Origin of the sequence: Amycolatopsis sp. (assembly GCF_035546795.1) — a bacterium.
In the GTDB taxonomy this organism is placed as follows: domain Bacteria; phylum Actinomycetota; class Actinomycetes; order Mycobacteriales; family Pseudonocardiaceae; genus Amycolatopsis_E.
Genome location: NZ_DASZWC010000058.1, coordinates 1 through 113,245, shown reverse-complemented (window position 1 = coordinate 113,245; position 113,245 = coordinate 1). Strand labels below are relative to the sequence as shown.

The following is a 113,245-nucleotide window of genomic DNA, read 5'->3' as shown; positions in this document are numbered from 1 at the left end:
AGCTCCAGATGTATCGGCCGTTCGGCGATCACCTGTGCCGCCCAGTAACCGGTCTCCAGCGAGCGTCGCGGCGGTGGCAGCACTCCGGTCACCCACAGCACCACCGCCAGCTCGTCCACGTAGGCCAGCCGGCCGCGCAGCCGTATTTCGCGTACGACGTCGAGCACCTCCAGTTTGCCGATCACCTCGACCTGCCAGTCCTCGGTCACCGACAGGTCCGTGCTGCGGAAACGGAGTGCGGGATGTTCCGCCGCGCATAATCCTCCTTCGCTGGTGAGCGTGCGCGCGAGCCCGAAAACGTTGGTGCGCAACGAACGCGCGTCGAGTTCGAGCGACAGCTCGGGTCGTTCGCCGAGCACGAGATGGCCGCCGGTGCAGGCAAGCCTGCCGCGCAGCACCGGCCACCGCAGCACGCGGACGGCCGGTTCGAGCACGAACCGGCCCGGGTCGACCTGGTAGCGGCCGGGCAGCGGCAGCTTCTCGAACCGCTCGACCGGGAGCTCCACGGTCGCGTCCATCGGGGACCTCCTCGGGATGGGAGAATGGGTGGCGGTGGCCCGGCCGACCGTTTCTCGGCCGGGCCACCGCCTTTCCCTGACCTACCGCTGTCTCAGCAGGTCGCCTGGTTCATCAGCGGGGTGAGCACCTGCTCCAGCCAGACCGTGTGCGTCTTGATGTACTGGTCGAGGTTCAGCGCGTCGGTCACCTGCTGGCCCAGCGAGGTCTCCAGGTGCGCCGACTTGATGTGGTCGAGGATCGGCGTCAGCGTGTCCGTGACCAGCTTGTCGGCCGAACCGTCCAGCACCGGCGCCAGCACCTGTTCCAGCCACACCGTGTGCGTCTTGATGTACTGGTCGAGGTTGAGGATGTCGGACACCTGCTGCCCCGGCGAAGTCTCCAGGTGCGCGGACTTCACGTGGTCGAAAATGGGCTGCAGCACGCTGGTGGGGATGCATTCGGTGGTGCCGCCGGTGCTGCTCGACGGCATCGACATCGACGAGGACTCCGAGCTGGAGCTCGACGGCATCGACATCGAGGTGGTCGGCGCCGAGCTGCCGGTCGGCGTGCTCGTCGTCGGCTGCGTCGAACCGCTGCCGCTGTCGGTGACCGTCACCGTGGCCTTCATGTCCGGGTGCACGGCGCAGTAGTACGAGTACGTGCCGGCCTGGGTGAAGGTGTAGGTGAAGGTCTGGCCCTGCTGCAGGTTCGGCGAGTTGAACTTGACCGGGCCATCGCTCACCGTCACCGTGTGCGGTGCGGTGTCGTCGTTGGTCCAGGTCACGGTGTCACCGACGGCAACGGTCAGCGCAGCCGGGTCGTAGGCGTAGTTCTTGATCGCCACCTGCACGGTCTTGGCCGTTTCGGCCTTTTCCATGCTGTTGTAGAGCGCGACGCCGATCGGGTTGTCCTGCACCACCTGCGGCAGCGCCGCCTGGTCGGTACCGGCGCTCGACTTCATGCTGGCGAAGCTGAACAGCACGCCCGCCAGCGCCACCACGGCGATGCCGAGCAACAATACGGACTTGCGCGAGCGCTTGGGCTCGGTCGGGGATTCGGTTTCCACTATGGATTTTTTCCTTTCTCAGCAACTCGCCTGGGCGAGCAGCGGGGTGAGGACGCTCTCGAGCCAGACGGTGTGGGTCTTGACGTACTGGTCGAGGTTCAGCGCGTCGGCGACCTGCTGGCCCACCGACGTTTCGAGGTGCGCCGACTTGACGTGGTCGAGGATCGGGGTGAGCGTGTCGGCGGCGACCTGGTCCGCCGATCCGTCCAGCGCCGGCGCCAGCACCTGCTCCAGCCACACCGTGTGCGTCTTGACGTACTGGTCGAAGTTCAGCGCGTCCGTGACCTGCTGGCCCACCGAGGTCTCCAGGTGCGCGGAGTTCACGTGGGCGAGGATGGTTTGCAGGACCTCGGTCTTGGCGCACGAGCTCTGCTGGGACGACGCGGCGGCATCCACAGTGGACGGTGCCGCTTCGGCGATCGCGGAACCCCCGCCAAGGCTCATCAAGCCGGCCACGGCGAGCGTCAGCACCCACCTCCATCGCCGGGCGAGACCGGGTTTTTCGGACTTGTCCATCCAGCAGACTCCTTTCCTCGGATGAACGGTCAACGGCCAGGACTGGCCGTGACGAGCAGACTCGCCGCGACGAGGACGACGATGACGAGCACCGTTTCGGCGGCGACGGAATAGACGAAGGGGCGGACGGTGCCGCTCTGCCCGCGCAGCACGACGGCGAAGTCGAGCCGCCGGTTCACCCAGCCGCGGCTGCCCTGCGCGACCAGCAGCACCACGAGCAGCACCACGATCTTGACGAGCAGCGTGCGGCCGTAGTCGGTGCTGAACAGCTTGGCCACCGAGCCAAGCGTCTGCCACGTCAGCACCACCCCGGCGGCGATGATGAGCAGCACCGACCCCATGGCCAGCTTCGAGTAGCGCGGCAGAACGGCCGAGAGCTCGTCCGGCTTGCGACGCGAGAGCAGGCCGAACAGGAGCATCACCAGTCCGCCGAGCCACGCGCAGATGCCCAGCACGTGCAGGAAGTCGGCGATCTGCGCCAGCACCGGCCGCGCGCTTTCCGAGGCGTGGCCGGTCATTCCGGTGGTGCGCAACAGCCCGAAGCCGACCACGGCGAGCCCGGTGCGCCAGGCCGGCGAGCCGGCGGCGAACCGGCCGCGTTGCAGCAGTTGCGCGAGCACGACTCCGCCGAGCAGCCACAGCAACGTCCTGGCGAACCAGATCTGTCCGAAGTGGACGTCAAGCACCTGGGAAATCAGGTCCCAGTCAAGGAAGTCGCTCGGCGGTCGTTGCGCGATCCAGGCGCCCTCGAGACCGACGGCCGCGATCGTGCCGACGAACCCGAGCACCCAGCCGACGACGACGACCTTCCGCGCCCGGCCCTGGTCGGCGCCGCCTTTCCAAAGGAGAGCAAGGAAGAACAGGCCGCCGAGGAACAGCGTCATACCGAAGTAGTCGACCGCGCGGGCGACGATGTAGAGGGTTTTGGTCGGCGTCAGATCCATCAGCCACCGACTTTCGCGGGCACCAGCGCGGTAGGCGTGCTCAGCGGAGCCGTCGCCGTGGCATCCGTCGCGGTGGTACCCGTCGCGGTGGTACCCGTCGCGGTGGCATCCGGCGTAGCGCAGTAGCCGGTGATCGAGTACAGCAGCGTGTTGAGCGCGCCGGGGTTGCTTCCGTCCGGGCTCTGCGCGAGTCCGAGCGTTCCGGTGAGCGTGCCGACCACCGGCAGCGCGCCGACCACGGTGTTCGCGGTGTCGGCGAGTTGCTGCGCCGCGCCGGGAAGACACGTCGAAGGCAGGGCAGGGCTCGTCGGGTTGGTGGGTGCGATCGGCGTGCCGGGGTTTGTCGGGCTCACCGGCGTGGTCGAGCCCGAGCCCGGATCCGGGGTGGTCACCACAGGCACGGTGTCGCCGCCGGTCGCCGGCTCGCTGACGGAAACCGGGACGTCCGAGGGGATTTGGTTGCTGGGCAAGTCGTTGCCGGGCATGGTCATCGCCGGCACCGAGGCCTGCGGCAACTGCCCGTCCGGTACCGCGGTGCCCGGACTGGCCGCGGCCGGAGTGCCGGCCGCTTGCGCGTTCGTGGTGGTCGTCTTCAGCCCGAGCCCGGACGCGAATCCGACGATCACAACCACGCCGCCGACCAGCAGGGCCGCGACCAGGTGTTCACGACGTACCGAGAGTCCCACTGCCACCAGTCACTTCCTCGAATCACTCGGAACTGGGAAGAAATTGCCTGAGCGATAGGCCGTTTGGTCTATGCCGGCCGACGGGGGACGATCAGACCAGTTCCTGTGTTTCCGGCGTTTACCGCTTTGTGAAGCAGCGGTAAAGTGCCTCGCGCTTTAGATCCGAGGCCGCGGTGAGTGTTGACCGTTCGTCACCCGAACGAGTGAGAGATCGATCCGCTTTGGACCCTCGAACCGCTCGAATCCAGTCGTCGATAAGGCGACCGCGGTTCCGGCGGTGAGCAGCTGTTCATTCGTTCGTTACAACCTGCCCCTTGTCCGGCCGGCACTTCGCACTACTGTCCGAACGACCGGGAACGGCACCGAGTTCCCCATTTCCGGACGGAAGAAACGTTGTCGCGTAACCGAAATCTGCTGATCAGGGGCACTGCCCTCACCTTCGCGGTGGCCATTCTGCTGCTGGCCGGAATGCGGGCGGCCGACGCCCACAACGTCCTGGTTTCGGCGAACCCGGCCGCCGGCGCGGAGATTTCGAGCGGACCGTCCACAGTAGAGTTGACCTTCAACGAGCCCGTGGAGTCCGGTTTCAACGAACTCGTTGTGACCGGACCGGACAAGACGTCACACTGGGAGAACGGACCGACTACGGTCTCCGCGGAAAAAATCTTCGCACCGTTGCGCCCGCTCGGACCCGCCGGCGAGTACACGGTGGCGTACCACATCGTCTCCGAGGACGGCCATCCCGTTTCCGGCTCCTACACGTTCAAGCTGACCGTCGCCGGCACCGGCTCGCCCGCGCCCGTCGCGCAGGGGCAGGCCGCGGTCGCGGGCGCTCCCGCGACCGAGGGCGATTCGACCGTGCCGGTCTGGGTCTGGGTCGCCGGGGCGGTGGTACTGGTCGCCGCCGGAGTGGTCATCGCACGCCGCGTCGCGCGGTAGGTTCCGGAAGCAAGGCACTTGGGCGCACACCCCGGGGCCCGTACCCTGGGCTGATGCGAGTGGTCGTGATCGGCGGCGGGATACTGGGCCTCGCCGTGGCGTGGGAGCTGACCCGCCGCGGCAATGACGTAACGGTGCTGGAGAAGGAAAATCACTGGGCGGCGCACCAGACGGGTCACAATTCCAACGTCGTGCACGCGGGCCTGTACTACAAACCCGGCTCAGCCAAGGCGAGGATGTCCGTCGCGGGCAACAGGTCCATTGTGGACTTCGCGCGCGAGCACGGCGTCGGCGTACAGGTGTGCGGCAAGCTCGTGGTGGCCACCGAAGAAGCGGAGCTTCCCGCGCTGGGCGTGCTCGCCGAACGTGCGGAGGCCAACGGCGTCCCGGCGAAGCTGATCAGCCGCGAGGAAGCGCTTGAATACGAGCCCGAGGTGTCCTGTGTGCAAGCTCTGCGCGTCGACTCCACTGGCATCATCGACTTCCCCGGCATTTGCGCCGCGCTCGTCCGCCTGCTCACCGAGAAGGGCGCGGACCTCCGGCTCGGCACCGCCGCCCGCGGTATCCGCACCGGACAGGGTGGTGGCGTCGAGATCGCGACCGGCGAAGCCGTGCTCAAGGCCGACGCGCTGGTGAACTGCGCGGGCCTGCAATCCGATCGCGTCGCCGAACTCGCCGGGCTCTCCCCGCGTGCCCGTATCGTCCCGTTCCGCGGCGAGTACTACGAACTCCGCCCGGAACGCCGCCATCTCGTGCGCGGCCTGATCTACCCGGTGCCCGACCCGACGCTGCCGTTCCTCGGCGTCCACCTGACCCGCATGCTGGACGGGAGCGTGCACGCCGGACCCAACGCGGTGCTCGCCCTGCGCCGTGAGGGCTACCGCTGGCGCGACGTCTCCCCTGCCGACATCGCCGACGTGGCGCGCTTCCCCGGTTCCTGGAAACTCGCCCGCAAGTACGCGTACCCCACCGGCCTGGAAGAGATCCTGCGGTCACTGTCCAAACGCCGCTTCGCCGAAAGCCTCGCCCGGCTCGTGCCCGCCGTCGGCCCGGACGACATCGTGCGCCACGGCTCCGGCGTGCGCGCACAGGCGCTCTACCCCGACGGCTCGCTGGTCGACGACTTCCTCATCGAGACCGCACCGAACCAGGTACACGTGCTCAACGCGCCCTCCCCGGCCGCGACTTGCGCGCTGGAGATCGCCAAGCACGTCGTCAACGAGGTAGGTGCGTAGCCACGATCGGCGCCGCCTTGCGGGCGTAGTCGCAGGCCTTGGTGGGTTCGGTGAAGTTCTGGCTCGAGATGGCGACGAACGAGGTGTCCGAAAGCGACACCGCGAGGTTGCACATGACGTCGCCGAGGAGGCTCGGGTAATTGCCCCAGCTGACGCCACCGAACTGTTCCTGCGCGGTCGCCTGTTGGGAGAAGTACTCGCCGATGTTCAGATCCGTGCTGTAGAACAGCTGCACCGAATCGTCCAGCGAGGCGTCCGGATCCGGTGACCGCCACTCGCAGCTCGCCGGCACCCGCGCGCTGCGGTCCGCCGGTTTCGGCGTGCCGGGCCCGGCCAGTCCGAGCTGCGCGGCCTCGTCCGTGGTGAGCAGCGCGCACGGGTCCGTCGAGTCGGCCGGCGCGACCGTGACCCGCCCGGGTACCGGCTGCGCACTCCCGGTCACCGTCGTCGTGCACCCGGTCACCAGTCCGGCGACCACCAGCACCGCTGCTACCGCTCCGCCTCGCACGCCTGCCCCCTGAAGGTTTAACAACCCGGTTACCTGCACCGGTCTTCGTTTTCGCATGCCGAACCTAGCGTGTCAGTCATGACCAGATGAGGCAGCTGAACAAGGCGGTACCCACGGTGACGATGAGCAACCCGTTCGAAATCGCGCTCCCGGCGCAGACCGGCATCGGCGTGGTGGCGCCGTTCGACTTCGCGCTCGACCGCGAACTGTGGCGCTGGGTCCCCGACCAGGTCTGCCTGCACACCACCCGCCTGCCCTACCTGCCCGAGCCGGTGACGGTCCGGCTGGCACAGGCGCTAGGCGACGCACACGGCGTTCGCCGCGCCACTCGCGACGTGCTGGTCCCCGAGCCACTCGTGGTCGCCTACGCCTGCACCTCCGGCAGCTTCGTCCGCGGCGCGGCCGGAGAGCGCGCGCTGGTGCGGGACATGCTCGAAGCGGGCGCGCCCGCCGCGATCACCACCTCGGGCGCCCTGATCCGCGCCTGCGAACGGCTCGGCATCCGCCGCCTCGCCGTGATCACGCCCTACGTGGACGACGTGACCGATCGGTTGCTCGATTTCCTCGCCGAATACGGCATTTCCACCTCCGGCAGCCTCGGGCTCGGCAAGCTCGGCGACATCTGGAAGATGTCGTACCGCGAGGTACTCGCCGCGGTCAGCGGCGTGGACACCACCGGCGCCGATGCCCTGTTCGTGAGCTGCACGAACGTGCCGACCTACGATCTGGTCGCGCCGCTGGAGCAGCGGCTGGGCCTGCCGGTGCTGACCGCCAACCAGGTGACCATGTGGGCCGCGATGGAGGAGGCCGGGGTGCTGGTTCCCGAGGGGAGTTTCCCCGCCGCCCGCAAGATCGCCGAGGTCGCCTAGCGGGTCAGCGGAAACGCGCTGGTCGCACGGCATTGTTTTTCAAAGGGGCGGAGCCGCTTGCCGTGTGCACGCAACTCGCACCGCCGCGGGTTCTCAGCCGCCTTCTCGCGAGGACAGCGCCGACGTGGTGAATTGGCATTCATGAGGAGGCGATCCCGGAGTGAGAAGGTGGCTGAGGTTCCGCCACCTGCACCGCCACGCAAATCCTTGAACAGGTCTCCCTATACGCTGAGCGGGTCAAAACCGGCTCGTTCCTGGAGTACCGATGCACGACCCCCGCCTGCTGCTCGATCCCGCCACGGACGCGGCCGCCAAGCTGCGCCGCCGCGGGTATGTGCTCGACACCGACCGCCTCGGCAAGCTGGTGAGCAGGCGTTCCGAGGTCATCAGCCAGGGCGATCAGGCGCGCGCGCAGTCCAAAAAAGCGGCCTCCGACGTACAGGCCGCCGCGCGCCGCGGTGAGGACATCACCGGGCTGCGTGAGGAGGCCCGCCAGCTGAAGGTCCGCATCGGGGAGCTGGAGGAGGAGCAGCGCGAGGTCGAGACCGAGCTGAACGAGCTGCTGCTGGGCATCCCGAACCTGCCGCTGGACGAGCTGCCCGACGGCGCGACCGAGGAGTTCGCCGAGGAGGTCCGTAAATGGGGCACCCCGCCGGAGTTCGACTTCGAGCCGCTGGACCACGTCGACCTCGGTGAGCGCGCCGGGTTCCTCGACCTCGGCCGGGCCACCAAACTGTCCGGCCCGCGGTTCGCGGTGTTCAAGAACGCGGGCGCCCGGCTGGAGCGGGCGCTGGCCGCGTTCTTCCTCGACATCCACACCCGCGAGCACGGCTACACCGAGTTCTCGCTGCCCACCCTGGTCACGCGGCAGACGATGACCGGAACCGGCCAGCTGCCGAAGTTCGAGGAGGACCTGTTCCGCACCGGTGTCGCCGAGCGGGAGCTGTTCCTCATCCCGACAGCCGAAGTGCCGCTGGTGAACCTGCACGCGGGCGAGATACTCCCGCTCGAAGAGCTGCCGCTGCGCTACACCGCGCACACCCCGTGCTTCCGTTCCGAAGCCGGTTCCTACGGCAGGGACACCCGGGGTTTGATCCGCCAGCACGAGTTCTCGAAAGTGGAGCTCGTACAGTTCGTCGAGGCGGAGAAATCGCGGGAAGCGCTGGAAGAAATCCTCAGCCACGCCGAAACCCCGTTGCAGCGCCTCGGTCTCGCGTACCGCGTGATCAAACTTCCGGCCGGCGACATCGGTTTCTCCGCGCAGATCACCTACGACGTCGAGGTCTGGATGCCGAGCCAGCAGACCTATCGCGAGATTTCCAGCGCTTCGGACACCGGTGTTTTCCAAGCCAGGCGGGCGAATATCCGCGGCAAGGGCAAGGACGGCAAGCGCGGCGCGGTGGCCACGCTGAACGCCTCCGGCCTGCCCATCGGCCGCACGCTCGTCGCGCTGCTCGAACAGAACCAACAGGCGGACGGCTCGATCCGGATCCCGGAAGCGCTGGTGCCCTACACCGGATTCGAAAAGATAAACAAGGACGGCACGATTTCCTGACCCTCGCCTGAGTGACCCCGAACGTGTCAGTTTCACCGACCCCGGGAACCGGAATGTCTCTAGTGGACACTCCAGCAATACGGGGAAAGGAAACAGCCATGACCGGCACGCTTCGCCCGGAGGAACTGACCGAGAACGCCGTGGTCGACCCGGAGGGCAAGAAAATCGGCAAGGTCGGCACCGTGTATCTCGCCGACGACACCAGGAAGCCGGAGTGGGTGACCGTCAAGACCGGAATGTTCGGTCAGAAGGAAAGCTTCGTCCCGCTGCGCGGCGCCAGCCTCGAACAGGACGGCCTGCACGTGCAGGTGTCGAAGGACAAGGTTTCCGACGCACCGCGCACCGACGCCGGGCAGCATCTGTCCGAACAGGAGAGTGCGGCGCTCTACCAGTACTACGGTATGCCGTTGCCGCGTACTTCTGCGGAGAACCGCACGAACCGCGGCCAGGGCACGCAGCAGCCGGCGGGCACCCAGCAGGGCATGCGCGGCACCGAGTCCGCGCGCGGCCGTGAAGCGAATCGCGGTATGGATTCCGCGCAGCGCAAGGGAAACGCGGGCGAAAGCATGACGCGTTCGGAAGAACAGCTCAGGGTCGGCACCGAGCAGGTGGAGACCGGCAAGGTGCGCCTGCGCAAGTACACCGTCACCGAGGAGCAGCAGGTCACCGTTCCCGTCACGCACGAGGAAGTGCGCCTGGAGCGCGAGCCGATCACCGACGCCAGGCCCGGTGACGCGCGCATCCGCGACGAGGAGCAGGAGATGACCCTGCACGCCGAGCGACCCAAGGTGGAGAAGGAAACCGTCGCCAAGGAACGCGTCCGGCTGCGCAAGGACGAGGTCGCCGAGGAGCAGACCGTTTCCGGTCAGGTCCGCAAGGAGCAGATCGAGGTCGACGACAACCAGCGCGGCCGCCGCGAAGACCGCCGCTGAACCACCTCAGCCGCGGACGAACTCCGCGACGATCCGGCCCAGCTGCTCGCCGGCGTCCTCCTGCAGGAAATGACCGGCACCGGCAACGGTGGGATGGTCCAGGCCCTTGGCGCCTTTCATGGAGCGCTCGAGGACCGGGGCCATCCCGCCGGTGATCGGGTCCCCGTCGGAGAAGGCACACAGGAACGGCAGCTCCAGTGCGGAGAGCGCCGACCAGGCCCGGCGGTTCGCGTCGCTCGCCGGGTCGTCCGGGCTGATCGGCACCAGCCCCGGCATCGCCCGCGGACCTGCCTTGTACATCTCGTTCGGGAACGGCGCGTCGTAGGCGGCGCGCTCGGCCTCGGTCAGCTCGTTCCGGCAACCCGACTGCACGAGCCTGCCGATGTCGAGGATCTGCGCGTTCTCCACGGCCCGGCGGAACGCGTGCCAGACCTCGGGCATGTCGTGGTCGCCGCTGGGCAGCCCGGTGTTCGCCGCGACCACCCGCGCGAACCGGCCGGGGTTCTCCGCCACCAGGCGCAGTCCGATCAGCCCGCCCCAGTCCTGCCCCACCAGCGTCACCTCACGCAGGTCGAGCGCGTCGAACGCGAGGGCGCGCATCCACTCCACATGCCGGGCATAGGTGTGGTCGACGATGTCGGCGGGCTTGTCGGACCGGCCGAAACCGACCAGGTCGGGCGCGATGGCCCGGATACCGGCGTCGGCCAGCACCGGCAGCAGCTTGCGGTACAGGAACGACCAGCTCGGCTCGCCGTGCAGGAGCAGCACCACCGGCCCGTCGGCAGGGCCCGCCTCGACGTAGGCGATCCGGACGATGCCGTCTCTCGGGTTTTCGATGTCCGCGTACAGCGTCGGGAAGTCGAAGTCGGGCAGTCCGTCGAACCGGTCTTCCGGTGTCCTCAGCAGGCGCACACGGACAACCCTAGGAGATAGCCACCGCCACGACGAGCCCCAAGGCGAGGTGCGCGGCCGCGACCACGACGCTCACCGGCTGGAACTGCTCGTGCTCGATCGTGCGGCCGACGTCGATCCGGGTGGCCCATTCCAGCAGCCGCACGGCGATGACCTGCACGATGATGCCGAGCAGGCCGTACACCAGCGCGGTGATCAGCCCGGCGGTCAGGTCGCTGGCCGAGTTGAAGATCGCGACCACGATGATGAACGCCATCGACAGCAGCCCCGACGCGGTGATGATCACCGCGTTCGGCAGGCCGCGGTGCACCAGCCGGGACAGCTTGCCGGGCGTGGTGAGGTCGATCGCGTAGAAGCCGACGAACATGAGCAGCAGGCCGACGACGCCGTAGAGCAGGATCGCGCCGATGCCGTGCACGAGATCGGAACCGAACGTGTCGGGCAGCGCGAGGTTGGTGGTCACGGGGTCTCTCCCAGTCAGATCCGTTGTGAATGCGGAGGGTTTATCACGATTCCGGGATGCGATGGGGGACGAACGCGGCACCGTCGTCGGTCACCAGTCCCGCCGTCTCCCTGATGCCGAGCCCGGCCGACGCGTCGCCGACGATCCACGCGCCCAGCGCCGGGCGGAACCCGTCGAACTCGGGCAACGGATCGAACGCCTGGTAGACGAAGCCCTCTTCGCCATAGACGCCCGGGGTCTCGGTTTCGTACCCGGTGGCCACGATCTGCACGTTCGCGCCCTCACGGCCGAGCTTCGGCTTGCGCACGTACTCGGTGAGCAGGCCGGGGTCGTCGCTGAAGGCGGGCAGCAGGTTCGGGTGGCCGGGGTAGTTCTCCCACAGGATCGCCAGCAGCGTCTTGTTGGACAGCAGCATCTTCCACAGCGGCTCGATCCACAGCGTGCGCGGCAACGTCTCGACGGCGTTGCGGCCGAACTCCTCGTCCACCACCCATTCCCACGGGTAGAGCTTGACGACGGTGTTCATCGGCGCCTCTTCGAGATCGACGAACCGCTTGAGCAGCGGGTCCCAGCCGATCTCCTCGATCGCGAGGCCGACGGTGTCCAGCCCGGCCTCGGCCGCGGTCTCCTGCAGGTACGAGGTGGTGATGTGGTCCTCGCCGGTGGGGTCGGCACTGGACCAGGTGAAGTACAACTCGTTGCCGGGCAACAGATCGCGGACCTCGCCCCAGCGTTCGACCAGCTTCTCGTGCACCGAGTTCCACTGGTCGTCATCCGGGAAGACCTCGGTCTTCCAGTGCCACTGCAGCACCGACGCCTCCAGCAGCGAGGTCGGGGTGTCCGCGTTGTACTCCAGCAGTTTCGCCGGGCCGCTGCCGTCGTAGCGCAGATCGAACCGGCCGTAGACGTGCGGGTCACGGCGTTTCCATGACTCCGCGATGTGCGGCCAGACCCATTCCGGGATGCCGAACTCGCGGTACCGCTCGGTGAGCACGACGTTGTCGACGGCCTCCAGGCACATCGAATGCAACAGCTCCACGTCGGCCTCGAGGGAGAGGACCTCGTCCATCTCCAGCACGTAGTGCACCGACTCGTCCCAGTACGGGCGATCCTGACCGGAGCCGTAGCGGGCCGGGGTGCCGAAGACCAGTCCCTGCTCCTCGACGATCCGCTGCCAGTCCTTCCGCGGTGCGCTTTTCGCCCTCCGCACCTACGAGCCCCCGCTCTTGCCGCTGCTGCCGCTGCTGCTCTTGCCGCTGATGCCGAACCCGCCGCGCTGCACGGTCTTTCCCGAAGACGTCTTGACCGAGGTGTGGCTCGACGGCTTTTCATACGTGCCACCGGAAACCGGGCGGCCGATGGTGCCGGTGCCGCCGTAGTTGTAGCGGTACTGGCCGGCGCCGATGCCGTAGGGGATGATCCACAGCCCGGTGCCGGAGTCGTAATGCCCGCCGTGGCTGGCGATGTAGCTGTCGTCGCAGTACTCGTCGTCCTGCACCACGCCGTTCGCGTCGGTGCAGACCGCGCTGACCTCGTCCGGGCGCCCGACGATGTACCAGGCCGCGACGACGCCGACGAGCCCGACCGTGACCCCGCTGCCGATCAGCACCTTGCGGCGGGTGGCGGCCTTGCGCTCGGCCACCTCGTTGGCCTGCTGCCGCGCCTCGATCGCCTCGCGCTCTTCCTGCTCCGCCTTGCGGCGGGCCCGTTGCTCCGCGAGCGTCGGTTCGCGCGGGGTGGTCGTGTCCGGGTCCTGGAAGCGCATCGAGCCCCGCGCGGGCTGATCTTCCGGTGGCTGCTGGCCTTCCGGCGGGGTGTCTTCGGTCATCGAGCACACACTAGCTACCCGAGGGGTGTCCTGTGGCCGGGACGCGGGCATTATTGAGCGCGATGCTCGGACAAGGTTTGGCAACGAACACACTGCGCACCCGGCTGGTCATGGTGGGTGTCTTCGTCGGCGCGATCCTGGCCCTGTCGCTGAGCGTCGCCTTTTCGTGGGGCGGCGGCGTCGCCGGTGGCGGCGGTGTCGAGGAATCGCCCGAGGCCAAGGCCGCGTTCCACTCCGCCGCGGGTTCCTGCCTGAACTGGGCGCAGGCCGACGTTTCGGACATCCACGTCGTGCCCTGCGCGCAACCGCATCTGTACGAGGTCACCGGGGTCGTCAACATCGCCGACAAGTACCCGGCGGGCGTCCCGGCGCCGGCGGTGGACGAATGGCGCGACATCGCGATGGCGCGCTGCACCGACGGCGCGCAAGCCTACCTCGGCAAACAACTCGACCCGTACGGCAAGTTCACGGTCAGCGCGCTACGCCCCGGCAATTCCGAGTGGGCCGGCGGCGATCGCGACATGCGTTGCGTGCTCCAGTGGGCCGCGCCCGGCGGAGCGCTGCAGCCGATCACCGGCAACGCCGCCACGCAGTCGCAAGCGCCGGTGTGGGCACCGGGCACGTGCCTGGCGCTGGAGAACAAGACGGTCGGCAACCCGATCGACTGCGCACAGCCGCACGCCTACGAGATCGTCGCGACGCTCGACCTGAAGGACCATTTCAAGGACGACTACCCGTCGCAGAAGGATCAGGCGGCCTGGCTGGACACCGAATGCAACCGCGATGTGCAGGGTTACGCCGGCGGTGTCGACCTCGGCGAGCAGAAACTGATCCTGACCTGGGACCTGCGTGAGCAGGAAAGCTGGGACGCCGGCTCGACGCTGGTCAACTGCAAGGTCGGTGCGACGCTGCCGGACAAGAGCGGGCTCGCGCCGATCACCGGCAGCATCCGCCAGGCCGCACAGGACGCCCCGCCCGCGGATGGTCAGTCCTCGCAGGCAAACCCGCCGAGTTCGGCAGGCGGCGGTTAGTCCGATGCCGGTGGAAATGTCGGAGGCGCGGTTCGAAGAACTGGTCGCCGAAGCGCTGGACGCGGTGCCGGCGGAGTTCGCCAAGGCGATGGACAACGTCGTCGTCCTGGTCGAGGACCACAACGAGGAGGCGCCCGGCATCCTCGGCCTCTACCACGGCGTGGCGCTGACCAGGCGCACGTCGAACTACGGCGGGGTGCTGCCGGACCGGATCTCGATCTACCGGCGCCCGATCCTGCGGATCTGCGAGACCGAGGAGCAGGTGACCGAGGAGGTCCTGATCACGGTGGTGCACGAGATCGCGCACCACTTCGGCATCGACGACGCCCGCCTGCACGAGCTGGGCTGGGGCTAGTCCGCAGGTAACGGCACGGCCGCGAAGCTGGCTCAAGCGGTCCCGAAAGTGCTGGAATGTCCCATGCGGCTCGAACGCGAGCGGGACACCGAGCCGGCGCGAGCGCGCCGCCCCCTGGTGCTGACCGGTGTCGCGGGGTTCGCCGTCGGCGCCTTGGTGATCGGTCTGCTGTGGACGGTTTCCGGCATCGGCAACGATCCGGCGCAGGACGCACGAGCAGCCTGCGCCGCGTTGGATCGGGCCGGTCCGCTGCCGACCGGCTACGTCAGCCAGGCCACGCTCGCGCCCGGCGTGATCCAGCACATCACCGCGGCCAGGGAACTCTCCGCGGCCGCGGCCGCGGAGAGCCCGATCTACGAGGACCTGGCCAATCATCTGGACGGAGTGAGCCGGATGGTGATCAGCCTGAACTTCGCCGATCCCAGCGGGCAGAACCACCTGGTGCGGGCACGCCAAGCGTGCGCCCACGTCTGATCAGGCCCCGCCGGAACCCTTCTCGATGGTCTTCACGGTGAGCTGGTTGCCCGGGATCTTGTCGCTCCCGCAACCGGTTCCGGGCAGGTCGATGTACATCGACGCGGTTTCCTGCGGCGGGTACACGCGCAGCCCGCGCACCGGCTGCGGCTGGCAGGTCACGGTGTCGTAGTTCTGCACGTTGACGAAGCCGACCGACGCGTACGCGGTGTCGCCCTTGGCCAGGGTGATCGCCGGGCCCTTGGCCCCGTCCCGGTAGGCCGCCGGGCCGACCTGGTGACCGTCGGCACCGCCGACGTACGAGACACCGGGGAAGCCCTGGATCACGCAGGAGTGGCTGCTGACGTTGGTGAAGATCAGCGGCCGGTAGACCGTGCCCGCGGCGGCGTCCCCCTGGCCGACGGAGAGCTTCAGGTCGGCCGCCTTGCACATACCGTTGTCGCTCGTCTGGTCCGGCGTGGTCGCCGGGGCCGGGTTGACGGCAGCCGGTGCCGAAGTCGGCGTCTCGGTGGGGCTCGCCGCCGTCGTGCTCGCCGGGGTGGTCGTGGGCTGCGGTTGCGCGTTGTTCGTACCCTGGCCGCAGGCCGAGACGGCCGCGGCGAGCGCTGCTGCGGTGGCCACCAGCCCGACCTGGGAAATCCTCACTCGCACCATGTCTGTTTCGCCTCCCTGTGCTGTTTGAGCACTACCCGGAGGACGTCCGGTCCACGTGCCGGGTTGTGTGGCGTATGCAAACTTGTTACCACTCGACGCCGCACACGGTGAAACTACAACAACAGGTGTTCAACGGCCTGTTCTCAGGCAGGCTGCCCCACCCAGCTCAGGCAATGCCAGCCCGCACCGGGCACGGTCTCGAGTTCGACGATTCCGGTGTTGGGAATCAGCCCCTGGTCGGCGAGCTCGGGACGGACGTTGTCGCACAGCCATTCCGCGGCCAGCCGGATGGCTCCGCCGTGGCTCACCAGCGCGATCGCGCCTTCGGCGTCGGCGGGTTCGTGCTTGATGCGCAGCTCCTCGACGGCCGTGGTGAACCGGGCGCGCACCTGTTCCCCGGTCTCGCCGCCGGGCATGGCCACGCTGAGATCGCCCCGCGTCCACGGGCGAACGGTGTTCGCATAGGCGGTCAGCGCCTCCCGGTCTCCGCGACCTTCGAGGTCACCGACCTGCACCTCGTGCACGCCCTCGATCGCCTGCACGGTGGTGGCGAGCGCGTTCGCGAGCGGGGTGGCCGTCTGCTGTGCACGGATTGCATACGATGCGTATACAGCCGCTATGCGCTCCGTGGACAGCTTTTCCGCAAGCGTTTGCGCCTGCTGTTGTCCCAGCTCGGTGAGGGGTGGGCCGGGCAGCGCGGTGTCCAGGATCTTCCGCGTGTTCGCTTCACTCTCGGCGTGCCGGATCAGGTACAGCTTCACGCGAGTTCTCCCTTGCGGACGGCAGCGACCCAGGCCGCGGCGTCGGTGAAATCGTGGTTGTCGGCCTGCGGTTCGATGGTCGCCCGCACCCCGTCGGCGCGAGGGTGCGAGCCGAGGAACCGGACATTGCGGCACCGGCGGCGCAACGCGGCGAGCGCGTCCCCGATCCGCGGTTCCGCGACGTGACCTTCGAAGTCGATGAAGAACCGGTACTCGCCGAAGTTGCCCTTCGACGGGCGGGCGTCGAGCCGGGTCAGGTTGATGCCGCGGCCTGCCAGCTCGGCCAGCAACTCGGCCAGCGCGCCGGTGCGGTTCGCCGCCGCCGCGACGACCGACGTGCGATCCGCGCCCGTCGGCTCCGGCAGCGGGTGCTCAGGCTTGCGCACCAACAAAAACCGGGTGCGCGCATCGCGTACATCGGCCACTTCGGTCGCCAGCACCTTGAGCGGGTAGTGCTCCACCGCGACCGGTGCGGTGACCGCCGCGTCGTACTCTCCGGCCCGCACCGCGACCGCGGCGGCAGCCGTCGACGACGTGACCACCGGCCGCGCCTCCGGCAGGTGCTCCTCCACCCACAGCCGCACCTGCGCCAGCGCGTGCGGATGGCTCGCGACGGTCCGGATCCGCTCGGTGTCCGGCCGGGTCAGCACGCTGAAGTGCACCGGGAGCAATGCCTCGGCGAACGCGATCAGCGGCTCCTGCTCGGCGAGCCCGTCGAGGGTCGCCGGCACCACTCCTTCGACCGAATTTTCGACCGGCACACAGGCGCCGTCGGTACTGCCCGCGCGCACCGCGGCCAAGGCCTGCGGAATGGTCTCGAACGGGATCAGTTCGTCGTCGGGGGCCAGCATTCGGCCCGCCTGCTCGGTAAACGTTCCTTCGGGGCCGAAATATGCGATCCTTGCCACGCCGCCAGGTTACGCACCGGCAAAAACACTGCTCTGTTCAGGCATTGCGGCGACACACCGGTTACATGGCGTGCCTTTTTTTGGCATGGTGTAGACGTGACCGCCGAATCGGGCACGCACGCCACCCGAGCAGGAACCGACGATCAGGTCTCGCCGCACACCCCGTCTCTTGTGCTGTGCGCCATCGACGAACCACTCGCCAAGGCCTGGCAGGCCGTTGTGGACAGTGTGGACGGTGCCGCACGGGTGCATCACGGTTCGGTGCTGGACGTCGCTGCCGACGCGATCGTCAGCCCGGCGAACTCCTTCGGCTGGATGCGCGGCGGGATAGACGCCGTGTACGCGCGCGCTTTTCCCGGCGTCGAGCAGAACGTGCGCAGTGCCGTACTGGCTCTGCACGGTGGCGAACTCCCGATCGGCGAAACGGTGGTCGTGCCCACCGGCGAGCCGGTGCCGGCGTGGTTGATCAGCGCGCCGACGATGCGCGAGCCAGGGGAACGGCTGCCGGTGGACACCGTGCACCCCTACCTCGCCGCGCGCGCGGTGTTCCTGCGGTGGCGGGACGGGAAACTGGACGACGGAGTCGAAATCCGCCGCGTGGTCGACACGATCGCGATGCCCGGCCTCGGCACCGGAATCGGCGGCGTGAGCCCGCAGACCTGCGCCCGCCAGGTCGCGGCCGCGTGGACCGAGGTCTTCGGAACCCGGTGACGCGGCACTCGCCGTGATCACGTCCGGCCTGTTCAACGCCCGGTTCCGCACCGGCGTGTACTAAGTCACAGCGCGTTTACCGCCGGTAAGACCTACCGTTGATTGAGCACAGCAGTGAATCGACGCCAGCCCACCGACGGGCAAGGAGAGTGGGAATGCCACGGGTCCGTGAGCTCAGCCCCTACGTCGAGCTTCACCGAGAACAATGGCGGGATCTTCGCCGGAGCACCCCGCTGCCGTTGACTTCCGCCGAACTGCTGCGGCTGCGCGGACTCGGCGAACAGGTCGACATGACCGAGGTGGCGGAGGTCTACCTGCCACTGTCCCGGTTGATCAACCTCCAGGTCGCGGCCAGACAACGGTTGTACGAGGCGACCACGACGTTCCTCGGCGAGGACTGCCGCGGGACGAAGGTGCCCTTCATCATCGGCATCGCCGGCAGCGTCGCGGTGGGCAAATCCACCACGGCACGGCTCCTGCGCACATTGCTCGCCCGCTGGCCCGACCATCCGCGCGTCGATCTCGTGACCACGGACGGCTTCCTGTACCCGCGTGACGAGCTGATGCGCCGCGGCATCATGCACCGCAAGGGTTTTCCGGAAAGCTACGACCGCCGTGCGCTGCTGCGGTTCGTCACCGAGGTGAAGTCGGGCGCCGACGAGGTCAGCGCGCCGGTGTACTCGCACCTGGCCTACGACATCGTGCCGGGCGAGGAGCAGGTGGTGCGCAGGCCGGACATCCTGATCATCGAGGGCCTGAACGTTCTGCAGCCCGGCCCACGGCTGACGGTGTCGGACCTGTTCGACTTCTCGATCTACGTGGACGCGCACACCGCGGACATCGAACACTGGTACATCGAGCGGTTCCTGAAGCTGCGCCAGACGGCGTTCGCCGACCCCGCCTCGCACTTCCATCACTTCGCCGGCCTGCCCGACGACGAGGCCCGTGACGAGGCCAGGCACCTGTGGCGCACCATCAACGAGCCCAACCTGATCGACAACATCCGGCCGACCCGGCCACGGGCCACGCTCGTGCTGCGCAAGGACGCGGACCATTCGATCAACCGGGTCCGCCTGCGCAAGCTGTAGCGCACTGCTTCGAACGGACGCACGCCACTACTCCGGTGGCGTGCGTCCTCGCGGGCAGTAGGCGACCGGCTCGGCCGATCGGCTGATGGCGCCTACGCGGCAGTAACCGGTTGGCCGATACCGGCGGGGCACCGCCGACCGCACCCTGGTGACTAGGAAATGCAGCTCGACCAGGGAGGAGGCCCACCGATGTTCGAGACCATCCTCACCTGGGCCGGTGCACTGCTCGGAATCGTGGTTCTGCTGGCGATGGCGGTTGGCGCCTTCGTCGTCGACTTCGACGACGCGCTCGCCGACCGCCGGAAGAAGGCCGTCGAAGGGACGACCGTCCCGTAACGGATCAGTTCAGCTCGTCCAGGGCCTGCACGTAGTCGTCCACGTCGAACTCCAGGCCGTTGGCCTCGTTGGTTTCCAGCCGGGCTTCCAGCGTGGCGGCGAGCTCGTCCAGGATCTCGGTGCGGGGCATACCCTTGGCGAGCAGCCGCTGCGCCGCGGCCCAGACCTCGGGCGGCTCGTTGTCCCACAGCTGGTCGACGACCGAGGTGTGCGCGGCGACCGAGAGGAACGCGTCCTCGTCCAGGTCGTCCTCGGCGAGAGACTCCTGGAAGTCTGGGTGCTCGCCGATGACGAGCAGCCGGCGCTGTTCCGGGTCGGCGGGGTCGAGTTCCACCTCTTCGTCGGCGATCTCGGTGTACACCGAGGGAATCGCGAACTGACGGCGTTCCAGCAGTTCCGCCACGGCCTCTTCGTCCAGGCCCTCGAAACCGTCCAGATATGAGTCCACAGTGGACTCTGTCTCCAGCGCCCGCTCGTACAGCCTGTCCTCGACCGCCTCCAGCAGCGGTTCGACCGCGTCCTCGGGCAGGCCGTCGCGCCGCGCGCCCCAGCGGGCCCACGCGGGCAGCACGGCTTCCAGCGCCTCGTCCTGCTCCTCGGTGAGCTCGACGGCGCCGTCGTCCACGAAGTCCACAAAGGACGCGAGCTTGTCCGGGCCGACGCGCAGCGGGCGGCGCGGGTCGTGCTCGCAGCCGAACTCGATGATGCGCAGGGCACAGACCCGCGCGGCCTCGGTGTCGGCCAGGTCGGGCGAGGCGAGGAAGAACTCGTCGATCGCCTCGGCCTGCTCCTCGGTGGTCATGATCCTCGGCTCGTCGACCGGTTCCGGCTGCGGCAGCGCCCGGGTCCGCGCCATCGCCAGCGCACGGAAGCGCACGTAGTCGTCGGTGACCTCGGGCTCGTCCTGCAGCTCGGTGCCGACGAAGGCGTCCGCGAGCAACTGGTGCGCGCGGCCCGCCGTGATCTGCTCACAGGTGACCAGGTCACCGCCCTCGCTGGCCTGCGAGTGCATCTCGGCGACGACCTCGTCCGGCGATTCGACGATGACCGCCTCGTCGACCCAGCCGCCGAAGACCGCGTAGCCGATCGACACGAGCAGCCCGTGGGCCTGCTCCCCTTCGCCGAACACGCACAGCACGGAGGACTCGTCGCCGTAGATATCGGCCGTGCGCCAGCACTCGCCGACCGCCACGCCGTACAGCAGCCCAGCCCAGGCGGGCTCGGGCAGCCCCAGCTTCTCCAGCGCCAGGCCGGCGGCCTCGCGCTGCTCCTCCGACGTGGCCAGCACGCGCAGCGCCGCCAGCGGGCCCACCAGGCGCTCGGGCTCGGGCGCATGGGCGGCGAACTCGATGAGCTCGGCGGCGAGGTCGTCCCCGGCCTCCCACCATTCGCCGAGGATCTCGGAGGTGACGAGTTCGACCCGCAGCGGATCAGCGTCCGACTCCAGCGCGGCGAACTCGCGAAGGACCTCCTCGAGCAGTCCGTTCACGCTCTCGGTGTCGTCTTCGGGCTCGTGCTGGGAAAGCTCGGTCATGAAGCACATATTCGCACCGCCCGGATGCGACAGCACGCGCGGGGACCGTGATCACACCTTCGGCAGCGCGATCCTGGCCTTGCGGATTTCCGCCAGCAGCCGGGCCTTCCGCCGGTGCGTGCGGACCAGTTCGGCCAGGTACGGGGCGAACTCCGCCGGCACCCCGGCCCGGCGGTACAGGGTGCGCAGTTTGCGCAGGACTTTCGCCGCCTGCTCGTAGTGCGCGGCGTCCTTCTGCTCGATGAGCTCCTCGATATGGGACCTGTATACAACGAGTACATCGGCTGGATACCGGACTTCGCGCAGCTCGGCGAGGTCGAGCAGGACGGGCAGCGAACAGCCGAGGCGGAGCGCGGCCTGCCACGCCTCGTCCGGCCGGTCCTCGGCAAGCAGGGCCCGGACGAACTCGTCTGTCGTGGCGCGCTCCGCCATGACCTTGAGCGCGGGTTCGGCGTCCCACAGCCCTGGCTCCACGGCGGCTTCACGCAACGCAAGGAAGGTGTCCAGCGCCGGCGCTCGGTCGAACTCGGCGCGGCGCAGCTTGACCGCTTCGTCGCTTCGGCCCGTTTCCTGGTACGTCTCGGCGAGCTCGTCCACCACGGGCGCCCGCGCCGGCCCCTTGTCCTGGCTCAACGCTTTGGCAGCGTGCGCCACCGCCTCCGTCGTCCGGCCCGCCGCGCGCAGCACGCGCACGATCTTCAGGCTGACGTCGAGCCGCGGGGGCCGGCGCGAAAGGATCGCGAGCAGTGCGTCGACGTCGCCGGAGATTTCGGCGAGCTGCTCGTCGAGCCGCTCGGCCGCCTGCCGCCTCGCCTCGGTCCCCGGCCGGGCGAGCACTTCGTCCACAATGGACTTGATCCGCCGGAGCCCCTTGCCCCCCAATGCCTTCGCGAACTCGGCCAGCTCGATCTCGACTCGTCCGTCGAGTACCGCGCCGAGGATCCACTCGGCGAGCGGCTCGGGCTCCGGCGGGTGCGCGGCACACGCGCGTGCGTACAAGCCGAGCGCGCGCCGCAGCTCGGCCCCGACCGCACCCGAGGAATCGTCCATCTGCCGCAGGGCTTCGGTGATCCGGTCCACCGACCGCCTGGCCAGCGGCGCGACATCGGCTTGCGTGCCCGAGTCGAGCAGGCGCTGCAGCGTGTCCAGCACCGCGCCGATCTTCGCGGCTTCGCCGAAACTCGCCCGGCCGGGCTCGGCGTGGTCGAGCATCGTGTGGACCTCGGTCAGCTCGGCGCCCGTCGCGGTGGCTCGCAGCTGCAGCCGCGCGAGTAGCTCCGGATCGCGGGCGGCCTGCTCGTGCAGCAGTTCGGCCAACGTTTCGGCATCCAGCGAACGAAGGTAGCCCTGAAGATCCGTCACCCGCGACATCTTGGCCTATCCGCGTTGCGGTGCGGCCAGCTCGTCGGCAACGGCGACGAGCATCGCCTCGACCTCTTCCAGCATCAGCTCGACCGCCGCGGCCGGCAGCTCCTCTTGCCCGCCACGCCAGCGCGCCCAGCCGACCGCGACGGCGCGGAGCGCGTCGACGGCCGATTCGTCGACATCGTCGGCCTGCAGCAGATCCGCGAAAAACGCCTCGAACCGGCCCGGGCTCGCACGCAGCGGGCTTCGCTCGTCGAGCGCGTGCCCGAACTCGACGAGCGCGGCGGCGAAGTACCTGGTGTCCTCGTTGTCCGGGATGTCTTGTGCCGCAGCGAAAAACTCGTGCACGATGCCGTCGATGTCGGGCTGGTCCACCGGCTCGACAGCCTCGGCGGGCGGCATGGCTTCGAGCCGGGCCAGCACATAGGCGCGGGCTTCGACGAGCGGTCCCTCGTCGGGCTCGGTTTCCTCGATGCTGTCGTTGACCGCCATCGCGGCTTCGACGATGCGGCGACCTTCGGCGAGCGGGATGTCGTCGCAGGTGAGGAACTCGCCGGTGTCCTTCCGCAGCTCCTCGATGATCTTGTCCTCTTCGACGGTCAGGTAGACGTCGTCGAGGCCGTGCAGATCGACCTCCACCACCAGCCCGTGCCCGGTTTCGCCCCGGCGGCAACGGAAGACGAGCACCTCGTGGTCGCCGAAGACGTCGCTCTGCCGCACGCATCCGGTCACCTCGACCGCGCGGAGCGCCCCCGCCCAGGCGGGTTCACGCATGCCGAGCGCGGACTGCCGCTCGGCGGCCGCGCCGGCACGTTCGCGCACCTGCTCGCCCGGCCCGAGCGCCTCGACGGCGCGGAGCAGGGCGAACCCGGCCGCGCTCTGATCGGCCGCGGCATGTTTGAGCAGCGGGAAAACCAGGTCACGTTCGCTGCGCTCCGGCTCGTGCGGGGACCAGAACTCGCCGAGCAGATCGCTGGTGAGCAGTTCGACGTCGAGCAGGTCGGTGACGCCCTCGTACTCGGCGATGGCGTCGTCGAAGGCCGCGCGCAGCTCCGAATCCAGCGACTGGGGTTTCTTTTTCTTCGTTTTGCGACCGCGGCTGACCGGACTCATGCCCCTATCGTGGCAGCCCGGCGCCGGGGCATGGCGATGCGGGCGTTTCGCAGCTCGACCAGCAGGCGTGTTTTGCGTTTGTGGGTCTCCACCAGCTCGGCGAGGTACTCGGTGAACTCGTCGGCGGTGTCCGCGCGGCGGTGCAGTCCTCGCAGCTCGCGCAGCGCGAGCGCGGCTTCGCGGTAGCAGGCGGAGTCCTTCCGCTCGATCAGCTCTTCGACGTGCAGCCGGTACACCGGGATCGCCTCGGCCGGCTCACGGGCGGTGAGCAGTTCGAGCGCCGCGGCCTGTTCGTCCGGCCAGCGGCCGACCGGCTCGGCAGCCGCACGCAGCGCGGAATAGGTTGCCGCGCAAGGGTTCCGGCGGAACTCGGCGCGCCGCAGCGCCAGCACGCCGGCGCGGGGCCGGTCGGCGGGGACGATCGTGCGGGCCGCATGGGCGATCGCCTCGCCGTGCCGTCCGGCGGCGCGCAGCACGCGGATGATGCGGAGGTTGACCTCCGGCGTCGGCGGTTTCGTGGCCAGGATCGCGAGCAGGGTCTCGACGTCGCCGGTGATCTCGGCGATCTGCTCGGCCAGCCGGCGCGCGATGTCCCGCCGCTTGCCTGCCCGCTCCGTGCGCACTCTGTCCACAATGGACCGAAGATGCGCGAGGCCCGGCTCGCCGAGCGCACCGGCGAACGCGGTCAGGTCGATGCCGGACCAGTCCGGGCGGTTGAAGGCGACGCCGAGGATCCAGTCGGCCAGCCGCACCGGGTCCGGCGGGTGGCTCGCACAGGCACGCGCATACAAGCCGAGCGCGCGCCGCAGCTCCGCGCCGGACGCGCCCTCGAGCCCGTCGACCATGCGGCGAGCCAGCGGGGTGAGATCGGCCTGGGTGCCCGAGTCGAGCAGGCGCTGCAGGGTGTCCAGCACCGGGCCGACCTTGCCCTGCGCGAGGGCGCGCAGCTCCAGCTCTCGCCGTAACCGTGCGTCACGCGCGGCCTCTTCCAGGATTAACTCGGCCAGTGTCTCGGCGTCGAGGGTGCGCAGATACGCACGAAGATCGGGGGCCGAGGTCACGCGCACTATCCTGCCCGACACCAAGGGGTGGCACCGTCACCCATGAGCGTTGACTTCACGGTCGAGCGGGCACGTTCAGTGAGCACCGAGCCAGCTCTCGAAATAGCCGCCGTCCGCGCTGCTGTCGATATCCGCGAGCAGCTGGACCGGCGAGTTCTTGCGCAGGCTCTCCGGATACTTGCGCCAGCGGGACTGCTCCGCGGACCAGTAGTAGAGCGTCCACATACCGTCGATTCCGTAGCGGAGCTGCGCGAACGCGTGCTCGGTCAGATCGGCGGGGCCACCGCCGTCGGCCCACCGGGCCCGCTTCTCCACCAACGTCACCATGCGACCGCGCCAGCGCGACAGCACACTGAACTCGTCGCGCCTGTCCCTCGGTACTCGTCGTTCACACCATCGATCGATCTGCCGTTGCTGGAGCTCGGGGATCGGCGACATACCCACAGTGATACCTCATCCCACTGATAGCCACGGATGGAGGACGTCCAGTCGCCCGCGCTCGGGTTCGGAGGACGCCTGAATCATGGCGCCGCAGGCTCACTCAGGTACCAGCCGCCCAGCAACGCGGCCACCCCGACGGCCCCGATGAACAAGCCGGCGACGAAGGGTGCGCCGCTGAAAAGGGCGGCGATCGCGAAGGCCATGACGAGCACCCCGGCGGCCATCAGGGCGCGGGCGGTCCACAGCTGCCTTCGGCGCACCGGCGCAGGCAAGGCCGGGGCGGCGTTGGCGGCGGCGAAGACCACTGTCGGCGACGGACCCACGAGGCCGAGGACGGTCCACGCCGAGCGCACGTCGAGCACGACGATGCCGAGATCCCGCGCTCTGGCCAGGCGCGGCTCACTGTGCGGCACGTCATCGGCGACCGCGAGGTGGGAGACGGCCGGAGTGAGCCGTTTCGCGAGCTGGATGCCCGCGGCCAGCACAGCGGCGCGCAGGCCATCCGCTTCCGCGGTATCGCCAAGGACCAGAACACGTGCCGGGGTTTGCGTTCTAGCGGCTGTATGCAGGTTGTATACAGCTTCGGGAACGGCGAGCGCGTTGGCGATCCGGCTGAGTTCGCGGGCCTCGGCGGCGGTGATCACGCCGTCGTCCTCGGCCACCTGCCGCATGACACCGACGAAATCCAGGTGGGTCTGCCGGACCGCGATGCCCGCGTCGCCGGCCAGCGCGCCCAGTTCGCGCGCCTCGTCCGGCGACAGCTCCCGATCGGCGACCGCGAGTGCGACCAGGTCGCGGTAGGCCGCCAGCATCGGTTGGCCGCCGTCGGTCACCGGCATCCTGGCGAGCAGTTCGGTCAGCCAGGTGGATTCCTCGGGCGGCGTCTCCGGCCGCCTGATCACGCGCAGGCCGGTGGAGATCTCCGGCAGGTCCGGCAGCTGCAGCTCCGCGGTGAGCCCGAACCCGTGCGTCGTGATCAACGACGACACGACGAACGCGCAGGTCCGCGCCTTCGCCAGTGCCAGATGCGCCGGGTAGTCACCGATGCCGAGCGCGCCGGCGACCGTGGCCAGGTGGTAGTTGGGCAGCCGCAACGCTTCGCGGGCTGCGGACAACGTGCATACAGCCGGCATAACGGGCAGTTGAACTCCCGTTTCGGCCAGGTCCGCGAGCAGGAACTCCTGCTGGAACGGCAGGTTGTGCATGGCGAGCACGCTGCCCCGGCAGAGGTCCAGCAGCTCCCCGAGCGCCTCGCCGAACGCGGGAGCGTCGTCGAGGTCCCGGCGGGCGATGCGATGGAGGTGCAGCGGACCGGCGTCGGCCGTCCAGCCCGGGTTCACCAGTGTCGAGAACTCGCCGAGCACCGTGCCGTCGGAGCGCACGCGCACGGCGCCCAGCTCCACGACGTGCCCCGGGCGCAGGCCGGTGGTGATGAGTTCGAGCGCGGTGAACTCCGTCGACCGCGCCGGGAATCCGCCGGCGGAAAGCCGAAGACCTTCGAGGGGTGTCATCGCCGAATTGATCGCCGGTGGCACCCGAAACGTAACGAGTTGGCCCCTTCGAACGAGTAGTCAATCGCATACCTCGAAGTCAGGATCGTCGATGCCCGAGTCCCCGCGCGCCCCGAAACGGCACCTGCCGCACTGGATGAAGATCACCTTGGGCGTGTTCGGCGTGCTGTTCGTGCTCGGTGCGGTCTTCGGCAAGGCACCGGCGAAATCCGGCAATGCGGCCGACGCGACCACCAACCTCCCGGCCACGACCAAGCCGGCGCCGCCGACGTACACCGTCACCGCCGTGACCGATGGCAAGCTGGTGTCACTCATCGATCCGGCCGGTGCGGCGAAAACCGTGCAGGCGGCCGGAATCGAAACCCCCACCGCAGGCCACTGCTACGCCACCGAAACCGGCAACTGGGCCACGCAGTTCCTCGTCGGGAAGCAAGTCACCGTCCAGCTGGCGAACGGGGAAGCCACTGCCCTGGTGTTCATCACGCTCGCCGACGGCACCGATTTCTCCGCCAAGGCACTGCGAACCGGGCACGCGAAATACGCGGCGAACGTCGCCGACGACGCGCTGCAGGCCGCGGAAACGTCGGCGCGGAACGAAAACGCGGGCCTCTGGGGCGCGCCGTGCCATGGCATGATCACCGGCCCGACGCCGCTGACCAGCACGAAACAGACCACCAGCTCCGCGAAGACCACCACGCCGAAACCGACAACCTCGACGACAGCGCCGCCGACCACCACACCGCCGAGCACCAAACCGGGCCCGGATCGCACTTATTACGCCGATTGCGACGCCGTGCGCGCCGCCGGCAAGGCGCCGCTGTTCATCTGGCAGCCCGGTTACCGCCCCGGACTCGACCGCGATCACAACGGAGTCGCCTGCGAATAGCCTTTTGCCGGCAGGAAAATCTTCGCCACCGAACCGGGTTCTGGTATCTGTTGGTGTTGTGGACCCGATCGCGCAGACCACGTCCGGCACCGTACGTGGCAGGGAAACCAGCGGTGTCAGCGCTTTCCTCGGTATCCCCTACGCCGCGCCGCTGGATGGGATCAAGCGCTTCATGGCGCCGGCCCGGCCGGAACCGTGGGACGGGATGCGGGACGCCGTCCGCTTCAGCGCGGACCCGCCGCAGGGCACGCTGATGCCCGGCCTGCCGTCGCCGTGGCAGCCGTGGAACAGCACGGAATGCCTGACGGTTAACGTATGGACCCCCGATCCGAGCACCTCCGGGCTGCCGGTGCTGGTGTGGATCTACGGCGGCGCGTTCCTGATCGGCACGGCCAGCGAACCCGAATACGACGGCACCAACCTCGCCCGCGGCGGCGCGGTCGTGGTGACGCTGAACTACCGCGTCGGCTTCGAGGGCTTCGGCTGGCTGCCGGACGCGCCCCAGAACCGCGCGTTCCTCGACCAGCTCGCCGCGCTGCGCTGGGTGCGGGAGAACATCGCGCAGTTCGGCGGAAATCCGGACAACGTCACCATTTTCGGCGAGTCGGCCGGTGGCACATCGGTGGCCGCGCTGACCGCTTGCCATGCCGGGCACGGCCTGTTCCGGCGCGCGATCGGGCAGAGCATCGCGGGCGGGTTCCTGCCCGAATCGCGGGCGCGCCGGGTCAGCGAGCGGATCGCGAGCGAGCTCGGGGCGCGCGTCACCGTGGAAAGCTTCGCCCGGCTGCCGTCCGAGGAAATCCACCGCGTACAGAGCAAACCGGGCGAGATCACCCCGTACGGCCCGGTGATCGACGGCGACCTGGTGCGCGGCGACCCATGGAAGGGGCTGCGCGCGGAGGTCGATCTGATCGCCGGGTTCAACCGCGACGAGTACCGCCTGTTCGCCCTGAACGAGCAACTGAGCACGAAGGATCCGATCGCCACCGCCACCGCGCTCGGTGTGTCCGGGCAGGACTACCGCGCCGCGTTCCCGGAGCTGTCCGACGGTGATCTCTACGTGCGGATCATGTCCGACGCGATCTTCCGGATGCCCTCGACCTGGTGCGCCGCAAGGCATCCGGGCCGCAGCTTCTGTTACGAGCTGACCTGGCCGACACCGGCGCTCGGCGGTGCGCTCGGCGCCTGCCACGGTCTGGACGTGCCGCTGACGTTCGGCAACTTCGAGGGTCCGATGGCCGCGCTGGTGCTGGGTGATCCGATCCCGCCGGAGGCGGAGTACCTCTCCGCCGAGATCCGCAAGGCGTGGCTTACCTTCGCCACGACAGGCGATCCGGGCTGGCCGGAGTTCCGGGACGGTGAGAGCCTGACCCGGATCTGGGACAGCCCGGTTTCGGTGGCCGCGGACCCAGCCGCCGCCTCGCGCAAGATCTGGGACAAGACGACGTAATCTCGAAGTATGGCCATCGAAGTACTGCTCGTCGACGATCACGAAGTGGTACGCCGGGGCCTGCGCGAACTGCTCAGCGACGAGCCCGACATCGAGGTGGTGGCCGAAGCGAGCAGCGCGGACGAAGCGCTGGCTGTGGCCATGCACGTCGAACCGGATGTGGCGGTGGTCGACGTGCGGCTCGGCGACGGGGACGGGGTTTCGCTGTGCCGCGAGCTGCGTTCGGCGCCGAATCCGCCGCAATGCCTCGTGCTGACCGCGTTCGACGACGAGGAGGCGATGGTCGGCGCGATCATGGCCGGTGCCTCGGGCTATCTGCTCAAGCAGGTGCGCGGCCAGGACGTCGTCAACGCGGTGCGCGAGGTCGCGGCCGGCCGGTCGTTGCTGGATCCGCTCACCACCGCGCACGTGCTCGACAAACTGCGCAACCCGCTGGAGCAGGACGAACTGGCCAAGCTCACCGAGCGCGAACGCAGTGTGCTCGAGCTGATCGGCGACGGCCTGTCCAACCGCGAGATCGCCGAACGGCTGTTCCTGGCTGAGAAAACGGTGAAGAACTACGTGACCTCGGTACTCGCGAAGCTGGGCATGCAGCGTCGGACGCAAGCGGCCGCATGGGTCGCGCGACGCGCTAAGTGACCGGTACGAGGTGGAACCCGCGGCCCGGCCTGATGATCGCGGCGACGAGCCCGATCGCCGCGCCGAGCGCGGTGTCGATCAGCCGGTCGGAGGCCGCGCCGAGCGCGCTGCCCTGGCTCAGCAGCGAACCGAGCAACAGGGTCAGCGGGGTCACGAAGATCATCGCCACCGCGTAGTTGCGCACCACCGTGAACTCCCCGCACAGCAAGGCAAGCACGATGACGCCGAGCTTCGCCGCGGTCGGCAGGTCGGCCGCCAGCAGCAGCCCGCCCACGACGACACCGGCGATGGTGCCGAGGACGCGCTGGACCGTGCGGTGCACCGTGTGCTGCAGATGTGTGGACTGCAGGACGGCGGCGGCGGCGATCATCGTCCAGTACGGGTGGCCGAGGCCGAGGACGTACGCGAGCAGCCCGGCGATCAGCACCCCGCCACCGACCTTGACCGCGCGCGGGAGTTCGTCCGACGGCAGGCGGAAAGCGGCGCGGAGCCCTTCGCGCCAGGCGGTCGTCTTCTCGTGCTTCGCACGAGAGAACAGCCAGCCGGCGTGCGCGACGAGCCAGGCGACAACCGCGGCGACGGCCGCGACGCCGATCTGCAGCCCGGCCTGACTCCAGCTCACCTGCAGCACCGACGTGGTCGCGACGGCGAACACGAAGATCAATCCACCGGGCGGCCCGGAGCGGATCGCGTCGGTGAGCAGCTTCGCCGTGGCGGCGACGAGCGCGACCAGGACTGTGACCGGCACCGGCCCCCAGCCCGCGGCCGAGGCGAAACTTCCCAGCGCGACACAGAAAACGAGCCCGGCGCCGATCGCCACGAGCAGCCGGGCCCGCACCGGGTACGGCTCGAACCGGCCGTGCACCGCCGTCATCCCGCCGAAGGCCGCGGCTGGGGCCAACTCGGGATGCCCCGCGAGCACGACCATGGCCAGGACTATGTTCGCCCCGGTCATGGCTCGCAACGCCGTCGTCCCGACGGGTCCGGCCACCGGGCGCAGCCGCCACCAGCCGCGGGTGGCGAGCGCTCGGTGCAGGTCGTGACGATCGAGATGTTTCACGAGTAAAATACTAACGAAATATTCGGCGCGAAGGAGCGATCCGGTGAGTGATCTCATCGACAGAGTGCGGCGGCAGTGGGAAGAAGTGCACCCCGAGTTGGACACCACCGGAATGGCCGTGGTGGGCCGGGTGCTGCGGCTGGCGTCACTGATCCGGCGCGACACCGACGATCTGCTCGCCGGGCACGAGCTGAACCGCGCCGAATTCGACATGATGTGCGCGCTGCGCCGCAACAGCGTGCTCAACCCCGGACAGATCAGCCGCGAGATGCTGTCCTCCGGCGCGGCGATCACCAAACGACTGGACCGGCTGACCAAGCTGGGCCTCGTCTCCCGCGCCGCGAGCGCCCGCGACCGGCGCGTCGTCCAGGTGCGGCTGACCGACAAGGGCGTGGCGCTGATCGACGATCTGCTGCCCCGGCAGTTGCAGGCCGAGCGCAACGCGCTGACGAACCTGTCGGAACCCGAGCGTGCCGAGCTGGCAACGCTGCTCGGCACGATGCTGCAGACCGTCGAAGGCATGAGCGGCCAGTAATCTGGACACATGACCGGTGCCGTGGACACACCCGATCCCGAGGTGGTCCGCGCCCTGCGCGCGCTGGCCAATCCGGTGCGGCTCCAGCTGTTGTCCTGGCTGCGCGAGCCGGATCGCCACTTCTCACGCGAGGAAGCGATCGCCGATCCCGACGAGGTCGGCGTGTGCGTGACCCATATCCGGGCCAAGGCCGGGCTGGCCCAGTCGACCGTGTCCGCGTATTTGGCCGAGCTGGAACGGGCCGGGCTCGTCCGCTCCACCCGGGTGGGCAAATGGACCCACTACAAGCGCGACGAAGAGCGGATTTCCGCGCTCGTGAGCACGCTCGGGCAGACCCTGTAGGCAGCGCCACAAAGCCTCGGGCCGACCTACCCGTGCCAACATATCGAGATTATGCGATACTTCGATATGACACCCGAGCGCGAGGAGATCCCGACATGAACGGCAGCACCGACCGGATCGGCACCTTCGGGATCTGGACATTCGACTTCGAACACCAGCCGGCCGCCCAGGTGCGTGAGTCGGCGCAGGAGCTGGAAGAACAGGGCTGGCAAGCGATCTGGGTACCGGAACTGCTCGGGCGCGAAGCGCTGACGCACGCCGGTTTCCTGCTCGCCTCGACCGAGCGGATGACCGTGTTCACCGGCATCACCACGATCTGGTCCCGCGAAGCCCAGTGGACGCACGGCGGCGCGCTGCTGCTCGCCGACGCCTACCCGGGACGACACGTGCTCGGCCTCGGCGTCGGAAACTCCCGCCCGGGCGTCAAACCGCTCGCGGCACTGGAAGCCTATCTGGACGAACTCGACGGGTTCCAGACCCCGAACCCGGCGCCGACAACGCCGGTCCGGCGGATACTCGCCGCGTACGGGCCGAAGATGCTGGGCCTGGCCCGCGACCGGGCGGACGGCGCGCACACCTATCACGTCAACGTGGCGCACACCGCGAGTGCGCGGGAAATCCTTGGGCCGCAACCGTTTCTGGGGGTCGAACAGGCCGTGCTCTTCGAGACCGAGCCGACCAAGGCACGCGAGATCGCCCGCGCACACCTGGAGCTTTACCTCGGGTCGAAGTTCAACCGCGCGAAGTTCCGGCGGTTCGGCTACACCGAGGACGATCTCGACGACGGCGGCAGCGACCGGTTCGTCGACGACCTCGTGGTCTGGGGCGACCTCGACACGATCACGGCGAAGCTGCGCCGGCACGTCGAGGCCGGAGCGGATCACGTCGGCATTCAGGTGATCGGCGTCGACCCCGGCCAGTCCGCGATGCCGCACTGGCGGCGACTCGGCGAAGCCCTGCTCGACTAGGACGCTTCCGTCAGGGCGTCCTCCAACGCCGCCCGCGCGCCGCGCAAGGCGAGACGGAGCTGGTCCGGGGAACGGCGGACCTGGGCCAGCAGGAGGCCGCCCTGGATCGCGGCCATCGTGAGGTCGGCCAGCTCCGTCACGTCCACCTCCGGACGCAGCTCGCCCGCCTCCTGCATCCGGCGCAGGCCCGCGATGACAGGCGCCTCCCAGCGGGCGAACGCGTCCACGAACGCCTCCCGGGCGAGGTCGTCCTGGCCGCTGAGCTGGGCGGCCAACGAGCCGATGGCGCAGCCGCCGACCGCGTCCTGCCGGGTCCCGTTGGCCACGATCGCGTCGAACCAGCGGTCGATACCGGCCGGCGAGTCGACCTTCAGCAGCAGCGGTTCCTGCGCGGCAAGCACAGTGTCCACAGTGGAATGAACCACCGAGCGGATCAGATCGTCGCGGTCGTCGAAGTAGTGGTAGAGCTGGCTGCGGCCGACTCCGGCCGCGCGTTCGACGTCGTCCAGCGTCACCGCCGCGACGCCGCGCCGCTGGATGAGCTCGGCCGCCGAATCGAGGATGCGCGCCCGGGTCGCGCGGCCTCGCGCGGTGGTCGGCAGCCGTCCCATCACCCCTCCTCGGCGTTCTGTACTGGCTGATACAGTCTCGCACAGAACGTTTCTGTACTGTGCGATACAGTTTGCGAGGAGGAACTGTGAGCCGGTTCGCGGTCACGAACGCCCGGGTTTTCACCGGACGCAGCTGGCCGATGCCTCCGTGGTCGTCGTCGAGGACGGGACGATCACCGCCGTCGGCCACAACGTCCCCGAGGGTGTGGAGCAGCTCGACGGCGGGGGCGGCACGTTGCTGCCGGGCCTGATCGACGCCCATACCCACACCGACTAGGACGGTCTGCGCACGGCCTTGCGCTTCGGCGTGACGACCGAGCTGGACATGATGTCGGTGCCGGCCGGGATGGACCCGGTGCGGGAGAAGGTGCGGACCGAGTTCGATCTGGCCGACGTCCGCACCTCCTCATGGGGCCTCGCCCATCCCGACGGACATCCCCACCAGCTGCGCCGCGGCCTCGGCGATCCGGTCTGGCCCACCGCCACCGTGCCGGGCGAGGCGCACGCCTTCGTCGAAGGGCGCCAGGCCGAGGGTGCGGACTACCTGAAAATCATGGTCGAGGACGGCGCCGCGTTCGGCACGTCGTTGCCAGTGGTCCCGCCCGAGGTCGCCGCCGCGGCCGTCGAAGCGGCTCACGAGCGCGGCATGCTGGCCCTGGTCCACACGCTCACCGCCAAGGCAACCCGGATGGCCGTCGAGGCGGGCGCCGACGGCGTGACTCATCTGCACTACGACGAGGTCATCAGCGACGATCTGATCGCCAGGATGCGTGCACAGGGCATGTTCGTCATCACCACCCTGGCCGTCACCGCCTCCGGCGCCTCCGACGGCGCGGGTCCACGCCTGGGCGCCGACCTGCGGGTGGCATCCCGGCTGGATGCGGAGTGGCGCGACAACCTGGGTCACGAGTTCGGCTGGAACGCCAGCTTGCCCAACGCCCTGCGCTCGGTCGGGCTGCTCCACGCCGCCGGCGTCGAGCTTCTGGCCGGTACCGACGCGGCTCACCTTGGCGCCCCGGGCCTCGCTCACGGCGCGAGCCTGCACGACGAGCTGCGCCTGCTCGAGGCCGGCGGTCTGAGCCCGGCCGAGGCACTCGCTGCGGCGACGCGGCGTACCGCGAACCGGTTCGGCCTGACAGACCGCGGGCGGATCGAGCCCGGCGCCGCGGCGGACCTCGTACTCGTGGACGGCGACCCGACCGCGCAGCTCTCCGCCACGCTGAAGACCCGCGCGGTGTGGCGGCAGGGGCACCGTCTGGCCTGGTGACTCCACCTCAGGAGTGGAGCGTGGCCGCCTCCGACTCGCGCAGCGCCTCGATCACGCTGGACAGGTGTGCACGCATCGCGACCTGGGCCTTCTCCGGGTCGTGTGCGCAGATCCCGTCGATGATGGCGAGGTGCTCGGGCAACGAGACCGAGGGCCGGCCGGGCCGCATGGCCAGCCGGAACTGGTGGCGCACGCTCTGCCCGCGCAAGCGTTCGAGCACCTGCGCGGCGGTGCGCTGGCCACTGATCTCGCGGACCCGGCGGTGCAGCCGCTGGTTGAGCCCGGAGTAACCGACGACATCCCCGCCGGCGACGGCCGCGCGCATGTCGTCGCCGAGCCGGCGGAGCTCCTCGATCTCGGTGTCCCCGATCCGCTCGGCGGCCTTCGCCGCGCACAGCGATTCGAGCATCATGCGCACCTCGGAGATCTCGACCGCTTCCTCGATCGACACCGCCCGCACCCGCGCCCCGCGGTTCTGCACCCGCTCGACGAGACCTTCGTTCGCGAGTTCGATCAGCGCGGCGCGGACGTTGGCGCGGCTGGCCCCGAACTGCGCGGACAGGTCGGCCTCGACCAACCGCTGGTTGGGCACGAACTCACCCCGCACGATGGCGTCCCGGATGGCGACGACCACCGGCTGGTCCGCCTCGGCTTGAGCTTCCGTCACTGGTTCCCCACTCCCGCGCCGACATTGTTGACAATTTTGTCGCTGACATCGTCTACTCGATCGTAATGCCACGGACGTCAAGGAGTTTGCTATGTCGGTAACACCGGTCACCATCGCGGTCCTCGGCCTGGGTGAAGCGGGCGGCGCGCTGGCGCACGATCTGGTGTCGGCCGGGGTCGTGGTGCGCGGTTACGACCCGAAGGTCACGGCTGCGGAGGGAATCGTGGACACCGGCTCCGAGGCGGAGGCCGCCGAGGGCGCTGACCTGGTACTAAGTGTGAACAGCGCGTCCGCGGCGGTGGACGCGCTGCAGGCTGGGCGCGATGGCCTCAAGAGCGGTGCGGTGTGGGCCGACCTCAACACCGGCTCGCCGGGGTTGAAGCGCAAACTCGCCGGGATCGCCGAGGAGGCCGGGGTGGCCTTCGCCGACGTCGCGATCATGGCGCCGGTGCCGGGCAAGGGCCTGCAGGTGCCGTTGCTGGCCAGCGGCGTGGCGGCGTCCGCGGCGGCGGCGATCCTGTCCGGGCTCGGCGCGTCGATCGACGTGCTGGAGGGCGAAGCCGGGCTTGCGGCCGAGCGCAAGCTGTTGCGCAGTGTGTTCTTCAAGGGCATGTCCGCCGCCGTGGTCGAAGCGTTGACGGCGGCGAAGGCCGCGGGCTTGGAGGACTGGCTGCGCGGGGTCATCGTCGGCGAGCTGACCGCGGCGAGTGAGTCCACTGTGGACAGGCTGGTGACCGGCTCTTACCAGCACGCCAAACGACGGACGGACGAGATGGCCGCGGCCGCGGAGATGCTCGGCGAGCTGGCCGTGCCGAACGAGGTCGCGGCCGCTTCACGGGACCAGCTCGCCCGGCTGGCGAAGGAGAAATGACGGCGTTCAGGGGCGTTTGCCCGGTTCCAGCGGAAGATCGAAAGCCACCAGCGTGCCCAGGCTGGGCGAGGAGTTGAGGAAGAACTTCCCGCCCGCACGCTCGGCTCGTTCCGCGAGATGGCGCAGGCCACGCGTCGCCACGTCCTGCGGCACGCCGGAACCGTTGTCGCGCACCCGAAGACGCACCTCATGCGCATCCCGGTGCAAGGTCACCCTGGTCTCACTCGCCCCGGAGTGTCTGACCACATTGGACAGTGCCTCGCGCAGCGCCGCGCGGATGTGGTCGGCGCGTTCCGCCGGGATGTCGGCGAACTCGCCCGCAAGCTCCAGTATGGGCGGGTAACCGAGCAGCTCCTCGGCGATCCGCACCTCGCCGCGGGCGGACTCGGCCAGGTCGGGCTTTCGCGCCGCCTCGGGTTCCGGTGCCGGTGAGCGCAGGCTGTGCACCGTCGCCCTGATCTCCCCGATCGTCTGGTCGAGCTGGTCGATCGCCTCGCCGAGGCGGGTGGCGTCGGTGCCGGCGAAGCGTTTGCGCATCCGGCGACGCACCCGGTCAAGCTGCATACCGGCTGCATACAACCGCTGCACGATCACGTCGTGCAGCTCGCGCGCGATCCGTTCGCGCTCTTCGTACAGGGTCACCCGGTGCCGCGCGTTCGCCCCGTCGGCCAGCGCCAGCACCACACCGACCTGAGCCGCGAACGCCGTGAGCACCTCGACCGTCGCCGGGGAAAAAGCCTCGGCGCCACGCCGTTTGTACACAGCCAGCGCACCGAGCACCCGCCCGCCGGTGCCGAACGGCGCGGCCGCGAACGGGCCGAACTTCCGTAGCTCACCTGGCACGTATGGAGCCGTGCGCGGATCGGTCACCACGTCCTCGGTGACCACCGTTTCCCCACCGCGCGCGACGCGCCCGGCCGCGGACTCGGCCGGCAGCATGAGTCCACGCAGGTCACCGGTTTCCGAACCGTAGGCGGCTTCCACGGACACGCTGCCGTCGTCGGCGCGCACCATCACCAGACCCAGGTCGGCCCCGGCGAGTTCGGCGGCCTTCTGCACGACCGAAGCGAGCACTGTGTCCGGTTCGTCGCCGGACAGCGCGGCGGTGGTGATCTCGGTGGCCGCGGACAGCGCGTGCGCGGCAAGCGTCGGTTCCATGAGCGACATCAAGAGTAGACGCCCTCTCCGACGGGCACGCGCGCGACAACACCGCCGTCACGCACTTCGAGCAGCAGGTCCGCGTCGGCCGCTTCCTCGGGGTGGTGCGTGACCTGTACGACCGTCCGTCCGGCCAGCACGGTGCGCAGGTTGGCCCGCAGCTGGACGGCTGTCGGCTCGTCCAGGTGTGCGGTCGGCTCGTCGAGCAACACCAGTTCCGACCGCGGCACCCCGACCAGCGCTCGGGCCAGCGCCAGCCGTTGCGCCTGGCCGCCGGACAAGCCGCTGCCCGCGCTGCCGAGCCGGGTTCCGAGATCGAGTTCCGGCAGACAGGCCAGCCGCAACGCCTCCCGCAACCGGTCGTCGTCCGCGTGCGGGTCGGCAAGCCGCAGGTTCTCCGCGACCGTGGTCGACACGAGCTGCGGTTCCTGCGGGGACCACGCGACCTTCGCCGGGCCCTGCACAGTCCCGCGTACCGGTTCGAGGAAACCCAGCAATGCGGCCAGCAGCGTGGACTTTCCCGCGCCCGAAGGCCCCACCACCGCGACGTGCGCACCCGCCGGGATCCGGACGTGTACGTCGCGCAGGACCGGCTCACTGTCCGGCCACGCGAGGTCCGCGTCCCACAGCACCAGATCGTCGGAATACTCCCGCTCGCCCCGCTCCACGGCAGGCACCTGCAGCCGGGCGCGCGAGGTGCGCAAGGTGTCCCAGTGCTGGGCGACCGGCGGCAGCAACACGAGAACTTCGCCCAGTGCCAACGGAATCAGTGCGAGCACCGGTATCAGCGCGCGATCGGTCGACGTGCCCGCCGCAAGCCATACCCCGGCCACGGCGGCCAATCCGGTGAGCAGCGTAATGAGACCGTCGGCAGCGCCCGCGGCGAGTGCCTGCCGCCGCGCCTGCGTTGCCAGTTCGGCGTCGGCGCGCGCCAGTTCCGCGCGACGCCCGCCATCCCGCCCGAACGCCAGTAGTTCCGCGGCGCCTTCGAAAAGCTCCAGCACCTGCGCGGTCACCGTGCGCCGGCCTGCCGCCAGCACCGAAGTCGCCCGACGCTCCAGCCGCAACGTCAGCAGCGGGCCGCCGATCGCCGCGATCAGCACCGCGACGGCGAGCGCGAGGCCGGCGCCCGGCAGCACCACTGTCTGCACGACGACGGCGCACACCAGCACCACACCGGCGATCACCGGCGGGGTCAGTACGCGCGGCAGCAGATCGCGCACGGTGTCGACGTCCGCGACGAGTCGGCGCTGCCCTTCTCCTTGCCGCAGGCCGAGAGTCCGTGCTGGGCCGAGCCGCACCAGGTCGCGCCAGAGCTGGACCCGTAGCCGCCCGGCGATCCGGAACGCCGCGTCGTGCGTGACAAGGCGCTCGGCGTAACGCATTCCCGCCCGGCCGAGCCCGAAAGCGCGCACGCCGACGACCGCAACCGTCAGCGTGAGGATCGGCGGCTGTTGCGAGGCCTTCGCGATCAACCAGCCCGAGGTCGCCGTCAGCGCCAGACCGGCGATCAATGCCAATGCCCCCAGTCCTGCGCCGGCCAGGAACCGCCGGTCCAGGACCTTCCGCACGGGACCCGGCGCCACGGCTTCCGTCTGCTTCGGCGCGATAACCGGTGCTGTGCCGGGAAGTTCGTCCGCACGCGGACGCTCGTGCGCGGCGATGATCACCGCCGCACCGTTCCGGCGCGCCTCGTCGACGGCAGCCAGGACGCGCTCGGCGTTCGCCTGGTCGAGATGTGCGGTCGGCTCGTCGAGCAGCAGCAGCCACGCCCCGTCACGCACCCGCAGCAGCGCCCGCGCGACCGCGACGCGCTGCCGTTGACCGAGTGAAAGTTCGTTGAGCCGCTTGCCTGCCAAGCCTCGGAGGTGCAGCTGCGCGAGCAGGTCGGGCGCATCGGGTACCTCGTCGGCGACCGTGCCGCCGGTGAACGCCGGGGACTGCGGCACCCAGGCCACGCTCTGCCTGAACCTCGACATGTCGATATCCGCCAGGTCGGTGCCGGCCACGGTCACCGAACCCTCGTCGGGCCGCACGAAACCCAGCAGTGTGGCCAGTATCGTCGACTTGCCGGCCCCGCTGGGCGAACGCAGCCACCGCGTTTCCCCGGGCCGGACCGTGAACGACTCGCCGTCGGGCGCGAAGCCGTCGCGACGTGCGACGCGCAGCCCCGACACCCGCACCTCGCCCCGTTCCGGCACGTGAGTTCCTTGCGCCGCAACCGATTCCGCCAATACCTCGGCCACCCGCCGGACCGCCTCGACGCCGTCCTCGCTCGCGTGGAAAGCAGCACCGACCGAGCGGATCGGCTGGAAACACTCGGGCGCCAGGATCAGCACGCCCAGCCCGATGACCAACGGCAGGTCCCCACCGACGAGGCGCACGCCGATCACGACGGCGACCAGCGCCACCGACAGCGTCGCCGCGAGTTCCAGCACGAAGGCCGACGAGAAGGCGACCCGCAGCGTCTTCATCGTCGCCTGCCGGTGCCGGTCGGAAACCCGCCGGACCGTCTCCGCCTGCGCCTCCGCCCGGCGGAACGCGGCCAGCACCGGCAGCGCGCGCACGAGTTCCAACAGCTGCCCGGACAACCTGTGCTGCGCGTCCGTCGCGGCGGCCGAACGCTCGGCCGTGTACTTCCCGACGAGGATCGCGAACAGCGGCAGCAACGGCACCGTGAGCGCGATGATCACCGCCGAGGGCCAGTCCGCGAACAACACCGCCGCGCCCACCCCGACCGGCACGACCGCGGCCGTCACCACTGCGGGCAGATAGTCCGTGAAATACGCGTCGAGCGCGTCCAAACCCTTGGTGGTCAAGGAAGTGAGCTCACCGGGCCCGAGCTCGGCGATCCACTCCGGACCGAGCTTCATCGCGTGGTCGACGGCCTTCGCGCGCAGCTCTTCCTTGGCGCCTGCCGCCGCCCGCGCGGCAACGGTGCGCATCGCCCACGCGATCAGCGCGCGGGCGGGCACCACGCCGAACAGCGCGACGAGTTGCGTCTTCGGGAATCCACCTTCACTGACGAGCGTGGCGCAGGCCGACGCGAGCAGAAAAGCCTGCGCCACCAACGCGACCGCGTTCAGCAGGGCGAGGAAACCACCGAGGGCCAGCGCCCGGCGCGCGGCCAGGGACAGAGCAGGCAGCGCGCCGAGCGGTCCCTTTCCCGGTCGCTCAGTGTCCGTTGTGGACACATCTGCGGGAAGGGTGGAGCGTCCGGGAAAGTTCATGGGGTGTGCACCGGTGGGATCTGCCGGACACCGATCCGCTTGCGGAAGACCCAGTAGGTCCAGCCCTGGTAGACCAGCACCGCCGGGGCGCCGAACGCGCCAACCCACGTCATCACCTTCAGGGTGTAGTGACTGGACGAGGCGTTGCCGATCGTCAACGAGTTCGCAGTGTCCAAAGTGGAGGGAAGGACGTCCGGGTAGAGCGCGCCGAACAGAGTCACCCCGGCGGCCACGATCATCACGCCCAGCGCCGCGAACGCCTGCCCGTCCCGGTCGGCCAGCAGCCGGAACCACGCCACGGCGGCGGCCACCGCGGCGAGCACCATCGGCACGAGCGTCCACACCTTGCCCTCTTGCACCTGCACGTTCACCAGCAACGCCAGCAGCGGCAGCAGCGCGACCGGGAGCAGCCGGATCGCGATCAGCTTGGCCCGCTCACGCAGCTCGCCCGAGGTCTTCAGCGCCAGGAAGGTGGCGCCGTGCACCAGCGAGAACCCGACCACGGCCACCGCGCCGAGCACCGTGGCCCAGCGGACCGACTCGAACGCCGAGCCGATCCGGTTGCCGTGCTCGTCCAGCGGCAGCCCGAGCACGGTGGTAGTGAGCAGCAGCCCGATGCCCAGCGGCGGGACCCAGGAACCGATCATGATCACCCGGTCCCAGTTGCGCCGCCAGCGCATCGAATCCATCTTGCCGCGGTACTCGAACGCGACGCCACGCCCGATCAGCGCCAGCAGCACGATCAGCAGTGGCAGGTAGGCGCCGGAGAACAGCGAGGCGTACCAGTCCGGGAAGGCCGCGAAGGTCGCGCCGGCCGCGACGATCAGCCACACCTCGTTGCCGTCCCACACCGGCCCGATGGTGTTGATCAGCACGCGGCGTTCGGTGTCGTCACGGCCCAGCACCGGCAGCAGCATGCCGACTCCGAAGTCGAAGCCTTCCAGGAAGAGATAGCCGAGCCAGAAGAGCGCGATGATGCAGAACCACACGGTTTCCAGGCTCATCGCACCCACCTCCCCGAGGTTGTCCACAGGTTTGTCCACAGATTGCGAGGTTGTCCACAGGTGGCCATGATGTTCCTAGTAGGCGAAGGCGAGCGCATCTTCGGAATCCGAGTCGGAATCGTTGGGGCCCTTGGGTTTCTCGGGTGGCAGCACACCTTCCACACCGCCGCGCACGTACTTGCGCATCAGCACCACTTCGATCACGCCGAGCACCGCGTATAGCGAGGTCAGCGCTATCAGGGAGGTCCACACCTCACCTGTGGACAAGTTCGACACGGCCTGGGCGGTGAACATCCACACCCCGTCGACCCCCGACGGGTTCGGCGCCACCACGAACGGCTGCCTGCCCATCTCGGTGAAGATCCAGCCGGCGCTGTTGCCGAAGAACGGGGTGGCGATGCCCAGCAGCATCACCACCGGGAACCACTTCGTCCCCGGGATGCGGCCGCGCCGGGTGAACCAGAGCGCCAGCACGCCCAGTCCCGCCGACACCGCGCCGAAGCCGATCATCATCCGGAAACCCCAGTAGGTGACCGGCAGGTTCGGCGTGTAGTCGATCGGCTTGCCCGCCAGCTCGCCCAGCGCCGGGTCGTTCGGGTAGTTCGTGCCGTACTTGGCCTGGTACTGGGTGACGAGATCCTCGACGCCCTGCACTTCGGTGGAGAAGTCGTTGTGCGCCAAGAAGGACAGCAGTGCGGGCACGTTGAACGTCTTGACGTCCTCGCAGTTCTGCTTGCTCACGTCGCCGATCGCGATGACCGAGAAGCTGGCCGGCTTTTCGGTGTGGCACAACGCCTCCGCCGAAGCCATCTTCATCGGCTGCTGCTCGAACATCAGCTTGCCCTGGGTGTCCCCCGTGATCGCGAGTACCGCGAAGGCGACGATGCCGATCCAGCCGCCCATGCGCAGCGAGCTGCGCCAGACGCTGCGATGTTCGTCGTCCTGCTTGCGCTTGCGCCACAGGTGCCACGCGGCGACGCCGACGAGGAACGCCGCGGCCACCGAGAACGCTCCGGCGATGGTGTGCGGGATCGCGGCGAGCGCGGTGTTGTTGGTCAGCACCGCCCAGATCGAGCGCATCGTGGGCTTGCCGTCCACGAACTCCACCCCGACGGGATGCTGCATCCACGAGTTCGCCGCGAGAATGAAGTACGCCGACGCGACCGTGGCCAGCGAGAACGCCCAGGCACAGGCGAGGTGCACCCGTTTCGACAGTCTGTCCCAGCCGAAGATCCACAGACCGAGGAACGTGGACTCGACGAAGAACGCGACCAGGCCCTCCATCGCGAGCGGGGCACCGAACACGTCGCCGACGAACCGGGAGTAGGCGTTCCAGTTCATCCCGAACTGGAACTCCTGCACGATCCCGGTCACCACGCCCATCGCGAAGTTGACCAGCAGGAGCTTGCCCCAGAACTTGGTCATCTTGTAGTAGCGCCGGTCACCGGTGCGCACCCACGCCGTCTGCATACCCGCGACCAGCACGGACAGACCGATCGTCAGCGGCACCATCAGGAAGTGGTAGACGGTCGTTATCCCGAACTGCCACCGGGCCAGTTCCAGTACATCCACGACTCAAGCCTGCTCTCGCCGCAGTCGGCGCATCAGGTCCGCCAGTCCTGATCATCCCGGGACCAAGGTCCCGTCCGCCGCGCCATCCCTCCCTTTTGACAACCGGGGCGCTCGTTCCGTATCTTCCAAACGGAACCCTTGCCCCGCTTAGTTCAGGAGCCACACATGAACGAACTCGCCCTGGTCACCGGCGCCACCGGACAGCAGGGAGGCGCGGTGGCCGCACGACTGCTCGCCGACGGCCGGCCGGCCCGCGCACTCACCCGGGACCCGGCAAGCGCCAAGGCGCAGCGCCTCGCCGAGGCTGGCGCCGAGGTGATCGCGGGCGACCTCGAAGACCAGGCCGCGGTCGCCGAAGCCACCCGCGGCGCACATGCGGTGTTCCTTGTCCACCCGGGCCCCCTCGCTCCCGGCCAGGACGAGCTACAGGCCGGGAAGAACGTGGTGGACGCAGCACTGCATGCAGGTGTTACACACGTTGTATACAGCTCGGCGCTGGGTGTCGAGACACTCGTCGAACACGGCCTCCAGCAGGCGAAACTCGACACCGAGAACTACCTGCGCGCGTCCGGGCTCTCGGCCACGATCCTGCGGCCGTCGTCGTTCATGGAGAACTACTTCAACCCGCTGTTCGGCCTGCGGGACGGCGCGTTGCGCACCGCGGTGCTGCCGCACGTGCGCCAGCAGTACATCGCGCTCGACGACATCGCCGCGCTGACCGCGCTGGCGTTCGCCGATCCGGACAGGTTCCGTGGCAAGGCGTTCGACCTGGCCGGGGATGCGCTCACCCCACCCGAGGTCGCCGCCGCGATCAGCCACGCCACCGGCCGGGACGTGCCCTACGTACAGCTGTCGATCGCCGAGCTCGCCAAGATCAACGAACGCTTCGCCAGGGGCTACGAGCTGCTGAACTCGATCACGGAGCCCATCGCCGACGTCGAGCTGGTCCGCGATCTCCACCCCGGCCTGCTGACCTTCGAGGCCTGGCTGGCGCACAAGGGCGCGGCCGGGATCAAGGAACTGCTGAGCTGAGCTAACTTTCCGTCAGAACCATCGGACACTGCGTCATACCTGCAGTTCACCGCGTCACCGGAATGCATAAAAAACGATTTCGGCACGCCAAAATCCGCGATTCGCAATTCCCATCTGCTGGCCTTCTGAACTTGACCCCTTTATCGTTGCAGTGAAAGGGGTTGAGAAATCGCGATGTCTGCCGCATTACTGGCGCTGGCCAGCACGTTTGCACTGATCTTGGTCGTCGAGCTGCCAGACAAGACACTTATCGCGACTCTTGTTCTGACCACCCGTTTCAAGGCTTCGGCTGTTCTCACCGGGGTCGCCGTGGCGTTCGCCGTGCAATGTGTCATCGCGGTCGCGTTCGGGCATGCGCTGACACTGTTGCCGGCAGGTCTCGTGACCGGGATCGTGGCCGCGCTGTTCGGGATCGGCGCCGTCCTGCTGCTGCGTGAGGGCTTCGCCAAGGAGCCGGAGTCGGGCGAAGACGCCGTCCGCTCCGGTCCCGGCCCCGTGTCGTTCATCCGCTCGGCCGTCACCTCGTTCGGCGTGCTGTTCGCCGCCGAATGGGGTGACGCGTCGCAGCTGGCCACGGCCGGCCTCACCGCCCGCTATGGGCAGCCGTTCGCCGTCGGCATCGGCGCCTTCCTCGCGCTGGTCAGCGTCGCCGGGATCGCCGTGCTCATCGGGCACAAGGTGCGCAGCCGGATCCGCCCGAAGCTGCTGCAGCGCATCGCCGGGTTCGTGTTCGCCGCGTTCACGGTCGTCGCGCTCTGGCAGACCTTCGTGAACCTCTGAAATTCACTTCAACGCTTCGGCCAGCTTCGCCGCGGCCGCCACCACCTGCGGCCCCGCCGTTTCGGCCTTGATCGGGGCCAGCGAGATCAGCCCGACGCAGGCCCGCAGGCCCGGCACCGACCGGACCGGTGCCGCCAGTCCCACGACGCCGCGCCGCACGTCGCCTGTCGAGGTGACCCAGCCCCGGCCGCCCTGGCGCAACATGACGGCCTTGCCCGCCGCCCCGATGCCGATCGCGAACCTGGTGCCGACCCGGTAGGCCACGTGCAGATCCGTCCACCGGGGTTCGACCACCGCCACGGTTTCGAGCTGATCGCCCTCGGCAATGGAAAGATGCGCCGTCGCGCCGGTCTGTTCAGCCAATTCGCGCAGTACCGGCCGCGCGACCTCGCGCAGCTGCGGGACCACCTGGCCGGCGAGGCGCAGCATGCCGACGCCGAGACGGACCTTGTTCCCGTCCCGCCGGACGAGCCCGCGGGCCGAAAGCGGGACCAGCAAGCGGTACACGGCCGCCCTGCTGGCGCCGATGTTCGCCGCCAGCTCGGAGATCGTCGCGGCTTCGCCGCCCGCGTCGGCGATCGCCTGAAGCAGCGCGAGGCCTCGGTCCAGTGTCAGCGACCCCTCGGCCGTCACAGCAGGCCGAGCGCCTCGAGATCAGCGACCGGCTCGGCGAACGTCGCCGAGGCATAGGAGGCGAACAGCGCGCGCACCGCCTTCGCGGCGGGCTCGGACAGCGAGCGGGCCTCCTCGGACAGCGCCTCCCCATCGGTCGACGACAGCGCGTCACGCACGTCGCCACCCGAGAGGCTGCGTCCGACCGCGACCAGCAGGTTCAGGAACCCGTGGTGCACGAACCCCGTTTCGGCGTCCTCGTGCCGGACCGCGCGATGCAGGCTGTTGGTCGCCTTGAACGACGCGCCGGTGGACCCGCTCACTACGGACAGGAAATCGGCCACCTCGTCCACGCTCGGGAAGTTCTCGCTGGACACCCCGCCGCAGCGGATCTTCGGCCAGCTGCCGTGCTCGATCACCTTGCGTACCCCGTCGAGCCAGCCGACGCCACGGCGTGGTTCGACCACCCGGATCACGTCCTCCGGCACGAACTCCGACACCCGCTCCAGCCATACTTCGTCCACATCGGACGGTGCGGGCATCTCGACCATGCGCAGCGACAGCAGTTCGCTGCGGGACTCGACGATCGAGATCGCCTTGGGCACGCCGCCGAGGCCGGTGTCGATGATCAGCGAGAGCGGCAGCGGCTGCTTGGGCTTGAGCTTGATCAGCTCGGTGATCAGCTCGGGCAGCCGCGAGGCCTGGCAGAGGAACACCCCCAGCAGTCCCGAGTGCTCACCGGCTCGGGTTTCGTAGTGCGCCCGCAGCGCTTCGGGCATCGTCGCGGTGCCCGGCGGGAACAGCGCCGAGTCGTCTACGAGCCGCGCGAACAGGGGAGGAATTCCACGGGGGCCGGGGGGCGTGAGTTCCACAGCGCTTGACACAAGGGACACGCTAGTAGCGTACGACAGCCGGACAAACCGGTCCGCAGGGCGGACACTTAGCCATTAGGCCACTCGGCCCAATCGCGCGTTCCGGCAACTCGCCACCACGCCTTTCGAAGTGCGCGGAGCTCGATCACTTCCCCTTTCGCCGAACAGAGGTTAGGCTCACCTAACTAGGAGGTGGCCCCGTGACCGAGACCCGTCCGCCCGCGCCCACACCGGCCGAACGTGCCAAGACGATCGCTTCCCGCGACTGTCCCGGCACCCTGATGCCGACCGGATCGAGCAACGCCGGGCGCGTGACGCCCGAGCTGCACCACGTGCACGCCAGCGGCACCGTCAGCGTGCTGCTGCGTGACGACCACCCGCTGCTCACGCGGGCCGCCGAAGCCGAGGTCGCGGTGATGTTCGAGCTGGCGGACCACGCGCCCGTCGAACTCCGCGAACCCGTACGCGGGCTGCTGTGGATCACCGGCTGGCTCCGCCCGCTCAGCATGGCGGCGGCCAGAGCCCGCGCGGTGGCGATCGCGGAGACCCGCCCCGACCCGAGGCTGCTCGACCTCGGGCACGGCGCGAGCCTGCTCCGCCTCACCCCCGCGTCGCTCGTGCTAGCCGACGCGGAGGGCACCCATTCGCTGCGGCCGCACATGTTCAGCGCGGCCACCCCGGATCCGTTCCACAGCTACGAGACCGGCTGGCTGCGGCATCTCGAACACGAGCACGCCGACGTGGTCGGCCAGCTCGCCCGGCACCTGCCGGAAAAGCTGCAGGGCGGGCACATCCGTCCACTCGGGCTCGACCGCTTCGGCCTGCGGCTACGCGTGGAGGCCGACACCGGCGACCACGACGTGCGGCTGGCCTTCGCCAACCCGGTGCACAGCCCGGCGCAGCTGGCGGTGGAAATCCGCCGACTCGTCGGCTGTCCGTTCCTGGCCGCGCAACAACAACAGCAGCAGCGTCACTCCGCCTGAGCGAGCTCGGGCGGGAAACCGCCGGTGGCGATCGGACCCCAGCGCTCGATCGTGACCCGCAGCAGGCTCTTGTTCTGCTTCCGCATCGCCTCGCGGTACTCGTCCCAGTCCGGGTGCTCCCCGGAGATGCAGCGGAAGTACTCGACCAGCGGCTCCACCGCGTCCGGCATGTCGATGACTTCGGCCCGCCCGTCGAACTGGACCCAGGCACCGTTCCACTCGTCGGAGAGCACGATGACCGACACCGCCGGGTTCCGCCTGGCGTTCACCACCTTGGCCCGCTTCGGGTACGTGGCCACGACGAACCGGCCGTCGGTGTCGATGCCGGAGGTGACCGGGGACAGCTGCGGGGTGCCGTCGGCGCGGGTGGTCATGAGGATGGCGCGGTGCCGGGGACGCAGGAACTCCAGCAGTTCTTCACGTCCGACGCGGTCCGCGGTCGCTATTTTCGGTGCCATGTGTACCGAAGGTAGCGTGCGCCCGTGACCTCTCTCGTCCGCGACTGGCTGACCCCGCCGCGTCCGGAGCTGCCCGCGCCGGTCGACGATGAGGGCGAACGCCGCCGGATCAAGGTCGAGCTGCTGATCGTTTTCGGCATCACCCTCGGGCTGTCCGGGGCACGCAGCCTGGTGTCGCTGTTGAACTCCCTGTTGCAGCCGACCCCGTTGAGCCGGCAGCAGGTCGCGCTCAACGCGCCGCAGGAGGCGCTGAACCTGCTCGACCTGCTGGCCCAGCTGCTCAGCGTCGCCCAGCTCGTCGGCTGGGGCGCGCTCGGCGGCTATCTGCTCGTCCGCGGCGGGATCAAGCTCTCGGCGGTCGGGCTGACCTGGCGCGGCAGGGACGCGCTGTGGGGCGCCGGGCTGGCCGCGCTGATCGGCATCCCCGGGCTCGCACTGTACTTCGCGGCCTGGAAGCTGGGCTTCAACCTGGCCGTCGCACCGTCCACTTTGGACGACACCTGGTGGCGGCCGGCGGTGCTGGTGCTGTCGGCCTTCGGCAACGCCTTCGCCGAGGAGATGCTGGTCATCGGCTTCCTGCTGACCAGGCTGCGACAGCTGGCCTTCCGCGAGAACTCGGCGGTGGTGGCGGCCGCCGTGCTGCGCGGCTCGTACCACCTCTACCAGGGCTTCGGCGGGTTCGTCGGCAACTTCGTGATGGGCCTGGTGTTCGGCAGGCTGTGGCAGCGCACGAACCGGCTGTGGCCGCTGATCGTCGCGCACACCCTGCTGGACGTGGTCTCGTTCGTCGGCTACTCGTTGCTCAAGGGCCACCTGTCTTTCCTGCCGTAGGCTGCCGAAATGACTCAACCCAGGGTGGACAGCGAGGTCGGGCCGCTACGAACGGTCCTGCTGCACCGACCGGGCAGCGAGCTCAAAAGGCTCACCCCGCGCAACAACGACCAGCTGCTCTTCGACTCGATTCCGTGGGTGGACCGCGCCCAGCAGGAGCACGACGCGTTCGCCGAGGTGCTGCGCGGTCGCGGGGTCGAGGTGCTGCTGCTGACCGACGTACTCACGGAGGCGCTGGAAGACCCGCGGGCGCATACCGCCGGCGTGCACGCGGCTGTCGACGACCGGCGGCTCGGTGACGTCCTCGCCGGCTCGCTGCGCGACTATTTGTCCACTGTGGACGGCACGACGCTGGCCGAGGTGCTCACCGGCGGGGTGACCTTCGAGGAACTCCCCGGCACCGCAGGCCAGTCACTGGTGCGGAAGATGCACCGGCCGCACGATTTCGCCGTCGACCCGCTGCCCAACCTGCTGTTCACCCGGGACTCCTCGGTGTGGATCGGGGACCGGGTGGCGCTCTCGTCGCTCGCGCTGCCCGCCCGGCGCCGCGAGACGATGTTGCTCGATCTGATCTACGCCTACCATCCGCGGTTCCGGCACGCGGCCCGCGCCTACGGGGCGCACTCCGCACCGGTCGAAGGCGGGGACGTGATGCTGCTGGCGCCCGGCGTGCTCGCCATCGGCGTCGGCGAGCGGACCACCCCGGCCGGCGCCGAGTCGCTGGCCCGCTCGGTGTTCGCCGACAACCTGGCGCACACCGTGCTCGCGGTGCCCATCGAGCAGGACAGGGCGACCATGCACCTGGACACCGTGTGCACGATGGTCGACCGCGACGCTGTGGTGATGTACCCGCTGGCCCGCGATTCGCTCGTCGCGTTCACGATGCGCCCGGACGGCGACGGCTCGCTGCGGGTGAGCGGGCCCGAACCGTTCCTGCACGCCGCCGCCGAGGCAATGGGAATCGAGAAGCTGCGCGTGATCGACACCGGCCTGGACCCGGTCACCGCCGAGCGCGAGCAGTGGGACGACGGCAACAACACCCTCGCGCTGGCGCCGGGCGTGGTCGTCGGTTACGAGCGCAACGTGGAGACCAACGCCCGGCTGGCCGAGGCCGGAATCGAGGTGCTGCCGATCGCCGGATCCGAGCTGGGTTCGGGCCGGGGCGGGCCGCGTTGCATGTCCTGCCCTATCGTGCGCGACCCACTCGAATGAAGAAAGGCTTACCTAAAATTGCGGGGAATCCATTTAGGCAAGCCTTACCGAATCAGTATTACTGAATCTTGGTAAGCCTACCCAAATAGGGTGGAAGTCACCAGGTCCGAGTGGAAATTCACGGGGGTTTTCTTTATGGTCGACACATGGCCACGAGGAAGAGGGAACCACGCTCCAAGTTCTACGAGCTGCTGCAACAGCAGGTGCAGAACGAATTCAATGCGTCGCAGCAATACGTGGCACTGGCAGTCTGGTTCGATAATGAGGACCTGCCCCAGCTAGCCAAAGTCTTTTACCGCCAGTCGGTGGAGGAGCGTAATCACGCGCTCGCCATCGTGCAGTACCTGATGGACACCGACCACCACGTCGAAATTCCCGGTGTCAACGAGGTGCGAAACGATTTCAGCGAAGCGATCGAGCTCGTCGAGGTCGCGCTCGCCCAGGAGAAGGACGTCACCTCCGACGTCAAGACGCTGCTCAAGGCGGCCCGCGCGGAGGACGACTACCAGGGCGAACAGTTCCTGCAGTGGTTCCTCAAGGAGCAGGTCGAGGAGGTCTCGCACATGACGACGCTGCTCAACGTCGTCAAGCGGGCCAACGGCAACCTGTTCGACGTCGAGCAGTGGCTCGCGCGGGAAGCGGTCAGGGACGACGCGTCCGACATGCCAGCCGTGGCCGGCGGCAAGCTCTGAGCAGTACCCCCGGAGCGGGAAAAACCCGGGCCCTCCCCCTGGAGCGGCCCGGGTTTTTTCATCCGGTCGCGCCTAGCAGCTGCTGGACCCGACGAGCTGGAGGTCGACCACCTGGTCACCGCTCACGGTGAACACGTAACTGCCGCCGCTGCCGGTCGAAGCGCTGTACGCGCTGCCGCGCTCGGCCAAGGCGGGGTACGCCGTTTCCAGCTGGTCCTTGGTGGAGCCGACCTTGATCCGCTCCGGGGTGTGCGCGCCGCTCGCCTGGAAGCTCACGATCCCGTTCGCCGGTGAGATGGTCACCTTGCTGACCGCGGCGCTGCCGTCGCTCAGGCCGTAATCGGTGCAGGCGGTGGGCGCGTTGTCGGCGTTCGCCAGCATTCCCGTCGCCTTCGCGGCATCGAAGGACATGCCCAGCTGAAGCTTGCTGTAGCCGTTCGGCCCGAGCACGGGACCCGTGAGGGTCGGAACGACGACAGAGCGCGAAGTGCTCTTCGGCGGTGTCGTGGACTTGGTGGCCGACTGCGGCGGGTTGTCCTCGGTGGTGTGTGCCGGCGAGGAACCGGACCCGGGCAGCGGGGTCGAGACCGGCGGCGGGGCGGGCGCGATCGAGGTCGGCTGCGCGGACGAGTCCGAGATGACCAGCGTCTGATCCGGAGGCGGTGAGGCCACCTGGTTGTCGTTCGAGCGCAGGTCCCCGATCAGTAGCCCCGCGCCGACCAGCGCGATCGCGGTCAGCGCTCCCCCGGTGGCGGTCAGCGCGGCACGACGACGGCGGATCCGCCGCGCCCCGGCGAGGATCGCGGTCTCCGCTCCCGCGCGCGGTGGCACGGCCAGCCGCTCGTCGGTGAACAACCGGGTCAGTTCGTCGTCCAGCTCGTCGGGCTGGTTCAACCCGCTTCCCTCCCTTCGGCCTCGTCGGAAACCGGGGTGATCTTCGTGCGCAGGCTCGCGATCGCCTTGCTGGCCTGGCTCTTCACCGTGCCCTGGCTGATCCCGAGCGTCCGCGCGATCTCCACCTCGGACAGTCCCTCGTAGTAACGCAGCACGATGACCGCGCGTTGCCTCGGTGGCAATTCGCGTAGGGCCTGCCATAACGGCTCGTGCTCGAAGGGGTCGGCCGGCTGCACCGCACCGGCGTCCGGCACGTCCGCGACCAGGCTTTCCTTGCGCGTCCGCCGCCAGCGGCTGACGTGCGCGTTCGCCATCGACCGGCGGATGTAAGCCAGCGGATCACCGGTCTTGCGCTGAACCTGCGTCCAGCGGGCGCCGATTTTCTCCAGGACCGTCTGCACCAGGTCGGCGGCGTCGTGCGGATTGCCGGTGAGCGCGTGGCCGTAGCGGAGCAGGCCCGGCAGGCTCGCGTGCACGAACTCCTCGAAGTCCGCGAGCTCACCCGCCATCGGTGATCCCCTCCCCACCGGCCAGCTGGTAACGGCCGGAATGGTCGTGGTCACCGTAGCGCCTCCCTCCGCGGTGCGTCTGTCCGCCACATCCCCTTCGTTGCCACCACGCATGAGGTGCTCCCTGAGGTTGTCCTGCGGTACCCACCGATAGGTGGACGTTTGACGCTCAGGGTTGTTGCTACTGGTTACCGAACCGCGATCGCGGCGGGAAGCCGGAAGCTCCCGTCGGCTTCCGGCGGGAACGGATGCACGGCGACGACCGCGTCGGGCCGGATCGGGCCGTACACGTGCGGGAACCAGATACCGGCCGGGTGCGGCGGGTCGCCCTCCTCCCAGCGCAGCGGGACGCCGAGCCGGGCGGGGTCGATCTCCAGCAGCACCAGATCGGTGCGGCCGGCGTAGAGCGCGTTGGCAGGCAGATGCGTGGTGCCCGGGTCGGAGCAGTGCACGAAACCCGCGGTGTCCAGGGAGGGCGGGCGGTATTCGCCGCCCGTCCAGTCCCCTTCCGCGCAGATGTGCAGGATCACCGGAGCGTCAACTGGCGGCCGATCAGCCCGTCGCGGGCGCGGCGCTCCGCGGCGTTCAGCGGCTCGGCGTCGAGCGAGGCAAGCGCCTCGTCGAGGCGGACGCCAAGCTCCTTCGCGGGCTCGGTCCACTCGCGCGCGTGCGCCTCCGGGTCGAGGTCCCACACCGGGACCAGCAGCCCATGCGCGCGGAACGACCCGGCGTAGCGAGAGCCCTCGCCGAGGCCGAGCTGACCGGCCGCGGACAGCCGGGCCAGCGCCTGGAGCAGCTTGTTCTCCGGCTCCGGGCGAACCCAGCGCAGGTGCGCCTTCTCGCCGGCCAGCACCCAGTACGAACCCGCCCCGAGGCGGTCGGTGGGCATGATCGCCTCGTTCGCGCGATCCAGCGACAGCTTGACCTCGCCATCCGGGTCGGTGTCCTCGGGCAGCCACCAGCCGAAGTCGGTGTGCAGCGTGACGTCCAGCTCGGCGTCGGCGACCAGGAGGTCCTGCAGCCGCTCCCCTTCGGCGGGCGCGCTGGTGGTGTCCGGCACCGAAAGCACGTCGCCCGGCTCGGCCTGCAGCGCCCAGCGCACGGACCGGCCGAGGTCGCGGCTGATGTCGGAGGACCTGGTCTGCACCTGGAGCCCGACGAACACCTGCCCGTCGGTGCGGACGAACGCGGCGGCGGCCATCGGCAGCACTGTGGCCAGCGTGACCACGCGGTCCAGACCGTCCACAAGAGACAGTGGGGCGGTCGCCGAAGGCACGAACTCGCGCAGCGCGATCAGTTCGGGCTCGGCGGCAAGCCCCTCGAAGGGCTGTGCGACGAACTTCTCCCGCACCTTCGGGGCCTTGGTCTTCTTGCGCGCGGCCTTACCCATTTCGCCTCCTTGAGCTGTTCGGCCGCAGACGCTACCGGGTGCTCCCCCGCTAGGCTCGACTGGTGTTCGATCCCCGCGACCCGGAGTTTCTCGCCGATCCGTACGTCGAGTTCGCGCGCCTTCGCGAGCAGGGCGAGGTGCACCGGCACGAGGGCCTCGGCCTGGCCATCGCCGTCTCCCACGGCGCCGCGTCGGCCGTGCTGCGGCATCGAGGGCTGGGCCGGATCTGGTCCGACGCCCGCCCGGCCGAGCAGTTCGTCTCCTTCAATCTCCTGCACCGGAATTCCTTGCTGGAGAACGAACCTCCGGTGCACACGCGGCTGCGCCGGTCGATCTCCGCGGCGTTCGGGCGCGGGCACGTCGAACGGCTGCGGCCGACGATCGACACGGTGGCGCAGGATCTGGTGGACGACCTGGTGGCCGCCGGCGAGGCCGATCTGCTGGAGCACGTCGCGCAGCCGCTGCCGGTAGCCGTGATCGCCGAACTGCTGAACATCCCGCAGGCCGACCGCTCGCGGCTCGTGCCGTGGTCGAACGCGATCGTGAAGATGTACGAGTTCGGCCTGCCCGAGGACGGCCGTCGCGCGGCCGAGAACGCCGCCGCCGAGTTCGCGGGATACCTGCGGGATATCACCGTGGCACGGCGAAAGAACCGGGGCGAGGACCTGGTCAGCGATCTTGTCGGCGCCGAGCTATCCGAGGACGAGGTGGTGGCCACCGCCGTGCTGCTGCTGATGGCCGGGCACGAAGCGACCGTGAACGTGATCGGCAACGGTGTGGCCGCGCTGCTGCGGCATCCCGCCCAATGGCGGCGGCTGCTCGACGATCCGTCGCTGGTCGAGAGCGCCGTCGACGAGATGATCCGGTACGACGCCCCGCTGCAACTGTTCGAGCGGACGGCGACCGAGGACGTGGAGATCGCCGGTTTCCGTGTGGCGCAGGGGGAAAAGATCGCCGCCCTGCTCGGCGCCGCGGCCAGGGACCCCGAGGTGTTCGCCGACCCGGACACCTTCGACGTGGGCCGCTCGCCCAACCAGCACCTCGGCTTCGGCGCCGGGATCCACTACTGCATCGGCGCCCCGCTGGCCCGCATCGAAATCGCCGCCGCCATCCGCGCGCTGCTGGAGAAGGCGCCGAAGCTGCACGCCACAAGGGAGCCCGAGCGCAGGCCCGAGTTCGTCATCCGCGGACTGCGCAGTCTGCCTGTCTCAGCGTGAGGCGCCGACCGGGCGCGGCGGCCGCTCGGTGGCGCGCGGCGCGCCCTTGACCGCGACGACCAGCCGGGGCCGCAACCGGTTCAGCGGAATCGGCGCCAGCAGGCTGGTGATCCGCTCCACGACGACGGCGGTGAGCGCGGCGAGTCCGGCGGCCGAAAGGTCGAGCAGTGCGGACAGCAGCACGCCATCGGCCTGCGACTGGATGCCGCCGCGGAAGCGCCACACGATGACCAGGATGAGCAGCACCCCGTTCAGCACCCAGGTGGCCCACCAGACGAGCACCAACCGTGACGGCTTCGGCCGCTTCGTGGCCGGGCGGCGCAGTGCGGCGTGCTCGAGCTCCGCGAGGATCGAGCCCGCCATCACCAGGTTCAGCAGCGGGATCAGCGTCCCGGCCAGGATCTGCCAGCCCGAACGCGGCGGCTCCTGGCCGCTCTCCTCACCGGCGGCCTGCCGCGCGACGTAGAGCCACCACAGCACCGAGCCGAACGCCAGCACCCCGAACACGACCGTCAGCAGCGCGGCGATGATCTCCAGCGCGTCCGAGAACGCGACGACATCCGTGTCCAGCGCCGAATTCCGGCTGATCACCAGCAGCGCGTACCGCCAGAACTCAGCTACCGCGCCGACCGTCGCGAGCCCGGCCAGAAACCACAGAATCGTGATGGCGTTGCGCGAAAGCGCCCGCACCCGCTCCATTGGGCGCGGATAGCTCGACGGCGTGCCAGGCACCGCTGTCGGCTCACGCCAGGTGAGGTTCGGGAAGCCCCAGCGCGGCGGCGCCGGGTACGCGGGCGGGCCGGTGTAGCGCTCCGCCGGCCGCGCGCGGCGCGGCACGGTCGCGCCGGGCGGTGGCGAAGCCACCCAGCGCACACGGGGACGGACGTGGTACCGGCCGGGATGCATCGAGACCTAGAGGATTTCCGGCGGGAAGCTCGGGTTTTCGCCCTCGACCGGGCGGCCCTCGGCATGCCAGGACTTCATGCCGCCCGCGACGTTCACGGCCTCCCAGCCACTGGCATTGAGCCAGGCGGTGGCCCGCGCCGACCGGCCGCCGCTGCGGCAGACGACGTAGATGGGCTGGTCCTCGGGCAGCTTCGCGAGCTCCTCGACGCGGCCGGGCAGCTCACCGAGGGGGATGTGCACCGCACCCGGCGCGTGCCCGGCGGCCCATTCGTCGTCCTCCCGCACGTCGAGCAGCGTCAGGCTGCCGGCGGGCAACTCGGTGACCGAGACGGTGGGAAGTTCAGCGGGATTCACGTTCGACATCGTCGCACGGCACCCCGTTTACTGCACATGAGATGCAGTGAAGGCCACCGTCCGCGGGGACGGTGGCCTTCACGGTTCGGGCGAAAGTCAGTGCGCGGCGGCCTTTTCGGCGTGCGCCCCGGTAAGGGAGCGCACCTCCATCTCCGCGTACTTGGCTCCGTTGTGCTCCTTGGACAGCACAGTGCCGAGCCAGCCGAGGAAGAACGACACCGGAATGGACACCAGGCCCGGGTTCGACAGCGGGAACCAGGCGAAGTCCGCGCCCTTGATCATCGACGTGGACTCGCCCGACACCGCGGGCGAGAACACGATCAGCACGATGGTGACGATCAGCCCGCCGTACATGCTGAACAGCGCGCCCCTGGTGTTGAACCGCTTCCAGAACAACGAATAGAGCAGCGTCGGCAGGTTCGCCGACGCGGCCACCGCGAACGCGAGCGCCACCAGGAAGGCGACGTTCTGGCTCTTGGCGAGGATGCCGCCGACGATCGCGACCGCGCCGATCACCAGCGCGGTGATCCGGGCGACCCGGACCTCCGCGTGCTTGCCCTCGACCTTGCCCTTCTTGATCACGTTGGCGTACACGTCGTGCGCGAAGGACGCCGACGCGGTGATCGTCAGACCGGCGACGACCGCGAGGATCGTCGCGAAGGCGACCGCGGCGATGAACCCGAGCAGCACCGGACCGCCGAGTTCGAGCGCGAGCAGTGGCGCCGCCGAGTTCGTCGTGCCGGGTGCCTTGCTGATCTTGTCCGCGCCCACCAGCGCGCCGGCGCCGTAGCCGAGCACCAGGGTGAACAGGTAGAAGACGCCGATCAGCCCGATCGCCCACACCACCGACTTCCGCGCGTCGCGCGCCGTCGGCACCGTGTAGAAGCGCATCAGAACGTGCGGCAGCCCGGCCGTGCCGAGCACCAGCGCGATGCCCAGCGACAGGAAGTCCAGCTTGCTGGTGCCGGTCTTGCCGTACTGCTTACCCGGGTTGAGCAGCGCCTCACCCTTCGCACCGCCGCCCGCCTTGTCGACCGCGGCCTGCAGCAGGCTGGAAAAGTTGAATCCGTACTTGGCGAGGACCCAGATCGTCATCGCCAGCGCGCCGATGATCAGCAGCGCGGCCTTGATGATCTGCACCCAGGTGGTGCCCTTCATCCCGCCGATCAACACGTACAGCACCATGATCACGCCGACGACGGCGATCACGATGTCCTGCCCGACGTTGCCACTGACCCCGAGCAGCAGGTTGACCAGACCACCGGCGCCGGTCATCTGCGCCAGCAGATAGAAGAACGACACGATCAGCGTGGACACGGCGGCGGCCGCGCGCACCGGACGCTGCTTCATCCGGAACGCGAGCACATCGCCCATCGTGAACTTGCCGGTGTTGCGCAGCAGCTCCGCGACGAGCAGCAGCGCGACGAGCCAGGCCACCAGGAATCCGATGGAGTAAAGGAATCCGTCGTAACCGTTGACCGCGATGGCGCCCGCGATCCCGAGGAACGACGCGGCGGACAGGTAGTCGCCGGAGATCGCGATTCCGTTCTGTGGCCCGGTGAAGGCCCGGCCCGCGGCGTAGTAGTCCGAGGCCGTCTTGGTGTTGCGGCTGGCCCAGAACACGATCACCAGCGTGATCGCGACGAAGACCGCGAAAATGATGATGTTGAGCGTCGGGTTGCTGCCCTCGACGCCGGCGGCGAGATTCTTCACGCGGCGTCCCCCTCGATCTTGGTGCGGATCTGGTCGGCGACCGGGTCCAGCTTCCGGTTGGCGTAGCGCACGTACAGACCGGTGATGACGAACGTGGACACGAACTGCAGCAGGCCGATCAGCAGCCCGACGTTGAAGTTGCCGGCCAGCTTGGTGGACATGAAGCCGTGCGCGTAGTCGGCGAGCAGGACGTACACCAGATACCAGGCGAGGAAGAGCACCGTCATCGGGAAGACGAACGAACGGAGCCGATGGCGTAGTTGGCGGAACTCCGGACTGTCCTGCACCTGTTTCCAGTCGGCGTCCGGGTTCGTCCCATCGTCGAGGCCCTGGTCGGTGGTACTCACAGGAAGACCTCCCTATACATGATCACTACCTCTTCCGGTCGACGGCTGCGGTAGATCTTGCCCTTAAAGCGAAGGTAAGTTGTTAATCCTTTCGAGTGAGATACTTTACTGTCCGTAGACCAGATTTCTGTCGCATTGGCACAACAATGTCCAGATTGCCTGTTGCGCTGGATTACTTAGTGCCAAAAACCGTTCAACGCAAAGCAAAGGAACCGCCAAATGGGTGAAAAGAACTGTGAGTGCCCGAACAGCTACTTGCGGTGCCGGCCCTTGCCGGTCCGGTCCCGGTTCTGCACCTGCCCGAACCGGGCGACGGCCCGGTCGCGCATGAACCCGAGCGGGTCGGGCGCATGCAGCCGCAGCATCACCGCGTTCACGTCGGCCGGCATACCGTCCTTGGTCGCGAGACTGACCAGCATGGTGACCGCGAACGCGATGGGCACGGTGATCAGCGCCGGCTGATCGGCCAGCCACGGCGCCCAGTTGCCGGTGTACCCGCTCACGGTGTTGAGCACGATCGCGGCGATCACCAGCCCGCCGCCGACGATCATCCCGGCCATCGCGCCGGGCCACGTCAGCCGCCGCCACCAGATGCCCAGCACCAGCAACGGGGAGAACGTGGAAGCCGCGAGTGCGAACGACATGCCGACGCTGAGCGAGAGGTCGTTGGGCCGCATCGCCAGCGCGAGCACGAGCGGAATGACCGCGACAACCAAGGTGGCCCAACGGAAATCGCGTACCCGGCCCTTGAACACGTCGGTCGAGACCACCCCGGCGACGCTCACCAGCAGACCCGAAGAAGTGGACAGGAACGCGGCGAACGCGCCCGCCATCACCACTGCCGTAAGGATTTCTCCGCCGACACCGGGCAGCACGGACTGCGGCAGCCGGAGCACCGCGGCGTCAGTCTGCCCGGTCACCAGCAACTCCGGCACGTACATCCGCGAGATCACCCCGAGCAGGGTCGGGAACAGGTAGAACAACCCGAGCAGCAGCAGCACGTGCACCGCGGTGCGGCGGGCCGCCTTGCCGTCGGGGTTGGTGTAGAAGCGGACCAGCACGTGCGGCAGGCCCATCGTGCCGAGGAAGGTCGCGAGGATCAGCGAGTAGGTCTGCAACAGATCGCTCAGCCCCGTCGATCCCGGCCGCAGCCAGGCGGAGTTGTCCGCGATCGCGTCCTTGACCACCGGCACCGGGGTGCCCGCGCCGAACGTCAGCCGGGTGCCCTTGGCCACCTGCTCGGTGGCGCCCTTGGCCCAGACCACGGTGCGTTCCGTGGTGGCGCCCGGATCCTTGATCCGCACCGGCGTCACCACGTCCACCCGCAGCCCCACCGCGGTCTGCACGTCAACCGTGGTGGCCGCGGAGAACACCGGCGGCGCCGCCTCGCCGAGCGGCCCGCTCGGGCTGTCGTGCTGCCCCATCACGAACACCGCGCACAGCACGAACGCGGGCACCGCGATGGCGAACAGTTTGAGCCAGTACTGGAAGGCCTGGACCACCGTGATCGCACGCATGCCGCCGGCCAGCACGTTGCCCGCGACCAGCACGGTGACCGCGAGCGCGCCGACCCACCCCGGCACCGGCAGCACCGTGCTCAGCGCGAGACCGGCGCCCTGCAGCTGCGGAACCAGGTACATGATCCCGATCAGAACGACGAAAACGGTGGCACAGCGGCGAAGCGCGACCGAACCGAGGCGCGCTTCGAGGAAGTCCGGCAGTGTGTACGCGCCCGAGCGGCGCAGCGGCGCGGCGACGAACAACATCAGTGCCAGGTAGCCGGCGGTGAACCCGATCGGATACCAGAGCCCGTCCGCGCCCTCCTTCAGCACGATCCCGGCGACGCCGAGGAACGACGCGGCGGAGAGGTACTCACCGGAGATGGCGGCGGCGTTGCGGCGCGAGCGCACCGTTCGCCTGGCGACCAGGAAGTCGTGTGTGGAGCTGGCGAACCGGGACGAGCGGTGACCAAGGTAGAAGGTCAACGCGGCGACCAGCACGATGCCGGCCAGCGCCCACAGGTTCAACTGCACAGGGGGAAGCTACCGGGTCAGCTTTCGATCATGTCGACGAAGTCGCGTTCGTGACGCTCCGCTAGCCGGTTGTAGACCAAACCGGTGACGAGCAGCAGCGGGAACGGCAGGATGCCCAGCAGCAACCACGCCAGCGGTACCCCGATCACCCGTAGCCCGGCGAAAGCCGGGGCGAGGTAGAACGCCAGCGGCAGCGCGCCGAGCACGACCAGCACCAGCAGCGCGAGCAGCGAACCGGTGCGCAACTGGTGTTTCACGAGGTCGTTGATCAGCAGGGTGCCCCACGACGTCTGCTCCTCCAACTCGACGCGGGCGCGCAGGGTCGGGGCGTTCTTCGCGCGGGGATCGGCCAGCACGACGCGCTGCCGCTTCGGCGGCTTCGCCTGCTGCTCCGGCTGGGGCTCTTCGTCCGGCACGGCGGGCACGCGCTCGACCGTGGCCGGCTCGTGCGGCACGTTCTTGCCGAGAGTGGGATCCGGTTCCCGGACCCCCTCCACCCGCCGGTAGTAGTCGTCGTTCATCGGCCGCCCGTCAGCCGGTCCTTCAGCTCACGGGTGTGCCGCCGCGAAACCGGCAGCAGCTTCTCGTCGTTGCCGATCACCACCTGGTAGCCGCCCTGGCCCATGCGCAGCTCGGTGATCAGGTTGAGCGCGACCAGGAACGACCGGTGGATCCGCACGAAACCCGCCTTCTCCCAGCGTTCCTCGAGCTGGGTCAGCGGGATGCGGACCAGGTGGCTGTTGCCGTCGGTGGTGAACAGCCGCGCGTAGTCGCCCTGCGCCTCGACCCACCGCACGCTGGAGCGCGGCACGAGTTTGGTGGTGCCGGCGAGCTCGACCGGGATCACCTCGTCGTCGTCCGGTTTCGCCGGGGCGGCCGGGCTGCCGCCGTCGGGCGCCGGGGTGGCGCGCAGTTTGTCCAGCACCCGCTCCACCGCCCGATCGAGCCGGTTCTGGTTGCAGGGCTTGAGCAGATAGTCGACCGCACCGAGGTCGAAGGCATTCACCGCCTCGGACGCGTGCCCGGTCACGAACACCAGCACCGGCGCGGGATTCAGCGCCGAGAACACGCGCGCCATCTCCATCCCGGACAGGCCGGGCATCTGCAGATCGGCGAACACCGCGTCGATCGCCGGCAGCCCGTGTTCCTTGCGTTCACGCAGCTGGGGATCGTCGGAAGCGAGCAGCCGCAGCGCTTCCGAAGCGTCGACCGCGGTGAACACGCGGCCGATGTGGGGGTTGTTCTGCAGGCTCTCGACGAGCAGGCTCAGCCCGTGTGGCTCGTCGTCCACCGCGAGAACGAGGAGCCGTCGGGTGTCATTTTGCGCACTCACAGTGATTTGCAATCCTGCCTAGGGCGAAGGCCGGTGTCCATACCGCGCTCGGGCGATCACATTACAACCCGAATCGGGACCAGGCTGCTCTCTGTGACACGGCGTCGAGCAGGGCACTCGCCGCGGTCGGTGCGCCGAGGCCGAGCCGGGCCAGCAACGGCTTCTTCGGCTCCGCGATGGTGATCTCGGCGTCCGGATAGCGCTCGCTGATCACCTCGCGCAGATTGCCGAGCCCGTCGATCAACCCGAGTTCACGCGCTTTCGTGCCGAGCCAGACATCGCCGGTGAACAGGTCTTCGCCCTCGCTCAGCTTGCCGCCGCGCCGCTCCTTGACCCATTCCACGAACAGTTCGTGCAGCTGGGAGTGCATCTTCTGGAGCCACTCGACGTCTTCGGGCTTCTCCGGGCTGAACGGGTCGAGCCGGGACTTGTTCGCCCCCGCGGTGTGCAGCCGCCGCTCGATGCCGAACCGTTCGAGCAGGCCGGTGAACCCGAAGCCGCCGCTGATCACGCCGATCGAGCCGACCAAAGAGGTGCGGTGCGCGAAGATCTCGTCCGCGGCGCAGGCGAGCCAGTACCCGCCCGAAGCCGCGACGTCCTCGCAGAACGCGATCACCGGCACGTCCTTCTTCTTCGCGGCGAGCTGGCGGATCCGCTCGGCGACGAGCCCGGACTGCGTTGGCGCCCCGCCCGGCGAGTTGATCAACAGTGCCACGGCCTTGAGCCGATCGTGATCGAAGGCCCTGGTCAGCGCCGACTCGACGGCCGCGAGGTTGATCGTGCCACGGGACAACGGCGACGGGCTCGGCGTGATCACGCCGTGCAGCTTGACCACCGCTACGACGTCCTTACGGTCCCCTCGGTCGCCGAGACGCGGGATCCTGCTGGTCAACTTGTCGGTCACGGTGCTCACCATGAGCGCCAGGTTAGGCCCAACGACCTGAGAACGCAGCCGTCAGCTACTGCGTCGCGCGTGCGCGGGCGAACCGTTACGTGTCTCCTGCGGCGGCACCGCGGCCGAGTAGTCCGGCAGTTCGGTGCGCACGCCCGGCGCGAACTTCGGCACCCGCAGGGTCACCTTCATCCCGGCGCCCGGTGCTGTCTCGACCATCAGTGCGTACTCGTCGCCGAACAGCTGCCGCATCCGGGCGTTGATGTTGCCCAGCCCGACGTGCGCGCCGGTGCGGTGTGAGTTGCGCAGGTCCGACAGCCGCGCCGGGTCCATCCCGATGCCGTCGTCCTCCACGCTGATCAGCGCCTCGGTGCCGTAGTCCTGCGCCGTCACGGTGACCATGCCGCCGGTGGGCTTGTTCGCCAGCCCGTGCTGCACCGCGTTCTCCACCAGCGGCTGGATGATCAGGAACGGCACCACGACCGAGAGCACCTCGGGCGCGATCTTGAGCCGGACCTCCAGCCTGCCGCCGAACCGGGCGCGTTCGATGGTCAGGTAGCGGTCGATGTTGCGCAGCTCGTCGGCGAGCGAGGTGAACATGCCCGACGTGCGGAACGAGTAGCGGGTGAAGTCGGCGAACTCCTGCAGCAGTTCGCGCGCCTCCTCGGGATCGGTGCGGATCAGCGAGGAGATCGTGTTCAGCGCGTTGTAGATGAAGTGCGGCGAGATCTGCGCCCGCAGCGCCTTGATCTCGGCCTGCTGCAACTGGAGTTTGGACTCGTCGAGGCGCGCCAGCTCGAACTGCGTGGTGACGAACTGGGCGACCGCGTCGGCCATCTGCACCAGCCGCTTACCGCGGGTGCGGCCGACGACGATGAGCACCGCCTCGATCTCGCCCTCGACGATCAGCGGGACGATCACCGCCGTCTTCATCTTGCAGGTGCCGCGGTGGTCGCACGGGACGTCGTCGTGCGAGACGACCTCGCGGCGGTGCTTGCGGATGGCGAGACTGACCGCCGAAGTCAGGTCGAGGTAGTGGTCGTTGGCCTCGCCGTCCCAGGAGGCCAGCGCCCCTTCCGGGTCGGTGATGCCGACCGCGACGCACTTGAGCAGCTCCAGCAGCTGCGAAGTGATCCTGTCGGCGGAGGCCCCGTCGAACCCTTCGCGCAGGTCCGGGGTGGCCTTCGACATGTGATAGACGGCTTCCAGCACGGCGTCGTCGACGAAACTGCTGGGCTTACGGGAGCGGGCGAGGACGATCAGCACGGCGATCAGCAGCAGACCCGCGACGCTCCACGGAATGATCTGCGCGATCGGCAAGTCGGACACGGCGTCAATGCTCTGCGCTTGCACGTTCAGGTGCAAGCCTTCGAGCCCACTTTCTGTGTAGAGGTCGGCACTCAGGGGTAGGTGCGAGTTTACCGAAAGCACGATTGCGAACGCTTTCAGCGCGGCCACCGCCCAGTGTGGCCGCCGAACGGGTGAGTATCGCGCACACGCAGCGCGACCGTCCCTTGTGGACTACTTGAGCAGCCGGGACAGCCTGCGGTCGGCGAGCGGCTTGCCCCCGGTCTGACACGTCGGGCAGTACTGGAAAGCCTTGTCCGCGAACGAAATCTCGCGAATCGTGTCCCCGCAGACCGGGCACGGCAGGCCCGCCCTGGCGTGCACCCGTAGCCCGGATCGCTTCTCGCCCTTGAGCCGTGCGGCGCTCTGCCCGACGGAGCGCTCGACGGCGCCGGTGAGCACCTCGTGCATCGCGTCGGCCAGTCTGTCCAGCGCTTCTTCGGACAGTTTTCCCGGTGTCGCATAAGGAGAAAGCTTCGCGGTGTGCATGATCTCGTCGGAGTAGGCGTTGCCGATTCCGGCCATCAGTGACTGGTCCGTCAGGGCGGTTTTCAGCCGTTCCGTCCGGCCGGTGAACAGCTCGCCGAGCTTTTCCCGGGTCAGCTCCAGCGCGTCCGGGCCGAGCCGCGCGATACTCGGCACCTCCTGCGGATCGCGCACGATCCACACCGCGAGCCCCTTCTTCGTGCCGGCCTCGGTCAGGTCGAAGCCCGGTCCCCCCACCCGTCGCCCACCGCCACCCTCAACGGAGGCGCTCCGCGCCACTCCCTCGGACAAATGCACGCGGAAAGCCAACGGCCCACGGCCGGGCTTGGGCGGGGTGGCCGAGAGCGAATCCGACCAGCGCAGCCAGCCGGCGCGGGCCAGGTGGACGACCAGATGCAGGCCGTCGCAGTCGAGGTCGAGATGCTTGCCGTGCCTGCCGGCGGCGGTGACCTCGCGGCCGTGCAGTTCCGTCCACGCCGGGGTCACGGTCTTGAGCACGCTCAACGAGGCCACGTCGATCCGGGTCACCGTCCGGCCGACAGCGTGCTCACGCAGGTGATGCGCCAGCGCCTCGACCTCGGGCAGTTCGGGCATGGATCACTCCATCGGATGCAGCGGGCCGTCGAAGTCCGGCAACGAGTCGCGCTGGATGGTCTTGGCCACCTTGATCACCTCGCCACGCACCCGGAACATCCCGGACACGAAACCGACCCAGCGCTCCGGCGGGTGTTCGCCCATGCCGTCGCCCTCGGTCTCGGCGACCATCGTCCACGGCCGGTTCAGCGTCCACCGCATCGGGAAGAACAGGCCGATCAACAGCAGGCCCCAGATCACCCAGGCCGGGACGACGACCCCGTCGGGTAACCAGGACACCAGGATAACCGCGAGCACGACGGTCACGATGAGCATCGCTATGCCAGGCGCGGGGCTGCCGGCGACGTCGTGTTCGAAGTCCTCGACCGTCGCGGGGCGCCGCCAGTCCATCTGGGCCCGGACCACCCATTCCCGGCCGTCTCCGCCTTGCACCAGCCGGTTCATTTCCGTGGCCTCCCGGGTCACGCTCGAACGTACTTGAGCGTGTTCAACGGTAGCGTGGCAGAGCCGCGCCGCGCGAGGTCCGCGTGAAGATCGTCTAACCGGATGACCCGGACTCACCGGATGTGGTTGTGGTCTCCGCTTGGTCCTGCACGATCGGGAGCAGCCACTCGAGCAGTCCGGACGGCGTCGAGGACTCCTCCTCGGACGTGGGCAGGTCATCACGCGCCCGGCTCTTGCCGTCATGCTCGCGGTGCTTCGTGCTCGACGAGGAATCCGTGGAGCTGTACGTGGAGTTGGTGGGCAGGTCGTCGCGCGAGTCCACCTTCGACGGGGTGGTGTCGTCCCGCGCCGTGGTCCCGCCCGTGACCGTGCCCGACGTCTGCGACTGCTTCTGCTCGACCGGCGCCGAACCCTGTTGCTGCGGTTGGGGTTGCTGCTGCTGGGGTTGCCCGGCACGGTCGGTGCCGTGCGGCGTCGAGACGGGCGCGCCGTTGCCGGGGAGGCGCACCGTGGCCTCGTCCGGCCTGCCCGGCTGGTTCGGCGGCGGGCTCAACAGGGTGGGCTGCGGCTGCGCGATCTGCAGTTCGATCCCGCTCTGCGGCAGGCCGATCACCTGCGAATGGTCCGAGTTGAGCACGGCGGGCCCGGCGGTGATGCCGACGACGCCCGCCGCGGCCGTGGACGCCAGCGCGATCCCGACCTTGAGCTTCGAGACCAGCACGCCCTTGACCGTGGCGAGCACCCCGGAACCGGAGGCCGCACCGGCACCGGCGGCCGCCGCGGGCATGAGCAGCGCGAGCACGCCCGCGTGCGCACGCAGCGAGGAGCAGACGTCCCGCAGCTCGGCGTGCATCGAACGGCAGGACGGGCAGCCGAGCAGGTGCGTCCTGATCTTGGTGGCCTCGGAACCGGTGACACTGCCTGCGGTGTAGCCGCCGAGCTTCTCGATCACGCCCCGGCAGCTGACGTCCGAATCACGGTTGATCGCCAGATGCGCCTGGAGGTACGCCGCGCGCAGGCCTTGGCGGGCGCGCCGCGCGAGTGCCGCCGTCGCGTTCGCGCTCAGGCCGAAATGCGGCGCCACGACGGCGGGCTGCTCCCCCTCGACCTCGGTCTGCCACAGCACCGAACGCCAGCGCTCGGGCAGGCTCGTGAAAGCCGTCGCGATCAGGCTGGCTTCGGCTGTACGCGCATGCGCGTCGGCGCCCGCGCCCGCGCGATGGGTCAGCTCGTCATCGGTGACGGGCACATCGCGGCGAGCGCCGTGCCATTCCCACGAGACGCGCCTCGCGACGGTCAGCAGATACGCCCGGACGTGGTCCCTCGGACCCGAGCCGCGGCGCAATGCCTGCAGAACCCGAAAGAAAGTCTCGGCGGTGATGTCCTCGGCCTCGGAGCTGTCACTCGCGAGACCGCGCGCGAGCCGGCGCACGGCCGACGCGTGCAGCTCGAACAGCTCGCTGAAAGCCTGATCTTCGCCTGCCCGGAGCCGACGCAGAAGAGCCTGCTCATCGGCCGATACCGTGCGTTGCTCCGGTACCGTCGCTTCCTCCGTCATCCGGCCAGGCACCTCCTCCCCGGGCGGGCACTAACCCGTTCGGTTGAATGGAGACACCATACGGAGAGAAGCGCTTGCCGTCACCTCTTGTACTCCGGGAGTGACGGAGTTACCTCCGACCGGGTGCCTGTCACGCCCCCCGTGCGGAGGGTATAGAGTGTGCGACGCACCCGGTCGAGGCCGGGCGCGCGGATGTAGCGCAGCTGGTAGCGCATCACCTTGCCAAGGTGAGGGTCGCGGGTTCGAATCCCGTCATCCGCTCGAGGCGGGTAGCCCTGTTCGCTTCGCCGGTGGCGAAGCTTCCCCGGGGCCCGTTGTCTCTACCCGGGGGATAACCCCCGGACCCCCAGTGCGTGCAAGCGGCTCACCAAAGGCTGCGGGTAGCCCTGGGCGCTCCGCCGGTGGCGAAGCGCCCTGGGGCCCGTTGTATCTACTCCGGGGGTAACCCCGGGATCTGCAGTGCGCGCAAGCGGCTCACCAAAGGCTGTTGTCGAGGCCCTTTCCGAACGTCGGGGAGGGGCCTTCGTTTTTGGTTCAGGTCGTCGGGCGCAGGTTTGTGCCGAGTAGTAGTGCGGCCAGCACGCACAGCGTGGTGTTGACGTAGATCGCGGTGGTTACGCCGGCGAGCACGGAGCTCTGCGCGGTGGCGATCGCGCTCATCAGCGGGATGCCGAGGGTGATGCCGACCTGCTGGCTCATCGTGGTCAGCCCGGTCGCGAGGCCCTGTTCCTCGTCCGGCAGCCCGGCCGTCGCGGTCACCATGAACCCGACGATCGCCACCAGGTTGGCGATCCCGCCGACGAACGTCGCCGCGAGCAGCAGCGCGATCCACGCCGGGGCCGGGCCGAGCAGGACCAGCGAGGCGGTGGCGACGGCCTGCACCCCGAACCCGGCCACGAGCGTCCGCTTGGCGTTGATGCGGGCGATCAGCTTCGGGCCGAGCACCCCGCCGAGCACGGTGCCAACGCCCAGCACAGCGAACGACAGCCCGGCCTCGAGTGGCGAGTAGCCCAGCACGTCCTGCAAGTACAGCGTCAGCAGGAAGACCAGGGACGTCTCGGTCAGAAACGCCAGCAGGCCGGCGATGTTGCCCCAGCCGACGTTGCGCCTGCCGAGGATCGCGACCGGCACCAGCGGGGCCGCGACGCGCTTTTCGATCATCCAGAACGCGCCCAGCAGCAGCACGCCGACGATCAGCGAGCCCAGCACCAGCGGGTCACCCCAGCCATGTGAACTCGCGGACGTGGCGCCGTAGATGACGGCCAGCAGCGCGAGTGTCACCGTGATCGCGCCGGGCAGGTCGATCCGCGGCCGCGCCGCCGGACGGCTTTCCGTCAGCACGGTGCGTGCGGCGAACAGCACGAACAGCACCACCGGGATGTTGAGGAAGAACGCCCACCGCCAGCTCAGCAGGTCGGTCAGCACGCCACCGAGCACCGCGCCCGACGTGAACCCGGCGGCCATCAGCGCACCGTTGAGGCCGAGCGCCCGGTCGCGGAGCCGCCCTTCCGGGAACGATGTGGTGAGCAGCGAAAGCGCTGCGGGCGTGACCGCGGCCGTGGCCAGCCCTTGCGCGACCCTGGCGATCAGCAGCGCCGCCGGTGAGGTGGCGAGCCCGCCGGCGAGCGAAGCGACACCCAGCAGCGCCATGCCGGCCAGGAACAGCCTGCGCCGTCCGAACAGGTCGGCGATCCGGCCGAAGAACAGGGTGAAACCGGCCGAGCAGAGCGCGAAAGCGGTGGCGATCCACTGCAGGTTCGCCAGCGCGAAACCGACGTCCGCGCCGATCGTGGGCAGTGCCACGTTCAGCACGGAGAAGTCGACGGCGAGCGTGAAGCTCGCGGTGAGCAACACGATGAGCGCGAACCGCCGGCGGCCGGTCATCCGTTCCGCCGCGGCGGTCGCGGTCAGCTGATCGAAAGTCATGCCACCACTGCACGCCCGCTCGCCGCGGCCGGCCAGCACCCTTCGCCGGGTAGTCAGCGGCTGCCTATCACTCGCGGGGACAGGCTGGCGCGGCGGTGCCGGGCGCATGATGGGTTCATGAACGACAGCTCCGCACTCGGCGAGTTTCTGCGGCTCAGCCGCGGCCGGTTGACCCCGGAGGACGTCGGCATCACGTCGTATGGCGCGCGCCGCGTTCCCGGGCTACGGCGCGAAGAACTCGCCCAGCTCGCCGGTGTGAGCGTCACGTACTACACCCGCCTGGAACAGGGACAGAGCGGACAGGCGTCGGAGACGATCATCGAAGCGCTGGCCCGCGCGCTGCGGCTCGACGACGACGAACGCGCCCATCTGCACGACCTGGCCCGGCCGGCTCCGGCGAAGCGCCGCCGCTCCCGGCCCGCCACGGTCCGCCCCGGCACCCGGCAGCTGATCACCGCGATCACCGACGTGCCCGCGGTGGTTTTGGGTGTGCGCAACGAAATCCTGGCCTGGAACCGGCTCGGGCACCTGCTGCTCGCCGGGCACCTCGACTACGCCGCCCCGGACCGGCCGGCCGACCGCCCGAACCTCACCCGGATGCTGTTCCTCGACCCGCACCACCGCGACCTGTATCCGAACTGGCGCGAGGAAGCCGCCCGGGCCGTCGCTTCGCTACGGCTGATGGCCGGCCGGAACTCCGGCGACCGTGAACTTGCCGAGCTGATCGGCGAGCTGAGCATGAACAGCCCCGAATTCGCCGCGCTGTGGGCCAAGCACCCGGTGGCCGGCTGCGTCTCCGGCACCAAACGGTTCCGCCATCCGGAGGTCGGCGAGCTGACCCTGCAGTTCGAGGCGCTGCTGCTCGCGGACGAAGCAGGCGAACGGATCCTGATGTACAGCGCCGAGCCGGGCAGTCCGTCGGAAGCGGGACTGGCACTGTTGGGCCGCGATCAGAATCACGTCGAGGCCGGGGCGCGGCTGATCGTCACCTGATGGGCGGTTCCGCGAGGTTGGTCATTTGTTGTTCTCCTGGATTTGGTTCGGGGTAACAATTTTCGGCGCGTGCGCCGACCAGGGTTACGGAGGTTTTCCGTTCCCCCCGAACCCTGGAGGCCTTGAGTCATGCCCGAAGTCACCCGGAGACGACTGCTCGGCTCGGCCGCGGGCGCGGCGGCGACAGCTGCCGCGGCCACCCTGCTCCCCCCGAACGTCCAGCGCGCACTCGCCCAGGAGGCGCCGAAACACGGCTCGCTGGGCGACATCGAGCACGTTGTCCTGCTGATGCAGGAGAACCGGTCGTTCGACCACTACTACGGAACCCTGTCCGGGGTCCGCGGGTTCAACGATCCGGACGCGCTGAAACTGTCCACCGGCAAGTCCGTGTTCTACCAGCCGGACGCGCAGAACCCGGCGGGCTACGCGCTGCCGTTCCACCTCGACCCGCACGCGACGAACGCGCAGAAGATCCCGTCCACGTCGCACGCCTGGCAGGTCCAGCACGACTCGCTGAACAACGGCAAGATGGACAACTGGCTGCCGGCGCACCGCAAGGCCGACGGCAAGAACGGGCCGTACGTGATGGGCTACCACACCCGCGCCGATCTGCCGTTCCAGTTCGCGCTAGCCGAGTCGTTCACCGTTTGCGACGCCTACTTCTGCTCGGTGCTCGGCCCGACGTGGCCCAACCGCATGATGTGGATGACCGGCACCGTGGACCCGAACGGCCGGAACGGCGGGCCGATCCTCGAAAACACCGCGCCCGCCGGTGGTTACACCTGGAAGACCTACGCCGAGCGGCTCACCGAAGCCGGGGTGAGCTGGAAGGTCTACGAGCAGGACGACACCTACGGCTGCAACATGCTGGAGAACTTCGCGGCGTTCAAGAACTCGGCGCCCGGCTCCGAGCTGTACGACAACGGGCTCACGCACCGCCCCGAGGGCCAGTTCGAGTACGACGCGCGTAACGACAAGCTGCCGACCGTCTCCTGGATCATCACCACCAGCACGCAGTCGGAGCACCCGAACTACACGCCCGCCGACGGCGCCGCCTTCGTCGCCAGCAAGATCGACGCCATCGCCTCGAACCCCGAGGTGTGGGCCAAGACCGTGTTCATCCTTTCCTACGACGAAAACGACGGCCTGTTCGACCACGTCGTCCCGCCGATCCCGCCCGCCGGCACGCCGGACGAGTTCGTCACCGGCACCTCGCACGGCGGCACCGCGGGCAACGGGCTGTGGGTCGGCGGCGGTTTCCGCGTGCCGTGCGTGATCGTCTCGCCGTGGACCGCCGGTGGCTGGGTGTGCAGCGAGAACTTCGACCACACCTCGCAGCTGCGGCTGCTGGAGAAGATCACCGGGGTGACCGAGCCGAACATCTCGGGCTGGCGCCGCAAGACCTTCGGCGACCTGACGTCCGCTTTCCGGTTCCAGGAACCCAAATCCAAGCCGCCGACACTGCCGGACACCGCCGGCCCGCTGACGCTGTCCCGCTACGAGGCCGCGCACCTGCCGGCCCCGACCGTCCCGCCGACGGTCGACAAGCCGCCGACGCAGGAGCCGGGCAAACGCCCGCATTTGCCGCGCTAGCAACGGAAAGGCCGCTCCCCGGGTGTCGAGGAGCGGCCTTTCCGTTGTGTCAGAAGGTGATCGCCATGGCCGGGTCGGCCAGCAGCGCGCCGACGTCGGCGAGGAACTGCGAGCCCTGCTGCCCGTCGACGAGCCGGTGGTCGAAGCTCAGCGCGAGCTGCAGCACCTTGCGGACGGCCAGTTCGCCGTCCACCACCCACGGCATGTCCTTGATCGCGCCGAACGCCAGGATCGCGGCCTCGCCCGGGTTGATGATCGGCGTTCCGGTGTCCACCCCGAACACTCCGACGTTGGTGATCGTGATCGTGCCGTTCAGCATGTCCGCCGGCGTGGTTTTCCCTTCGCGAGCGGTACTTGTCAGCTGTTCCAGCGCGCCGGCGAGCTCGGCCAGCGACATCGCGTCGGCATCGCGGATCTTCGGCACCACGAGCCCGCGCGGGGTGGCCGCGGCGATCCCGAGGTGCACGTAGTCCTTGTAGACGATCTCGCCCGCGGCTTCGTCCCACGTCGCGTTGACGTCCGGAGTTCGTTTCGCAGCAAGGCAAACCGCCTTCGCCGCGAACGCGAGCGGGGTGAGCTTCACGCCGGCGAACGCCGGGTGCTTCTTCAGTTTCTCGCGCAGCTCCATCATCGGCGTGACGTCGATGGTGAGGAACTCCGTGACGTGCGGCGCGGTGAAGGCGCTGGAAACCATCGCCTGCGCGGTGGCCTTGCGGACGCCCTTGATCGGCACCCGGCGTTCACGCTCACCTGACGTCTTGGGCGCGGCGGGGGAAGCCGCACGTTCGACGTCTTCGCGGGTGATCACCCGGCCGCCGGCCGACAATGCCGTCAGGTCGACGCCGAGGTCCTTCGCGAGCTTGCGCACCGGCGGCTTGGCGAGCGGCACATAGCCGCCCTTCGCCACCGGCTCTTCGGCGACGGGTGCCTTCTCCGCAGGCTGTTTGCGGGCCCGCCTCGTTGCCTGCACCGTCTTCGAGCCGTAGCCGACGAGGGGTTTCATCTCCTCCTCGACCGCGGGCGCGGAACCGTTGCGGGCCGCGCCGGCCGGATCGAGGTCGATCGTCAGAATCGGCGCGCCGACCTCCACCGTCTGGCCCGGTTCGACGAGCAGCTCGGTGACCTTGCCTGCCCACGGAATGGGCAGCTCGACCGCGGCCTTCGCCGTCTCCACCTCGACCACGATCTGGTTCACCGTCACCGTGTCGCCCGGTTGCACGCGCCAGCCGAGGATCTCGGCCTCGGTCAGGCCTTCGGCGGTGTCGGCGAGCAGGAACTGTTTGAACTCCGGCACGCTTCACCACCCCAGCGATCGGTCGACGGTGTGCAGCACCCGGTCGAGATCCGGCAGGAAATACTCCTCCAGCTTCGACGGCGGGTACGGGGTGTCGAAGCCGGTGGCCCGCAACACCGGGGCCTCCAAGGAATAGAAGCACTCCTGCTGCACCCGCGCGGCGATCTCCGAGGTGACCGACGATTCGCCGGAGGCCTCGCTGACCGCGATCAGCCTGCCGGTGCGGCGCACCGACTCGAACACCGGACCGAGGTCCAGCGGCGAGATCGTGCGCAGGTCGATGACCTCCAGCGACTTGCCCTCCTCGGCGGCCGCCGTGGCCGCGTCGAGGCAGACCTTGACCGAGGGCCCGTACGCCACCAGCGTCGCGTCGGTGCCCTGGCGCAGCACCCGGGAGGCGAACAGCGGGCCCACCGGATTCACAGTGTCCACTTCGGACCTGAGCTGACCGTTGTGGTACAAGCGTTTCGGCTCGAAGAACAGCACCGGGTCGTCAGTGGCGATGGCCTGCTGGATCATCCAGTACGCGTCCGCCGGGTTCGAGCACGAGACGACTTTCAGCCCGGGAATGTGCGCGAACAACGACTCCGGCGATTCGGAGTGGTGCTCGACCGCGCCGATCCCGCCGCCGAACGGCACCCGGATCACGATCGGCACCTTGATCCTGCCCTGCGTCCGGTAGTGCAGTTTGGCCAGCTGACTGGAAATCTGGTCGAACCCGGGGAAAATGAAGCCCTCGAACTGGATCTCGCACACCGGGCGGAACCCGCGCACGGCGAGCCCGACGGCGGTGCCGATGATCCCGGACTCGGCCAGCGGCGTGTCCAGCACGCGCTGCTCCCCGAAGTCCTTCTGCAGGCCGTCGGTGATCCGGAAGACGCCGCCGAGCTTGCCGACGTCCTCCCCCATGATGATGACCTTGCTGTCCGCTTCCATCGCGGCGCGCAGCCCGAGGTTCAGGGCCTTGCCGATGGTCAGCGTCTGCACACTGGACACTGTTTCGTCCGCTCGGGACTTCACGGGGGCGGCCATCAGCGCTCACCCACCGTGGCGAATCCGTCCAAATAGGACAGAAATTCCTCGCGCTGCGCGTCGAGCACCGGGGACGGTTCGGCGTAGACGTTGGCGAACACCCGCTCGGGCGGCGGTTCGGGCATGTTGAAGCAGAAGTCCCGCAGCTCCGCGGCAAACGCGTCGGCCTCGGTTTGTACCTGGTCGAAATAGGACTGGTCGGCGAAACCGTTGCGCGCGAGGAAAGCCCGCACCCGCTCGATCGGATCCTTCAGCTTCCACGCCTCCAGCTCGTCGGAGAGCCGGTAGCGGGTCGGGTCGTCGGTGGTGGTGTGCGCGTCCATGCGGTAGGTGAAGGCCTCGATCAGGACGGGGCCGTTGCCGTGCCGACATTCGTCGAGCGCCCACCGGGAAACCGCGAGGCAGGCCAGCACGTCGTTGCCGTCCACGCGGATGCCGGGGAAGCCGTAGCCGCGGGCGCGCTGGTACAGCGGCAGGCGGGACTGGCGTTCGGTCGGCTCCGAGATGGCCCACTGGTTGTTCTGGCAGAAGAAAACCAGCGGCGCGTCGTACACCGCGGCCCAGACGAATCCTTCGTGGACGTCGCCCTGCGAGGTCGCGCCGTCACCGAAGTAGCAGATCGTGGCCTCGCCGTCGTCGTCCCCAACTCTGCCCTCGAACTTCTGGCCCATCGCGTAGCCGGCGGCGTTGAGCACCTGGTTGCCGATGACGATGGTGTACGGGTGGAAACCGTGGGCCTTGAAGTCCCAGCCGCCGTGGTCGGTGCAGCGGAAAATGCCCAGCAGCTCACGGAAATCGACGCCGCGGGCATACGCCACGCCGTGCTCGCGGTAGCTGGGGAAGGCCATGTCCTGCGGCCGCAGCGCACGGCCGGAGCCGATCTGCGCCGCCTCCTGGCCGAGCAGCGGGACCCAGATGCCGAGCTGGCCCTGGCGCTGCATCGCGTTGGACTCGCGGTCCGCACGGCGCACCAGCACCATGTCGCGGTAGAGACCGCGCAGCGCTTCGGCGTCGATGTCGGCGACGTAGCGGTCGAACTGTGCAGAGGCGATTCGTTCGCCTTCGGGGGTGAGCAGCTGAGTCAGCTCAGCGCCACCTTCGGTCGTTGCTCGCAAACCGGCGATCACCTGCTCCCGGGACGGTTGTGCCGCTTGCGCGGCCGGTCCTTCTCCGGGCTCCGGGTGCGTCCACTGTTCTGGGGACGACATGCGCGTGTTCTCCTCGATGTCATGCCGCGACTCCACTTTTGGCGGCTTCGCGACGGCGCCGGTGGCTGCCTGCGCATCGGGTCCGAAGCACTCGGGCAGCCGTCGGCCGTGACGGCTTATGCCGAACATCCTGGCACGAACAAGCGGGCGCGGGTGAGGGCCGACGACTTATTTTTTGCCCGGAAAACCCGCTTGAGCTGCGGAAATCCTAGGACTACCGATGATGGGGCCGCCGAAAGTCGGTCTTGCACACGCGGCGTGAGCAGGTGATTGAGCTGCGTGCCAAGGACGGGCAGGCGGGTGGCCGCGCCGGACCAGGCGCTGTCGTGACCTGCGCCACACCGGCGTGGCGCTGGCAGAATGGCGCCGTGGAACAGACAACCGTGCGTGAAACCGTGTCCAGGCTGTGGGCGAACGACGTCCTGCCGAGTCTGTCCGGGCTGGTGGAGATCCCCGCCCTGTCCCCGGGTTTCGATCCCGAATGGGCCACGACCGGGCACCTGGCGGCGGCGATCGAACACGTCCGGGGCTGGATCGAGGCCAGGCACCTGCCGGGCGCGAAACTCGATGTGATCAGCGTGGCCGACCGCAGCCCGCTGCTGCTGGTGGACGTGCCGGCCAGCCCCGGCGCGGAGGATCGCGGCACGGTGTTGTTGTACGGGCACTTGGACAAGCAGCCGCCGGTCGGTGGCTGGTCCGAGGGACTGGGCCCGTGGACGCCGGTCGTGCGGGACGACAAGCTTTTCGGCCGCGGCTCGGCGGACGACGGGTATGCGGGCTACGCGGCGGTGACGGCGCTGGAAGCGATCCACGCGGCGGGCGGCAAACACGCACGGTCGGTGATCCTGCTCGAAACCGGCGAGGAGTCGGGCAGCCCGGATCTGCCGGTGTACCTGGAGCACCTGTCCGAGCGGCTGGGCGAGGTTTCGTTCGTGATCTGCCTCGACTCGGGCGGCAACGACTACGACCGGCTGTGGCTGACCACGAGCCTGCGCGGCCTGGTGCAGGTGCACGTGACGGCGCGGGTGCTGGAGTCGGCGCAGCATTCCGGGCTCGCCAGCGGTGTGGTGCCCAGTTCCTTCCGGGTGCTGCGGCGGCTGCTGGACCGGCTGGAGGACGCGGAGTCCGGCGAAATCCTGCTCGGTGAGCTGAACGTGACCATCCCGGAGAACCGCGTCGCCGAGGCGCGGGCGACGGTCGAGGTGGCCCCGGGCGCGGTGAAGTCGGCGTTCCCGCTGGTCGAAGGCATGCGGCCGGTGTCGGAGGATGAGCTCGAGCTGACCTTGAACAACAGCTGGCGGCCGACTCTGTCGGTGATCGGCGCGGCGGGCCTGCCGGATCCGGCCGAAGCAGGCAACGTCCTGCGCGACTCGACAACGCTGGCGCTGAGCTTCCGGCTGCCCCCGACAGCCGACTCGGCGGCGGCGCTGAACGCGGTCGAGAAGGCGCTGACCACGGATGTCCCGTTCTCGGCGAAGGTCGAGTTGTCCGGCGTGGAGCATGCGAACGGCTGGAACGCGCCGGACGCCGCGCCGTGGCTGGCGGCGGCGCTGGAGAAGGTGAGCGACGAGGTGTTCGGCGCCCCGTGGCGAAGCGTCGGTCTCGGCGGTTCGATCCCGTTCATGGGCCTGCTGGCGGCGAAGTACCCGTCGGCGCAGTTCCTGGTCACCGGCGCGCTCGGCCCGGACTCGAACGCCCACGTCCCGGACGAATGGCTGCACCTGGCCCAGGCCCGGCGACTGACCGAAGCGGTCGCGCACACGTTGGACGCGCACGCGCGAGGTTGAGTTGGTTTTGTAGGTGCGCGGGTCAGTAGACCTCGCGAAGTGAACCCGGCAGCCCGCCCGACGGCGGCCTTCCACTACATATGACGCGGGCCGGCGCGCCGTGCCGCTTGCGGAGTCACGCGGTGGGCGCGGTGCCCTGGGTGACGGCGCCGACCTCGATGGTGTGGCTGGTCTGGTCGGCGTCGACGGCACCGAGGTCCCACGGGAGCTCGACGGTCGGGTTGATGTAGTCGCCGTGCATGTTGGAGTCGCTCGGCGCGTCGAAGGTGATCGCGTTCGGCGTCTGCTGCGCGGACGACGGTTCGATGCTGGTCCAGTGCAGCGGGATGTACGCCGAGGACCCGTCGGTCAGCGCCACGTCGGGCGAGCCGGCCGGGGCCTGGTCGGCCAGCAGCACGTTGTCCGCGCCGACGAGGTTGGTCGTGAGATCGGCCGGCAGGTAGCAGCGCTCCCCGGGGTTGGCGGTCAGCTGGATCGCGGCGTCGCGGTTGCCCATGCCGGCGCCGCCGTAGACGAGCTTGGCCGTGAACTGGTTGGCGGTGCACTCGGCGACGCTGGACGCCGACGAGGCCGAACCCGCACCGGGCGCCTGCGAGATGGACGCGGTGGCGGCGCCGAGGGTGAACCCGTCGGCCGCGGCGGCCGTGCCTGCCAAAAGCGCCGAGCCACCTGCGGCGATGCCGGTGACAGCGAGGGCGGCGGCGGTACGGCGAAGCGTCTTGCGGATGATCATGGCGTTCCCCTGTCCTGTGTTGGTGATTTACTCACCTCGTTCGCTCTCACCCAGAAAGACGTTCATGATCGGTTCCGGATGCACGCCTGTGGGATCGCCCGCAGCGAAGCAACCCGCGTGAACTCCAGACGTCATAAGGAAGTACGCGCGGCCGAATTGTCCGATGTGGACACCCCAGGCGTCGCCCCGGGCACGGGTTAAGCGGGTGTTACCAGGCCGTTGCCCGATTGGTTGGAACCACGACGTGACCTTGCTGATGGTGCGCCCTGCCCCGTTCGGATGGCAGGATGCGGGCACTCACACGGTATGACCTACTAGGAGTGACCATCGTGGCGCGTGCAACACACTTCAAGGCGCTAGCCCTGCTTCCGGCCGTGGCCTTGGCCGGCCTGACCGTGGCCTGCGGCGCGAGCGGCAACGGCGGCGGATCTGCGCCCAGCAGCAGCGCCGCCGCGAGCCAGGTGCCGGCTCCGGTCAAGGACGACAAGCTCGCCGCGCTGGTGCCGGACGCGGTCAAGGCCGACGGCAAGATCGTGGTCGGACAGGACCAGACCTACCCGCCGAACGAGTTCGTGGACAACGGCACCGTCAGCGGCTTCGACGTGGACCTCGGCAACGCCATCGGCGAGAAGCTCGGCCTGAAGATGGAGTACCAGAACGCCGCCTTCTCGGGCATCCTCGCCGGGCTCAGCTCCGGCTCGTACGAGCTGGCGATGTCCTCGTTCACCATCAACGCCGAGCGCCTGCAGACCGTCGACATGGTCAGCTACTACAGCGCCGGCACCTCGCTCGGCGTGCTGAAGGGCAACCCGGACAACATCACCCTGGACACCCTGTGCGGCAAGAACGTGGCCGTGCAGCAGGGCACCGTGCAGGTCGACGACGTCACCAAGCGTTCCGGCGACTGCACCAAGGCCGGTAAGCCCGCCATCAACGTGCAGCAGTTCCAGGCGCAGACCGACGTGAACCTGCAGCTGACCACCAAGCGCAGCCAGGCCATGCTGGCCGACTCGCCGGTGGTCGACTACGCGGTGAAGCAGACCGACGGCGCCGTCGAGGTGGTCGGCCAGCCGTACGACACCGCCCCCTACGGCATCGCGCTGAAGAAGGACCAGGGCACGTACTCGCAGGCCATCCAGGGTGCGGTGCAGGCGCTGATCGACGACGGCACCTACGCCAAGATCCTCGCCAAGTGGGGCCTGAGCACCGCTGGGGCGATCACCAAGGCGGAAATCAACCCGGCAAGCTGACATGACCGAGACCTCCGAAAGCACGGGCACCGCCGAAGACATCCGTGCGGTGCCCGTGCGGCACTACGGGCGCTGGGTCGCGGGCGTGATCATCGCGATCATCGCCGTGATCGTGATCCGCAGCGTCATCACCAACGCCAACATGCAGTGGAGCGTGGTCGGCGACTACCTGTTCGACGACCGGATCCTGCGCGGACTGCAGAACACCCTGATCCTGACGGTCATCTCGATGGTGATCGGCGTGCTCGGCGGCGTGCTGCTGGCCGTGATGCGGATGTCGCCGAACCCGCTGGCCTCCGGTGCGGCGGGCATCTACATCTGGCTGTTCCGCGGCACCCCGCTGATCACCCAGCTGATCTTCTGGAACTTCCTCGCGCTGTTCTACCCGCGCCTCGGCCTCGGCATCCCGTTCGGGCCGGAGTTCATCGGCTCGGACACGAACACGCTGATCTCGCCGTTCATCGCCTCGCTGCTCGGGCTCGGCCTGAACGAAGCCGCCTACATGGCCGAGATCGTGCGTGGCGGGATCCTGTCGGTCGACTCGGGGCAGCTCGAAGCGGCCGGCGCGCTGGGCATGTCGCGGGCCAAGACGCTGCGGCGGATCATCCTGCCGCAGGCGATGCGGGTGATCATCCCGCCGACCGGCAACGAGACCATCGCGATGCTCAAGACCACGTCGCTGGTGGTCGTCATCGGCTACTTCGAACTGATGACGTCGGCGCAGCAGATCTACGCGCAGAACTACAAGATCGCCCCGCTGCTGATCACCGCCGCGCTGTGGTACCTGTTCATGACCTCGGTGCTGACCGTGATCCAGATGCAGATCGAGAAGTACTTCGCCCGTGGCACTTCACGTGCGGTGGCCGAGCGCGACAGATGGCGCACCCGGCTGTTCGGGTTCACCTTCGGCTCGGGTGGCAAGGGAGGTGGCGCGCAATGACCCCGGTCGTCCAGGCGCAGGGCATCCACAAGCGGTTCGGCAGGCTCGAGGTGCTCAAGGGCATCGACTTCGAGGTCGCACCGCGCGAGGTCGCTTGCCTCATCGGGCCTTCGGGCTCCGGCAAGTCCACGTTGCTGCGCTGCATCAACCACCTGGAGAAGATCAACGCCGGGCGGCTGTACGTGGACGGGCACCTCGTCGGCTATCGCGAGCACGGCGGCAAGCTCTACGAGCTGCGTGAAAGCGAGATCGCCCAGCAGCGCAAGGACATCGGCATGGTGTTCCAGCGGTTCAACCTATTCCCGCACATGACCGCGCTGGAGAACGTGATGGAGGCGCCGGTGCAGGTGCGGCGCGAGAGCAGGTCCGCCGCGCGGGAACGGGCCGGCGCGCTGCTCGAACGGGTCGGCCTGGCGGACAAGGAACGCGCCTACCCCGCGCAGTTGTCCGGCGGGCAGCAGCAACGGGTCGCGATCGCGCGGGCGCTGGCCATGCAGCCGAAGCTGATGCTGTTCGACGAACCGACGTCGGCGCTCGACCCGGAGCTGGTCGGCGACGTGCTGGGCGTGATGCGGCAGCTGGCCAACGACGGCATGACCATGATCGTGGTGACGCACGAGATGCAGTTCGCGCGTGAGGTGGCGGACAAGGTCGTGTTCATGGACGAGGGCGTCGTGGTGGAGGAGGGCTCGCCGGATCAGGTCATCTCGGCGCCGAAGCACGAGCGGACCCGCGGTTTCCTGTCGCGCGTGCTCAACCCGAACGCCTGATGTCATAGGTGGACGGCGCGACGCGGATCAGCTTGCCGGTGGCGTTGAGAGCGTTGCGCAGTCCCTCGCGGGTGATCGGTTTTTCCAGCCTGGCCCGGATTTCGTCCAGATGGAGGGCGCGCCCGGCGGTCTGGATCAGGCGGATCGCGTTGTCGGTGCTCGATCCGGCCGGCACGGCGTGTGGCTCGATGTTCCAGGCGGCGAGCGCGAAAGTGCTCGGTGCGACGCGGATGAACCGGTCGTCGGCGTTGAGCCGGTTGTACAACGGGCCGCGGCTGTAGCGGCGCTCCAGTCCGCCCAGTATTTCGTCGAGGTGCAGTGGTTTACCGGTGCGGGTCAGCAGTTCGGCGGTGGAGTCGGTGGCGGTCGGGCCGCGGATCGTCCGCCTGCCAGGCGAAATCCGCTCGTACGCGCGATGCAGGGCGCGGCGGGGCTGGTGCAGCTCGGCGGGCGACGCACGGTAGCCGCTGAACCACAGCCAGGACACCAGTTCCTCGTCGCTCATCGAAAAGCCTTGCGCTGCCATGGCTTCCGCAGGTGAGGCGATGCCGTGGGAAAGCGCGGCCACGGATTCCCGGGTGGTGGCGATGGCCGTGCTCAGATCCGGGACCGCGGCCCAGCCCTGCGCGACCTCGAACACCCCGCCGAAGCGGGCCAGCACCCGCCAGGCCGCTACGTTCGGGGAGATCACCGGGTAGTCGAGGTTCGGGTTCCGCGCCAGCAGCCTGCTCAACGACATGGCCGGCGCGATCTCCTCGCGCAGCTGTGCACACCACCGGCCGAGCGGCCCGCCGGCGGACACGGCCCGGCGCACCGCGGCCTCGAACTCGGCCTCGATTTCGTGCCGTTCCTCGGGCGCCGGCGGCAGATATTGCCCGGACCAACGGTAAGCGTTCTCCTCATCGGCCCACAGCCGGCGACGCAGAGTGGTCAGCTCCCCGTAGGTCACCGCATCGGTGACTACTCTCAGTTCGGCGAGCGCCTCCACAATCCGACGATAGCTCCGTTCTCCCGCGGGTTCAGCGGAACGGCACTTCCGGAGTAACCGTCCGACTAAAGTCGGTAATGCGTCGGATACGAGGAGTGCATTCATGGCGAACGGGCAGACGGGATCACTTGATCGGGAGCTGCCGCCGCTGGACCCGTTCGCCGGGGTGCCCGACGCCCGTTATCACATTTCCGCGGCCGAAATCCTCAAACCGCTGCTGGAGCCGGGCAACGGCGGGCTGCTGCGCCGGTGGAAACAGACCAGCAACGCGCCGATCGTGCCGGTGGAAAACGTCTACATCACCGGCAGGCTGGATCTGCGCGGCGCGGATCTCGACTGCCTGTTCCGGTTCGAGAACTGCCGGTTCGAGAACCCGCCGGACGTGCGCGAAGCGAAATTGCTGGGCCTGGTGTTCCGGCGCTGCTGGCTGCCCGGGCTCAAGGCACGGAACCTGCGCAGCCGCAACGATGTGCGGTTGATCCGGAGTGTTGTGCAGCCGTTCCCCGGCGGTACCGACGACGGCGAAACGGCGGTGCAGCGCGGTTCCACGCGCGAGCGCGGCGTGCCGGATGCGGCGATCAACCTGACGGACGCGGTGATCGAGGGTTCGCTGGTGCTCACCCGCACGCAGATCGCGTCCGCGCATGGGCGGGCGTTGCAGGCGGACAGGTTGAAGATCAGCGGCGCGTTGCTGGCGTACCGGTTGCGCGCCGATGGCCAGGTCCGGCTGCCTGGCATGTGGACCGGCGGTAACGTCAACTTCTCCGGGGCCACGCTGCGTAATCCGACCGGGTTCGCCCTCGACGGCAACGGGGTGCACATCGGCGGCAGCCTGTTGTGCGAGGTGGACAACTACGGCGCGGCCGAGAAGAAGCAGCCGTTCGTCGCGCGTGGTGTGCTGCATCTGCCCAGTGCCAGGGTGGACGGGGACATCGTGTTCCGCGGCGCGGATCTGGCCTGCCCGCAGCGTGGCCACATTCCCGCGGAGGCATGGGATTCCAGCGACCCGTACGTCGACCCATGGCCGGCGCTGGTGGCCGACCGGCTACGCGTGGACGGCAACGTGGAGCTGTCCGACGGGCTCGCCGCGGTGGGCACGCTGCGGATGATCAACACCCGGATCGGTGGCACGCTGCGGCTCGCGCAGGCGCGGGTGAAGGTGACGAAGGGCAAGGTCGAGCCGTTCTACGACCGCGCCGTGCATCTGGACGGCAGCGAGATCAGCGGCGATCTGGAGGCGACCGGACTGCGCGTGCCCTCCGGTCAGCTGCGGATGGCGGACGTCAGCATCGGCGGGAACATGCTCGCCGCGAGGGTCGAGCTCAAGCACGCGGAGCGGGACGTCTTGTCCGCGCGGCGCATCAAGGTCGTCGGGAACGTGCAGCTCACCGAGGCGAACATCGAGGGCACGGTGCGGCTGCAGGGCGCGGAGGTCGGCGGCAGCATCGATCTCTACGGCACCGACGTCAGCAGGCCGACAGTGCGCACGCAGACGAGTTACTCGGTGGATCTGCGCACCGTCCGGGTCGGCCGCAACATCAGTCTGACCCCGTCCGGTGACCGGATGTTCCGCGCGACGGGCGGGGTCAACATGGACGGTGCCACCGCCGTGCGCCGCGTCGATCTCTCCGGCTCGCTGCTCGGGTCGCTGGCGCAGCACGGGATCGCGCTCGATGCCAGCGACCTGTCGGCCGACGAGCTGCTGCTCACCCCGGGGCGCCCGCCCGAAGGCCGGATCCTGTTGCGGCACGCTCATTGCCGGACACTCGACGACAACGACGCATTCTGGGACACCCCGCGCGGGATCGAGCTCGAAGACTTCCGGTACGACGTGCTCCGGCGCCCGATCGGGATGAAGAACGACGAAGCCGTGAACGTGCGGATCAAGCAGCTGCGCGAAGCGATGGCCGGCTACCGGCCGGGCCCGTACGACCAGCTCGCGGCGATGCTGCGCAGCGCGGGCAACGAGGAACATGCGGACACAGTGCTGTTCCGCAAACAGCAATATCGCTACGAAGCGCTCGCACAAGGCTACAAAATCTTCGGGCCGGGCGTGCGGCTGTGGAGCTGGCTGCAGCGCTGGATGGTCGGCTACGGCTACCGGCCGGCGCGTGCGCTCGGCTGGCTCGTCGGACTGCTGGTGGTGGGCAGCCTGTACTTCGGGATGGGCACGGACTCGTGCGTGCACGACGTGCGCGTGGGGGCGAACGCGCTGCTGGCCGTGGGTCCCCGGTGCGTGGTCAACTCCCAGGACAGCGGGATGCAGTGGAACCCGGTGCTGTACACGGCGGATCTGCTGGTACCGATCGTCGACTTCGGCAACAAGGGCCGCTGGTACATGCATGACGTGGACAAATGGGTCAGTGACGGGTTCATCGCGATGGGCTGGATCTTCGCGACGACGGTGGCCGCCGGCGCGGGACGGATGATCCGCCGGGAGAAATGAGTTGACGGAGTGAGCGCTCACTCCGCAAACTGGGGTGCATGACCGAACCTCAGACCAAAAGGCGTGCGCGCGCCATGAGCCCGGAGGACCGCCGGCAGATGCTCGTGCGCGCCGTGCTCCCGCTCGTCGTCGAGCACGGTGCGGCGGTCACCACGGCGCAGATCGCGCGCGCGGCCGGCATCGGCGAGGGCACCATCTTCCGCGCGTTCAAGGACAAGGACGAACTTGTCGATGCCTGCCTCGTGGAGGCGTTGCGCCCGGACGGCGCGCTGGAGCTGATCGCCGAAATCCCGTTGGACCAACCGCTCGCCGGCCGCCTGACCGAAGCGGCCGAAGCGCTCTCGGCGCATCTGGAGCGGATGGGCGCGGTCGCATCGGCGATACACGCGTCGGGGCGCCGCCGGGAACGCAAGCACGGCAAGGGAAACCGGGCCGAATCGTTCGCGGCGATGCGAGAGGCGATCGCGGAGCTGTTCGAGCCGGACGCGGCCACCCTGCGGCTGCCGGCGGACAAGCTGAGCGGGCTCTTTCTGTCCCTGCTGTTCAGCCGGGTGCGGAATCAGGAAAACCCGACGACGGCGGCGGAACTGGTGGACGTGTTCCTGCACGGGGCGGTGGCGGGGAGTTGATGCACGGTGGTGGCGCGCCTCCGATCGGCGTGCGCAAAAGACTGAAAGCGGCGGCCAGTTCGGTGCCGGACAGCGGGCTGACCGGCCCGATCGAGATCCCGGACCCGGAGCGGGACGACGAGGCGAAGGACCTGCGGGCCCGCTGGCACCGGTTGCGCACCAACGTCGGCGGCACGGTGCGCGGGCTGCCCAAGGTGGCGAGGCTGACGTGGCAGGCGAGCCCGGCGATGACCGTCGTGATCGCACTGTCCACTTTGGTCAGCGGTCTGCTGCCGACCGTGACGGCGTACGTCGCGAAGCTGTTGCTGGACGCGGTGGTCCAGGCCGTGCAGGGGCACGGGTCCACCGGCCGGATCGTCGAGATCACGGCGTTCCAGCTCGGTATCTTCACGTTCACCGCGGTCAGCACGGCGCTGACGAACGTGGCGCAGCAGCTGTTGCAGGAACGGATGACGCTGACCATCCGGCATCAGGTGATGGACCACGCGGCGAAGCTGGACCTGGCCTTCTTCGAGGGTTCGGAGTCCTACGACCTGCTTCGCCAGGCGTCGCAGGAGGCGCCGGCGCGGCCGGTCTCGATGATGACCTCGGCGCTCGGCCTGGCGCGCACCGGCGTGACGTTCGCGAGCATGGTCGCGCTGCTGGTTTCGGTGAGCCCGCTGCTGGCCGTCGTCGCGCTGCTGGCGCCCGTGCCGGCGTTCATCTCGCAGTCGAAGTACGGCTCGCGCGCCTTCATGCTGGCGCTGTACATCTCGCCGATCCGGCGCCGGATGGACTACCTGTCCTCGCTGGTCACCACGGACACCTACGCCAAGGAGACGAAGCTCTTCGGGCTGGGCCCGTACCTGGTGGACCGGTTCCGGCGGCTCGGGCAGACGTACTACGCGCGCGAGCGGAAGCTCACCACGAAGCGGAATCTCGTCGGCACGTCGTGGAGCCTACTGTCCACAGTGGCCGGTTCGGGGATCGCGTTGTACATCGCGCTGGAAGCGGTGCGGGGCACGCTGACCATCGGTGACCTCGCGTTGTACACCGCCGCGGCCACCGCGGTGCAGACTTCGATCCAGGGCCTGTTCACCGGGTTCACCGGCATGTACGAGAACAATCTTTATCTCGACACGCTGTACCAGTTCCTCGGCACCGCACCGGCGATCGTCGCGCCCGCCGCGCCGCGGCCGATGCCGGCCGAGGTGCGCGGTCATGTCCGGTTCGAGAATGTCTCGTTCAGCTACCCCGGTTCCGACGAGCCCGCGCTGGACGGCGTCACCTTCGAGATCCGGCCGGGCGAAACGGTGGCCGTGGTCGGCCGCAACGGTGCCGGGAAGTCGACGCTGATCAAGCTGCTGTGCCGGCTGTACGATCCGACCGCGGGCCGGATCCTGTTGGACGGCAACGACATCCGCGAGTTCGACCCGGACGAGCTGCGCGGCCGGATCAGCGCGATGTTCCAGGATTACGTGACGTACCAAGGGACCGCGGCGGAGAACATCGGCCTCGGCCAGCTCAGCGGCATCGACGACCGGGCACGGATCGTCGACTCGGCGAACCGGGCGGGCGCCGCCGAGCGGATCGAGCGGCTACCCAAGGGTTACGACAGCCCGCTCGGCCGGTGGTTCGACCAGGGCGTGAGCCTGTCGGGCGGGGAATGGCAGAAGGTGGCGCTGGCGCGGGCCTTCATGCGGGACGCGCCGCTGCTGATCCTCGACGAGCCGACGTCGGCGCTGGACGCGCAGGCCGAGCACGACCTGTTCGCCCGGCTGCGCGCGCTCGCGGCCGGCCGCACCACGCTGTACATCTCGCACCGCTTCTCCACCGTGCGGCAGGCGGAAAAAATCCTGTTCCTCGACCACGGAAAGCTCGCCGAACACGGCACGCACGACGAACTGATGGCACTGGGCGGGTTCTACGCCGACCTGTTCACCCTGCAGGCGGCCGCATATCTGGACGACGACAAGGAGGTGGCGAGCTAGCCTTCCCGCACACGGCGACGTCGCCAGCAGGCCCAGATAAGGAAAACCCGGCTCCGCGAGGGAACCGGGTGGGTAGCATCAAGTTAGCGGCGCACATGGAATCAGTCAACCTGGACACCGGCCGCGCGGCACCATCAGCCGGTCACCATCCAGCTGGGCTGGTGAACGTTCCCGCCGGATTCGGCATCTGATGGGCAGTAAAGTCCTCCGGGTGGAGTTGCCGCCAGAAGTGGCGGCCCACGCCATCCGCCGACTCCCCCTGAAGCGCACCTGCCATGAACCCCGGCGACGGGTTCACCAATCCGACCGGTATGCAATTGCGAGCAACCTTCAACGGCAAGCCAAGATCTGAGTCGTTGGAGATCACCACGGCCGCGTCGACATTACCGCCGAGCACGTCGACCAAGAGGTGAGTTGCGACATTGACGTCACTGCCCTTCTCCTCCCGGACCAATCCCGTCGCCAGCACAATCTGGCCGCCATTGCCATCAGAAGCGATGCTCAGGGGAAGCCCGGCCGGTAGCTGCAAGGGCGGCCGGACAAGCTGCGGACGACCCTTTCTTGATGGAATGGCCAGCGGAACCTGTTTGGCGCGGGCGACGTAGTGCCCATACTCAATCTGATCCACCGCACCAACGGCCATCAACGCCTTCAGGTAGATGTCCTGATCGATATACGCTGATGGTGCGTCCGCCGCGTCGATCCGCGCGGTGCAGTAGATCACGCGATCCACGAACGCTCCGTGCCAATTTGCTCGCTCTGCGACGAGGCTGGTTGCCAACGCACGAGGGGAGAGCCACTTCCAGCCTGGTACTCCTCGCCCGAACCAGCGACGCCCCGAGTAGTAGAGGTTGAAACCGTCTACGTACAACCTGACCTTCATCTAGCCGGCCCCCTCGCGGTACTCAGGGTCTGGGTCCTGCGCAGCCGAGTGCGAAGGCTCGTCGAAGGCGAGACTCCTGACAAACGAGGCAATGCGCTCTGCGTCACCTTTCGTCAAATGGACGGGCAACTCGATTTCGATGATCAGCTCAGGTCGGAGCGGCAGGTGGTGCTTCACCAATCTGCTGGACGTAGTTGCTGGAGTTGCGAACGAGACGGCATCGACAGGCTCTGGGGTGGCCGTACGTACCGAGCTTTGGGCATGTGTTCTCGGAGTGGCGGACGTCGATCGACGGGTCTTGACAACGGTCTTCCAGCCCGGGTCCTTGTCCAACCACGCAAGATACATCGACACTGCCTGCCGGAAGCGTGTCTTGTACGTTGACATGCTCCCGCTCGTGTATTTCGTCCGGAACCGGTTCTCGAACCGGTCCAGGACGTCTTCAACATCCAAGGAGCGCACGTCCACAGCGTCCGGCTCGTCCTCCACCTGGAGGATCTGGCCTACAGCACCCTTGAGTGCGTTAGCGGTCGTTGGGTTTATCTCCGCTCTACCGCCCGCCCAGTCCAAGAACTCACGAAGACCTGCGCTCGTCGCCGTCTGCAAATCGGCCATATCACTACCGCCCGTCTAACAGATTGATTAGACGATACAGGACGCAAACACTGGCCGTCAATCCATCTAGATAATCCCGAAGATCCTTCTAGGCGATCTAGATGTGGCGCACCCCGAGCCCCACCGGGCAGGAAACGCCCGTGCCGCCGAGGCCGCAGTAGCCGTCGGGGACCTTGTGCAGGTACTGCTGGTGGTAGTCCTCGGCGTAGTAGAACGCGCCGAGCGGGGCGATCTCCGTGGTTGTCATGCGGTAGCCCGCGCCCTGCAGGGCAACCTCGAAAACGGCACGCGAGGCTTCGGCCTCGGTGTGCTGGGTTTCGTCGGTGTAGTAGATGGCCGAGCGGTACTGGGTGCCCACGTCGTTACCCTGGCGCATGCCCTGCGTCGGGTCATGGCCCTCCCAGAACACCTTCAGCAGCGCCCCGTAGGAAACCCGCGCCGGGTCGTACACGACGAGCACCACCTCGGCGTGCCCGGTCAACCCGCTGCACACCTCTTCATACGTCGGGTTGGGCGTGTGGCCGCCGGCGTAGCCGACCGCCGTGGAGTACACGCCATCGGTGCGCCAGAAGAGCCGTTCCGCGCCCCAGAAACAGCCCATCCCGAAAACCGCCGTGCGCAGGCCCTCCGGGAACGGGGGTTTGATGCGGCGATCCTCGTGCACGTCGTGCCATTCGGAGGTGGCCGGCCCCTCCGCTCGCCCGGGGAGCGCCTCGTCGGCAGTCACGCGACGCGTCTTGTCCATGCCGAACCACGCCATGTTTCCAACTGTACGACGTCCCAGACGGCCAGTGATCGGACTAAGTTCACCCCATAGCGCTACCGTTACGGGCTGGGCCGGCGTTGTTCCAGGTCGTGCGCCCGAAACACACCCGAGGAGCCCCGGATGAGTTGGCAGGACGAGCTGCGCCGTCTGGACACCGAGCTGGCCAGCGGCAAGATCACCCTGCACCAGCACCGCAAACAGCGGGACGAGCTGCTCGCCGCCGCATCCGGCAGCGGCACGGCCTCGCCGGTCGCGGCGCCGCTGGGCCAGTCGCAGTGGCAGACGGTCGGGCCCGCGCAGCAATGGCAGGCCCCGGCTCCGGAACAGCAGTGGGAGCCGCCCGCCCCGGAGCCACAGCCGGAGCCGGCCATGAGCCCGTCCGAGTCGCTGCTGCACACCGACCGTCCGACCAGCGCGCCCAGTCCGGCCGACTACCGGCCGACGGACTCCATGCCGTACCCGCCGATCCACGAGGCGCCAACGGTGATCACGCCCGTGGTGCGGACCGGTCCGCTGCCGGGCCTGACCCCGCCGCCCGTACAACCGCCGGCCGTGCCGAGCCTGCCGACCAGGCCGATGCGCCCCGCCCGCCGCAGGTACACCTGGCTGTTCGTCACCCTCGGCGTTCTCGTGGTCCTGGCGATGATCCTCGGCGCCACCTACTTTCTCGGCGCGCGCGGCGACAACACCGCGGCCCAGCCCAGCTCCAGCCCGACCGTCGCGCCGCAGGACGCGGCCGGTGCCGCCGAAGCCCGGCTCCCGACGCTGCCCGGCGCCGCCAACCCCAACAACTCGACGATGTCGCTCGACAAGGCCGTGCAGCTGCAGCTGGTTTCGCAGAACGATGCCGCCCTGATGAAGGCCGGCGGCGCGGACGAACTGGTCTACCGCGCTTCGTCGGATCCGGCGGGCAGCCCGAACGGCAACATGGTGCTGGCGGTACCCGCGAGGTCGGCGGCCGAGGCCGCGAAACTGGTCGCCACCCTGCGCAAGAACCTCACCGGCAACGGGTTCGTCCCCGAGCCGCTCGGCCCGACGGAGGCCGAGGTCGCCTACACCGGAAGCAACGCGACCGGCCGGGTCAGTGCGCTCTGGTACACGTCGGGATCACTCGCCATCGGCATCGGCGTGTCCCAGCCTTCGAGCAGCGATCCGGCGCAGTTGCGCACCCGGCTGGAGCAGATCCGCACCCAGGTCACCGGGGCGCTTCCGGTGGGATGAAACGCCTGCTACGGACGGGTAGATAACAATACGACCCGCGCAGCCGCAGTAGGCCGCACCCGTGCACAATGTGCACGTCGCTATACACGTCGGGTCGTGGTGGCCGCAATCGCCGGCCGCCGAAACCAACAGATAGGGGGCCCCTGGTGTCCTGGCAGGAGGAGCTGCGCAAGCTGGACGAGGAGCTTGCATCCGGCCGACTCTCCGCGGACGACTACCGGGTACGACGTGACCAGGTGCTGTCGTCGGCCGTCGGGCAGCCCGACGCGCAGCAGCCGAGCGGCGACAACAACAACTCGGCGGACTCCACGCAGGTGATCGCACCGATCAGCCCCCCGCAGGGGGTGCCGCAGCAGGCCCCGCCGGACAACAGCGCGGACCGCACGCAGGCCGTCCCGCCCTGGCAGCCGCAGCAGCAGGCCGACCCGAACCGCACCCAGCACGTGCCCCCGCCGCAGCAGCCGCAGGTGCCGTACTCGCCGCCCGGTGGTTTCCCGCAGTCCGGCCCGGTTTCGCCCCCCGGTGGTTTCCCGCAGCACCAGCAGCAGTGGAATGCCCCGGAGCCCGACCAGTCCCCGCCGTGGGGTGGGGGCGATCTGCCGCCGCTGGTGCCCTCGGGCGACCAGGGCTGGATCCAGCAGGGCCCGGAGTCCTTCAACGACAAGCCGAAGAAGGGCAACGGCGCGAAGATCGGCGCCATCGTGGCGGCCGTCGTCGTGCTCGCCGGCATCGCCTTCGGCGCGTACATGCTGTGGGGCCGCGACAGTGGCGGCGCCCAGGCCGAGCAGACGACCACACAGGCGCCGCCGACGAGCCAGGCGCCGCCGGACCCGCTCGCTGTGGCGGACATCCCGGGCCAGACGGAAAACTACGACACGATCAAGACCTTCGCCCAGGTCCCGGCGCTGAACTACCTGGTCTCGGCCGAGCAGTCGGTTTACGAGACGGCGCAGGCTGGTGACGTCCGGTTCGTCGTGCGCAAGCTCGACGACGGCAGCCGAGTGCTGATGCTGCTGACCAAGACGAACAGCGCGACGGCGGCGCAGAACGCGGTCAGCCAGCTGCTGAACATTCAGATCCGCAACGGGGCCGCCCGGCTGTCCAACGTGCCGGACGGCGTGATGGCCTCCTACATCGACAGCAAGAACGGGAACCCGGCGCAGGTCCGCGGACACTACTCGCACGACGACGTGGTCGTCCGCATTGAGGTGGACAACCCGAACAGCGTGCAGACCGCGGAGACCGACTTCGCCTCGATCCTGAACTCGCAACTGAAGGTTCTGCCTGCCGATGCCTGAGGTCACCGCTTGCACGATCGTCGCCCGCAACTACGTGCCCGCGGCGAGAGTGCTGGCCCGGTCGTACCTGGCCCAGCACCCGGAGAACTCCTTCGTCATCGCGGTGATCGACGCGCCGCGGGACGAGGAGTTCACCGAGCAGGGTGTGCGGGTGGTGGGGTCGGCGGCCTTCGGCATCGCCGAGGACGACTATCTCCGGATGGCCACGGCCTACTCGGTGACCGAGCTGGCCACGTCGGTGAAGCCGTACCTGCTCCGTGAGCTGCGCCGCGAGTACGACGTCGCCCTCTACCTCGACCCCGACATCCGGGTGTTCGCGCCGATGCCGGAGATCGCGGAGCGGGCGATGGAGCACGGCATCGTGCTCACCCCGCACGTTCTCAAACCGCTGCCGCGCGACGGCATGGAGCCGGACGAGGCCGTGATCATGGGGGCGGGGATCTTCAACCTCGGCTTCATCGGCGTCGGGCCCGGTTCGGCGGAATTCCTGGATTTCTGGGCCGAACGGCTCAAGCACGACGCGATCGTCGCGCCCGAGAAGCAGCTGTTCACCGACCAGCGCTGGGTGGACAACGTGCCCGCGCTGTTCACCCACCACGTGCTGACCGATCCCGGGTTCAACGTCGCGTACTGGAACCTGCACGACCGCCCGATGGCGCGGGACGAGCACGGCGAGCTGACGGCGGGCGGCGCGAAGCTGCGCTTCTTCCATTTCAGCGGCTACCGGCCGGAGAAGCCGTGGGTGCTGACCATGTACTGCGCGCGCAAGCCGCGCGTGTTGCTGTCGGCCAACCCCGAGCTGCGCGAGCTGTGCGACGAGTACGGCGCAGCGCTACGTGAAGCCGGGTACGCCGAGACGCTCGAAGCGGTGCCATACGGCTTCGCGGGCTTCGGCGACGGCACTCACTTCCCGAGGCTGGCGCGGCGCGCGTTCCGCGAAGCGTGGATCAAGGCTGAGCGCAAGCAGAAGACGTTGCCGCCACACGCTTACGGCGAAGACGGCGGGCAAGCGCTGCGCCAGTGGCTGGCCTCGCCCGAGGACCAGGCCCAGGCCGCAGCCGGGCTGAACCGGATGACGCTCGCGGTGTGGGACGCGCGAGTGGACCTTCGCATCGCCTTCCCGCAGCCTGCGGGTGCCAACGCCGATGCGTTCCGCGCGTGGTGTGTGTCCTCCGGTGTCAGCGAAGGCGAGCTGGCGGAGTGGGCGCTGCCCGGGCATCCGATCCCGCCGCGGCCGCCGGTGGACGAGTTCGGCGTGAACCTGCTCGGTTACCTCACCGCCGAACTGGGCGTCGGCGAGATGGGCCGGATCGTGCACGAGGCGATCGAGGCGGCGGACATCCCGGTCGCTTCGGTGCTGGAGGAGAAGATCCTCAACCGCACCGGGCTGGAACGCCCGGTGACGGTGGGCGACCCGCGGTTCCCGGTCAGCGTGCTGGCGGTGAACGCAGATCAGACCGTGCCGGTGCTGGCCAACCACCGCGAGGTCGGACACGGCCGCTACCGGATCGGCCTGTGGGCTTGGGAGCTCGAAGACTTCCCCGCCGCGCAGCACGAAGCGTTCGGACTGCTCGACGAAGTGTGGACGGTCAGCGACTTCTGCCGCAGGGCCATCGAGAAGCACTCGCCGATCCCAGTGAAGACCATCCCGGTGCCGGTACGCGATCCCGGCGAACCGGCGAGGCCGGCGCGCGAAAAGGGCGAGCCGGTGCGGTTCCTGTTCGCCTTCGACTTCAACAGCATCGCCCAGCGCAAGAACCCGTGGGGCACCATCGCCGCGTTCCAGCGGGCGTTCCCCGGCCGCGAGGACGTGCGGCTGACGATCAAGACGATCAACGCCAAGCAGCGGCCGATGGAGGCCGAGCAGCTGCGCGCGGCCGCCGCCGATGATGAGCGGATCGAGTTGATCGAGCGCTATCTGTCGGTGGCCGAGCTGCACGAGCTGTACGACACGAGCAGCTGCTACGTGTCCTTGCACCGCAGCGAGGGTTTCGGGCTCACTGTCGCCGAGGCGATGGCACGCGCGATGCCGGTGATCGCCACGGATTACTCCGGCACCACGGAGTTCCTGGACGACAAGACCGGCTGGCCGGTCCCATACGAGCTGATCCGCGTCGGCAAGAACTGCGAGCCCTACAGCGCGGACTCGAAGTGGGCGGACGCCGATGTGGACGCGGCCGCGGCCGCCATGCGCCAGGTCGCGGACGATCCGGCGGAAGCGGCCAAGCGCGGCAACGCGGCGCGCGCGCACATCCTGCGCACCCGTTCCATGGCGACCGCCGCCGAGTGGATGCACCGCGAACTGACGGCCGCCTACCGGACGTGGCAGGAGCGCCGCCCGGTCGAGACCGAGGCGCCCGAGCATCCGCTGACCCCCATGCACCAGGCGGCGGAAGCGCTGCGCTGGCGGCCCGAACCGGGGGCGGCATCGCGCATCCCGCTGGCGCCCGCCATGCGCAAGGCCGTGCTCCGCGCGATCGACCACTACGACGTGCACCAGCGCAAAGTCATGGGCGCACTGCACGGCGGCACCGAAGACACCGTGCAGCGACTGCTGTCGCGGGTGGAGTCGCTCGAAGCCCGGCTCGGCGACGCACAGCGTGCAGGCGAGGCCACCCGGCTGCTCGGCGAGCGCCTGGACTCGGTGCAGGAGGCGTTCGACGCGCGGTTGAAGACAGTGCAGACGGGCGTCGATGAGCTGCGCGCACAGCAGCCGCGCACTGAGCTGGCGCTGCGCAATCTCGAAGCCGATCTGGGCAAGGTCGCGCAGGGTTTCCAGGGTGAGCTCGAAGCGACCACGGCGTCCATGAGCCGCATGTTCGAGGCCCGCGACGAGCGCCTTGATCAGGACGAAGCGGCGATCCGGCGGGTCACGGTGGACGTCGGCGCGATGCGCGAAGCCGCGAGGCTCGCGCACGCCCCGATCCCCCAGGACGCGGATGTCGTCCCCTGCGATGTCGGCGCGCTGCTGATGCCCGTCGACCAGGTCATGCTGCCGTGGATCGGGTTCCACCGGTCCTGGGAGCCCGGCGAAGCCGAGCTGATGGCCGAGCTGATCCGCCGCAAGCCGGGCGCGATCCTCGACATCGGTGCGCACGTCGGCTACCACACGCTGCGCCTCATGCGCTGCCCCGAGGTGACCAGCGCGGTGGCGGTGGAGGCCGACCCGGTCAACGCCGAGTACCTGCGCCGGAACCTGCGGGTCAACCTGCCGGAGGCCGCGCGCGAGCTGGTCACGGTGGTCGAGGCCGCGGCATGGGACGGTGACGCCACCCTGCATCTGAGCCACCCCAGCCCGAACAACAGCGGCGACAACCGGGTCAGCAGCGGCGGACCCGGGATCGAGGTGCCTGCCCTGCGACTGGACGGGGTGCCGGAAGTCGCGGCGCAGGCGTTGGGCCTGGTCAAGGTGGATCTACAGGGCCGCGACCACCGCGCGCTGGCCGGGCTGGCCGAGGTGCTGCGCCGGGACCGGCCGCACGTGGTGTGCGAGTTCTGCCCGAGCGCGATCGAGGAGCTGGGCGACGATCCGGCGCAGGTGCTGGCCGGTTATCGCGAGCTGGGCTACCGCCCCGTCGAGGTCACCGAGGACGGGCCGGTGGCGCGGGAGCAGAGCGACAAGGAGCTGATCCGCACGGCCCGCCGCAGCGCGAAGGAGTTCGTCACGCTCTGGCTCGAGCCGTAACCGCTGTTTCCCGAAGCAGGAAAACCGGCAACAGATCTTCGTTACACTCCAACCTGGTAACGACCATGCGGCACGAGCCTGGGGGGTGAGGGGACTGGTCGAGACCGCGCCCCCGAAACCCGAGGCCGAGGCCGTGCCGAAGAAGACCCGCATCGTCTTCATCGACATCGGTCGTGGCCTTGGCGCACTGCTGGTCTTCTACAGTCACCTCGCGCATCCGTGGGTGATTGCGAAGGGTGAGAACGCCCCGTACGTCTCCTTCATCGAGGCGCTGACCAGCAATCCGATGCACATGGGCCAGCAGGGCATCGGGCAGATAGCGGTGCCGTTCTTCTTCTTGGTGAGCGGGTTCGTGGTCACCCCGATCGCGCTGCGCCAGGGCCAGGGACGGTTCGCGGTGAACCGGCTGATCCGGGTCTACGCGCCGATGATCTTCGTGGTGCTGCTGACCGCACTGTTGCTGTTGGTACATCTCCACCCGCCGGAGACGCCCGGGCAGCCGCAGACGCTGAACCCGTTCACCGTGCTGACCAACACGCTGCTGGTGAACTACCTGATCACCCCGCAGGTGGTGCTGGTGCCGGTGGCCTGGACGATGATCGTCGAGGTCCTGTTCTACGTGCTGCTGATGCTGCTGCTGCCGGTGCTGCGGCGGTGGGTGTGGTTGACGATCGCGATCGAGCTGACGTTCATCTTCGTGGTGATGATGAGCAGCAGGCAGTTCTCGGCGTCGTACTTCCTGTTCGCGGTGAATGTGTCGTATCTGCCGATCATGATCATCGGGCAGACGATCTGGGCCACCACGTCCAAGCGCATCCCGCTGTGGGCCGGCGCCGTGTTCGGCGGCGTCGCCTGGTCGCTGTACGTGCTGGGCGACATCATCAACGTCGGCCGCGTGGACACCTCGTACAACCTGGCGATGGCGTTCGCGGTGGCCTGCTTCCTGATGGGCATGTTCGCCGAGCCGAAGCTCAAACAGCGCAAGTTCTGGACGGCGCTGTCCGAGCGGAGCTACTCGATCTACCTGCTGCACATGCTGGTGGCGTTCGTACTGCTGAACCTGCTGCGCCCGGCGGTGCCGCTGCCGATCGCGCTAGTGATCGTGATCGCGGTCGCGTTCGGGGTGGTCGAGGTCAGCTACCGGTTCGTGGAACAGCCTTCGCACGCGCTCGCGCGCCGGCTGTCGTACCGCAAGCAGGCAGCGCCGAAGCCGATCCCGGTGAACGCCGAGGTCACCATCGAGATCCCGAAACCCGAGCCACGCCGCCGGGTCCCGCCGCCGAAGCCGCAGCCCCGTCCGCGTGCCACCGAGGAGACGACGGTGCTGCCTCCGGTGCGGGGCAGGCACGCGGCGCCGGATGGCCGCTCACCCGCCAGGAACGACGAGCCCGGATTCGTAGGCGAGAACGACCAGCTGCGCCCGGTCCCGCGCACCGACCTTGGTCATGATCCGGCTGACGTGCGTGCGCGCCGTGGCCGTGGAAATCACCAGGTGCGCGGCGATCTCGTCGTTGGACAGCCCGCCCGCGACCAGCGCGAGAACCTCGCGTTCGCGGTCGGTGACCAGCGTGACCGCCCCGGCGTGGACGCGCCGGTTCTCCGGCCGCCCGACGAACTCCGCAATCAGCCGCCGCGTCACCGTCGGGGCGAGCAGGGCTTCCCCGGCCGCGACAACGCGTAGCGCGCGCAGCAGGTCGACGGGTTCGGTGTCCTTGAGCAGGAACCCGCTCGCGCCGGCGCGCAACGCCTCGTAGACGTACTCGTCGACATCGAACGTGGTCAGCACCAGGACCTTGACCGCGGCGAGTTCGGCGTCGGCGGTGATCCGGCGGGTGGCTTCGAGCCCGTCGACGCCCGGCATCCGGATGTCCATCACCACAACGTCAGGGCGGTGTTGTTGCGCCAGCGCCACGGCCTGCGCCCCGTCACCGGCTTCGCCGCACACCTCGAACCCGTCCTCGGTTTCCAGCAGTACGCGGAAACCGGCGCGCACCAATGCCTGGTCGTCGGCCAGTACCACCCGGATCGTCATCGCTCCCCCTCGATCGGCAGTTCCGCGCTGACCTCGAACCCCTCTGCGACCGGGTGTGCGGTCACCTCGCCACCGAGTGCCGCGGCACGTTCGCCCATCCCACGCAAACCGTTGCCCGCCTTGGGTTCCACCGCACCTCGACCGTTGTCGCGCACCGTCAGCCGGAGCCTGCCGCCTTTTCGTCCTAAGTGGATGGTGACGTTGGTCGGCTGGTTGGCGTGGCGCACGACGTTGGTGAGCGACTCCTGCAGGATTCGGTATGCGGCGGCGTCCACCGGCGCGGGCAGTTCGCCGGGCGAGCCATGCACCCGCACGCCGATCCCGGCCGCACGGGTGTGCTCGACCAGCTCGTCGAGCTGGCGCAGGCTCGGCGCGGGGCCGAGCCCTTGGCCGGAACGCAGCACGGTGACGGTGGCCCGCAGGTCCGCCAGCGCGGAGGCGCTCGCCTCCTTGATCGCGAGCAGCGCCTCGACCGCCTGTTCCGGCCGCCGGTCCGCGACGTGGGCGGCGACCCCGGCCTGCACGTTGATCATGGCGAGGCTGTGGGCGACCACGTCGTGCACCTCGCGGGCGATGCGCAGCCGTTCGAGCTCGGCCATCCGACGCTGATGCTCGGCGGCGCTGTCCCGCGCGGCCCGGTTCGCCGCGACCCGGTTGCGGACCGCCGTGCCGATGCCGAGCACCGCCGACAGCCAGACGAGGAAGAACGCCGCCCGGCCGTCGAGGAGGAAGTCGCCGCCCATCGCGAGATAGGCGCCGAGCCCGGCCAGGATCATAACCGTCCCGGCGATGCCTGCTTGCAGGGGACCGCGCAACCGGGTGAGCGTGAACAGCGCGACGGTCGGCAGTACGACCGCGGGGCCGCCAGGGTAGTCGGACAGGTAGTAAGTCCAGGTCAGCGCCGCCACGACGACGAAGGCGGGAAGCGGGAAGCGGCGCGAAAACAACAGCGGCAAGGTGGCGAGCACGAGCCAGGCGTAACCGAGGAAATCCAGCGGGTGATGACCGGACTGGAAATGCGCGGCCACGGTCGTTATCGCGAGCACCGGCACCAGCGGCACGACCGTGAGCAGCATGTCCACCGCTCCCGGCCAGCGCCCGTTTTCTCGCCACACGCCTGAAAAGCTACGTGACGCAGCGCCCGGGCGCGTCCGTCGAAAAGCGACTGTTGGGTTACGACCGCTGCGTTACCGGCTGGCCCACGGTCCGGTGCAGGCTTCGCGTGCGGTCGATTCGATCAGGCCGGTGCGTTCGGGCGCGCAGTTCGACGGCGGACCGGGGCACCTCCCGCGTCTAGTCCTCGTCATCCTCGACGAAGAAAAGTTCAGGTTCACCCGTCGGAAAACGTGCGGCCCGGACGACGATGGGGATGTGAGCGAACCGCGGGTACGGCCGGACCCGGCGTTTGCGCTGCTCTCGCTGTACGAGGCGGCGCTGCCGGAGGTGTTCGGCTACCTGCTCGCCCGGTGCGGCAGCCGCAGTATCGCCGAGGAACTGACCAGCGAGACGTTCCTCGGGGCGGTATCCGCCTGCCGCGCCGAGGGAGCGCCGCCGGTGAGTACGGCGTGGTTGATCGGGGTCGCCCGGCACAAGCTGGTGGATCACTGGCGCAGGCGCGAGCGGGAGGAGCGTGGGCTGCGGCTGGTGCACGAGGCCAAGGTCGTCGACCCGTGGGACGAGGAAGTGGACGCGTTGCTGGCCAGGGAGGTGCTCGCCGGGCTCGGTGCGCATCATCGGGCCGCGCTCACGTTGCGCTACCTCGACGGGCTCCGGGTGCCCGAGGTCGCCCAGCTGCTGGGCCGCACCGTGCACGCCACCGAGGCGTTGCTGGTCCGCGCCAGAGCCGCGTTCCGCGCCGTCTACCAGGAGAAGGAGGGCCGTCGTGACTGATCCACTTGATGCCCTCCGCGAGCCACCGCGCCCGGTCGATCCGGATCCGGGGTTCGCCGCCGAACTGCGCGAGCGGCTGCGTCGCGCAGTGCTGAATGGAGGAGACGTGACCACCATCGAAACGACCGCTCAGGCCGAAATCCGTTCGTTGACGCCATATCTCGCCGTCTCCGACGCGCGGCGAGCGCTGGAGTTCTACGTCGAGGTCTTCGGCGCGACCCGGCGTGGCGATCCGATCCTGATGCCGGACGGCCGGGTCGGGCATGCCGAGCTGGCCATCGGCGACACCGTCTTGATGCTCGCCGAGGAGTTCGAGGAGATCGGGCACGTCGCGGCGGCCGGTGGCGCGTCCGTCCGCATCGAAGTGTCCGATGTGGACGGCGCCATCGAGCGGGCCGTGGCGCGTGGGGCCGAGCTGATCCGCGCCGCGCAGGACAGCGGACACGGCCGCGCCGGCACGATTCGCGACCCGTTCGGGCAGCGCTGGCTGGTCGCGCAGGCGCCGCCCCGCACCGACGACCGGACCGGCCCGCGGCACGGTGAGGTCGGGTACTTCACGTTCCAGGTGCCCGACGACGAGACCGCGAAGTCCTTCTACGGCAACGTTCTCGGCTGGCAGTTCTCGCCGGGACACGTCGAGGGCGGTTGGGGTGTCGAAGGCGCGGGCATGACGGGCGGCCTGTGGGGCGGCCCGGGACGGCAGGTCGGCTGGAAGATGATGTACGCGGTGGACGACCTCGAAGCCGCACTCACCCGCGTTCGCGAACTCGGTGGCCGCGCGGGCGAAATCGAGCAGTTCCCTTACGGACTGAGCGCCGACTGCACCGACAACCAGGGCATCGAGTTCTGGTTGTGGCAGCCCTAAGCGGTGGCGCGGGCGTGCCGGCGCGGCCGGCCCAAGCCGAGCCAGCACAGCCCCGCGTTCAGGATCGCTTGCGGGTCAAGGAGATTCCGCGTGTCCACGACCGCGTCGCCGTGCATGAGGTCCGCGAAGTAGGTCCAGTCCAGCCGCCGGAACTCGTCCCACTCGGTCAGCACCACGATCCCGTCGGCGCCCTTGGCCACCTGGTACGGATCGTCCATGATGCGCATACCGGGGAGATCGCCGTCGACCGCCGGGTCGTACGCGGTCACCTCGGCGCCGTGCGCGGCGAGCATCGCCGTGACCGACAACGCCGGTGAGTCGCGCAGATCGTTCGTGCCTGCCTTGAACGCCAGGCCCAGCACGCCGATCCGGGTGCCGGCCAGCGTGCCGCCGACCGAGCCCGCGATCTTCGCGACGATCCGGTCCCGCTGCGCGATGTTCTCCTGGATCGCCGAGGACAGCAGGGAAAAATCAAAGCCGACCGATTCGGCCACCTGCACCAGCGCGTGCGTGTCCTTGGGCAGGCACGAGCCGCCCCAGCCGGGCCCCGGCTTGAGGAACGCGCGGCCGATCCGCCGGTCGTAGCCCATGCCGTCGGTCACCGATTCGATGTCGGCGCCGAGACGTTCGCAGAGTTCCGCGATGGCGTTCACATAGGACAGTTTCATCGCGAGGAAGCAGTTCGCCGCGTACTTCACCAGTTCCGCGCTGGCCGCGTCGGTGACGACACTCGGCGCGGCGAGATCCGCGTAGAGATCGGCGACCCGGCGCGCGGCGAGTTCGTCCTCGGAGCCGACCACTATCCGGTCCGGGTTGAGGAAATCGCTGACCGCCGTGCCTTCACGCAGGAACTCGGGGTTCGCCACCACCGGCACGTCGCCGCGGCCCAGCAGGGCGCGGATGCGTTGTGCGGTACCGACCGGCACGGTCGATTTGGTGATCACCGCGCAGCCGGCGGGCACGGTCCCGGAGATCTCCTCGATGACGGCCTCCACGGCACGCAGGTCGGCCGCGCCGCCCGCGCCCATCGGCGTCGGCACGCAGAGAAACACGGCCTGCGCGTCGGCGACCGCTTCCCGCGAGCCGACGACGAAGTTCAGCCGCCGGCTGCTCAACCCGCGCGAGACGAGCTCCTCCAGGCCTGGTTCGAGGATGTCCACCTGGCCGGCGGCGAGTCTGGCCACCTTCACCCGGTCGACGTCCACGCAGGTCACCTGGTGGCCGAGGCCGGCGAGGCAGGCCCCGGTGGTCAGTCCGACGTATCCGGTCCCGATCACGACGATCCGAGCTGAGCCCATACGTCGAAAGTGACAGGCGGAGTTGACGGGTTCGCTAACTGCAGTGGTCAGTCCCGGGTACTCCGCGCTACGGGTGAGGAGGCCCACCCCGGGCGGGAGTGAACGAGCGTTAGCCTGCAGGGAGCGACAAGGCAGTCTCGGGAGGAAACGACATGCGGATCACGGACACGGCGGCGATCGTCACCGGCGGGGCCTCCGGGCTCGGCGGAGCCACCGCGCAGGCACTGGCCGCCAAGGGCGCGCAGGTGTTCGCGCTGGACCTCGCGGCCGGCATCGAGCGCGCGCCGAAGGTGGACGGAGTCACCTACGTCGAGGCCGACGTGACCGACGGCGACCAGGTGCAGGCCGCGGTGGACCAGGCGGCAAGCGCCGGGGTGCCGCTGCGGACCGTGGTGAACTGCGCCGGGATCGGCCCGTCCGCGCGCATCCTCTCCCGCAAGGGCAGGCACGACCTGAACCTGTTCCGCAAGGTCATCGAGATCAACCTGATCGGCACCTTCAACGTGGTCACGGTCGCGGCCGAGGCCATCTCGAAGACCGAGCCGCTGGAGGACGAAGCCCGCGGCGTCATCGTCAACACCGCTTCGGTCGCCGCCTTCGACGGGCAGATCGGGCAGGTCGCGTACGCGGCGTCCAAGGGCGGCGTCGTCGGCCTGACCCTGCCCTCGGCGCGGGATCTCGCCTCGCACGGCATCCGCGTGGTGACCATCGCGCCGGGCATCATCGACACCCCGATGCTGGCCACGGTCAGCGAGGAGTTCCGCGCCGGGCTCGCCGCCGGGGTGCCGTTCCCGAAGCGGCTCGGCCGCCCCGACGAGTACGCCCAGCTGGCGCTGGACATCATCGAGCACGACTACCTCAACGGCGAGGTGATCCGGCTGGACGGCTCGCTGCGGATGGCGCCGAAGTAACCCCGAAGCCCGCGAACACGAGTGCCAGCACCGGCAGCGCGAGCAGAAGTCCGCTCCACGGCAGGGAAAGCGGGCCCGCCAGGCCGAGCAACAGGCCACCGGCGAGCCCGCCACCCGCCATCGCCGCATTCCACAACGTGACGAGCATCGTCTGCGCGAGGTCCGCGGCGTCGCCACCGGCGATACCCGCCGCGGTCTGCAGCAACGTCGGCGCGCCGCCCCAGCCAAGGCCCCACAACGTCACCGCGACGTAGACCAGCGCCGGGGAACCGTTGAGCACAGCCAACACCGTGGTGGCCACGGCGAACAGCACCACGCTCGCGATGGTCAGCGCGCGTAGTCCGCGGTCGATCCACGCGCCCACGACCCAGATACTCACCAGCGAGGCGACGCCGAAGACGAGCAACACGCGGTCGACGTCGCCGCCGAGGGACAACCGGTCGAGCACGGTGGCGATGTAGGTGTACAGGATGTTGTGCGCCAGCACGAAGATCAGCGTGACGACCAGGATCGTGGCCACGCCGGGCAGCCGGAGCGTGCACAGCACGGGCGGCCTGCCGTCGGCTCGCTGACCGGGAAAATCCGGTACGGCAAGGAGAATCCAGCCGAGCAACCCGACGGCGAGCGCGGTCATCACGGTGAACGTCACCCGCCAGCCGAGTGCGCCACCGAGAAACGTGCCGGCCGGGATGCCGAGCGAGAGCGCGATCGGGATACCGGCCATGACGACCGCGATCGCCTTGCCCTGCAGGTTTTCCGGCGCCAGCCGTCGCCCGTATCCGGCGAGCAGTGACCACACCACGCCCGCCGCGATCCCGGCGACGAACCGGGCGGCCATGGTGAGCGCGTAGGCGTCGGAGATGGCGGTGACCGTGTTGGCCGCCGCGAATCCGGCGACCCCGGTCAGCAGTAGGCGCTTTCGTCGCCAGCCCGCGGTGGCTGTGGCCAGCGGGATCGCGGTGAGCGCGGTGCCGATCGCGTAGATCGTCACCGCCTGCCCCATCGTCGACTCGCTGACGTGCAGGTCGGCGCTCATCGCGGGCAGCACCCCCGCGGGCAGCGCTTCGGTCAGTACCGTGATGAACGCGGCCGTTGTCAGCGCCAGCAGTGCCGGGAGGTTTCGCATGCCCCGATGGTCGAACCTGACACAAATGGGAGGTTCAATGTGAGCCGGGTTACACCGGCTGGACCTTGCCCCAGGGGCAAGCTTCGACGATCGACGGCATGAACGACAACGCGTTCCACACCCTCGAAGCCCGGATCCGCGAACAGGCGAACGCCTACTGCGAGTCCGAGAATATCCCCGGATTCGTCGCCGGGGTCTACCACGCCGGCGCGCAGATCATCACCGCCAACGGCACCGCGAACCTCGCCACCGGCGCGCCGATGCGCGAGGACACCGGATTCCTCTTCGGTTCCGTGACGAAGGTCCTGACCACCACGCCGTGGCGTGCTGGACCTCGAAACGCCGGTGGTGCACTACCTTCCCGAATTCGCCTTGACCGCACCGGCGGACAAGATCCTGGTACGGCACCTGATCTCGCACACCAACGGCATCGACGCGGACCTGTTCTTTCCCGATGCCAAGGGCCGCGACGCGCTGAAGACCTACGTCGAAGGCCTCGCGAAGAGCTGCGGCACCTTGTTCGACCCCGGCGAGCAGCTCAGCTACTCCAACGTCGGCATGATCGTCGCGGGCCGCCTGCTGGAAGTGGTGACCGGGATGCCCTCCAGCGAACTGCTCGAACGTGAGATCTACGCGGCCGTCGGGATGAAGGACTCCAGCACCTCGGCCGAGCAGGCCATCCTGCGCAGCACCGCCATCGGCCACTTCGCCGACCCCGGGACCATGGTGGCCAGGCCCACCGGCATGTTCACGCTGCCCGACACCTGGGGCCCGGCTGGCGGCACACCGATCGGCACCGTCGCGGACCTGCTCGCCTTCGGGCGCACCCACCTCGCGGGCGGTGTGTCCCCGGCCGGCACGCATGTCCTATCGGCCGAATCGACCTCGCTGCAGCAAGTCGCACACGACATGGGGTCCCGAACACCCCGCCGATGGGCTTGGGCTTGGTGCGGTACCCGTTCGGCGACACGACCGTCCTCGCCATGTCGGGCGCGTCGCCCGGCGGCGTGGCCATCCTGTGCGTGGTGCCCGAGCACGACCTGGTCTTCACCGCCTTCGGCAACAACCCGGGGGCGATCGTGCTGCAGGACCGGATTCTGCGGTGGCTGCTGAGCGAACACCTCGGCGTCCGGATCCACCTACCGCTCCGCTCAGCTCCGCATCGACGTCGGCATCGTCGACGGCCAGCTCGAGGAACGAAGGAGCTACGAACCGGCGGACGGATCGCAGGAACGGATCTTCACCGAGTCGCCGGTGGCGGCCGCCTTGCCGTCCGGGTGGAAGAATCGCCGGCATGATCACGATCGGCCGGCTCGCGGACTACGCCGGCGTGACCACCAAGACCGTCCGGCACTACCACGAGCGCGGTCTGCTCGCCGAGCCCGATCGCGACTCGTCCGGATCAGGACGACACGGACGCGCGTTCACGGCAGCCATCGCCGAGATCGACCACGACCTCGAAGACCGCATCGCGCAGCTGGGACGAACCCGCGAGCAGCTCGCCCGGCTGGATCCTCGTGCAAACCGCCTCGCCGAGGACGCCGCATTGTGGATCGCCGAAAAACGGGAACTCGGCAACGATCCTGAGTTCCGCGCCCTCTACCTCGAACACGACGCCGCGTACGACTGGGCGCCGGACGATCCCCGCCTCCCCGCACTGGCCGACCGGACCCGGAGCTGGTTCACCCGTCACCGCAGCCGAACCGGGACCCGGCCCGTGCACAACCCGGCCATCGCCACGCTGGCCGTGCAATCCCAGCCCGGAGCTTCCTCCCCGGCCTGGGACCGGCTCGCCCAGCTCATGAACGGCTAGCTACAGATCCCCCATGTACGGGATTTCGTTGGCGGGACCGGACATCCACTCGCGCAGTACCTTCGTGGCGCGGACGTCGTCCTCGTTGTACCGCAGCAGGCGGGTGCGCTGGCCGGGCTCCGGCTCGGCGCCGTTCATCCCGACCGCGGCGCGGTACCAGCGCATCGACGCCTCACCGCCCGCCTCCGGGTCACGCCAGCTGAACCCGGCGACGGGGGCGACCACCTTCAACCCCTTGCCGTGCGCGCACAGGAACTGGTCGGAGACCCCGCGGAACAGGTCCACCCACTCGTCGGAATCCACAAAGGACTGGATTTCCCGCTTGGGCGGGATGCCGTCGCGGCCGCCGAAGCGCTCGACCGAACCGAACAGCCAGCGGTTCTCGGCCATCGCGTTGTAGCAGTACGCACGGAACGTCAGCCCCGCGGCGGCGGTGCGCTCGCGGACTTCGCTCAACCACGCCCAGAACTCGGCGAACGAACGCGCTTCGTCCACAGTGGGCAGCGGATCCCAGGTGACGAACGCGCGATACCCGTGCTGCAGGCCGATATCCGCGCCCGAGAGCAGACAGCCCCACAGGTACGCCCCGGACTCGCCGAAACTCTCCATGTCCACGTCGACCTCGACGTCCGCTCTCGGCACCCGCACCTCGGGCACCTTGCGCACCACCGTCAGGTCGGCGAGCCAGGCCCGCGCGAGCGCCACCGCGTCCGCGAAACTGCCCGAGGTCCACGGGATCGGCGCCTCGTCGGCCGGGTCCAGCGCCGCCAGCTTGTCCACAGTGGACACACCAGCGCGCCGCAGCTCCATCGCGTCCTCGCCGCGTACCACCAGGCTGACATCCCGGATCGAACGCAGCTGCGCCTCGCAGGTGGGCCACCACGGGCAGCTGCGGCACTCCAGGATGCGCGACGGCTCGGCGAGCGCCGGGCTGACGGTGGCCGCGGCCTGCGCGATGGCCATCCGGTCGGCGAAGCGGGCGTCGTACTCCTGCAGCGCGCTGCGCCCGCCTGGCCAGGTCTGCGCCGAGAGGTCATGCCACAGCACGACATCCGCATCGAGCCCGATCACCGCGCCCAGCGGCCGGGCCGTCGCGTGCCCCAGCGACTCCAGCATCCGGCGCACGTGCGCGAGGCGGAGCTGGTCGCGCGGCTGCGAACGCACCTTGCGCTTCTCGTCGACCGCGGCGTTGGCCGGGTCGAGATCCGTCGGCGGCGTGGTGACGGCGCCGGTGCCGGGATCGGTGATCCGGTGGCGCACCACGAGCACCGGAAGGTAACCGCCGTCGGTCCGGACCAATAGCTCCGCCCCGCCGCGCCGATGCCCGGCACCGGGCGGCAGCAGCCCGCCCCAGATATACGTGGCACCCTCGGCCAGCGCCTGTTCGGTGATGCTCACCCGCTCGCCCGCCGGCAGCTCACGCGACACCGTGACCCACGTGCCGGGCACGGCCGCCACCAGCCTGCGGCGGATCTCGTCCCGGTGCGCGGCGGCGTCGGAAATGCGCTGCTCGGCGGCCGGATCCGGCGCGGCGAGCTCGAACTCCCTTGCCGCCGGATCGTTTTCGAGGTGCACCCGGCGCCGGCAGCGGCTCACCGCTCCGGCATCCAGCAACACCTGTGTCTGCATATCAACCACTGTAGAAGGCCCCACCGACAAATCCGCTGGGTGTGTCCGACATGCCCGCGCTTGGCGTGCCAAGTAAGTTCTCCTCATGGCACGCAACAAGGCGGAAGACAAGGGATTGACGCCGAAGAAGGCCCGCAACTACGTCTCCGTGGCCAAGATCGTCGTGCCCGCGGTGGCGCCGGTGGTGCTGCCCTTCGCGGTACGTGCGGCGGGAGCCGCGCGCGAGGCATACGACCGGTACCAGGCGCGGCGCCTCGGCGTGCCCGTCGACCGGCTGCCCGAGTTCACCGGTCGTGGGGCCGGCCTGCTCGCGCGGATCGCGGGGATCTCCGACGCGCTGGCGGAGCTGCGCAAGTCCGAACGCGCCACCAAGGAGGACACCGAGTTCACCGGCAACGCGCAGGCGACGCTGGAACAGCTCACCGCGGCTGTCCGTGCGGCCGAACGGATGCCGGCGTCCCGCCGGAAGGCCGCGCACCAGGCCGTCGCGGCGGAGCTCGCAAGCCTGGAGTCGCAGACCCTGCACCGCCTCGGCGTTTAGCCCGGGTCCTCCCCGACCGCGGGGAGAACCCGGGCCAGGGCTCACTTGATGAAGCCCTTCGAGACCATCCAGTCGCGGGCGACTTCCCCCGCGTCCTTGCCGTCGACGTCGACCTCCTTGCAGAGCTCGACCATCTGCGCGTTGTCCAATGCCTTGCCGATCGGGACGAGCACTTCGGCCAGTGCCGGGTGCGCGTCCAGGAACGACTTCTTCATCGTCACCGACGCGTTGTACTGCGGGAAGAACTTCTTGTCGTCGTCCAGCACCCGCAGGTTCAGCCCGGCGATCCGGCCGTCGGTCGTGAAGATCTCACCGAAGTTGCAGGTGTTGTTCGCGACCGCGGAGTAGATCGCACCGGTGCCGAACGTCTTGATGTCCGATGGCGTGAACCCGTAGGCCTTCTCCACCCCGGGCATCCCGTCCTGCCTGCTGGCGAACTCGGTCTCCACGCAGAACGAACCCTGTTCCGGGTGCTGCTTCAGGAACGCGACCATATCCGAGTTGGTCTTCAGATTGTGTTGCTGCGCAAAGGCTTCCCGCACGCCGAACGCGTACGTGTCGTTCACCGGCGAGTAGTCGAGCCACGTGATGCCGAACTGCTTCTCGTCGGCGGCCTTCACCGCGTCGAACTGTTTCTGCTCGTCCGGGATCGGCTCGGTGTTGCCCTGGTAGGAGATCCAGCCCGTGCCGGTGTACTCCCACGACAGGTCGATCTGCCCGTTGATCAGCGCCTGCCGCGCACTGTTGGAGCCGCTGATGTTGGTCAGGTCGACGACGTCCGCGCCGGCCGCGGAAAGGGCCAGCTCGGCCAGGTAGCCGAGGATGATGTTCTCGGTGAAGTCCTTGGACCCCACCGTGATCGTCTGCCCTTCCAGGCTCGGCACCGGCTGGATCGAACCAGGTTTCACGTCGTAGGGCAGCGAAGCGTTGACGTTCAGCCCGCACGCCGTGAGCGACGCCGAGAGCACCACCACGCCGAGCAGCGCCTTCAGTTTCCTCACTTGAGCCCCCTCGGTCCGAATGCCTCCTCGAGCAACGCGCCGATCCAGTCGATCAGCAGCGCGAGCCCGACCGCGAGCACCGCACCGGTGATCAGCACGGGCATCCGGTTCAGCTTGTAGCCGGTGTCGATCAGCTCGCCGAGGCCACCGCCGTTGACGAAGAACGCCAGCGTGGCGGTACCGACGGCGAGCACCAGCGAGGTGCGCAGGCCGGCGAGGATCAGCGGTACGGCCAGTGGCATCTCGATCCGGAACAGCACGCCGGGGCCGGACATCCCGATCCCGCGGCCGGCGTCCTTGAGCGCCGGGTCGACCGCGTCGAGCCCGACGATCGTGTTCCGCAGCACCGGCAGCAGCGAGTAGAACGCGATCGGCAGCACCGCGCACCAGAAGCCTTCCCAGCTGGTCCACAGGAAGAACAGCACGATCATGCCGAGGGCGGGCGCGGCCTGGCCGATGTTGGCGATGGTCAGGAACACCGGCGCGACGGGACGGGCCCAGCGCCTGGTCAGCATCATGCCCAGCGGCACCGCGACGACCACCACGATCGCCGCCACCGCGATGGTGATCAGCACGTGGTGCCAGGTGTCGGTGAGCAGCGTGCTCCAGTTCAGGCTTTCCGCTTCGATGGCGTCGTTGTCGCGGGTCAGCGCCCAGATCAGCACCGCACCGACGATCACGACCACCGCGACCGGCTGCGCGAACAGCCTGCCGCGTTCCGCGCGCTTGGAACCGGATCCGGTCGAGAAACCGCTTTCTACGGTGGTGGTCATGACTCGGTGTGCTCCTCGCGCAGGCGCTGGACCGTGGCGATGACCGTGTCCAGCTCGATCATCCCGGCGTACTCGCCGCGCGCACCGGTGACCGGCACCGCGCCGCCTTCGACGAGCATCGCCTCCAGCGCGTCCTGCAGCGTGGACTGCAGGCTGACCAGGTCGCCGAGCGGTTTACCCGCCGTGGCAAGGGAAGTCGCGGCGCCGAGATCACGAACGTGCGCCCAGCGGATGGGCCGCTTGCGCTCGTCGAGGATCAGCGCATAGGTGGCCTTCTTCTCGGTCAGCTTCCGGCGCACGTCCGAAGGGGACTCACCGATCGTCGCGGTGACCGTGCCGGTCTGCAGTTCGACGTCGCGCACGCGCAGCAGGGTGAGCTGCTTGAGCGAAGCGCCGGCGCCGACGAAACCCGCGACCGTGTCGTCGGCCGGGTTGGCCAGGATGGACTCCGGGGTGTCGTACTGCAGGATCTTCGACTGGTTGCCGAGCACCGCGATCTGGTCGCCGAGCTTTACGGCCTCGTCGAAGTCGTGCGTCACGAACACGATCGTCTTGCGCAGTTCGGACTGCAGCCGCAGCAGTTCGTCCTGCAGGTTGCCGCGGGTGATCGGGTCGACGGCGCCGAACGGCTCGTCCATCAGCAGCACCGGCGGGTCCGCGGCCAGTGCCCTGGCCACCCCGACGCGCTGCTGCTGACCACCGGAGAGCTGCCGCGGGTAGCGGTCGTGGAACTGCTTGGGGTCGAGCCCCACCAGGTCCATCATCTCCTCGACCCGGTCGTTGATCTTCTTCCTGTTCCAGTTCAGCAGCCCCGGCACGACGGCGATGTTCTGCGCGACGGTGAAATGCGGGAACAGCCCGGCCTGCTGGATGGCGTAGCCGACCTTGCGGCGCAGCTGGTCCGGGTTGATCTTCAGCGCGTCCTCGCCGCCGATGGTGATCCGCCCGGAGCTGGGCTCGATGAGCCGGTTGATCATCCGCATGGTGGTCGTCTTGCCACAGCCGGACGGGCCGACCAGGATCACGATCTTGCCCGCGGGGATGGTCATCGTGACTTCGTTGACCGCGGGCTCGCGCGAACCCGCATACCGTTTGGTCACGTTTTCCAGCTGGATCTCCACCCCGGAGACGGCCCCGTCGGCCGCTGCGGAGGTGGCTGCTGCGCTTTCCACGGTTTCAGACACGGACACCCCTAGGAACGGTGAAGCGCTTGATGATGACGTAGATCCCGTCGAGGATCAGGGCGAGGATGACCACGCCGATGGTGCCCGCCAGGGCTTGGTTGGTGGCGTTCGCGCTGCCGGCGCGGGTCAGCCCGGAGAACACCTCGGAGCCGAGGCCGGGGCCCTTCGCGTAGGCGGCGATCACCGCGATGCCCATCAGCATCTGGGTGGCAACCCGCATGCCGGCGAGAATCGCGGGCCAGGCCAGCCGCAGTTCGACGCGGGTGAGCACGCCGAACCTGTTCATCCCGATGCCCTTCGCGGCATCGGTCACGGCCGGATCCACTCCGGACAGACCGACGATGGTGTTCCGCACGATCGGCAGCAGCGCGTAGACGACCAGCGGGATCATGCTCGGCGCCACGCCGAGGCCGACGAGCGGGATCAGCAGCCCGATCAGCGCGAACGACGGGATGGTCAGAATGGTGCTGGCCAACGCGGTGGCCAGGGCCGAGCCGATGGGGCTGCGGTACACCGCGATCCCGACCAGCACCCCGATCACCGCGGCGATGATGGTGGCCTGCACTACCTCGCTCACGTGCAACCACGCTTGTAGCGAAAGTCTGCTCCACCGGTCCGCCACGTAGTCGAACAGGTTCACGCGGTGTGCCCTCCTCCCCATTGCACTTCACTCGTCCGGCCCAACGGAGATGGCAAGGAGGCCCGCTATTCAGCTTGCCGACGCGGGCCCCCCGAGGCCAACTGCGTTGGTCAATGGCCTGCTCACAGTTCCTCATTCACTGAGAATGAGCAACTATCGACACCCAGCGAAGTCAGCGCGATAGCCCGTTCGTGGCACAGATGAGCAGGGAAGATAACCGTTCTTCATAAATTTCCAACAGCGACACTTAACGTCGTGTTCACCACATGAGACGGCGTTCCGGCGGGGTTCGCCCGTCTCATACGCTGTGCGGGTGAGCAAGCCCGGCCACCAGCACACTGTGTTACGCACTGTGCGTGGTTGCCTGCTCGCACTCAGTTCCGGCGGCCTCGCGATCACCGCGCACGCGCTGGGCGGCGGTGGTTTTCCGGACGCGTCGCTGACCCTGTTGCTCACGGCGCTGGTCGGCTGGACCGGCGCCGCGCTCGCCGAAAAGACCCGTGGACCGCTCGGCGTGCTGGCCGTGCTCGGCTCGGCCCAGCTCGCGATGCACCTCGTGCTCACCGAACTGATGGACCACCACGGTCCGGTGCACGCCGCCATGTACGCCGCGCACGCCGCGGCGACCGTGCTCACCGGGCTGCTGCTCGCGCACGCGGAGACGATGCTGCGCGCCGCGGCCGCCACCTTGTGGCTGCTGCTGCCCGTCGTCTGGCGGTCCGCCCCGATCCCCGCCGGTCCGGACTTGGCCCCGGCGCCGGCACCCGAGAACACCCCGTTGATCACGGTGGTGTTAAGCCGGGTTCACGGTACCCGCGGCCCGCCGGCGCACTCCTGAAAAGCCCCTTTCACACCGGCGCAACGCGCCGGCCCCGACTCTTTCAGGAGCATCCCTACCCATGTCATCGAAACGCGTCCTGCGCGCGACCGTCCTGGCCACCACCGTCGGCATCGCCGGCCTGCTCGGCACGGGCGTCGCCTCCGCACACGTGACCGCCAACATCTACGGCAGCGAACCCCAGAAGGGTGGCAGCGGAACCATCGTCTTCCGTGTACCCAACGAAGAGGAGGACGCAGGCACCACCAAGGTCGAGATCGACTTCAAACCCGAGTACGCGATCAGTTCGGTGCGGTACAAGCCGGTTCCCGGCTGGACCGCGGAGGTCACCAAGACCACGCTGCCCGCACCGGTGAAGAACGGGAAGAACCTCGACGTCACCAATCCGGTGACCAAGATCGTCTTCACCGCGCAACCGGGCGGCGGGATTGCCAAGGGAGACACCGAACTCCAGGAGTTCGAGATCAGCGCGTCCACCCTTCCGTCCAATGTGGACGAACTGGTGCTGCCCGCGATCCAGACCTACGACAACGGTCAGGTCGTACAGTGGGACCAGGCCGAAACCGGTGGCGCCGAACCGGAACACCCGGCGCCGACCGTCCAGCTCGCCGCCGCGTCCACCACCTCCACCCAGGCGGGGATGGACATGGGCGGATCGAGCCAGGCCTCGGCACCGAGCAGTGGCAGCACCGACAGCACCGCACGCTGGCTCGGTGGTGCGGGGCTGATCGTCGGCGCGCTCGGCCTCGGCTTCGGGGCCGGCGCGACTTTGCGGGCACGTAAGGCGGGCAAGAACTAAATGCGCAGGGCGCTTCTCGCGCTGACGTTCACGGTGGCGGCCATGCTCTGCATGGCCGCCCCGGCCTCGGCGCACAACGTGCTGATCTCCACCGACCCGGGGAAGAACGCATCGCTGGACACCGGTCCGGCCAAGGTCACGCTGACCTTCGACGCTCCGGTGCAGGGCGGGGACATCAACCAGATCTCCGTACTCGGCCCCGGCAACACCCAGTGGGCCGAGGGCACCGTGGACATCAGCAGCAACGTGATCTCCGCGCCGGTCCGCCCGCTCGGCCCGGCCGGCACCTACACCGTCGGCTACCGGATCCTTTCCGCCGACGGACACGCGGTGTCCGGTGAGTACACGTTCACCCTCACCAAGGCAGGCAACGGCACCCCGGCCACCGCGAACGCGGCTACCGGGGCGTCGCAACAGTCCAGCAGCGCGGCGACCGGCGTCCCGCTGTGGGTATGGATCGCCGGTGCGGTGATCCTGCTCGGCATCGGACTGTCGCTGGCACTGCGGATGGGCAGGAAGGTCGAATGACACAGGCCGGGACCACCTCGCGGGTCCGCTACCCGACGATCCTCGCGGTACTGACCGCGGCGCTGGCGGCCGCGCTGATCGGCATCGCCATCACCACGACCGCGCCGATACCGGGCGTGGCGGAGGTCAGCGAGGTGGTCACGGTCGCCATCCCGATCGTGCGCGTGCTGCTGGACCTGGCAGCTGTCAGCACGGTCGGTCTCGCGCTGTTGTCCGTCCTGGTCGGTTACGACCGGCCGAAGCTGACCGAGCCGGTGCTCGCACTGGCCCGGCCTGCCGCGGTGGCGAGCGCGCTGCTGTGGGCGGTCACGGCACTGGTCACCCTGGTGCTGCAGACCGCCGAGTTCCGGCCACAGGTGGCGAACGTCAGCTTCGGCGATATCTGGGACTACGTGGTGGAAATCGGCGCGGGCAAGGCGCTGCTAGTGGTGGCGGTGCTCGCGCTGGCGCACGCCGTGCTCGGGGTGCTCGCGCTGCGGCACGGCGAGAAGGTGCCGGCCGAGGTGCGCGTCGGGCTTGGCCTGTTCGCGCTGTTGCCCTTGCCGGTGACCGGGCACGCGTCGAACTGGAACTACCACGACTACACGATGATCTCGATGGAACTGCACGTGATGGGCGCGGTCGCGTGGTGCGGCGGGCTCGGCGCGATGGCCGTGCTGCTGATCGGTAACCGCACGCTGCTGGCGCACGCGCTGCCACGGTTCTCGAAGCTGGCGACGCTGTGCCTGGTGCTCGTTGTGCTCACCGGGCTGTTCAACGCCGCCGTGGAAATCCTGCTCAACCCCACTGTCAGCTTCTGGTCGGCCCTGTTCGCCACGTCTTACGGACGGCTGGTGCTGCTGAAGGCCGCCTGCGCCGTGGCCATCGGCACGCTCGGTGCCCATCTGCGCTGGCGGTTGATGCCGCGCGTCGCCAAACACGAGCGGACGGCGCTCGCCGGGTGGGCCACGCTGGAGCTGACGGTGATGGGTTTGGCGTTCGGCTTCGCGGTCGTGTTGACTCGCGCGCCGGTGTCGTAACCGCGGGTAGCTGCAAGTTGCACTGAGCGAGTGACGGTTAGCCCGCCCGAGGTGACTAGTCGAGCCGAATTTACTACTCAATGCACGTGCATCTGCACAAACGACGAGCGGTCACCAACCAGCGGCGAGTGTCACGACGCGCTCCCAGATAGTGGTCGCCACGGACAAGCCTGTGGGACGCCCGGGTTTCACCGGTAGCGGGCCCACGGCTGCTCGCTGCGGCCGGTACGCAGGTCGTCGAGCCGCTTTCGCAGCTCTGCCCGCACTTCCGGATGACTGCGCAGGATG

The 113,245-nt window shown here is 68.9% G+C and carries 112 protein-coding genes, 1 tRNA gene and 2 pseudogenes (1 of these 115 cut by a window edge); 52 read left to right on the top strand and 63 right to left on the bottom strand.

Features of this window, described 5'->3' with window-relative positions; translation table 11 throughout:
- The 5 genes from VHD82_RS30440 to VHD82_RS30420 all read right to left on the bottom strand — a co-directional run.
- Positions 1-518, bottom strand: the 5' portion of a protein-coding gene (locus VHD82_RS30440; RefSeq protein WP_325711844.1) for a YceI family protein. The gene continues 22 nt to the left of window position 1, outside the view; the window shows 518 of its 540 coding nt (coding positions 1-518); it begins with the start codon at positions 516-518; its stop codon lies beyond the left edge, outside the window.
- 92 nt (positions 519-610) lie between these two features.
- Positions 611-1,564, bottom strand: a complete 954-nt coding sequence (locus tag VHD82_RS30435; protein WP_325711841.1) for a cupredoxin family copper-binding protein — start codon at positions 1,562-1,564, stop codon at positions 611-613.
- Positions 1,565-1,582: 18 nt separating this feature from the next.
- Positions 1,583-2,080 (bottom strand): hypothetical protein, encoded by a 498-nt coding sequence (locus tag VHD82_RS30430; RefSeq protein ID WP_325711838.1) that lies wholly within the window; start codon positions 2,078-2,080, stop codon positions 1,583-1,585.
- A 29-nt stretch (positions 2,081-2,109) separates the two neighbouring features.
- Complete coding sequence (locus VHD82_RS30425) at positions 2,110-3,024, bottom strand: copper resistance D family protein (RefSeq protein ID WP_325711835.1); 915 nt, start codon at positions 3,022-3,024, stop codon at positions 2,110-2,112.
- The gene (locus VHD82_RS30420) at positions 3,024-3,716 is read right to left on the bottom strand and encodes a hypothetical protein (RefSeq protein ID WP_325711832.1); all 693 of its coding nucleotides are present in this window, start codon (positions 3,714-3,716) and stop codon (positions 3,024-3,026) included. The genes VHD82_RS30425 and VHD82_RS30420 overlap by 1 nt, the downstream gene beginning before the upstream one ends.
- A 387-nt stretch (positions 3,717-4,103) precedes the next feature.
- On the opposite strand from VHD82_RS30420, the gene VHD82_RS30415 reads away from it, so the two are divergent.
- Both VHD82_RS30415 and lhgO read left to right on the top strand, forming a co-directional pair.
- Positions 4,104-4,649 carry a copper resistance CopC family protein gene (locus tag VHD82_RS30415; RefSeq protein ID WP_325711830.1) on the top strand — a complete coding sequence of 182 codons (546 nt, stop codon included), beginning with the start codon at positions 4,104-4,106 and terminating at the stop codon, positions 4,647-4,649.
- Between the two features lie 50 nt (positions 4,650-4,699).
- Positions 4,700-5,884: an L-2-hydroxyglutarate oxidase gene (gene lhgO, locus VHD82_RS30410; RefSeq protein WP_325711918.1), complete on the top strand. Its 1,185-nt coding sequence runs from the start codon at positions 4,700-4,702 to the stop codon at positions 5,882-5,884.
- Here the strand turns inward: lhgO and VHD82_RS30405 are convergent.
- Positions 5,865-6,392: a DUF3558 family protein gene (locus tag VHD82_RS30405; RefSeq protein WP_325711828.1), complete on the bottom strand. Its 528-nt coding sequence runs from the start codon at positions 6,390-6,392 to the stop codon at positions 5,865-5,867. The genes lhgO and VHD82_RS30405 overlap by 20 nt on opposite strands.
- Before the next feature lie 122 nt (positions 6,393-6,514).
- Between VHD82_RS30405 and VHD82_RS30400 the strand changes: the two genes are divergently transcribed.
- From VHD82_RS30400 to VHD82_RS30390, 3 genes are all read left to right on the top strand, one after another.
- A complete protein-coding gene (locus tag VHD82_RS30400) occupies positions 6,515-7,261 on the top strand; it encodes an Asp/Glu/hydantoin racemase (RefSeq protein WP_325711915.1) in 747 nt (248 codons plus the stop codon).
- Positions 7,262-7,526: 265 nt separating this feature from the next.
- Entirely contained in the window at positions 7,527-8,816 is a 1,290-nt protein-coding gene (gene serS / locus VHD82_RS30395; protein WP_325711825.1) for a serine--tRNA ligase, read from the top strand.
- A gap of 98 nt (positions 8,817-8,914) precedes the next feature.
- Complete coding sequence (locus VHD82_RS30390; RefSeq protein WP_325711823.1) at positions 8,915-9,748, top strand: PRC and DUF2382 domain-containing protein; 834 nt, start codon at positions 8,915-8,917, stop codon at positions 9,746-9,748.
- 6 nt (positions 9,749-9,754) lie between these two features.
- Here VHD82_RS30390 and VHD82_RS30385 read toward each other — a convergent pair whose 3' ends face one another.
- From VHD82_RS30385 to VHD82_RS30370, 4 genes are read right to left on the bottom strand one after another with little or no spacing between them, the layout of a single operon-like run.
- Complete coding sequence (locus tag VHD82_RS30385) at positions 9,755-10,660, bottom strand: haloalkane dehalogenase (RefSeq protein ID WP_325711820.1); 906 nt, start codon at positions 10,658-10,660, stop codon at positions 9,755-9,757.
- Positions 10,661-10,670: 10 nt separating this feature from the next.
- Positions 10,671-11,123: a DUF350 domain-containing protein gene (locus VHD82_RS30380; protein WP_325711817.1), complete on the bottom strand. Its 453-nt coding sequence runs from the start codon at positions 11,121-11,123 to the stop codon at positions 10,671-10,673.
- Between the two features lie 43 nt (positions 11,124-11,166).
- Positions 11,167-12,333: a glutathionylspermidine synthase family protein gene (locus VHD82_RS30375; RefSeq protein ID WP_325711815.1), complete on the bottom strand. Its 1,167-nt coding sequence runs from the start codon at positions 12,331-12,333 to the stop codon at positions 11,167-11,169.
- Positions 12,334-12,951 (bottom strand): hypothetical protein, encoded by a 618-nt coding sequence (locus tag VHD82_RS30370; protein WP_325711812.1) that lies wholly within the window; start codon positions 12,949-12,951, stop codon positions 12,334-12,336.
- 77 nt (positions 12,952-13,028) lie between these two features.
- Between VHD82_RS30370 and VHD82_RS30365 the strand changes: the two genes are divergently transcribed.
- The 3 genes from VHD82_RS30365 to VHD82_RS30355 all read left to right on the top strand — a co-directional run bounded on the left by VHD82_RS30365 (position 13,029) and on the right by VHD82_RS30355 (position 14,811).
- Positions 13,029-13,982: a septum formation family protein gene (locus VHD82_RS30365; RefSeq protein WP_325711809.1), complete on the top strand. Its 954-nt coding sequence runs from the start codon at positions 13,029-13,031 to the stop codon at positions 13,980-13,982.
- 4 nt (positions 13,983-13,986) lie between these two features.
- Positions 13,987-14,337 carry a metallopeptidase family protein gene (locus VHD82_RS30360; RefSeq protein ID WP_325711807.1) on the top strand — a complete coding sequence of 117 codons (351 nt, stop codon included), beginning with the start codon at positions 13,987-13,989 and terminating at the stop codon, positions 14,335-14,337.
- 63 nt (positions 14,338-14,400) lie between these two features.
- Positions 14,401-14,811 (top strand): hypothetical protein, encoded by a 411-nt coding sequence (locus VHD82_RS30355; protein ID WP_325711804.1) that lies wholly within the window; start codon positions 14,401-14,403, stop codon positions 14,809-14,811.
- Here VHD82_RS30355 and VHD82_RS30350 read toward each other — a convergent pair whose 3' ends face one another.
- The 3 genes from VHD82_RS30350 to pheA form a co-directional block, all read right to left on the bottom strand.
- Positions 14,812-15,465 (bottom strand): DUF4232 domain-containing protein, encoded by a 654-nt coding sequence (locus tag VHD82_RS30350; RefSeq protein ID WP_325711801.1) that lies wholly within the window; start codon positions 15,463-15,465, stop codon positions 14,812-14,814. It lies immediately after the preceding gene.
- A 143-nt stretch (positions 15,466-15,608) separates the two neighbouring features.
- On the bottom strand, positions 15,609-16,226 hold the full coding sequence (locus VHD82_RS30345) for a histidine phosphatase family protein (protein WP_325711798.1): 618 nt from the start codon (positions 16,224-16,226) through the stop codon (positions 15,609-15,611).
- Positions 16,223-17,134 carry a prephenate dehydratase gene (gene pheA, locus VHD82_RS30340; RefSeq protein ID WP_325711795.1) on the bottom strand — a complete coding sequence of 304 codons (912 nt, stop codon included), beginning with the start codon at positions 17,132-17,134 and terminating at the stop codon, positions 16,223-16,225. The genes VHD82_RS30345 and pheA overlap by 4 nt, the downstream gene beginning before the upstream one ends.
- Positions 17,135-17,230: 96 nt before the next feature.
- Between pheA and VHD82_RS30335 the strand changes: the two genes are divergently transcribed.
- The 3 genes from VHD82_RS30335 to VHD82_RS30325 all read left to right on the top strand — a co-directional run bounded on the left by VHD82_RS30335 (position 17,231) and on the right by VHD82_RS30325 (position 19,269).
- Positions 17,231-17,845 carry a macro domain-containing protein gene (locus tag VHD82_RS30335; protein WP_325711792.1) on the top strand — a complete coding sequence of 205 codons (615 nt, stop codon included), beginning with the start codon at positions 17,231-17,233 and terminating at the stop codon, positions 17,843-17,845.
- A gap of 155 nt (positions 17,846-18,000) precedes the next feature.
- Complete coding sequence (gene coaA, locus VHD82_RS30330; RefSeq protein WP_325711789.1) at positions 18,001-18,933, top strand: type I pantothenate kinase; 933 nt, start codon at positions 18,001-18,003, stop codon at positions 18,931-18,933.
- Positions 18,934-19,122: 189 nt separating this feature from the next.
- Positions 19,123-19,269, top strand: coding sequence for a hypothetical protein (locus tag VHD82_RS30325; RefSeq protein WP_325711786.1), 147 nt, complete (start codon positions 19,123-19,125; stop codon positions 19,267-19,269).
- A 4-nt stretch (positions 19,270-19,273) separates the two neighbouring features.
- Here VHD82_RS30325 and VHD82_RS30320 read toward each other — a convergent pair whose 3' ends face one another.
- The 6 genes from VHD82_RS30320 to VHD82_RS30295 form a co-directional block, all read right to left on the bottom strand.
- The gene (locus tag VHD82_RS30320) at positions 19,274-20,803 is read right to left on the bottom strand and encodes a hypothetical protein (RefSeq protein WP_325711783.1); all 1,530 of its coding nucleotides are present in this window, start codon (positions 20,801-20,803) and stop codon (positions 19,274-19,276) included.
- A gap of 51 nt (positions 20,804-20,854) precedes the next feature.
- Positions 20,855-22,174, bottom strand: coding sequence for a DUF6880 family protein (locus VHD82_RS30315; RefSeq protein WP_325711781.1), 1,320 nt, complete (start codon positions 22,172-22,174; stop codon positions 20,855-20,857).
- Between the two features lie 6 nt (positions 22,175-22,180).
- The gene (locus VHD82_RS30310; RefSeq protein ID WP_325711778.1) at positions 22,181-23,281 is read right to left on the bottom strand and encodes a hypothetical protein; all 1,101 of its coding nucleotides are present in this window, start codon (positions 23,279-23,281) and stop codon (positions 22,181-22,183) included.
- The gene (locus tag VHD82_RS30305) at positions 23,278-24,342 is read right to left on the bottom strand and encodes a hypothetical protein (RefSeq protein ID WP_325711776.1); all 1,065 of its coding nucleotides are present in this window, start codon (positions 24,340-24,342) and stop codon (positions 23,278-23,280) included. Before VHD82_RS30305 ends, VHD82_RS30310 begins: the two co-directional genes overlap by 4 nt.
- A gap of 75 nt (positions 24,343-24,417) precedes the next feature.
- On the bottom strand, positions 24,418-24,669 hold the full coding sequence (locus VHD82_RS30300) for a DUF3024 domain-containing protein (RefSeq protein WP_325711773.1): 252 nt from the start codon (positions 24,667-24,669) through the stop codon (positions 24,418-24,420).
- A 194-nt stretch (positions 24,670-24,863) separates the two neighbouring features.
- Positions 24,864-26,294 carry a 3'-5' exonuclease gene (locus VHD82_RS30295; protein WP_325711770.1) on the bottom strand — a complete coding sequence of 477 codons (1,431 nt, stop codon included), beginning with the start codon at positions 26,292-26,294 and terminating at the stop codon, positions 24,864-24,866.
- A gap of 91 nt (positions 26,295-26,385) precedes the next feature.
- Between VHD82_RS30295 and VHD82_RS30290 the strand changes: the two genes are divergently transcribed.
- Genes VHD82_RS30290 through VHD82_RS30280 form a run of 3 tightly spaced genes read left to right on the top strand, consistent with a single transcriptional unit; the run spans position 26,386 to position 29,269 of the window.
- A complete protein-coding gene (locus VHD82_RS30290; RefSeq protein WP_325711767.1) occupies positions 26,386-27,180 on the top strand; it encodes a thermonuclease family protein in 795 nt (264 codons plus the stop codon).
- A gap of 58 nt (positions 27,181-27,238) precedes the next feature.
- Positions 27,239-28,630: a carboxylesterase/lipase family protein gene (locus VHD82_RS30285; RefSeq protein WP_325711764.1), complete on the top strand. Its 1,392-nt coding sequence runs from the start codon at positions 27,239-27,241 to the stop codon at positions 28,628-28,630.
- Between the two features lie 9 nt (positions 28,631-28,639).
- Positions 28,640-29,269 (top strand): response regulator transcription factor, encoded by a 630-nt coding sequence (locus VHD82_RS30280; RefSeq protein WP_325711761.1) that lies wholly within the window; start codon positions 28,640-28,642, stop codon positions 29,267-29,269.
- Here VHD82_RS30280 and VHD82_RS30275 read toward each other — a convergent pair.
- A complete protein-coding gene (locus tag VHD82_RS30275; RefSeq protein ID WP_325711758.1) occupies positions 29,262-30,329 on the bottom strand; it encodes an FUSC family protein in 1,068 nt (355 codons plus the stop codon). The two genes, VHD82_RS30280 and VHD82_RS30275, sit on opposite strands and share 8 nt — an antisense overlap.
- 43 nt (positions 30,330-30,372) lie before the next feature.
- Here VHD82_RS30275 and VHD82_RS30270 point away from each other — a divergent pair, with 43 nt between their 5' ends.
- The 3 genes from VHD82_RS30270 to VHD82_RS30260 all read left to right on the top strand — a co-directional run bounded on the left by VHD82_RS30270 (position 30,373) and on the right by VHD82_RS30260 (position 32,174).
- The gene (locus tag VHD82_RS30270) at positions 30,373-30,864 is read left to right on the top strand and encodes a MarR family transcriptional regulator (RefSeq protein WP_325711755.1); all 492 of its coding nucleotides are present in this window, start codon (positions 30,373-30,375) and stop codon (positions 30,862-30,864) included.
- A 9-nt stretch (positions 30,865-30,873) separates the two neighbouring features.
- Positions 30,874-31,206, top strand: a complete 333-nt coding sequence (locus VHD82_RS30265; protein ID WP_325711752.1) for a metalloregulator ArsR/SmtB family transcription factor — start codon at positions 30,874-30,876, stop codon at positions 31,204-31,206.
- A gap of 95 nt (positions 31,207-31,301) precedes the next feature.
- On the top strand, positions 31,302-32,174 hold the full coding sequence (locus tag VHD82_RS30260; protein ID WP_325711749.1) for a TIGR03620 family F420-dependent LLM class oxidoreductase: 873 nt from the start codon (positions 31,302-31,304) through the stop codon (positions 32,172-32,174).
- Here the strand turns inward: VHD82_RS30260 and VHD82_RS30255 are convergent.
- Positions 32,171-32,785 (bottom strand): TetR/AcrR family transcriptional regulator, encoded by a 615-nt coding sequence (locus VHD82_RS30255; RefSeq protein ID WP_325711746.1) that lies wholly within the window; start codon positions 32,783-32,785, stop codon positions 32,171-32,173. The two genes, VHD82_RS30260 and VHD82_RS30255, sit on opposite strands and share 4 nt — an antisense overlap.
- A 148-nt stretch (positions 32,786-32,933) precedes the next feature.
- On the opposite strand from VHD82_RS30255, the gene VHD82_RS30250 reads away from it, so the two are divergent.
- Together VHD82_RS30250 and VHD82_RS30245 are read left to right on the top strand one after the other, a co-directional pair.
- A complete protein-coding gene (locus VHD82_RS30250) occupies positions 32,934-33,062 on the top strand; it encodes a hypothetical protein (RefSeq protein ID WP_325711743.1) in 129 nt (42 codons plus the stop codon).
- Between the two features lie 30 nt (positions 33,063-33,092).
- Positions 33,093-34,052 carry an amidohydrolase family protein gene (locus tag VHD82_RS30245; protein ID WP_325711740.1) on the top strand — a complete coding sequence of 320 codons (960 nt, stop codon included), beginning with the start codon at positions 33,093-33,095 and terminating at the stop codon, positions 34,050-34,052.
- Positions 34,053-34,059: 7 nt separating this feature from the next.
- Here VHD82_RS30245 and VHD82_RS30240 read toward each other — a convergent pair whose 3' ends face one another.
- Entirely contained in the window at positions 34,060-34,719 is a 660-nt protein-coding gene (locus tag VHD82_RS30240; protein ID WP_325711737.1) for a GntR family transcriptional regulator, read from the bottom strand.
- Positions 34,720-34,810: 91 nt separating this feature from the next.
- Between VHD82_RS30240 and VHD82_RS30235 the strand changes: the two genes are divergently transcribed.
- A complete protein-coding gene (locus VHD82_RS30235; RefSeq protein ID WP_325711734.1) occupies positions 34,811-35,590 on the top strand; it encodes a DUF1932 domain-containing protein in 780 nt (259 codons plus the stop codon).
- A 6-nt stretch (positions 35,591-35,596) separates the two neighbouring features.
- Here VHD82_RS30235 and VHD82_RS30230 read toward each other — a convergent pair whose 3' ends face one another.
- From VHD82_RS30230 to VHD82_RS30215, 4 genes are all read right to left on the bottom strand, one after another.
- A complete protein-coding gene (locus VHD82_RS30230; RefSeq protein WP_325711731.1) occupies positions 35,597-36,748 on the bottom strand; it encodes a GAF domain-containing sensor histidine kinase in 1,152 nt (383 codons plus the stop codon).
- A gap of 8 nt (positions 36,749-36,756) precedes the next feature.
- A complete protein-coding gene (gene cydD / locus VHD82_RS30225) occupies positions 36,757-39,978 on the bottom strand; it encodes a thiol reductant ABC exporter subunit CydD (RefSeq protein ID WP_325711728.1) in 3,222 nt (1,073 codons plus the stop codon).
- Positions 39,975-40,982 (bottom strand): cytochrome d ubiquinol oxidase subunit II, encoded by a 1,008-nt coding sequence (cydB, locus tag VHD82_RS30220; RefSeq protein WP_325711725.1) that lies wholly within the window; start codon positions 40,980-40,982, stop codon positions 39,975-39,977. The genes cydD and cydB overlap by 4 nt, the downstream gene beginning before the upstream one ends.
- Positions 40,983-41,057: 75 nt before the next feature.
- The gene (locus VHD82_RS30215) at positions 41,058-42,554 is read right to left on the bottom strand and encodes a cytochrome ubiquinol oxidase subunit I (protein WP_325711722.1); all 1,497 of its coding nucleotides are present in this window, start codon (positions 42,552-42,554) and stop codon (positions 41,058-41,060) included.
- A gap of 165 nt (positions 42,555-42,719) precedes the next feature.
- Between VHD82_RS30215 and VHD82_RS30210 the strand changes: the two genes are divergently transcribed.
- Both VHD82_RS30210 and VHD82_RS30205 read left to right on the top strand, forming a co-directional pair.
- Positions 42,720-43,586, top strand: a complete 867-nt coding sequence (locus tag VHD82_RS30210; protein WP_325711719.1) for an NmrA/HSCARG family protein — start codon at positions 42,720-42,722, stop codon at positions 43,584-43,586.
- A gap of 174 nt (positions 43,587-43,760) precedes the next feature.
- The gene (locus tag VHD82_RS30205) at positions 43,761-44,366 is read left to right on the top strand and encodes a TMEM165/GDT1 family protein (RefSeq protein WP_325711716.1); all 606 of its coding nucleotides are present in this window, start codon (positions 43,761-43,763) and stop codon (positions 44,364-44,366) included.
- Positions 44,367-44,369: 3 nt separating this feature from the next.
- Here the strand turns inward: VHD82_RS30205 and VHD82_RS30200 are convergent, their stop codons facing one another.
- Together VHD82_RS30200 and VHD82_RS30195 are read right to left on the bottom strand one after the other, a co-directional pair.
- On the bottom strand, positions 44,370-44,999 hold the full coding sequence (locus tag VHD82_RS30200; RefSeq protein ID WP_325711713.1) for an IclR family transcriptional regulator: 630 nt from the start codon (positions 44,997-44,999) through the stop codon (positions 44,370-44,372).
- Positions 44,996-45,850, bottom strand: coding sequence for a hypothetical protein (locus tag VHD82_RS30195; RefSeq protein WP_325711912.1), 855 nt, complete (start codon positions 45,848-45,850; stop codon positions 44,996-44,998). Before VHD82_RS30195 ends, VHD82_RS30200 begins: the two co-directional genes overlap by 4 nt.
- 200 nt (positions 45,851-46,050) lie before the next feature.
- On the opposite strand from VHD82_RS30195, the gene VHD82_RS30190 reads away from it, so the two are divergent.
- Positions 46,051-46,833: a DUF2470 domain-containing protein gene (locus tag VHD82_RS30190; RefSeq protein WP_325711710.1), complete on the top strand. Its 783-nt coding sequence runs from the start codon at positions 46,051-46,053 to the stop codon at positions 46,831-46,833.
- Here the strand turns inward: VHD82_RS30190 and VHD82_RS30185 are convergent.
- The gene (locus VHD82_RS30185) at positions 46,821-47,291 is read right to left on the bottom strand and encodes a PPOX class F420-dependent oxidoreductase (RefSeq protein ID WP_325711707.1); all 471 of its coding nucleotides are present in this window, start codon (positions 47,289-47,291) and stop codon (positions 46,821-46,823) included. The two genes, VHD82_RS30190 and VHD82_RS30185, sit on opposite strands and share 13 nt — an antisense overlap.
- A 24-nt stretch (positions 47,292-47,315) precedes the next feature.
- Here VHD82_RS30185 and VHD82_RS30180 point away from each other — a divergent pair, with 24 nt between their 5' ends.
- The 3 genes from VHD82_RS30180 (at position 47,316) to VHD82_RS30170 (ending at position 50,026) form a co-directional block, all read left to right on the top strand.
- Positions 47,316-48,122, top strand: coding sequence for a CPBP family intramembrane glutamic endopeptidase (locus VHD82_RS30180; protein ID WP_325711704.1), 807 nt, complete (start codon positions 47,316-47,318; stop codon positions 48,120-48,122).
- Between the two features lie 9 nt (positions 48,123-48,131).
- The gene (arcA, locus tag VHD82_RS30175) at positions 48,132-49,334 is read left to right on the top strand and encodes an arginine deiminase (RefSeq protein WP_325711701.1); all 1,203 of its coding nucleotides are present in this window, start codon (positions 48,132-48,134) and stop codon (positions 49,332-49,334) included.
- Positions 49,335-49,480: 146 nt separating this feature from the next.
- Positions 49,481-50,026, top strand: a complete 546-nt coding sequence (locus VHD82_RS30170) for a ferritin (RefSeq protein ID WP_325711698.1) — start codon at positions 49,481-49,483, stop codon at positions 50,024-50,026.
- 72 nt (positions 50,027-50,098) lie between these two features.
- Here the strand turns inward: VHD82_RS30170 and VHD82_RS30165 are convergent, their stop codons facing one another.
- From VHD82_RS30165 to VHD82_RS30150, 4 genes are all read right to left on the bottom strand, one after another.
- Entirely contained in the window at positions 50,099-50,920 is an 822-nt protein-coding gene (locus VHD82_RS30165) for a hypothetical protein (RefSeq protein WP_325711695.1), read from the bottom strand.
- Positions 50,917-51,429 carry a SigE family RNA polymerase sigma factor gene (locus VHD82_RS30160; protein ID WP_325711692.1) on the bottom strand — a complete coding sequence of 171 codons (513 nt, stop codon included), beginning with the start codon at positions 51,427-51,429 and terminating at the stop codon, positions 50,917-50,919. Before VHD82_RS30160 ends, VHD82_RS30165 begins: the two co-directional genes overlap by 4 nt.
- Before the next feature lie 188 nt (positions 51,430-51,617).
- On the bottom strand, positions 51,618-51,959 hold the full coding sequence (locus VHD82_RS30155) for a DUF952 domain-containing protein (RefSeq protein ID WP_325711689.1): 342 nt from the start codon (positions 51,957-51,959) through the stop codon (positions 51,618-51,620).
- Positions 51,956-52,819 (bottom strand): DUF5926 family protein, encoded by an 864-nt coding sequence (locus VHD82_RS30150; protein ID WP_325711686.1) that lies wholly within the window; start codon positions 52,817-52,819, stop codon positions 51,956-51,958. Before VHD82_RS30150 ends, VHD82_RS30155 begins: the two co-directional genes overlap by 4 nt.
- 62 nt (positions 52,820-52,881) lie before the next feature.
- Here VHD82_RS30150 and VHD82_RS30145 point away from each other — a divergent pair, with 62 nt between their 5' ends.
- Positions 52,882-54,036 carry a cytochrome P450 gene (locus VHD82_RS30145; RefSeq protein WP_325711684.1) on the top strand — a complete coding sequence of 385 codons (1,155 nt, stop codon included), beginning with the start codon at positions 52,882-52,884 and terminating at the stop codon, positions 54,034-54,036.
- Here VHD82_RS30145 and VHD82_RS30140 read toward each other — a convergent pair.
- From VHD82_RS30140 to VHD82_RS30085, 12 genes are all read right to left on the bottom strand, one after another.
- Positions 54,028-54,942 carry a DUF4328 domain-containing protein gene (locus VHD82_RS30140; protein WP_325711682.1) on the bottom strand — a complete coding sequence of 305 codons (915 nt, stop codon included), beginning with the start codon at positions 54,940-54,942 and terminating at the stop codon, positions 54,028-54,030. The genes VHD82_RS30145 and VHD82_RS30140 overlap by 9 nt on opposite strands.
- Before the next feature lie 6 nt (positions 54,943-54,948).
- Entirely contained in the window at positions 54,949-55,305 is a 357-nt protein-coding gene (locus tag VHD82_RS30135) for a rhodanese-like domain-containing protein (RefSeq protein ID WP_325711679.1), read from the bottom strand.
- 87 nt (positions 55,306-55,392) lie between these two features.
- Positions 55,393-57,009 (bottom strand): cation acetate symporter, encoded by a 1,617-nt coding sequence (locus VHD82_RS30130; RefSeq protein WP_325711677.1) that lies wholly within the window; start codon positions 57,007-57,009, stop codon positions 55,393-55,395.
- Positions 57,006-57,356: a DUF485 domain-containing protein gene (locus VHD82_RS30125; RefSeq protein WP_325711674.1), complete on the bottom strand. Its 351-nt coding sequence runs from the start codon at positions 57,354-57,356 to the stop codon at positions 57,006-57,008. The genes VHD82_RS30130 and VHD82_RS30125 overlap by 4 nt, the downstream gene beginning before the upstream one ends.
- 251 nt (positions 57,357-57,607) lie before the next feature.
- Positions 57,608-59,389, bottom strand: coding sequence for a cation acetate symporter (locus VHD82_RS30120; protein ID WP_325711670.1), 1,782 nt, complete (start codon positions 59,387-59,389; stop codon positions 57,608-57,610).
- A 17-nt stretch (positions 59,390-59,406) separates the two neighbouring features.
- Positions 59,407-59,910 (bottom strand): hypothetical protein, encoded by a 504-nt coding sequence (locus tag VHD82_RS30115; RefSeq protein ID WP_325711667.1) that lies wholly within the window; start codon positions 59,908-59,910, stop codon positions 59,407-59,409.
- Complete coding sequence (locus VHD82_RS30110) at positions 59,907-60,734, bottom strand: LytTR family DNA-binding domain-containing protein (protein WP_325711664.1); 828 nt, start codon at positions 60,732-60,734, stop codon at positions 59,907-59,909. Before VHD82_RS30110 ends, VHD82_RS30115 begins: the two co-directional genes overlap by 4 nt.
- A 49-nt stretch (positions 60,735-60,783) precedes the next feature.
- The gene (locus VHD82_RS30105) at positions 60,784-61,638 is read right to left on the bottom strand and encodes a S49 family peptidase (protein ID WP_325711661.1); all 855 of its coding nucleotides are present in this window, start codon (positions 61,636-61,638) and stop codon (positions 60,784-60,786) included.
- Positions 61,639-61,677: 39 nt separating this feature from the next.
- On the bottom strand, positions 61,678-62,952 hold the full coding sequence (locus tag VHD82_RS30100; protein ID WP_325711909.1) for a GAF domain-containing sensor histidine kinase: 1,275 nt from the start codon (positions 62,950-62,952) through the stop codon (positions 61,678-61,680).
- Positions 62,953-63,135: 183 nt separating this feature from the next.
- Positions 63,136-64,041, bottom strand: coding sequence for an Fpg/Nei family DNA glycosylase (locus tag VHD82_RS30095; protein WP_325711658.1), 906 nt, complete (start codon positions 64,039-64,041; stop codon positions 63,136-63,138).
- Between the two features lie 3 nt (positions 64,042-64,044).
- Positions 64,045-64,485, bottom strand: coding sequence for a DUF983 domain-containing protein (locus VHD82_RS30090; RefSeq protein WP_325711654.1), 441 nt, complete (start codon positions 64,483-64,485; stop codon positions 64,045-64,047).
- Positions 64,486-64,579: 94 nt separating this feature from the next.
- On the bottom strand, positions 64,580-66,043 hold the full coding sequence (locus tag VHD82_RS30085; RefSeq protein WP_325711651.1) for a sigma-70 family RNA polymerase sigma factor: 1,464 nt from the start codon (positions 66,041-66,043) through the stop codon (positions 64,580-64,582).
- A 188-nt stretch (positions 66,044-66,231) separates the two neighbouring features.
- Here VHD82_RS30085 and VHD82_RS30080 point away from each other — a divergent pair.
- Positions 66,232-66,304 (top strand) — tRNA-Gly (locus VHD82_RS30080).
- A gap of 273 nt (positions 66,305-66,577) precedes the next feature.
- On the opposite strand, the gene VHD82_RS30075 is transcribed toward VHD82_RS30080, so the two are convergent.
- A complete protein-coding gene (locus VHD82_RS30075; protein ID WP_325711648.1) occupies positions 66,578-67,969 on the bottom strand; it encodes an MFS transporter in 1,392 nt (463 codons plus the stop codon).
- A gap of 117 nt (positions 67,970-68,086) precedes the next feature.
- On the opposite strand from VHD82_RS30075, the gene VHD82_RS30070 reads away from it, so the two are divergent.
- Positions 68,087-68,962: a helix-turn-helix transcriptional regulator gene (locus VHD82_RS30070; RefSeq protein ID WP_325711645.1), complete on the top strand. Its 876-nt coding sequence runs from the start codon at positions 68,087-68,089 to the stop codon at positions 68,960-68,962.
- 129 nt (positions 68,963-69,091) lie between these two features.
- Positions 69,092-70,555, top strand: coding sequence for an alkaline phosphatase family protein (locus VHD82_RS30065; RefSeq protein ID WP_325711642.1), 1,464 nt, complete (start codon positions 69,092-69,094; stop codon positions 70,553-70,555).
- 49 nt (positions 70,556-70,604) lie between these two features.
- On the opposite strand, the gene VHD82_RS30060 is transcribed toward VHD82_RS30065, so the two are convergent.
- The 3 genes from VHD82_RS30060 to pdhA are packed head-to-tail and all read right to left on the bottom strand — an operon-like array spanning position 70,605 to position 74,089.
- Entirely contained in the window at positions 70,605-71,849 is a 1,245-nt protein-coding gene (locus tag VHD82_RS30060) for a dihydrolipoamide acetyltransferase family protein (RefSeq protein WP_325711639.1), read from the bottom strand.
- 3 nt (positions 71,850-71,852) lie between these two features.
- Positions 71,853-72,881, bottom strand: a complete 1,029-nt coding sequence (locus tag VHD82_RS30055; protein WP_325711636.1) for an alpha-ketoacid dehydrogenase subunit beta — start codon at positions 72,879-72,881, stop codon at positions 71,853-71,855.
- Positions 72,881-74,089 carry a pyruvate dehydrogenase (acetyl-transferring) E1 component subunit alpha gene (pdhA, locus tag VHD82_RS30050; RefSeq protein ID WP_325711633.1) on the bottom strand — a complete coding sequence of 403 codons (1,209 nt, stop codon included), beginning with the start codon at positions 74,087-74,089 and terminating at the stop codon, positions 72,881-72,883. Before pdhA ends, VHD82_RS30055 begins: the two co-directional genes overlap by 1 nt.
- A gap of 368 nt (positions 74,090-74,457) precedes the next feature.
- On the opposite strand from pdhA, the gene VHD82_RS30045 reads away from it, so the two are divergent.
- Positions 74,458-75,876, top strand: coding sequence for a M20/M25/M40 family metallo-hydrolase (locus VHD82_RS30045; RefSeq protein WP_325711630.1), 1,419 nt, complete (start codon positions 74,458-74,460; stop codon positions 75,874-75,876).
- A 115-nt stretch (positions 75,877-75,991) separates the two neighbouring features.
- On the opposite strand, the gene VHD82_RS30040 is transcribed toward VHD82_RS30045, so the two are convergent.
- Positions 75,992-76,609, bottom strand: coding sequence for a DUF4232 domain-containing protein (locus tag VHD82_RS30040; protein ID WP_325711627.1), 618 nt, complete (start codon positions 76,607-76,609; stop codon positions 75,992-75,994).
- Positions 76,610-76,938: 329 nt separating this feature from the next.
- Between VHD82_RS30040 and VHD82_RS30035 the strand changes: the two genes are divergently transcribed.
- From VHD82_RS30035 to VHD82_RS30025, 3 genes are read left to right on the top strand one after another with little or no spacing between them, the layout of a single operon-like run.
- Positions 76,939-77,859, top strand: coding sequence for an ABC transporter substrate-binding protein (locus tag VHD82_RS30035; protein ID WP_325711624.1), 921 nt, complete (start codon positions 76,939-76,941; stop codon positions 77,857-77,859).
- Position 77,860: 1 nt separating this feature from the next.
- On the top strand, positions 77,861-78,799 hold the full coding sequence (locus tag VHD82_RS30030; RefSeq protein WP_325711621.1) for an amino acid ABC transporter permease: 939 nt from the start codon (positions 77,861-77,863) through the stop codon (positions 78,797-78,799).
- Positions 78,796-79,569: an amino acid ABC transporter ATP-binding protein gene (locus tag VHD82_RS30025; protein WP_325711618.1), complete on the top strand. Its 774-nt coding sequence runs from the start codon at positions 78,796-78,798 to the stop codon at positions 79,567-79,569. The genes VHD82_RS30030 and VHD82_RS30025 overlap by 4 nt, the downstream gene beginning before the upstream one ends.
- On the opposite strand, the gene VHD82_RS30020 is transcribed toward VHD82_RS30025, so the two are convergent.
- On the bottom strand, positions 79,553-80,557 hold the full coding sequence (locus tag VHD82_RS30020) for a hypothetical protein (RefSeq protein WP_325711615.1): 1,005 nt from the start codon (positions 80,555-80,557) through the stop codon (positions 79,553-79,555). The two genes, VHD82_RS30025 and VHD82_RS30020, sit on opposite strands and share 17 nt — an antisense overlap.
- 103 nt (positions 80,558-80,660) lie before the next feature.
- Here VHD82_RS30020 and VHD82_RS30015 point away from each other — a divergent pair, with 103 nt between their 5' ends.
- The 3 genes from VHD82_RS30015 to VHD82_RS30005 all read left to right on the top strand — a co-directional run bounded on the left by VHD82_RS30015 (position 80,661) and on the right by VHD82_RS30005 (position 85,602).
- Entirely contained in the window at positions 80,661-83,003 is a 2,343-nt protein-coding gene (locus tag VHD82_RS30015; protein WP_325711612.1) for an oxidoreductase, read from the top strand.
- 74 nt (positions 83,004-83,077) lie between these two features.
- Complete coding sequence (locus VHD82_RS30010; RefSeq protein ID WP_325711906.1) at positions 83,078-83,632, top strand: helix-turn-helix domain-containing protein; 555 nt, start codon at positions 83,078-83,080, stop codon at positions 83,630-83,632.
- Positions 83,632-85,602: an ABC transporter ATP-binding protein gene (locus VHD82_RS30005; protein ID WP_325711609.1), complete on the top strand. Its 1,971-nt coding sequence runs from the start codon at positions 83,632-83,634 to the stop codon at positions 85,600-85,602. Before VHD82_RS30010 ends, VHD82_RS30005 begins: the two co-directional genes overlap by 1 nt.
- Positions 85,603-85,744: 142 nt before the next feature.
- Here VHD82_RS30005 and VHD82_RS30000 read toward each other — a convergent pair whose 3' ends face one another.
- The 3 genes from VHD82_RS30000 to msrA all read right to left on the bottom strand — a co-directional run bounded on the left by VHD82_RS30000 (position 85,745) and on the right by msrA (position 87,860).
- Positions 85,745-86,335, bottom strand: coding sequence for an NYN domain-containing protein (locus tag VHD82_RS30000; protein WP_325711606.1), 591 nt, complete (start codon positions 86,333-86,335; stop codon positions 85,745-85,747).
- 150 nt (positions 86,336-86,485) lie between these two features.
- Complete coding sequence (locus tag VHD82_RS29995; protein ID WP_325711601.1) at positions 86,486-87,100, bottom strand: hypothetical protein; 615 nt, start codon at positions 87,098-87,100, stop codon at positions 86,486-86,488.
- Between the two features lie 97 nt (positions 87,101-87,197).
- Positions 87,198-87,860 carry a peptide-methionine (S)-S-oxide reductase MsrA gene (gene msrA, locus VHD82_RS29990; protein WP_325711598.1) on the bottom strand — a complete coding sequence of 221 codons (663 nt, stop codon included), beginning with the start codon at positions 87,858-87,860 and terminating at the stop codon, positions 87,198-87,200.
- Positions 87,861-87,986: 126 nt separating this feature from the next.
- Here msrA and VHD82_RS29985 point away from each other — a divergent pair, with 126 nt between their 5' ends.
- The 4 genes and pseudogenes from VHD82_RS29985 to VHD82_RS29970 form a co-directional block, all read left to right on the top strand.
- Complete coding sequence (locus VHD82_RS29985; RefSeq protein ID WP_325711596.1) at positions 87,987-89,087, top strand: hypothetical protein; 1,101 nt, start codon at positions 87,987-87,989, stop codon at positions 89,085-89,087.
- Between the two features lie 146 nt (positions 89,088-89,233).
- Positions 89,234-90,385: a hypothetical protein gene (locus VHD82_RS29980; protein WP_325711594.1), complete on the top strand. Its 1,152-nt coding sequence runs from the start codon at positions 89,234-89,236 to the stop codon at positions 90,383-90,385.
- On the top strand, positions 90,378-94,070 hold the full coding sequence (locus tag VHD82_RS29975) for an FkbM family methyltransferase (protein ID WP_325711591.1): 3,693 nt from the start codon (positions 90,378-90,380) through the stop codon (positions 94,068-94,070). Before VHD82_RS29980 ends, VHD82_RS29975 begins: the two co-directional genes overlap by 8 nt.
- Before the next feature lie 85 nt (positions 94,071-94,155).
- Positions 94,156-95,133, top strand: a pseudogene (locus tag VHD82_RS29970) (acyltransferase family protein); the annotation flags it as partial.
- A 303-nt stretch (positions 95,134-95,436) separates the two neighbouring features.
- On the opposite strand, the gene VHD82_RS29965 reads toward VHD82_RS29970, so the two are convergent.
- Together VHD82_RS29965 and VHD82_RS29960 are read right to left on the bottom strand one after the other, a co-directional pair.
- A complete protein-coding gene (locus tag VHD82_RS29965) occupies positions 95,437-96,102 on the bottom strand; it encodes a response regulator transcription factor (protein WP_325711588.1) in 666 nt (221 codons plus the stop codon).
- The gene (locus tag VHD82_RS29960; RefSeq protein WP_325711903.1) at positions 96,099-97,178 is read right to left on the bottom strand and encodes a sensor histidine kinase; all 1,080 of its coding nucleotides are present in this window, start codon (positions 97,176-97,178) and stop codon (positions 96,099-96,101) included. Before VHD82_RS29960 ends, VHD82_RS29965 begins: the two co-directional genes overlap by 4 nt.
- Before the next feature lie 295 nt (positions 97,179-97,473).
- On the opposite strand from VHD82_RS29960, the gene VHD82_RS29955 reads away from it, so the two are divergent.
- Entirely contained in the window at positions 97,474-97,992 is a 519-nt protein-coding gene (locus VHD82_RS29955; protein ID WP_325711585.1) for a sigma-70 family RNA polymerase sigma factor, read from the top strand.
- Positions 97,985-98,857: a VOC family protein gene (locus VHD82_RS29950; protein WP_325711582.1), complete on the top strand. Its 873-nt coding sequence runs from the start codon at positions 97,985-97,987 to the stop codon at positions 98,855-98,857. Before VHD82_RS29955 ends, VHD82_RS29950 begins: the two co-directional genes overlap by 8 nt.
- Here VHD82_RS29950 and VHD82_RS29945 read toward each other — a convergent pair.
- On the bottom strand, positions 98,854-100,155 hold the full coding sequence (locus tag VHD82_RS29945; protein ID WP_325711579.1) for a UDP-glucose/GDP-mannose dehydrogenase family protein: 1,302 nt from the start codon (positions 100,153-100,155) through the stop codon (positions 98,854-98,856). The two genes, VHD82_RS29950 and VHD82_RS29945, sit on opposite strands and share 4 nt — an antisense overlap.
- Positions 100,156-100,307: 152 nt before the next feature.
- Between VHD82_RS29945 and VHD82_RS29940 the strand changes: the two genes are divergently transcribed.
- The gene (locus VHD82_RS29940) at positions 100,308-101,066 is read left to right on the top strand and encodes an SDR family NAD(P)-dependent oxidoreductase (protein ID WP_325711576.1); all 759 of its coding nucleotides are present in this window, start codon (positions 100,308-100,310) and stop codon (positions 101,064-101,066) included.
- On the opposite strand, the gene VHD82_RS29935 is transcribed toward VHD82_RS29940, so the two are convergent.
- Positions 101,014-102,192: an MFS transporter gene (locus tag VHD82_RS29935; protein WP_325711573.1), complete on the bottom strand. Its 1,179-nt coding sequence runs from the start codon at positions 102,190-102,192 to the stop codon at positions 101,014-101,016. The two genes, VHD82_RS29940 and VHD82_RS29935, sit on opposite strands and share 53 nt — an antisense overlap.
- 98 nt (positions 102,193-102,290) lie before the next feature.
- Here VHD82_RS29935 and VHD82_RS36905 point away from each other — a divergent pair.
- The 3 genes and pseudogenes from VHD82_RS36905 to VHD82_RS29925 all read left to right on the top strand — a co-directional run.
- Positions 102,291-102,497: pseudogene (locus tag VHD82_RS36905) on the top strand (serine hydrolase); the annotation flags it as partial.
- Positions 102,498-102,516: 19 nt separating this feature from the next.
- Positions 102,517-103,305 carry a serine hydrolase domain-containing protein gene (locus VHD82_RS29930; protein ID WP_325711570.1) on the top strand — a complete coding sequence of 263 codons (789 nt, stop codon included), beginning with the start codon at positions 102,517-102,519 and terminating at the stop codon, positions 103,303-103,305.
- 181 nt (positions 103,306-103,486) lie between these two features.
- Positions 103,487-104,005: a MerR family DNA-binding transcriptional regulator gene (locus tag VHD82_RS29925; protein ID WP_325711567.1), complete on the top strand. Its 519-nt coding sequence runs from the start codon at positions 103,487-103,489 to the stop codon at positions 104,003-104,005.
- Here VHD82_RS29925 and VHD82_RS29920 read toward each other — a convergent pair whose 3' ends face one another.
- On the bottom strand, positions 104,006-105,634 hold the full coding sequence (locus tag VHD82_RS29920) for a TM0106 family RecB-like putative nuclease (RefSeq protein ID WP_325711564.1): 1,629 nt from the start codon (positions 105,632-105,634) through the stop codon (positions 104,006-104,008).
- Between the two features lie 85 nt (positions 105,635-105,719).
- Between VHD82_RS29920 and VHD82_RS29915 the strand changes: the two genes are divergently transcribed.
- Positions 105,720-106,175: a DUF6474 family protein gene (locus VHD82_RS29915; protein WP_325711562.1), complete on the top strand. Its 456-nt coding sequence runs from the start codon at positions 105,720-105,722 to the stop codon at positions 106,173-106,175.
- 41 nt (positions 106,176-106,216) lie between these two features.
- Here VHD82_RS29915 and VHD82_RS29910 read toward each other — a convergent pair whose 3' ends face one another.
- Genes VHD82_RS29910 through VHD82_RS29895 form a run of 4 tightly spaced genes read right to left on the bottom strand, consistent with a single transcriptional unit; the run spans position 106,217 to position 109,773 of the window.
- Positions 106,217-107,176 (bottom strand): glycine betaine ABC transporter substrate-binding protein, encoded by a 960-nt coding sequence (locus VHD82_RS29910; protein WP_325711559.1) that lies wholly within the window; start codon positions 107,174-107,176, stop codon positions 106,217-106,219.
- Positions 107,173-107,949, bottom strand: a complete 777-nt coding sequence (locus VHD82_RS29905) for an ABC transporter permease (protein WP_325711557.1) — start codon at positions 107,947-107,949, stop codon at positions 107,173-107,175. Before VHD82_RS29905 ends, VHD82_RS29910 begins: the two co-directional genes overlap by 4 nt.
- A complete protein-coding gene (locus VHD82_RS29900; protein ID WP_325711554.1) occupies positions 107,946-109,133 on the bottom strand; it encodes an ATP-binding cassette domain-containing protein in 1,188 nt (395 codons plus the stop codon). Before VHD82_RS29900 ends, VHD82_RS29905 begins: the two co-directional genes overlap by 4 nt.
- Positions 109,126-109,773: an ABC transporter permease gene (locus tag VHD82_RS29895; protein WP_325711551.1), complete on the bottom strand. Its 648-nt coding sequence runs from the start codon at positions 109,771-109,773 to the stop codon at positions 109,126-109,128. Before VHD82_RS29895 ends, VHD82_RS29900 begins: the two co-directional genes overlap by 8 nt.
- 313 nt (positions 109,774-110,086) lie before the next feature.
- On the opposite strand from VHD82_RS29895, the gene VHD82_RS29890 reads away from it, so the two are divergent.
- From VHD82_RS29890 to VHD82_RS29875, 4 genes are all read left to right on the top strand, one after another.
- A complete protein-coding gene (locus VHD82_RS29890; protein WP_325711547.1) occupies positions 110,087-110,611 on the top strand; it encodes a hypothetical protein in 525 nt (174 codons plus the stop codon).
- Positions 110,612-110,672: 61 nt separating this feature from the next.
- On the top strand, positions 110,673-111,410 hold the full coding sequence (locus VHD82_RS29885) for a YcnI family protein (protein ID WP_325711544.1): 738 nt from the start codon (positions 110,673-110,675) through the stop codon (positions 111,408-111,410).
- Positions 111,411-111,938 carry a copper resistance CopC family protein gene (locus VHD82_RS29880; RefSeq protein WP_325711541.1) on the top strand — a complete coding sequence of 176 codons (528 nt, stop codon included), beginning with the start codon at positions 111,411-111,413 and terminating at the stop codon, positions 111,936-111,938.
- Complete coding sequence (locus VHD82_RS29875; protein WP_325711538.1) at positions 111,935-112,957, top strand: copper resistance D family protein; 1,023 nt, start codon at positions 111,935-111,937, stop codon at positions 112,955-112,957. The genes VHD82_RS29880 and VHD82_RS29875 overlap by 4 nt, the downstream gene beginning before the upstream one ends.
- The last annotated feature ends 288 nt before the right edge of the window (positions 112,958-113,245 follow it).

Coding starts and splice junctions, on each gene's coding strand:
- VHD82_RS30360 (WP_325711807.1), top strand. CDS start 13,987: ATGCCGGTGGAAATGTCGGAGGCGCGGTTCGAAGAACTGGTCGCCGAA.
- VHD82_RS30325 (WP_325711786.1), top strand. CDS start 19,123: ATGTTCGAGACCATCCTCACCTGGGCCGGTGCACTGCTCGGAATCGTG.
- VHD82_RS29985 (WP_325711596.1), top strand. CDS start 87,987: ATGAGTTGGCAGGACGAGCTGCGCCGTCTGGACACCGAGCTGGCCAGC.
- VHD82_RS30430 (WP_325711838.1), bottom strand. CDS start 2,080: ATGGACAAGTCCGAAAAACCCGGTCTCGCCCGGCGATGGAGGTGGGTG.
- VHD82_RS30150 (WP_325711686.1), bottom strand. CDS start 52,819: ATGGGTAAGGCCGCGCGCAAGAAGACCAAGGCCCCGAAGGTGCGGGAG.
- VHD82_RS30140 (WP_325711682.1), bottom strand. CDS start 54,942: ATGCATCCCGGCCGGTACCACGTCCGTCCCCGTGTGCGCTGGGTGGCT.
- VHD82_RS30425 (WP_325711835.1), bottom strand. CDS start 3,024: ATGGATCTGACGCCGACCAAAACCCTCTACATCGTCGCCCGCGCGGTC.
- VHD82_RS30255 (WP_325711746.1), bottom strand. CDS start 32,785: ATGGGACGGCTGCCGACCACCGCGCGAGGCCGCGCGACCCGGGCGCGC.
- VHD82_RS30300 (WP_325711773.1), bottom strand. CDS start 24,669: ATGGTGACGTTGGTGGAGAAGCGGGCCCGGTGGGCCGACGGCGGTGGC.
- VHD82_RS30010 (WP_325711906.1), top strand. CDS start 83,078: ATGAGCCCGGAGGACCGCCGGCAGATGCTCGTGCGCGCCGTGCTCCCG.
- VHD82_RS29905 (WP_325711557.1), bottom strand. CDS start 107,949: ATGACCACCACCGTAGAAAGCGGTTTCTCGACCGGATCCGGTTCCAAG.
- serS (WP_325711825.1), top strand. CDS start 7,527: ATGCACGACCCCCGCCTGCTGCTCGATCCCGCCACGGACGCGGCCGCC.
- VHD82_RS30185 (WP_325711707.1), bottom strand. CDS start 47,291: ATGGCACCGAAAATAGCGACCGCGGACCGCGTCGGACGTGAAGAACTG.
- VHD82_RS30065 (WP_325711642.1), top strand. CDS start 69,092: ATGCCCGAAGTCACCCGGAGACGACTGCTCGGCTCGGCCGCGGGCGCG.
- VHD82_RS30160 (WP_325711692.1), bottom strand. CDS start 51,429: ATGGCGGGTGAGCTCGCGGACTTCGAGGAGTTCGTGCACGCGAGCCTG.
- VHD82_RS30280 (WP_325711761.1), top strand. CDS start 28,640: ATGGCCATCGAAGTACTGCTCGTCGACGATCACGAAGTGGTACGCCGG.
- VHD82_RS30400 (WP_325711915.1), top strand. CDS start 6,515: ATGAGCAACCCGTTCGAAATCGCGCTCCCGGCGCAGACCGGCATCGGC.
- VHD82_RS29875 (WP_325711538.1), top strand. CDS start 111,935: ATGACACAGGCCGGGACCACCTCGCGGGTCCGCTACCCGACGATCCTC.
- VHD82_RS30070 (WP_325711645.1), top strand. CDS start 68,087: ATGAACGACAGCTCCGCACTCGGCGAGTTTCTGCGGCTCAGCCGCGGC.
- VHD82_RS30290 (WP_325711767.1), top strand. CDS start 26,386: ATGCCCGAGTCCCCGCGCGCCCCGAAACGGCACCTGCCGCACTGGATG.
- VHD82_RS30230 (WP_325711731.1), bottom strand. CDS start 36,748: ATGGAACCGACGCTTGCCGCGCACGCGCTGTCCGCGGCCACCGAGATC.
- pdhA (WP_325711633.1), bottom strand. CDS start 74,089: ATGTCGTCCCCAGAACAGTGGACGCACCCGGAGCCCGGAGAAGGACCG.
- VHD82_RS30105 (WP_325711661.1), bottom strand. CDS start 61,638: ATGGTGAGCACCGTGACCGACAAGTTGACCAGCAGGATCCCGCGTCTC.
- cydB (WP_325711725.1), bottom strand. CDS start 40,982: ATGAGCCTGGAAACCGTGTGGTTCTGCATCATCGCGCTCTTCTGGCTC.
- msrA (WP_325711598.1), bottom strand. CDS start 87,860: ATGGCGTGGTTCGGCATGGACAAGACGCGTCGCGTGACTGCCGACGAG.
- VHD82_RS29925 (WP_325711567.1), top strand. CDS start 103,487: ATGATCACGATCGGCCGGCTCGCGGACTACGCCGGCGTGACCACCAAG.
- VHD82_RS29940 (WP_325711576.1), top strand. CDS start 100,308: ATGCGGATCACGGACACGGCGGCGATCGTCACCGGCGGGGCCTCCGGG.
- VHD82_RS30085 (WP_325711651.1), bottom strand. CDS start 66,043: ATGACGGAGGAAGCGACGGTACCGGAGCAACGCACGGTATCGGCCGAT.
- VHD82_RS29995 (WP_325711601.1), bottom strand. CDS start 87,100: ATGGCCGATTTGCAGACGGCGACGAGCGCAGGTCTTCGTGAGTTCTTG.
- VHD82_RS29915 (WP_325711562.1), top strand. CDS start 105,720: ATGGCACGCAACAAGGCGGAAGACAAGGGATTGACGCCGAAGAAGGCC.
- VHD82_RS29945 (WP_325711579.1), bottom strand. CDS start 100,155: ATGGGCTCAGCTCGGATCGTCGTGATCGGGACCGGATACGTCGGACTG.
- VHD82_RS30095 (WP_325711658.1), bottom strand. CDS start 64,041: ATGCCCGAACTGCCCGAGGTCGAGGCGCTGGCGCATCACCTGCGTGAG.
- VHD82_RS30295 (WP_325711770.1), bottom strand. CDS start 26,294: ATGACACCCCTCGAAGGTCTTCGGCTTTCCGCCGGCGGATTCCCGGCG.
- VHD82_RS30355 (WP_325711804.1), top strand. CDS start 14,401: ATGCGGCTCGAACGCGAGCGGGACACCGAGCCGGCGCGAGCGCGCCGC.
- VHD82_RS30005 (WP_325711609.1), top strand. CDS start 83,632: ATGCACGGTGGTGGCGCGCCTCCGATCGGCGTGCGCAAAAGACTGAAA.
- VHD82_RS30135 (WP_325711679.1), bottom strand. CDS start 55,305: ATGTCGAACGTGAATCCCGCTGAACTTCCCACCGTCTCGGTCACCGAG.
- VHD82_RS30350 (WP_325711801.1), bottom strand. CDS start 15,465: ATGGTGCGAGTGAGGATTTCCCAGGTCGGGCTGGTGGCCACCGCAGCA.
- VHD82_RS30260 (WP_325711749.1), top strand. CDS start 31,302: ATGAACGGCAGCACCGACCGGATCGGCACCTTCGGGATCTGGACATTC.
- VHD82_RS30390 (WP_325711823.1), top strand. CDS start 8,915: ATGACCGGCACGCTTCGCCCGGAGGAACTGACCGAGAACGCCGTGGTC.
- VHD82_RS29880 (WP_325711541.1), top strand. CDS start 111,411: ATGCGCAGGGCGCTTCTCGCGCTGACGTTCACGGTGGCGGCCATGCTC.
- VHD82_RS30235 (WP_325711734.1), top strand. CDS start 34,811: ATGTCGGTAACACCGGTCACCATCGCGGTCCTCGGCCTGGGTGAAGCG.
- coaA (WP_325711789.1), top strand. CDS start 18,001: ATGCCACGGGTCCGTGAGCTCAGCCCCTACGTCGAGCTTCACCGAGAA.
- VHD82_RS30320 (WP_325711783.1), bottom strand. CDS start 20,803: ATGACCGAGCTTTCCCAGCACGAGCCCGAAGACGACACCGAGAGCGTG.
- VHD82_RS30205 (WP_325711716.1), top strand. CDS start 43,761: ATGTCTGCCGCATTACTGGCGCTGGCCAGCACGTTTGCACTGATCTTG.
- VHD82_RS29920 (WP_325711564.1), bottom strand. CDS start 105,634: ATGCAGACACAGGTGTTGCTGGATGCCGGAGCGGTGAGCCGCTGCCGG.
- VHD82_RS30115 (WP_325711667.1), bottom strand. CDS start 59,910: ATGAACGACGACTACTACCGGCGGGTGGAGGGGGTCCGGGAACCGGAT.
- VHD82_RS29975 (WP_325711591.1), top strand. CDS start 90,378: ATGCCTGAGGTCACCGCTTGCACGATCGTCGCCCGCAACTACGTGCCC.
- VHD82_RS30265 (WP_325711752.1), top strand. CDS start 30,874: ATGACCGGTGCCGTGGACACACCCGATCCCGAGGTGGTCCGCGCCCTG.
- VHD82_RS29885 (WP_325711544.1), top strand. CDS start 110,673: ATGTCATCGAAACGCGTCCTGCGCGCGACCGTCCTGGCCACCACCGTC.
- VHD82_RS30015 (WP_325711612.1), top strand. CDS start 80,661: ATGGCGAACGGGCAGACGGGATCACTTGATCGGGAGCTGCCGCCGCTG.
- VHD82_RS30315 (WP_325711781.1), bottom strand. CDS start 22,174: ATGTCGCGGGTGACGGATCTTCAGGGCTACCTTCGTTCGCTGGATGCC.
- cydD (WP_325711728.1), bottom strand. CDS start 39,978: ATGAACTTTCCCGGACGCTCCACCCTTCCCGCAGATGTGTCCACAACG.
- VHD82_RS30090 (WP_325711654.1), bottom strand. CDS start 64,485: ATGAACCGGCTGGTGCAAGGCGGAGACGGCCGGGAATGGGTGGTCCGG.
- VHD82_RS30310 (WP_325711778.1), bottom strand. CDS start 23,281: ATGAGTCCGGTCAGCCGCGGTCGCAAAACGAAGAAAAAGAAACCCCAG.
- VHD82_RS30210 (WP_325711719.1), top strand. CDS start 42,720: ATGAACGAACTCGCCCTGGTCACCGGCGCCACCGGACAGCAGGGAGGC.
- VHD82_RS30075 (WP_325711648.1), bottom strand. CDS start 67,969: ATGACTTTCGATCAGCTGACCGCGACCGCCGCGGCGGAACGGATGACC.
- VHD82_RS29935 (WP_325711573.1), bottom strand. CDS start 102,192: ATGCGAAACCTCCCGGCACTGCTGGCGCTGACAACGGCCGCGTTCATC.
- VHD82_RS30040 (WP_325711627.1), bottom strand. CDS start 76,609: ATGATCATCCGCAAGACGCTTCGCCGTACCGCCGCCGCCCTCGCTGTC.
- VHD82_RS29960 (WP_325711903.1), bottom strand. CDS start 97,178: ATGCTGCTCACGGTCGTGCCGCTGGTGCCGGTGCTCGCGATAACGACC.
- VHD82_RS29965 (WP_325711588.1), bottom strand. CDS start 96,102: ATGACGATCCGGGTGGTACTGGCCGACGACCAGGCATTGGTGCGCGCC.
- arcA (WP_325711701.1), top strand. CDS start 48,132: ATGACTCAACCCAGGGTGGACAGCGAGGTCGGGCCGCTACGAACGGTC.
- VHD82_RS30055 (WP_325711636.1), bottom strand. CDS start 72,881: ATGGCCGCCCCCGTGAAGTCCCGAGCGGACGAAACAGTGTCCAGTGTG.
- VHD82_RS30170 (WP_325711698.1), top strand. CDS start 49,481: ATGGCCACGAGGAAGAGGGAACCACGCTCCAAGTTCTACGAGCTGCTG.
- VHD82_RS30030 (WP_325711621.1), top strand. CDS start 77,861: ATGACCGAGACCTCCGAAAGCACGGGCACCGCCGAAGACATCCGTGCG.
- VHD82_RS30025 (WP_325711618.1), top strand. CDS start 78,796: ATGACCCCGGTCGTCCAGGCGCAGGGCATCCACAAGCGGTTCGGCAGG.
- VHD82_RS30370 (WP_325711812.1), bottom strand. CDS start 12,951: ATGACCGAAGACACCCCGCCGGAAGGCCAGCAGCCACCGGAAGATCAG.